The sequence below is a fragment of the Hydrogenophaga sp. PBL-H3 genome, from assembly GCF_010104355.1.
In the GTDB taxonomy this organism is placed as follows: Bacteria; Pseudomonadota; Gammaproteobacteria; order Burkholderiales; family Burkholderiaceae_C; genus Hydrogenophaga.
Genome location: NZ_CP044972.1, coordinates 1,397,300 through 1,510,683, shown reverse-complemented (window position 1 = coordinate 1,510,683; position 113,384 = coordinate 1,397,300). Strand labels below are relative to the sequence as shown.

98 protein-coding genes (2 of these 98 running past the window's edge) are annotated in these 113,384 nt (G+C 68.0%); 34 read left to right on the top strand and 64 right to left on the bottom strand.

What is annotated here, in order from left to right:
• On the bottom strand, positions 1-349 hold the 5' portion of the coding sequence (locus tag F9Z44_RS07205; RefSeq protein ID WP_159604789.1) for a 2OG-Fe dioxygenase family protein. It extends 392 nt beyond the left edge of the window; 349 of the gene's 741 nt are visible here — the first part of the coding sequence; its start codon is at positions 347-349; the stop codon falls past the left edge of the window.
• A gap of 134 nt (positions 350-483) precedes the next feature.
• Here F9Z44_RS07205 and F9Z44_RS07200 point away from each other — a divergent pair, with 134 nt between their 5' ends.
• Together F9Z44_RS07200 and F9Z44_RS07195 are read left to right on the top strand one after the other, a co-directional pair.
• Positions 484-891, top strand: coding sequence for a bacteriohemerythrin (locus F9Z44_RS07200; protein WP_159604787.1), 408 nt, complete (start codon positions 484-486; stop codon positions 889-891).
• 43 nt (positions 892-934) lie between these two features.
• On the top strand, positions 935-1,735 hold the full coding sequence (locus F9Z44_RS07195; RefSeq protein WP_236574287.1) for a DUF2189 domain-containing protein: 801 nt from the start codon (positions 935-937) through the stop codon (positions 1,733-1,735).
• 4 nt (positions 1,736-1,739) lie between these two features.
• Here the strand turns inward: F9Z44_RS07195 and F9Z44_RS07190 are convergent, their stop codons facing one another.
• From F9Z44_RS07190 to F9Z44_RS07160, 7 genes are all read right to left on the bottom strand, one after another.
• On the bottom strand, positions 1,740-2,105 hold the full coding sequence (locus F9Z44_RS07190) for a hypothetical protein (protein WP_159604785.1): 366 nt from the start codon (positions 2,103-2,105) through the stop codon (positions 1,740-1,742).
• Positions 2,106-2,209: 104 nt separating this feature from the next.
• A complete protein-coding gene (gene acuI / locus F9Z44_RS07185) occupies positions 2,210-3,211 on the bottom strand; it encodes an acrylyl-CoA reductase (NADPH) (RefSeq protein ID WP_159604783.1) in 1,002 nt (333 codons plus the stop codon).
• A 10-nt stretch (positions 3,212-3,221) separates the two neighbouring features.
• On the bottom strand, positions 3,222-3,485 hold the full coding sequence (locus F9Z44_RS07180; RefSeq protein WP_159604781.1) for a hypothetical protein: 264 nt from the start codon (positions 3,483-3,485) through the stop codon (positions 3,222-3,224).
• 36 nt (positions 3,486-3,521) lie between these two features.
• A complete protein-coding gene (locus tag F9Z44_RS07175) occupies positions 3,522-4,946 on the bottom strand; it encodes an efflux transporter outer membrane subunit (RefSeq protein ID WP_159604779.1) in 1,425 nt (474 codons plus the stop codon).
• 23 nt (positions 4,947-4,969) lie between these two features.
• A complete protein-coding gene (locus F9Z44_RS07170) occupies positions 4,970-8,197 on the bottom strand; it encodes an efflux RND transporter permease subunit (protein ID WP_159604777.1) in 3,228 nt (1,075 codons plus the stop codon).
• 23 nt (positions 8,198-8,220) lie between these two features.
• Complete coding sequence (locus tag F9Z44_RS07165; protein WP_159604775.1) at positions 8,221-9,417, bottom strand: efflux RND transporter periplasmic adaptor subunit; 1,197 nt, start codon at positions 9,415-9,417, stop codon at positions 8,221-8,223.
• Between the two features lie 90 nt (positions 9,418-9,507).
• Positions 9,508-10,341, bottom strand: coding sequence for an alpha/beta hydrolase (locus F9Z44_RS07160; protein ID WP_159604773.1), 834 nt, complete (start codon positions 10,339-10,341; stop codon positions 9,508-9,510).
• A gap of 111 nt (positions 10,342-10,452) precedes the next feature.
• Between F9Z44_RS07160 and F9Z44_RS07155 the strand changes: the two genes are divergently transcribed.
• The gene (locus F9Z44_RS07155; protein WP_159604771.1) at positions 10,453-11,370 is read left to right on the top strand and encodes a LysR family transcriptional regulator; all 918 of its coding nucleotides are present in this window, start codon (positions 10,453-10,455) and stop codon (positions 11,368-11,370) included.
• A 3-nt stretch (positions 11,371-11,373) separates the two neighbouring features.
• On the opposite strand, the gene F9Z44_RS07150 is transcribed toward F9Z44_RS07155, so the two are convergent.
• Positions 11,374-13,101 (bottom strand): long-chain fatty acid--CoA ligase, encoded by a 1,728-nt coding sequence (locus F9Z44_RS07150; protein ID WP_159604769.1) that lies wholly within the window; start codon positions 13,099-13,101, stop codon positions 11,374-11,376.
• Between the two features lie 311 nt (positions 13,102-13,412).
• On the opposite strand from F9Z44_RS07150, the gene F9Z44_RS07145 reads away from it, so the two are divergent.
• The 12 genes from F9Z44_RS07145 to F9Z44_RS07095 all read left to right on the top strand — a co-directional run bounded on the left by F9Z44_RS07145 (position 13,413) and on the right by F9Z44_RS07095 (position 25,562).
• On the top strand, positions 13,413-14,450 hold the full coding sequence (locus F9Z44_RS07145) for an amino acid ABC transporter substrate-binding protein (protein WP_159604767.1): 1,038 nt from the start codon (positions 13,413-13,415) through the stop codon (positions 14,448-14,450).
• Between the two features lie 109 nt (positions 14,451-14,559).
• A complete protein-coding gene (locus tag F9Z44_RS07140) occupies positions 14,560-15,735 on the top strand; it encodes an amino acid ABC transporter permease (protein ID WP_236574286.1) in 1,176 nt (391 codons plus the stop codon).
• Between the two features lie 2 nt (positions 15,736-15,737).
• Positions 15,738-16,841, top strand: a complete 1,104-nt coding sequence (locus F9Z44_RS22740) for an amino acid ABC transporter permease (protein WP_201450023.1) — start codon at positions 15,738-15,740, stop codon at positions 16,839-16,841.
• 12 nt (positions 16,842-16,853) lie between these two features.
• The gene (locus F9Z44_RS22735; RefSeq protein ID WP_201450022.1) at positions 16,854-17,597 is read left to right on the top strand and encodes an amino acid ABC transporter ATP-binding protein; all 744 of its coding nucleotides are present in this window, start codon (positions 16,854-16,856) and stop codon (positions 17,595-17,597) included.
• Between the two features lie 88 nt (positions 17,598-17,685).
• Positions 17,686-18,768 (top strand): glycerophosphodiester phosphodiesterase, encoded by a 1,083-nt coding sequence (locus F9Z44_RS07130; RefSeq protein WP_159604765.1) that lies wholly within the window; start codon positions 17,686-17,688, stop codon positions 18,766-18,768.
• An 89-nt stretch (positions 18,769-18,857) separates the two neighbouring features.
• Entirely contained in the window at positions 18,858-19,592 is a 735-nt protein-coding gene (locus F9Z44_RS07125) for a DUF1223 domain-containing protein (protein WP_159604763.1), read from the top strand.
• A 62-nt stretch (positions 19,593-19,654) separates the two neighbouring features.
• Positions 19,655-19,999, top strand: coding sequence for a hypothetical protein (locus F9Z44_RS07120; RefSeq protein WP_159604761.1), 345 nt, complete (start codon positions 19,655-19,657; stop codon positions 19,997-19,999).
• A gap of 82 nt (positions 20,000-20,081) precedes the next feature.
• On the top strand, positions 20,082-21,488 hold the full coding sequence (locus F9Z44_RS07115; RefSeq protein WP_159604759.1) for a TolC family protein: 1,407 nt from the start codon (positions 20,082-20,084) through the stop codon (positions 21,486-21,488).
• Positions 21,489-21,501: 13 nt separating this feature from the next.
• On the top strand, positions 21,502-22,899 hold the full coding sequence (locus tag F9Z44_RS07110) for a multicopper oxidase family protein (RefSeq protein WP_159608617.1): 1,398 nt from the start codon (positions 21,502-21,504) through the stop codon (positions 22,897-22,899).
• A gap of 20 nt (positions 22,900-22,919) precedes the next feature.
• A complete protein-coding gene (locus F9Z44_RS07105; protein ID WP_159604757.1) occupies positions 22,920-23,417 on the top strand; it encodes a cupredoxin domain-containing protein in 498 nt (165 codons plus the stop codon).
• A gap of 17 nt (positions 23,418-23,434) precedes the next feature.
• Positions 23,435-24,166 (top strand): copper-binding protein, encoded by a 732-nt coding sequence (locus F9Z44_RS23235; RefSeq protein ID WP_159604755.1) that lies wholly within the window; start codon positions 23,435-23,437, stop codon positions 24,164-24,166.
• Positions 24,167-24,236: 70 nt separating this feature from the next.
• Positions 24,237-25,562: a TAXI family TRAP transporter solute-binding subunit gene (locus F9Z44_RS07095; protein ID WP_159604753.1), complete on the top strand. Its 1,326-nt coding sequence runs from the start codon at positions 24,237-24,239 to the stop codon at positions 25,560-25,562.
• A gap of 368 nt (positions 25,563-25,930) precedes the next feature.
• Here F9Z44_RS07095 and F9Z44_RS07090 read toward each other — a convergent pair whose 3' ends face one another.
• The 3 genes from F9Z44_RS07090 to ettA all read right to left on the bottom strand — a co-directional run bounded on the left by F9Z44_RS07090 (position 25,931) and on the right by ettA (position 30,325).
• Complete coding sequence (locus F9Z44_RS07090; RefSeq protein ID WP_159604751.1) at positions 25,931-28,018, bottom strand: DUF1631 family protein; 2,088 nt, start codon at positions 28,016-28,018, stop codon at positions 25,931-25,933.
• A 106-nt stretch (positions 28,019-28,124) separates the two neighbouring features.
• Positions 28,125-28,664, bottom strand: a complete 540-nt coding sequence (locus F9Z44_RS07085) for a DUF1415 domain-containing protein (RefSeq protein WP_159604749.1) — start codon at positions 28,662-28,664, stop codon at positions 28,125-28,127.
• Entirely contained in the window at positions 28,664-30,325 is a 1,662-nt protein-coding gene (gene ettA / locus F9Z44_RS07080) for an energy-dependent translational throttle protein EttA (protein ID WP_159604747.1), read from the bottom strand. Before ettA ends, F9Z44_RS07085 begins: the two co-directional genes overlap by 1 nt.
• A 251-nt stretch (positions 30,326-30,576) precedes the next feature.
• On the opposite strand from ettA, the gene F9Z44_RS07075 reads away from it, so the two are divergent.
• On the top strand, positions 30,577-32,397 hold the full coding sequence (locus tag F9Z44_RS07075; protein ID WP_159608616.1) for a DEAD/DEAH box helicase: 1,821 nt from the start codon (positions 30,577-30,579) through the stop codon (positions 32,395-32,397).
• A gap of 111 nt (positions 32,398-32,508) precedes the next feature.
• On the top strand, positions 32,509-33,498 hold the full coding sequence (locus F9Z44_RS07070; protein WP_236574333.1) for an endonuclease/exonuclease/phosphatase family protein: 990 nt from the start codon (positions 32,509-32,511) through the stop codon (positions 33,496-33,498).
• Between the two features lie 3 nt (positions 33,499-33,501).
• Here the strand turns inward: F9Z44_RS07070 and F9Z44_RS07065 are convergent, their stop codons facing one another.
• Entirely contained in the window at positions 33,502-33,918 is a 417-nt protein-coding gene (locus F9Z44_RS07065; RefSeq protein ID WP_442907263.1) for a hypothetical protein, read from the bottom strand.
• A gap of 123 nt (positions 33,919-34,041) precedes the next feature.
• On the opposite strand from F9Z44_RS07065, the gene F9Z44_RS07060 reads away from it, so the two are divergent.
• The 3 genes from F9Z44_RS07060 to F9Z44_RS07050 all read left to right on the top strand — a co-directional run bounded on the left by F9Z44_RS07060 (position 34,042) and on the right by F9Z44_RS07050 (position 36,468).
• Entirely contained in the window at positions 34,042-34,305 is a 264-nt protein-coding gene (locus F9Z44_RS07060; protein WP_159604741.1) for a hypothetical protein, read from the top strand.
• Positions 34,306-34,396: 91 nt separating this feature from the next.
• On the top strand, positions 34,397-35,059 hold the full coding sequence (locus F9Z44_RS07055; protein WP_159604739.1) for a response regulator: 663 nt from the start codon (positions 34,397-34,399) through the stop codon (positions 35,057-35,059).
• Positions 35,056-36,468, top strand: coding sequence for a sensor histidine kinase (locus F9Z44_RS07050; protein WP_159604737.1), 1,413 nt, complete (start codon positions 35,056-35,058; stop codon positions 36,466-36,468). Before F9Z44_RS07055 ends, F9Z44_RS07050 begins: the two co-directional genes overlap by 4 nt.
• Here the strand turns inward: F9Z44_RS07050 and F9Z44_RS07045 are convergent.
• Positions 36,465-37,034, bottom strand: coding sequence for a DUF4148 domain-containing protein (locus F9Z44_RS07045; RefSeq protein WP_159604735.1), 570 nt, complete (start codon positions 37,032-37,034; stop codon positions 36,465-36,467). The two genes, F9Z44_RS07050 and F9Z44_RS07045, sit on opposite strands and share 4 nt — an antisense overlap.
• 215 nt (positions 37,035-37,249) lie before the next feature.
• Here F9Z44_RS07045 and F9Z44_RS07040 point away from each other — a divergent pair, with 215 nt between their 5' ends.
• Both F9Z44_RS07040 and F9Z44_RS07035 read left to right on the top strand, forming a co-directional pair.
• Positions 37,250-38,182 (top strand): LysR family transcriptional regulator, encoded by a 933-nt coding sequence (locus tag F9Z44_RS07040; protein WP_159604733.1) that lies wholly within the window; start codon positions 37,250-37,252, stop codon positions 38,180-38,182.
• A 34-nt stretch (positions 38,183-38,216) separates the two neighbouring features.
• A complete protein-coding gene (locus F9Z44_RS07035; protein WP_159604731.1) occupies positions 38,217-39,005 on the top strand; it encodes an SDR family NAD(P)-dependent oxidoreductase in 789 nt (262 codons plus the stop codon).
• A gap of 13 nt (positions 39,006-39,018) precedes the next feature.
• Here F9Z44_RS07035 and F9Z44_RS07030 read toward each other — a convergent pair whose 3' ends face one another.
• Positions 39,019-40,266 (bottom strand): MFS transporter, encoded by a 1,248-nt coding sequence (locus F9Z44_RS07030; protein ID WP_159604729.1) that lies wholly within the window; start codon positions 40,264-40,266, stop codon positions 39,019-39,021.
• A 143-nt stretch (positions 40,267-40,409) separates the two neighbouring features.
• Complete coding sequence (locus F9Z44_RS07025) at positions 40,410-40,868, bottom strand: MarR family winged helix-turn-helix transcriptional regulator (RefSeq protein WP_159604727.1); 459 nt, start codon at positions 40,866-40,868, stop codon at positions 40,410-40,412.
• 50 nt (positions 40,869-40,918) lie between these two features.
• Between F9Z44_RS07025 and F9Z44_RS07020 the strand changes: the two genes are divergently transcribed.
• Entirely contained in the window at positions 40,919-41,461 is a 543-nt protein-coding gene (locus tag F9Z44_RS07020; protein WP_159604725.1) for a PaaI family thioesterase, read from the top strand.
• A 56-nt stretch (positions 41,462-41,517) separates the two neighbouring features.
• Here F9Z44_RS07020 and F9Z44_RS07015 read toward each other — a convergent pair whose 3' ends face one another.
• Positions 41,518-42,030: an OmpA family protein gene (locus F9Z44_RS07015; protein ID WP_159604723.1), complete on the bottom strand. Its 513-nt coding sequence runs from the start codon at positions 42,028-42,030 to the stop codon at positions 41,518-41,520.
• Between the two features lie 102 nt (positions 42,031-42,132).
• On the opposite strand from F9Z44_RS07015, the gene F9Z44_RS07010 reads away from it, so the two are divergent.
• Positions 42,133-42,762 carry a gamma-glutamylcyclotransferase gene (locus F9Z44_RS07010; protein WP_159604721.1) on the top strand — a complete coding sequence of 210 codons (630 nt, stop codon included), beginning with the start codon at positions 42,133-42,135 and terminating at the stop codon, positions 42,760-42,762.
• A gap of 54 nt (positions 42,763-42,816) precedes the next feature.
• Entirely contained in the window at positions 42,817-43,452 is a 636-nt protein-coding gene (pdxH, locus tag F9Z44_RS07005; RefSeq protein WP_159604719.1) for a pyridoxamine 5'-phosphate oxidase, read from the top strand.
• Here the strand turns inward: pdxH and folK are convergent.
• Genes folK through F9Z44_RS06980 form a run of 5 tightly spaced genes read right to left on the bottom strand, consistent with a single transcriptional unit; the run spans position 43,449 to position 48,049 of the window.
• Positions 43,449-43,916: a 2-amino-4-hydroxy-6-hydroxymethyldihydropteridine diphosphokinase gene (gene folK, locus F9Z44_RS07000; protein ID WP_236574285.1), complete on the bottom strand. Its 468-nt coding sequence runs from the start codon at positions 43,914-43,916 to the stop codon at positions 43,449-43,451. The genes pdxH and folK overlap by 4 nt on opposite strands.
• Before the next feature lie 11 nt (positions 43,917-43,927).
• Complete coding sequence (gene pcnB / locus F9Z44_RS06995) at positions 43,928-45,592, bottom strand: polynucleotide adenylyltransferase PcnB (RefSeq protein ID WP_159604717.1); 1,665 nt, start codon at positions 45,590-45,592, stop codon at positions 43,928-43,930.
• Positions 45,589-46,257: an HAD family hydrolase gene (locus F9Z44_RS06990; protein ID WP_159604715.1), complete on the bottom strand. Its 669-nt coding sequence runs from the start codon at positions 46,255-46,257 to the stop codon at positions 45,589-45,591. The genes pcnB and F9Z44_RS06990 overlap by 4 nt, the downstream gene beginning before the upstream one ends.
• Positions 46,254-46,940 carry a DnaA regulatory inactivator Hda gene (gene hda, locus F9Z44_RS06985; RefSeq protein ID WP_159608614.1) on the bottom strand — a complete coding sequence of 229 codons (687 nt, stop codon included), beginning with the start codon at positions 46,938-46,940 and terminating at the stop codon, positions 46,254-46,256. Before hda ends, F9Z44_RS06990 begins: the two co-directional genes overlap by 4 nt.
• Before the next feature lie 11 nt (positions 46,941-46,951).
• The gene (locus tag F9Z44_RS06980) at positions 46,952-48,049 is read right to left on the bottom strand and encodes an AI-2E family transporter (RefSeq protein ID WP_159604713.1); all 1,098 of its coding nucleotides are present in this window, start codon (positions 48,047-48,049) and stop codon (positions 46,952-46,954) included.
• A gap of 162 nt (positions 48,050-48,211) precedes the next feature.
• Between F9Z44_RS06980 and purM the strand changes: the two genes are divergently transcribed.
• The gene (gene purM / locus F9Z44_RS06975) at positions 48,212-49,249 is read left to right on the top strand and encodes a phosphoribosylformylglycinamidine cyclo-ligase (RefSeq protein WP_159604711.1); all 1,038 of its coding nucleotides are present in this window, start codon (positions 48,212-48,214) and stop codon (positions 49,247-49,249) included.
• Between the two features lie 7 nt (positions 49,250-49,256).
• On the opposite strand, the gene F9Z44_RS06970 is transcribed toward purM, so the two are convergent.
• From F9Z44_RS06970 to murJ, 11 genes are all read right to left on the bottom strand, one after another.
• On the bottom strand, positions 49,257-50,027 hold the full coding sequence (locus tag F9Z44_RS06970) for an ABC transporter ATP-binding protein (RefSeq protein ID WP_159604709.1): 771 nt from the start codon (positions 50,025-50,027) through the stop codon (positions 49,257-49,259).
• Positions 50,027-50,830, bottom strand: a complete 804-nt coding sequence (locus F9Z44_RS06965) for an ABC transporter permease (protein WP_201450021.1) — start codon at positions 50,828-50,830, stop codon at positions 50,027-50,029. The genes F9Z44_RS06970 and F9Z44_RS06965 overlap by 1 nt, the downstream gene beginning before the upstream one ends.
• Positions 50,823-51,668 carry an ABC transporter permease gene (locus tag F9Z44_RS06960; protein ID WP_159604707.1) on the bottom strand — a complete coding sequence of 282 codons (846 nt, stop codon included), beginning with the start codon at positions 51,666-51,668 and terminating at the stop codon, positions 50,823-50,825. The genes F9Z44_RS06965 and F9Z44_RS06960 overlap by 8 nt, the downstream gene beginning before the upstream one ends.
• 33 nt (positions 51,669-51,701) lie before the next feature.
• Positions 51,702-52,754 (bottom strand): ABC transporter substrate-binding protein, encoded by a 1,053-nt coding sequence (locus F9Z44_RS06955; protein ID WP_159604705.1) that lies wholly within the window; start codon positions 52,752-52,754, stop codon positions 51,702-51,704.
• Positions 52,755-52,875: 121 nt separating this feature from the next.
• Positions 52,876-53,205, bottom strand: a complete 330-nt coding sequence (locus F9Z44_RS06950; protein WP_159604703.1) for a 4Fe-4S dicluster domain-containing protein — start codon at positions 53,203-53,205, stop codon at positions 52,876-52,878.
• The gene (locus F9Z44_RS06945; protein WP_159604701.1) at positions 53,202-54,842 is read right to left on the bottom strand and encodes an FAD-dependent oxidoreductase; all 1,641 of its coding nucleotides are present in this window, start codon (positions 54,840-54,842) and stop codon (positions 53,202-53,204) included. Before F9Z44_RS06945 ends, F9Z44_RS06950 begins: the two co-directional genes overlap by 4 nt.
• A gap of 111 nt (positions 54,843-54,953) precedes the next feature.
• On the bottom strand, positions 54,954-55,586 hold the full coding sequence (locus tag F9Z44_RS06940; RefSeq protein ID WP_162147749.1) for an NAD-dependent dehydratase: 633 nt from the start codon (positions 55,584-55,586) through the stop codon (positions 54,954-54,956).
• Complete coding sequence (locus tag F9Z44_RS06935) at positions 55,583-56,503, bottom strand: PA2778 family cysteine peptidase (protein WP_159604699.1); 921 nt, start codon at positions 56,501-56,503, stop codon at positions 55,583-55,585. The genes F9Z44_RS06940 and F9Z44_RS06935 overlap by 4 nt, the downstream gene beginning before the upstream one ends.
• 62 nt (positions 56,504-56,565) lie before the next feature.
• A complete protein-coding gene (locus tag F9Z44_RS06930) occupies positions 56,566-56,958 on the bottom strand; it encodes a PA2779 family protein (protein WP_236574284.1) in 393 nt (130 codons plus the stop codon).
• Between the two features lie 171 nt (positions 56,959-57,129).
• Complete coding sequence (locus F9Z44_RS06925; protein ID WP_159604697.1) at positions 57,130-57,987, bottom strand: SirB1 family protein; 858 nt, start codon at positions 57,985-57,987, stop codon at positions 57,130-57,132.
• A gap of 32 nt (positions 57,988-58,019) precedes the next feature.
• Entirely contained in the window at positions 58,020-59,579 is a 1,560-nt protein-coding gene (murJ, locus tag F9Z44_RS06920) for a murein biosynthesis integral membrane protein MurJ (RefSeq protein ID WP_159604695.1), read from the bottom strand.
• A gap of 117 nt (positions 59,580-59,696) precedes the next feature.
• Between murJ and rpsT the strand changes: the two genes are divergently transcribed.
• The gene (rpsT, locus tag F9Z44_RS06915; RefSeq protein WP_069047062.1) at positions 59,697-59,996 is read left to right on the top strand and encodes a 30S ribosomal protein S20; all 300 of its coding nucleotides are present in this window, start codon (positions 59,697-59,699) and stop codon (positions 59,994-59,996) included.
• A 286-nt stretch (positions 59,997-60,282) separates the two neighbouring features.
• On the opposite strand, the gene F9Z44_RS06910 is transcribed toward rpsT, so the two are convergent.
• On the bottom strand, positions 60,283-60,603 hold the full coding sequence (locus F9Z44_RS06910) for a DUF3579 domain-containing protein (protein ID WP_159604693.1): 321 nt from the start codon (positions 60,601-60,603) through the stop codon (positions 60,283-60,285).
• 280 nt (positions 60,604-60,883) lie between these two features.
• Between F9Z44_RS06910 and F9Z44_RS06905 the strand changes: the two genes are divergently transcribed.
• The 7 genes from F9Z44_RS06905 (at position 60,884) to kynA (ending at position 67,289) form a co-directional block, all read left to right on the top strand.
• A complete protein-coding gene (locus F9Z44_RS06905; RefSeq protein WP_159604691.1) occupies positions 60,884-62,095 on the top strand; it encodes an aspartate aminotransferase family protein in 1,212 nt (403 codons plus the stop codon).
• The gene (gene argF / locus F9Z44_RS06900; protein ID WP_159604689.1) at positions 62,092-63,039 is read left to right on the top strand and encodes an ornithine carbamoyltransferase; all 948 of its coding nucleotides are present in this window, start codon (positions 62,092-62,094) and stop codon (positions 63,037-63,039) included. Before F9Z44_RS06905 ends, argF begins: the two co-directional genes overlap by 4 nt.
• The gene (locus F9Z44_RS06895) at positions 63,039-63,968 is read left to right on the top strand and encodes a class I SAM-dependent methyltransferase (protein ID WP_159604687.1); all 930 of its coding nucleotides are present in this window, start codon (positions 63,039-63,041) and stop codon (positions 63,966-63,968) included. The genes argF and F9Z44_RS06895 overlap by 1 nt, the downstream gene beginning before the upstream one ends.
• A complete protein-coding gene (locus tag F9Z44_RS06890) occupies positions 63,965-64,279 on the top strand; it encodes a YkgJ family cysteine cluster protein (RefSeq protein ID WP_159604685.1) in 315 nt (104 codons plus the stop codon). Before F9Z44_RS06895 ends, F9Z44_RS06890 begins: the two co-directional genes overlap by 4 nt.
• Positions 64,280-64,371: 92 nt before the next feature.
• Positions 64,372-64,998, top strand: coding sequence for an arylformamidase (kynB, locus tag F9Z44_RS06885; protein WP_159604683.1), 627 nt, complete (start codon positions 64,372-64,374; stop codon positions 64,996-64,998).
• Between the two features lie 66 nt (positions 64,999-65,064).
• Positions 65,065-66,423 carry a kynureninase gene (gene kynU / locus F9Z44_RS06880; protein WP_159604681.1) on the top strand — a complete coding sequence of 453 codons (1,359 nt, stop codon included), beginning with the start codon at positions 65,065-65,067 and terminating at the stop codon, positions 66,421-66,423.
• Between the two features lie 2 nt (positions 66,424-66,425).
• A complete protein-coding gene (gene kynA / locus F9Z44_RS06875; protein ID WP_159604679.1) occupies positions 66,426-67,289 on the top strand; it encodes a tryptophan 2,3-dioxygenase in 864 nt (287 codons plus the stop codon).
• A 162-nt stretch (positions 67,290-67,451) separates the two neighbouring features.
• Here the strand turns inward: kynA and F9Z44_RS06870 are convergent, their stop codons facing one another.
• The 30 genes from F9Z44_RS06870 to F9Z44_RS06725 form a co-directional block, all read right to left on the bottom strand.
• Entirely contained in the window at positions 67,452-70,850 is a 3,399-nt protein-coding gene (locus F9Z44_RS06870) for a hybrid sensor histidine kinase/response regulator (RefSeq protein WP_159604677.1), read from the bottom strand.
• Between the two features lie 8 nt (positions 70,851-70,858).
• Entirely contained in the window at positions 70,859-71,830 is a 972-nt protein-coding gene (locus tag F9Z44_RS06865; RefSeq protein ID WP_238407292.1) for an ABC transporter substrate-binding protein, read from the bottom strand.
• Positions 71,831-72,123: 293 nt separating this feature from the next.
• Complete coding sequence (locus F9Z44_RS06860) at positions 72,124-73,086, bottom strand: hypothetical protein (RefSeq protein WP_159604674.1); 963 nt, start codon at positions 73,084-73,086, stop codon at positions 72,124-72,126.
• Positions 73,083-76,865 carry a hypothetical protein gene (locus tag F9Z44_RS06855; RefSeq protein ID WP_159604673.1) on the bottom strand — a complete coding sequence of 1,261 codons (3,783 nt, stop codon included), beginning with the start codon at positions 76,863-76,865 and terminating at the stop codon, positions 73,083-73,085. Before F9Z44_RS06855 ends, F9Z44_RS06860 begins: the two co-directional genes overlap by 4 nt.
• Complete coding sequence (locus F9Z44_RS06850; protein WP_159604672.1) at positions 76,856-78,793, bottom strand: ATP-binding protein; 1,938 nt, start codon at positions 78,791-78,793, stop codon at positions 76,856-76,858. Before F9Z44_RS06850 ends, F9Z44_RS06855 begins: the two co-directional genes overlap by 10 nt.
• Complete coding sequence (locus tag F9Z44_RS06845; RefSeq protein ID WP_159604671.1) at positions 78,790-80,196, bottom strand: hypothetical protein; 1,407 nt, start codon at positions 80,194-80,196, stop codon at positions 78,790-78,792. Before F9Z44_RS06845 ends, F9Z44_RS06850 begins: the two co-directional genes overlap by 4 nt.
• A gap of 17 nt (positions 80,197-80,213) precedes the next feature.
• On the bottom strand, positions 80,214-85,055 hold the full coding sequence (locus F9Z44_RS06840) for a hypothetical protein (protein WP_159604670.1): 4,842 nt from the start codon (positions 85,053-85,055) through the stop codon (positions 80,214-80,216).
• A gap of 33 nt (positions 85,056-85,088) precedes the next feature.
• Positions 85,089-87,314 (bottom strand): hypothetical protein, encoded by a 2,226-nt coding sequence (locus F9Z44_RS06835; protein WP_159604669.1) that lies wholly within the window; start codon positions 87,312-87,314, stop codon positions 85,089-85,091.
• Between the two features lie 38 nt (positions 87,315-87,352).
• Positions 87,353-88,315 carry a hypothetical protein gene (locus F9Z44_RS06830; RefSeq protein WP_159604668.1) on the bottom strand — a complete coding sequence of 321 codons (963 nt, stop codon included), beginning with the start codon at positions 88,313-88,315 and terminating at the stop codon, positions 87,353-87,355.
• Between the two features lie 3 nt (positions 88,316-88,318).
• A complete protein-coding gene (locus F9Z44_RS06825) occupies positions 88,319-91,006 on the bottom strand; it encodes a phage tail protein (RefSeq protein WP_159604667.1) in 2,688 nt (895 codons plus the stop codon).
• Positions 91,006-93,291, bottom strand: coding sequence for a putative baseplate assembly protein (locus F9Z44_RS06820; RefSeq protein ID WP_159604666.1), 2,286 nt, complete (start codon positions 93,289-93,291; stop codon positions 91,006-91,008). The genes F9Z44_RS06825 and F9Z44_RS06820 overlap by 1 nt, the downstream gene beginning before the upstream one ends.
• The gene (locus F9Z44_RS06815) at positions 93,292-93,681 is read right to left on the bottom strand and encodes a GPW/gp25 family protein (protein WP_159604664.1); all 390 of its coding nucleotides are present in this window, start codon (positions 93,679-93,681) and stop codon (positions 93,292-93,294) included.
• Positions 93,681-95,324, bottom strand: a complete 1,644-nt coding sequence (locus F9Z44_RS06810) for a hypothetical protein (protein WP_159604662.1) — start codon at positions 95,322-95,324, stop codon at positions 93,681-93,683. The genes F9Z44_RS06815 and F9Z44_RS06810 overlap by 1 nt, the downstream gene beginning before the upstream one ends.
• 4 nt (positions 95,325-95,328) lie before the next feature.
• Complete coding sequence (locus tag F9Z44_RS06805) at positions 95,329-96,015, bottom strand: phage baseplate assembly protein V (protein ID WP_159604660.1); 687 nt, start codon at positions 96,013-96,015, stop codon at positions 95,329-95,331.
• Entirely contained in the window at positions 96,012-97,103 is a 1,092-nt protein-coding gene (locus F9Z44_RS06800; RefSeq protein WP_159604658.1) for a phage late control D family protein, read from the bottom strand. The genes F9Z44_RS06805 and F9Z44_RS06800 overlap by 4 nt, the downstream gene beginning before the upstream one ends.
• Before the next feature lie 21 nt (positions 97,104-97,124).
• The gene (locus F9Z44_RS06795) at positions 97,125-97,295 is read right to left on the bottom strand and encodes a hypothetical protein (RefSeq protein WP_159604656.1); all 171 of its coding nucleotides are present in this window, start codon (positions 97,293-97,295) and stop codon (positions 97,125-97,127) included.
• A 17-nt stretch (positions 97,296-97,312) separates the two neighbouring features.
• Positions 97,313-98,266, bottom strand: a complete 954-nt coding sequence (locus F9Z44_RS06790; protein WP_159604654.1) for a CIS tube protein — start codon at positions 98,264-98,266, stop codon at positions 97,313-97,315.
• A 2-nt stretch (positions 98,267-98,268) separates the two neighbouring features.
• Positions 98,269-98,814 (bottom strand): phage tail protein, encoded by a 546-nt coding sequence (locus tag F9Z44_RS06785; RefSeq protein ID WP_159604652.1) that lies wholly within the window; start codon positions 98,812-98,814, stop codon positions 98,269-98,271.
• Entirely contained in the window at positions 98,814-100,439 is a 1,626-nt protein-coding gene (locus F9Z44_RS06780; protein WP_159604650.1) for a phage tail protein, read from the bottom strand. The genes F9Z44_RS06785 and F9Z44_RS06780 overlap by 1 nt, the downstream gene beginning before the upstream one ends.
• 19 nt (positions 100,440-100,458) lie before the next feature.
• Positions 100,459-100,902, bottom strand: coding sequence for a phage tail protein (locus F9Z44_RS06775; protein ID WP_159604648.1), 444 nt, complete (start codon positions 100,900-100,902; stop codon positions 100,459-100,461).
• Positions 100,903-100,924: 22 nt separating this feature from the next.
• Positions 100,925-102,688: a phage tail sheath subtilisin-like domain-containing protein gene (locus tag F9Z44_RS06770; protein ID WP_159604646.1), complete on the bottom strand. Its 1,764-nt coding sequence runs from the start codon at positions 102,686-102,688 to the stop codon at positions 100,925-100,927.
• Between the two features lie 45 nt (positions 102,689-102,733).
• Complete coding sequence (locus F9Z44_RS06765) at positions 102,734-103,552, bottom strand: hypothetical protein (RefSeq protein ID WP_159604644.1); 819 nt, start codon at positions 103,550-103,552, stop codon at positions 102,734-102,736.
• Positions 103,549-104,136 (bottom strand): DUF4255 domain-containing protein, encoded by a 588-nt coding sequence (locus F9Z44_RS06760; RefSeq protein WP_159604642.1) that lies wholly within the window; start codon positions 104,134-104,136, stop codon positions 103,549-103,551. Before F9Z44_RS06760 ends, F9Z44_RS06765 begins: the two co-directional genes overlap by 4 nt.
• Before the next feature lie 271 nt (positions 104,137-104,407).
• Complete coding sequence (locus tag F9Z44_RS06755) at positions 104,408-105,394, bottom strand: Bug family tripartite tricarboxylate transporter substrate binding protein (RefSeq protein WP_159604640.1); 987 nt, start codon at positions 105,392-105,394, stop codon at positions 104,408-104,410.
• The gene (locus tag F9Z44_RS06750; protein ID WP_159604638.1) at positions 105,391-106,647 is read right to left on the bottom strand and encodes an FAD-dependent monooxygenase; all 1,257 of its coding nucleotides are present in this window, start codon (positions 106,645-106,647) and stop codon (positions 105,391-105,393) included. Before F9Z44_RS06750 ends, F9Z44_RS06755 begins: the two co-directional genes overlap by 4 nt.
• 34 nt (positions 106,648-106,681) lie before the next feature.
• The gene (locus F9Z44_RS06745) at positions 106,682-107,749 is read right to left on the bottom strand and encodes a VWA domain-containing protein (protein ID WP_159604636.1); all 1,068 of its coding nucleotides are present in this window, start codon (positions 107,747-107,749) and stop codon (positions 106,682-106,684) included.
• Positions 107,746-108,831: a DUF58 domain-containing protein gene (locus F9Z44_RS06740; protein ID WP_159604634.1), complete on the bottom strand. Its 1,086-nt coding sequence runs from the start codon at positions 108,829-108,831 to the stop codon at positions 107,746-107,748. Before F9Z44_RS06740 ends, F9Z44_RS06745 begins: the two co-directional genes overlap by 4 nt.
• A 16-nt stretch (positions 108,832-108,847) precedes the next feature.
• Positions 108,848-109,849 carry an AAA family ATPase gene (locus F9Z44_RS06735; RefSeq protein WP_159604632.1) on the bottom strand — a complete coding sequence of 334 codons (1,002 nt, stop codon included), beginning with the start codon at positions 109,847-109,849 and terminating at the stop codon, positions 108,848-108,850.
• Positions 109,850-109,877: 28 nt separating this feature from the next.
• Positions 109,878-110,813, bottom strand: coding sequence for a S1C family serine protease (locus F9Z44_RS06730; RefSeq protein ID WP_159604630.1), 936 nt, complete (start codon positions 110,811-110,813; stop codon positions 109,878-109,880).
• A 52-nt stretch (positions 110,814-110,865) separates the two neighbouring features.
• Positions 110,866-113,384: the 3' portion of an aconitate hydratase gene (locus tag F9Z44_RS06725; RefSeq protein ID WP_159604628.1), read on the bottom strand. It continues 361 nt past the right edge of the window; only the last 2,519 of its 2,880 coding nucleotides appear in the window; its start codon lies beyond the right edge, outside the window — the gene reads right to left on this strand; it ends in the stop codon at positions 110,866-110,868.

The window sequence follows — 113,384 nt, the reverse complement described above, 5'->3', positions numbered from 1 at the left end:
CCGGCTGCCCGACCACCGCCGGCTCCATGGGCTCGAACCAGCGCTGCATGCCGCCATGCAAGGCGTTGTATTCCAGCGGCTGCCAATGCGCCCGGTGCGGCGACTGCTGCACCTGCCCACCGTCCACCACAAAGCAGCTGTGGCGCCGGCTGCGGTAGCGCCCGCCGTCCTTCAGGTAGGCGTCGGCCGGCAGGTGGTCCCAGCCAGCGTGAAGGGCCTGCAGTTCGTCCGCGCGGGCGGGCAACCAGTCGGCCACGCTGGCCGCGCTGAGCAGCGCGAATCCTGTCGTCCGGAGGGCGGTTTCGAACTGGTGAAGGGGGACGTAAGGGGGCTGGAATTCGCTGGTCATGAGCGGCAGTTTACCGGCCGCCACCGACGCGTCGGCCCGGCATGAAGCCGTTTCATGCGCTGGATCAAGGCCCCGCCAGCGAGCCGGGTGCAAGCTGCGCGCAGGCCAGTGCGGAACTGGCGATGGAGACCACGATGCAAGCATTGAACTGGACACCGGCGCTGTGGCTGGACTTCGAACCCATGGACGCGATGAACCGCGATTTCATGGCGCTGCTGGGCCGCGCCCAGGAAGCCTCCGACGACACCCTGGTGGCGGCCTGGCAGGCGCTGGTGGCCCACGCGGCCCGGCATTTCGGCACCGAAGACACCTGGATGCAGCAAGAGGCCTTTGCCACCGCCGAGCAGCACACCTTGGAGCACCGCGTGGTGCTCAACCTGCTGCGCGAGGGCCTGGTCCAGGCGCAAGGCGGTGACCAGGCACCCGTTCGGCAGATGGCCGCAGAGCTGGGCGCCTGGTTCAGCCGGCACACGCAGTCGCTGGACGCAGCCCTGGCCTTGCACATGCGCCGCGCCACCCCGTCTCGTGCGGCAACGGACTGAGCCCCGGGAGGTGGTCAAATCGGCAGCCACAGAGGAGAGCACCATGAGCGAGGACATGCCCACCGCCGAGAGTCCGCCCGAGCCGCCGCGCCCACCGTCGGTGTTCGACCTGCGCGTGGCCGACCTGCGCGCCGGTGATCCGCTGCAATGGCTGCGCCTGGGCTGGGCCGACTTCGTGCGCTGCCCGCGCATCGGCCTCTTCTACGGCCTGTGCTTTTTTCTCATGGGCCATGCGCTGCTGGCGGTCTTTCGCGCCGCGCCGGCCTATGTGCTGGCCTTGAGCGCAGGCTTCCTGCTGATGGGCCCGTTTCTTTGCCTGGGCCTGTATGACGCCAGCCGCGCGCTGCAGAGCGGCCAGCGTCCTTCACTGCGGGCATCGCTGCTGGCCTGGCGGCCGACGCAGGGCACCATGGCGATCTTCGCGGGTGTGCTCCTGATCCTGGAGATGCTGTGGGGCCGCGCCTCGCTGGTGGTGTTCGCCGTCACCTTCAACACCATGCCATCCACGGCCAACCTGCTGGCGCAACTGCTCAACCCGGAGAACCTGTCGTTCCTGGTCACCTACACGGTGGTGGGGGGCGCGTTTGCGGGCCTGATTTTCGTCACCAGCGTGATCTCGATACCGATGATCCTGGACCGACAGGTGGACGCCATCTCGGCCGGCCTGACCAGCATCCGTGCCTGCCTGCAGAACCCGGGCGTGATGCTGCAGTGGGGCGCGCTGATCACGCTGCTGGTGGGCCTGGCCATGCTGCCGCTGTTCCTGGGCCTGTTCGTGGTGGGGCCGGTGCTGGGCCACGCCACCTGGCACGCCTACCAGGGCACGGTGAACGATCCAGCCTGAGCGGTCAGCGGCGAGGCGGTGTGTCGCCGCGCAGGCCGCTGCCGCGCCGCCCCGGGCGTTTGCCCAGCAAGGCCGGTTCGATGGTGTCTTCAAACAGCGGCCACAGCGCCTGGACGCTGTCCAGCGCGGCCTCTTCCCCCATGGAGCGGCACAGGCGCTGGTGCAGCTCGACCCGCATGAACCAGAGGCTTTTGGGGTCCACCGCCACCAGCAGGCGGTGGCGCAGTCGCTCGTCTTCCCAACTGGTGTCGTTGGGCAGCAGGTCCAGCATGGCGCGGCGGATGCGGGACAACGATGCTGGATCGTGGTGGAACGGATCGCTCACAAGGCGCTGGGTGACGGTGTCCAGGATGGTGGTGAAGATGCGCATCGGTCAGCAATCGTTTTTGTTTGAGCCATGAACCCACACAACGCAACCGGGGAGGGTATTCCCCCGTCGCCGCCCTGCTTTGTAACACGCCGTCACGGCATGTATCAACGGTTCACGTTGACCACCAGCCGCCCGCGCACCCGTCCGGCCAGGATGTCGCCGCCAGCGGCGATGGCGTCACCCAGGCCGATCTCCTTCGTGATCGAGGCCAGTTGCTCCCGGTTCAAGGTCTTGGCGAGTGCGTCCCAGGCGGCCACGCGCCGGGCCATGGGTGCCATCACGCTGTCGATGCCATGGAGCGTGACGCCGCGCAGGATGAAGGGCGCCACGCTGGCCGGCAGGTCCATGCCCTGGGCCAGGCCGCAGGCCGCCACCGCGCCGCCGTAGCGCGTGCTGGCGCAGGCATTGGCCAGGGTGTGGCTGCCCACCGAATCGACCACGCCGATCCAGCGCTCTTTCTGCAGCGGCTTGCCCGGTGCGCTGAGCTCCTGGCGGTCGATCACGCTGGCCGCACCGAGCGACTTCAGGTATTGCGCTTCCTGCGGCCGGCCGGTGGACGCGACCACCGTGTGACCCAGACCAGCGAGCAGCGAAATCGCCACCCCGCCCACGCCGCCGCCGGCACCGGTCACCAGCACCTCGCCGCTGCCGGGCTGCACGCCCGCGTCGGCCCAGTGCCGCTGCAGCGCCATCACGCACAGCATGGCGGTGTAGCCCGCAGTGCCCACGGCCATGGCGTCGCGCTCGCTCAGGGTGTCGGGCAGAGCCACCAGCCAGTCGCCCTTGACGCGCGCCATCTGCGCCAGCCCGCCCCAGTGCGATTCACCCACGCCGAAGCCGTTGAGCAGCACGCGGTCGCCGGCTTTCCAGCGGGGGTGGTCGCTCTGCGTCACCGAGCCCGCGAAGTCGATGCCGGGCACCATGGGAAAGCTGCGCACCACCGGTGACTTGCCGGTGATGGCCAGGCCGTCCTTGTAGTTCACGGTGGAGTAGTCCACACGCACCGTCACTTCGCCCGTGGCGGGCAGTTGTGCCTCGTCGAGTTCGGTGAGATCGCAGCGGTAGCCGGACTCGGGTTTGGTGATCACGAGAGCGTTGAACGGCATGGTCTGTCTCCTATCGGATGGGGGTGTCGGGGATGGGGGTGTCGGGGCTGGTGTGTGGGGCGTTCTCGCGCCACAGGCGCGCGAGCAGCCACCAGCCGATCAGGGTGTTGGAGAGCGCGAGCAGACCGACGATCAGGCGCAGACCCATGGGCGGGTCTGTCAGGTGGATGAACCCGACCATGAAGGACGACAGGGCGTTGAACCCCAGCATGAGCCAGAACAGGCCCTGGCGAGGCTGCCACAGGCGGCGGAAGGCTTCGGTCAATGACGGCATGCCGCCATTGTGCCGGCGCCGGCCCACCTCCGGTGCTCAGGCGCCCCGGGCCGGCGCGCCGGACTCCCACCCGCCACCGATCGCGCGGATGAGCCGCACCGTGGCCTGCTGCCGGGCGGCCTCCACGCGCTGCGCCTGCCGCCGGTTGACCAGCTCGTTGCGGCGCGCGTCGAGCAACTCCAGCTGGCTGACCAGCCCGTTGCGGTAGCGCGTTTCAGAGATCGCGCTGGCGCGCTGCGCGGCACTGACCGCGCGGCCCTGGGCTTGCGACTGGTCCTGCAGCCAACGCAGGGCGGACAGCTGGTCTTCGACCTCGCGAAAGGCGTTCAGCACCTGGCCCCGGTAACTCGCGGCGGCGGCGTCCAGCTGCGCCTGTGCGCCCTGCACGCCGGCCTCACGCCGGCCGCCATCGAACAGCGGCACGGACATCAGCGCGCCGATGCCCCAGGCGCGGGCCGACCACTTGAAGAGATCGCCGATGTCGGGCGACGCATAACCCGCGGCTGCGGTGAGCGAGACACTGGGAAACCAGGCCGCCTGGGCCACACCCACGCGGGCCTGCGCGGCCAGCAGCGAAGCCTGCGCCGCGGCCACGTCGGGTCGGCGCGCGAGCACCGTGCCCGGCACGTCGGCCGGGATCACCGGCAGCGCGCGGTCGCCGTTCGTGGCGGCGAGCGCGAAGCCCGAGGCGGGCTCGCCCACCAGCACGGCCAGCGCGTGTTCCAGCTCGGCACGGCCGCGGTTGAGCGCGAACACCTCGGCCTCGGTGGCGGCGAGTTCGGTCTGGATGCGGATCACGTCGAGCTCGGCCACGTCGCCGGCCTCGAAGCGGCGCTGCGTGAGGCGCAGCGTGTCGCCGTAGGCGGTGGCGGTGTCCTGCACCAGCGTGCGTTCCGTGTCCACGGCGCGCAGCGCCAGGTAGGTCTGGGCCACCTCGGCCTGCACCAGCAGGCGCGTGCTCTGCAGCAGGGCTTCGCGCGATTGCGCGTCCAGCTCGGCCGCGTCGCGCACGCGCCCCAGGCGGCCGAACAGGTCCACCTCATACGAGAGGTTCACGCCGGCTTCGAGCAGCGTGGCCGGTGTGGCGCCGCTGGCGGTGTTGGCCCCGGCGCCACGGGAGGCGCCGGCCCCCACGCCGATCTGCAGTGCGCGGTCGGCCTGGGCGCCGCGCACCAGCGAGCGCGCCTGCGCCAGGCGGGCCGCCGCTTCCTGGATGTCGGTGTTGTTCGCACCGGCGCGCTCGGCCAGGTCGTCGAGCACCGGATCGTTGAATGCCTTCCACCAGGTGCCTCGGCTCTGGGCCTCGGCGGGCTGGGCGATGGTCCAGTGCTCGTTCTGGCGCTGCTGTTCCTTGAATTGCGGTGGCGTGTCTGCGGCCGTCGGCAGCGGCGGCAGCGCGGTGGCACAGCCCGCCAGGAAGAGCGCGGCAGCCAGCGGCAACAGGTGATGGAGCTTGTTCATGGTGTGCATCGTCTGTGTCTTCTTCAATGGGTCAGGGGAGCGGCGGGCACGGCGCGCGCGCTGCCGCCACCGCCGGAGGCGAAGCCCTCGAAGTGGGGGATTTCGCCATGCTGGCGCAGTGGGCGGTTGCCCGCCAGGCGGCGCAGCAGCACGTAGAACACCGGCGTGAGGAACAGGCCGAAGGCGGTGACGCCGATCATTCCGGCGAACACGGCCACACCCATGGCCGAGCGCATCTCGGCGCCCGCGCCAGTGGCCAGCACCAGCGGCAGCACGCCCATCACAAAAGCCAGCGAGGTCATGAGGATGGGGCGCAGCCGCAAGCGGCTGGCTTCGATCGCGGCCTGCACCGGCGACCTGCCCGCAAACTCCAGCTCGCGCGCGAACTCCACGATCAGGATCGCGTTCTTCGCCGAGAGCCCCACCAACACGATCAGCCCGATCTGCGTGAACACGTTGTTGTCGCCCCCGTCCAGCCACACGCCGGTCATGGCGGCAAGCAGGCCCATGGGCACGATCAGGATGATGGACAGCGGCAGCGTGAGGCTTTCGTACTGCGCGGCCAGCACCAGGAACACCAGCAGGATCGCGAGCGGGAACACCCACAGCGCGGAGTTGCCGGCCAGGATTTCCTGGTAGGTGAGCTCGGTCCATTCGAAGCCGATGCCTTGGGGCAGCGTCTCGGCGGCGATGCGCTCGATCGCGTCCTGCGCCTGGCCCGACGAGAAGCCGGGCGCGGGGCCGCCGTTGATGTCGGCCGAGAGGTAGCCGTTGTAGCGCATGGCGCGCTCCGGGCCGAAGCTGGAGTTCACCTTCATCAGCGCCGACAGCGGCACCATCTCGCCCGAGTTCGAACGCACCTTGAGCAGGCCCACGTCTTCGGCGCGCGCGCGGTAGGGCGCATCGGCCTGGGCGCGCACGCTGTAGGTGCGGCCGAACTGGTTGAAGTCGTTCACGTACAGGCTGCCGAGGTAGATCTGCATGGTGTCGAAGATGTCCGTGACCGGCACGCCGAGCTGGCGCGCCTTGGTGCGGTCGATGTCGGCGTAGAGCTGCGGCACGTTGACCTGCCAGCTCGTGAACATGCCGGCGAGCTCGGGCGTCTGGTAAGCCTTGGCCATGAAGGCTTTCACCGCCGCGTCCATCGCCTCATAGCCCAGCGAGGCCTTGTCTTCCAGCTGCAGCTTGAAGCCACCCGTGGTGCCCAGGCCCGCCACCGGTGGTGGCGGGAACATCACGATGAAGGCGTCCTGGATGCTGCCGTAGGCCTGGTTCAGCTGACCCGCCACAGCACCACCGCTCTGGTCGGCGCGCTGGCGCTCGGCAAAGGGCTTGAGCGTGGCGAACACGATGCCGGAGTTCGAGCTGTTGGTGAAGCCGTTGATCGACAACCCGGGGAAGGCGATCGCGTCTTCCACGTTCGGGTTCTGCTTGGTGATCTCGCCCATGCGCTGGATCACGTCTTCGGTGCGGTCGAGCGTGGCGCCGTCGGGCAGCTGCGCAAAGCCGATCAGGTACTGCTTGTCCTGCGCGGGCACGAAGCCGCTGGGCACCGCCTTGAACAGGCCGAAGGTCACGCCCACCAGCGCGAGGTAGATCACCATCATCAGCGCCTTGCGCGAGATGACGCGCCGCACGCCGCCGCTGTAGGCCTCGGAGCCACGGTTGAAGAGGCGGTTGAAGCCGCGAAACAGCGGGCCGAAGACGCGATCCATGCCGCGCGTGAGCGCGTCCTTGGGAGCGTTGTGACCGCGCAGCAGCAGGGCAGCGAGCGCGGGCGAGAGCGTGAGCGAGTTGATGGCCGAGATCACGGTGGAGATCGCGATGGTCACTGCGAACTGCTTGTAGAACTGGCCGGTGAGGCCGCTGATGAAAGCCAGCGGCACGAACACCGCGACCAGCACCAGCGCGATCGCGATGATGGGCCCCGACACTTCCTTCATCGCGCGGTAGGTGGCGTCGCGCGGCGAGAGCCCCGCCTCGATGTTGCGTTCCACGTTCTCCACCACCACGATGGCGTCGTCCACCACGATGCCGATCGCCAGCACCAGGCCGAACAGCGAGAGCGCGTTGATCGAGAAGCCCAGCAAATGCAGCACCGCGAAGGTGCCCACCACCGACACCGGCACCGCCAGCAGCGGAATGATGGAGGCGCGCCATGTCTGCAGGAACACGATCACCACCAGCACCACCAGCGCAATGGCTTCGAGCAGCGTGGTGATCACGGACTTGATCGAGGCACGCACGAACTGCGTGGGGTCGTAGGCGATGCGGAATTCCACGCCCTCGGGCATGTTCTTCTGCAGCTCGGCCATGGTGGCGCGCACCTGGGCCGAGATGTCGAGCGCGTTGGAGCCTGGTGCCTGGAACACGCCCATGCCCACAGCGGGCTTGTTGTTGAGCAGCGAGCGCAGCGAATAGTCGGCTGCGCCCATCTCCAGCCGGGCGATGTCGCGCAAGCGGGTCACGGCACCGTCGGCACCGGTCTTGACGATGATGTCGCCGAACTCCTCTTCGGTCTGCAAGCGGCCCTGGGCGTTGATGGACAACTGCATGTCCACGCCCGGCAAGCCCGGCGAAGCGCCGACCACACCGGCCGCGGCCTGCACGTTCTGCCCACGGATCGCCGTGACCACGTCGCTGGCCGAGAGGCCGCGCTGCGCGACCTTCTGCGGGTCAAGCCAGACGCGCATGGAGTAGTCACCACCACCGAAGATCTGCACCTGGCCCACACCGGGGATGCGTGCGAGCCGGTCCTTGACGTTGAGCACCGCGTAGTTGCGCAGGTAGTTGATGTCGTAGCGGTCGTTGGGCGAGACCAGGTGCACCACCATCGTGATGTCGGGCGAGCTTTTGACCGTGGTGATGCCCAGGCGGCGAACTTCCTCGGGCAGGCGCGGCTCGGCCTGCGAGACGCGGTTCTGCACCAGCTGCTGGGCCTTGTCGGGGTCGGTGCCGAGCTTGAAGGTGACGGTGAGCGTCATCACGCCGTCGGTCGTGGCCTGGCTGCCCATGTAGAGCATGCCTTCGACACCGTTGATGGACTCCTCCAGCGGCGTGGCCACGGTTTCGGCGATCACCTTGGGGTTGGCGCCCGGGTACTGGGCGCGCACCACCACCGAGGGCGGTGCCACCTCGGGGTACTCGGAGATCGGCAGGCCGCGCAGCGCGACCAGACCGGCGATCAGGATCAGCAGCGAGAGCACGCCCGCGAAGATCGGCCGATCAATGAAGAATTTCGAGAGGTTCATGGTGTTCTTTTCACTGGCAAGGCTCAGGACTTGGCCACGGCGACGGCGTTGTTCATGGGCACGGTCTGCGGTTGCACCACGTCACCGGGACGCACGCGCTGCAGGCCGTTGACGACGATGCGCTCGCCGGGTTTCAGGCCACTGAGCACGGTGCGCAGGCCATCGACCGGCGCGCCCAGCGTGACGGCCCGGTACTCGGTCTTGTCGCCCTCGCCCACCACCAGCACGTACTTCTTGTCCTGGTCGGTGCCCACCGCGCGCTCGCTCACCAGCAGGGTGCGCGCGGTCTGCGGCTGGCCCATGCGGATGCGCGCGAACTGCCCGGGCATCAGGCTGCCGTCCTTGTTGTCGAAGACGGCGCGCACGCGCACCGTGCCGCTGCGTGGGTCGACCTGGTTGTCGATCAGCTGCAACTGGCCGGCATACGGCGTGTCGCTCGTGGCCGAGGTGCCCATCTGCACGGGGATGCGTTCGACCGCCGGGCGTGCACCGCCCGCCAGGCCCTTGAGCGCGCCGGTCACGGTCTTTTCGTCGGCGTCGAAGCTGGCGTAGATCGGGCTGACCGACACCAGGGTGGTGAGCACGGGCGCACCCGGGCCGGCGGCGATCAGGTTGCCCACGGTCACCTCCAGTTTGCCGATGCGCCCGGCCACCGGGGCGCGCACCTGCGTGTAGCCCAGACTCAGGCGGCTGCTTTGCAACTGGGCCTGCGCGGCCTTGAGGTTGGCCTCGGCTTCGCGCAGCGCGCTCTCGCGGTCGTCCAGCTCGCGCCGCGCAATCGCCTTGTCTTCCCACAAGCGGCTGGCGCGCGTCAGCTCGTTGCCGGCGTGGGTCACGCGGGCCTGGGCCGCCACGGTTTGCGCTTCAGCGCGCGCCGCTTCCGCTTCGTATGGCGCGGGGTCGATGGAGATCAGCAGGTCGCCCTTGGCCACCAAGGCGCCTTCGCGGAAATGCGTTGCCTGCACCACACCGGCCACCCGCGAACGGATGTCCACCCGCTCCACGGCCTCCAGCCGGCCGGAGAACTCTTCCCAGGCGGCGATGTCGCTCTCGGTCACGGTGGCCACGGACACCGGCATGGGCGGCGGTGCGCTCGCCGGCGCACTGGCCCGGGCGACGCCGGCTTCCTGCAGGAGTGCGATCCCCGCGAGGGTGACGGCAGCCAGGACGGCGGCGGTGGGCCACCAGATGCGGCGCAGAGGAGTGGGCAAGTTGGACATGGTTTTTCCTTTTTGAGGGCGAGCGGGACCTCCCCCGGTGGATGACCGGGGTTGGCGTTTCAGGGTGGTGGGAAAAGGGGGCGGCGTCCGTCAGGACGGTGGCGGTGTCGCGGCCTGGAAGAAGGCACGGACGTGTTCGCGCACCTCGACGGCGCACGGACATTCCCCGGGGGGCTGCTCGCTCAGCGAGTCGGGCCAGCCGGTGGTGGAGGGCAACACGCCGCTGTGCACGGCGATGCCCGCGCCGCGCAGGCGCTCGGCGTAGGCCAGGGCTTCGTCGCGCATCGGGTCGTCGCCGCCGGTCAGGATCAACGCCGGTGGCAGACCGGCAAGGCGCTGCGCGTGGCAGGGCACGGCATAGGGATGTTCGGCGTCCATCGGGCCGCGCAGGTACTGCTGCCAGCCATCGATCCACTTGCAGCCGGTGGCTTCACCCATGGTCTGGCGCAGCGAGGCGGTGGCGTTGCACGGGTCCAGCATGGGGGCGACCAGGATCTGGCCGGCCAGCGGCGGGTGGGCGCGATCGCGCACCATCAGCGCCACCGCAGCGGCGATGTTGCCGCCCGCTTCTTCACCGGCGACGAACAGCGGCGCGGTGGAACCGGCCAGGCGGGTTCGCTGCTTGTACAGCCACTCCAGCGCCGCATAGCCGGCCTCCACCGCGTCGGGGAAACGGTGCGCGGGCGCCAGCGGGTAGGCCAGTGAGGCCACCACCGCGCCCGAGCTGGCCAGCAGTTCGGCCAGGCAGGCACCGCTGTCCAGGTCGCCCGAGACGAAGGCACCGCCGTGAAAGTGCAACACCAGCGGCACCGCGCCACCGCGCGGCTTCTTGCCCCACACGCGCAGCTCCAGCCCTGGCGTGCCCGGCACCGACAGGGGGTGTGTCTGCGCCACGGAGGCGGACGTTGACGTAGTTGAACCCATGGGCTGGACTATAGGCATGCCGTTGATGCGGATAAAGCCAGGTTCAAACAGTTCTGTGTTTCGATTGCATGAACAATCCGCCCACAAAACAGCGCATCGAGGAGTGAGGGCATGGATCAGATTCAATCAATACGCGTTTTCGCGCGCGTGGTGGAGGCCGGCACCTTCACCAAGGCGGCGGAGTCGCTGGACCTGCCCAAAGGCACGGTGACCAAACTGGTTCAGCACCTGGAGGCTCGCCTGAAGGTCAAGCTGCTCAACCGCACCACGCGGCGCGTGACCGTCACGCCCGATGGTGCGGCCTACTACGAGCGCACGGTGCGTGTGCTCAACGACCTCGACGACATCGAGGCCAGCATGACCAACGCGCAGGCCAAGCCCAGCGGGCGCCTGCGCGTGGACGTGGGCACCTCGGTGGCGCAGCAGATCATCATCCCCGCACTGGCCGACTTTTACCGCCGTTTCCCCGACATCCAGCTCGACCTGGGCGTGACCGACCGCTCGGTCGACCTGCTGGCGGACAACGTGGACTGCGTGATCCGTGGCGGTGAGTTGCTCGACCAGTCGCTGGTGGCGCGGCGCGTGGCCAACGTGCCGCTGATCACGGTGGCCTCGCCCGCATACCTGCGGGCGCACGGCACACCCACGCACCCTGAGCAGCTGGAGCTGGAGCACACCACGGTGAACTATTTCTCCACCCGCAACGGGCGGCCCTTCGCCAACGAGTTCGAGAGAGATGGCCAGACGCTGGAGATTTCGGGCCGATACCGGCTCTCGGTGAACGAGAGCAACGCCATGACCGCGGCGGTGCTCGCGGGCCTGGGCGTGGCGCAGATCGGCGCGTTCACCGCGGTGCCGCTGATCGAGCGCGGCGAGCTGGTGCAGGTGCTGGACGAATGGACCTGCCACAACATCCCGCTCTACGTCGTGTATCCGCCGAACCGCCACCTCAGCGCGAAGGTGCGGGCGTTCGTGGAATGGGTCGCGGACCTGTTCTCGACGCACCCACAGATGTCGACCAGGGCCTGAGCTTCAGGCGACGCCTGGCGTCTTCGTGGCTTCCTGCTCCTGCAACAAGCGCCACATCACCTTGCCACTTCCACTCTTGGGCAAGGCGCTGAGAAACTCCACCGTGCGCGGGCACTTGTAGACCGCCATGTGCTCTCGGCACCAGTCCAGGATGTCCTGCTCGCTCGTGGTGGCGCGGTGCGATTCGCGCAGCACCACCAGAGCCTTCACGCTTTCGCCGCGGTAGGCGTCGGAAGTCGCGATCACGCAGGCTTCGGCGATGGCCGGGTGCTTGAACATGAGCACCTCCACCTCGGCCGGCCAGACCTTGAAGCCGCTGGCGTTGATCATGCGTTTGAGGCGATCGGTGATGAAGTAGTAGCCGTCTTCGTCGATGCGACCGAGATCGCCCGAGCGGAAGAAACGCTTGCCCTCGACGGTGATGAAGGCGGCCTCCGTGGCCTCGGGGCGCTTCCAGTAGCCGTCGAACACCTCGGGCCCGCAGATGATGATTTCGCCGGCTTCGCCCTGCGGCATGTCTTCCAGCGTGATCGGGTCGATCACGCGCGCCTCGGTGCTCATGAAGGGAATGCCCAGGCATTGCTGCTTGGGGTGATCGGGCGGGTTGTTGTGCGAGGGCGCGGCGGTCTCGGTGAGGCCGTAGCCCTCGGAGTAGCGCAGGCCGTACTGCTCCAGCAGGCGCTGCGCCACCGCCTGCGGCATGGCCGCGCCGCCGCCACCCACCAGCACCAGGCTGGAGAGGTCGTACTGGTCAAAGCGCGGGCTCGCCAGCAGGTCGATCACCATGGTGGGGATGTTGGTCCAGTGCGTGACGCGCCAGCGCGAGATGAGCTGACCAGCGAGGTCGCGGTCCCAGCGTGGCATCACCACCATGGTCGCGCCGTTGAACACGGATGCGTGCATGCCCGCCACCATGCCGGTGATGTGGAACATGGGCACCACCAGCAGGCCGACGTTCTCGGACGTGCTGTTGGTCCACAGGCCCACGGCCACCGCGTTGTGCATGAGCGTGCGGTGCGGGTGCATGCAGCCCTTGGGCAGACCGGTGGTGCCGCTGGTGTAGGGCAGCACGGCGAGGTCGTCCGGGCCACGGTTGTGGGCCGGCGCCGTGCCGCTGCAGGCCAGGGCCTCGGCCCAGTCGCTCACCGTGCCACCGGGCAGCGCGGGCAGGGCGTGGCGTGTACCCAGCCAGTCGGCCCAGGCGGTCGGTATCTCGGCTTTCGGGCCATAGGTGTCGCTGTAGTGGGAGACGACCAGGTGGCGCAGACGCTCGCCCTCGGGCACCTCGGCATTGGCCTTGAGCAACTCGCCGGCGAGATCGGCCGCGGCGATGGCCACGCGCGCGTCGGGGTCGGTGATGTAGTGCTGCAGCTCATCGGCCCGGTTCATCGGATTGACCGGCACCACCACCGCGTTGGCCCGCAGGATGGCGAAGTGCGCCACGACCCACTGCGGGCAGTTCTGCATCAGCAGAATCACGCGCTCGCCGTCTTGCAGGCCCTGCTCGCGCAGATGCGCCGCGAGCCGCTCGGCCTGTTCCAGCAGCTGCCGGTAGGTGAGCACCTGATCGAAGAACACCAGCGCGGGCTTGTCGGGGTAGCGCAGCGCGCTGACCGCCAGGTTGTGCCACAGCGAGGTGGCCGGCGGGGTGATCTGGTGGGGCAGGCGCGTGGGCCAGAAGCGGTGATGCGGCGCGGAAGATCCCGCCTCCACCGTGGTGCTGTTGCTCATGCGCTGGTCTCCGTTGTTCTGTGTTCGGGGCAAAGGATACGGGTCGCCTTCGCCGAAAGAAAACGCCCCATGTCGCGGGAGAGACCGCGACCGCCAATCCCCCCAATGGCATGGAACCTGCATGACGAACTTCGCGGGCGTGCGCGTGCTTCCATCTCGATGTGGTCATGTGCGATTTGCATGGCTTTCACACGTAAACCCCGATCCCGGGCCCAAAAGGCCAGGAATACATTCGATTGCGTTCGCGGTGTGCACCCAACAGGTGCGCGTCCTGCGGCAGCAGACATCCTTTCAACCCCTGGAGAGACCTGATGAAGATGACGACCCTGAAACTCGCAGCCCTGGGCCTGAGCGCCGCAGCCACCTTGGCCAGCATGCCGGCTCACGCAGGCAAGGACCTTGATGCCATCAAGAAACGCGGCGAGCTGATTTGTGGGGTCAACACCGCACTGCCCGGCTTCTCGGCGGCCGACAGCCAGGGCAAGTGGAGCGGCATGGACGTGGACGTGTGCCGCTCGGTGGCCGCGGCGGTTCTCAACAACCCGGACAAGGTGCGCTTCGTCCCCCTGACCGCCCAGCAGCGCTTCACCGCCCTGCAGTCCGGCGAGATCGACATGCTGGCCCGCAACACCACCTGGACCCTGACCCGCGACGCCTCCCTGGGCCTGAGCTTCACCGGCGTGAATTTCTACGACGGCCAGGGTTTCATGGTGCCCAAGAAGCTCAACGTGAAAAGCGCCAAGCAGCTCAAGGGCGCCACGGTGTGCGTGCAGTCCGGCACCACGACCGAACTCAACCTGACCGACTACTCGCGCGCCAACAAGCTCAACATCAAGCCCGTGGTGTTTGAAAAACTTGAAGCCGCGCTGGCCGCCTACTCGTCAGGCCGCTGCCAGGCCTACACCACCGATGCCTCGGGTCTGGCCTCCAGCCGCGCCAAAGACATGGCCAAGCCCGACGACCACCTGATCCTGCCCGAACTGATCTCCAAGGAGCCCCTGGGCCCGGCCGTGCGCCGGGGCGACGACGAGTGGGCCGCCATCGTGCGGTGGGTTGGCTTTGCCCTGCTGGAAGCCGAAGAGTACGAAGTGACCCAGGCCAACGCCGACCAGATGAAGACCAGCAGCACCAACCCCGGGGTGATGCGTCTGCTGGGCGCGGGCACCGAAGACACCGGCAAGCTGCTGGGCCTGGACAAGGAATGGGCGTTTCGCGCCGTCAAGGCCACCGGCAACTACGGCGAGATCTTCGAGCGCCACGTGGGCCCCAAGACCGCCATCGGCCTGCCCCGCGGCAGCAACAACCTCTGGAGCAAGGGCGGCCTGATGTACGCACCGCCAGTGCGCTGAACCCGCACGCCGCTGCGCAGCACGGCAACCCGACAGTCAAGAGCACCGGGGCGAAAGCTCCGGTGCTTCTTTTCAAGCTCTTTCTGGTTCACCCACCTCCGAGGCTGTCTTGAAATCCCCTTCTCCCCCTCCCCGCAGGCGCCAGTGGTCGCTCAACAGCCGGGCCACCCGTGGCCTGCTGTTCCAGTTGATCGCGCTGGTCGTGATCGCACTCGGCATCTGGTTTCTGGCGCACAACACGCAACGCAACATGCAGGTGCGTGGCATCCAGAGCGGCTTCGACTTTCTGGGCTCTGCCGCCGGCTTCGACATCGGCGAAACCCTCATCACCTACGACCCGAGCGAGAGCTACGGCAAGGCCATCTGGGTCGGTGTGCTCAACACCCTGAAGGTGGCCGCACTCGGCATCCTGTTCACCACCCTGCTGGGGGTTCTGCTGGGCGTGGGCCGCTTCTCGCGCAACGGCCTGGTGCGCGGCATCTGCTACGGCTACGTCGAGCTGTTCCGCAACGTGCCCATCCTGCTGCAGCTGCTGATGTGGTACCTCATCTTCATCGATGTCCTGCCGGCCTCCAACGAGGCCTGGAATCTGTCAGGCCTGTTTTTCCTGAGCAAGGGCGGGTTCGCCTTCCCCTACCCCGCGGCCGGCCTGGGTGCCGCCACGGCAGGGGCGGCCGTGGGGCTGGTGGCCGTGTGGCTGTGGCTGCGCCGGGTTCAACAGCGGTTTGAAGCCACCGGGCACGATGGTGACCGCCTGTGGACCCCCATCGCGCTGGTGATCGCGTGTGCCTTCGCCGGCTGGGCTGCCTCCGGCATGCCGACAGCTTGGAACGTGCCCGAGCAGCTGGTGTTCATGGTTGACGGCGGCGTGTCGGCCACCCCCGAGTTCATGACCATTCTGGTGGGATTGGTCATGTACACCTCGGCCTTCGTGGCCGAGGTGGTGCGAAGCGGCATCCAGTCGGTCAGCCGGGGCCAGGACGAAGCGGCCGCCGCGCTGGGCCTGAACCCGCGCCAGAAGATGAAGCTGGTGGTGCTGCCCCAAGCCATGCGGGTGATCGTGCCGCCCCTGACCAACCAGTACCTCAACCTGACCAAGAACTCGTCGCTGGCGGTGGCCATCGGCTACCCCGACGTGGTGTCGATCGCCAACACCACCATCAACCAGAGCGGCCGCGCGGTGGAGTGCATCGCCATCATCATGCTGGTCTACCTCACCACCTCGCTCAGCACCTCGCTGCTGATGAACTGGTACAACCAGCGCGTGGCGATCAAGGAGCGATGAGCATGTCCGACACGTTCGCGCCCATCGCCCCCCGCCCTTCCCCGGTGAAGAGCTCGGGCCTCGTGCCCTGGATCCGGCACAACCTGTTCGCCGACTGGCGCAGCACCCTCGTCACGCTGTTCGTGCTCGGCCTGCTGGCCTGGGTGCTGCCCGGCTTCATCCGCTGGATGCTGATCGACGCCGTGATGCGCCCCGACGCCGACGCCTGCCAGGCCGCCCGCGGCGTGGGCGCCTGCTGGGGCGTGGTGGCCGAGAAGTACCGCGTCATGCTGTTTGGCCGTTACCCGTTCGACGAACAATGGCGCCCGCTGCTGGCCACCTCGCTCATGATGGGCGGCCTCGTCCTGAGTTGTGTGCGTTTCTTCTGGAAGGCCTGGCTGGCGCTCATGTGGGTGGGCATCCTGGCGCTGTTCTTCATCCTCATGGGCGGCGGCGTGTTCGGCCTGTCCGGTGTGCGCACCGACCTCTGGGGCGGCCTGCCACTGACCGTGATGCTGGCCACGCTGTCCATCTTCCTGGCCTTCCCGCTGGCGGTGGTGGTGGCGCTGGGGCGGCGTGGGCGGCTGCCCGCCATCCGCACCGCCTGCATCGTCTACATCGAACTCATCCGTGGCGTGCCGCTGATCTCGGTGCTGTTCATGGCTTCCTTCATGTTTCCGCTGTTCATGCCGCAGGGCGTGACGCTGGACGTGCTGGTGCGCGTGATCGCGGGCATCACGTTGTTTGCTGCGGCCTACATGGCCGAGATCATCCGCGGTGGTCTGCAGGCCATTCCCAAGGGCCAGCTGGAAGCGGCCGACACGCTGGGCCTGAGCTACTGGCAGACCCAACGCAAGATCGTGCTGCCGCAGGCCCTGGCCATGGTGGTGCCCAGCATCATGAACACCTTCATCTCGCTGTTCAAGGACACCTCGCTGGTGACCATCGTCTCGCTCTACGAGCTCACCGGTGCACTGGCGCTGGCACTCAACGCCGACGTGAACTGGCGCCCGTTCAAGCTGGAGGCCTACCTCTTCATCACCCTCATCTACTTCACGGTCTGCTTCGCGATGTCGCGCTACAGCCTGTGGGTGGAGAAGCAACTGAGCGCCAGCAAGGCCCGCTGAAGGAACAAGAACATGTCAGATCCCATCATCCGTTTCGACAAGGTCAACAAGTGGTACGGCAACGACTTCCACGTGCTGCGCGACATCGATCTCGATGTGGCCAAGGGCGAGCGCATCGTGGTCTGCGGCCCTTCGGGCTCGGGCAAGTCCACGCTGATCCGCTGCATCAACCGCCTGGAGGAACACCAGCAAGGCCATCTGTTCGTTGACGGCATCGAGCTCACCGACGACATCAAGGCGATCGACCAGGTGCGCAAGAACGTGGGCATGGTGTTCCAGCAGTTCAACCTGTTCCCGCACCTGACCGTGCTGGAAAACCTCACGCTATCCCCGATGTGGGTCGGCAAGATGCCCAAGAAGGAGGCCGAGGAGAAGGCCATGGTGCAGCTGCAGCGGGTGCGCATTGCCGAACAGGCCGGCAAGTACCCCTTGCAGCTCTCGGGTGGCCAGCAGCAGCGCGTGGCGATTGCGCGCGCGCTGTGCCTCACGCCCAAGATCATGCTGTTCGACGAGCCCACTTCGGCGCTCGACCCGGAGATGATCAAGGAGGTGCTCGACGTGATGGTGGAGCTGGCCAACCTGGGCATCACCATGATCTGCGTGACCCACGAAATGGGCTTCGCCAAGGCCGTGGCCGACCGCGTGATTTTCATGGACCAGGGCCAGATCGTGGAGCAGAACACGCCCACCGAATTCTTCAACCACCCGCAGAACGAACGCAGCCGGGACTTCCTCTCCAAGATCCTCGGGCATTGATTCGTAACGCTTCTTTTCACGGCAGGTTGTTTGACTTGTGAGGGTCATGTGGCGCTGACACAATGCGCGGGTTCTCGAGGAGGCCCACATGACCACGCAACCCCCGTTCACCGTTCAACGGCTCTCGTGGCTGCGCTGGAGTTGCACCACCGCGCTGGGCCTGTCGGTGTGGTGCGCGGGCGCTGCGCTGGCCTTTGACGCGCAGGGCCACCGGGGCGCGCGGGGCCTGGCACCCGAGAACACGCTCGCCGGCATCGAACAGGCCCTGGCCATCGGCGTGACCACCCTCGAATTCGACGTGGTGCTCAGCGCCGAGGGGGTGCCGGTGGTCTCGCACGACACCGCGCCCAACCCCGACATCACCCGCGATGCCAGCGGCAAGTGGCTGCAGTCGCGCGGCAAACCCTTCAACCAGCTCAGCCTGGAGCAGATCGCCGGCCTGGATGTGGGGCGCATCAACCCGGCCAGCCGCTACGCGCGCGATTTCCAGAACCAGGCGCCACAAGACGGTGAGCGCATCCCCACACTGGCCGCCCTCTTCGAGCGGGTCAAGCGGCTGGGAGCCGGTCATGTTCGCTTCAACATCGAGCTCAAGCTGCATCCGCGCCGCCCCGACGAGTCGCCCGAACCCGAAGCCTTCGTGCGCGCGGTGGCGTCCGTCATCAACAGCCAGGGCATGGCCTCGCGCACGACCCTGCAAAGCTTTGACTGGCGCGTGCTCAAGGCCAGCCAGTCGATCGCGCCGGGCCTGCCGCTGTCGTTCCTGTCGGCCCAGCTCGCCCGCTTCAACACGCTGGCCGAAGGTGAATGGACCTCGGGCCTGAAGCTCGCCGATTTCGAGGATGCTCCGACCATGGTGGCGGCCGCTGGCGGCAGGCTCTGGTCGCCCCACTTCAACGACCTGAGCCAGGCCACGCTGGCGCGGGCCCGTTCGCTAAACCTGCGCGTGATTCCCTGGACGGTGAACGAGCCCAACGACATGGCGCGCCTGATCGACTGGGGGGTGGACGGACTGATCACCGACTACCCCGACCGCTTGCGCGCCGTGATGCAGCAGCGCGGCATGGTGCCGCCGCCGGCGGTGGCCAGCCCGCCGGCCACCGCCGGACTGGCACCACCCGCACCCAGGGCGGAGCCGGTGCGCTTCGGCGTGGCCCCCGACCTGCGCTGACCCGAGCGGCCACCCACCTCCCATCGGTTCGGGTGTAAGCCAGCAGGTCGGTGGCCGACCAACCGCCATCACCACCTTCGGAGATGGCCATGCCCACCACCCCACGCGCTCTGCCCACCCTCGCCGCCCTCGCAGGCGTTTTCCTCACGGTGGGGGCGGCCGCCCAAAGCTGCGAAATCCGCTCGGGACCCCGACCACCGGCCGTGGTGGAGCTCTACACGTCCGAAGGCTGCAGCTCGTGCCCACCGGCCGACCGCTGGCTCTCCACCCTCAAGGCCAGGGACAACGTGCTTGCCCTCTCCTTCCACGTGAACTACTGGAACCACCTGGGCTGGCGCGATCCGTTCGCCACACCGGAAACCACCGCCCGGCAATACCGGATGAAGGAGGCCCTGGGTGGCAAACACGTCTACACGCCCCAGGTGGTGCTCAACGGGCGCGACCACCGCGACTGGAACGGCCAGAGCGCCAGCAGCCTGGGTGGCTTGCCCGCCGCGGCCGCGCCGGCCTTGCGGCTGAGCCGCCAGGGCAACGTGGTCACGGCGCAGATCGCGGCCACCCAGGGCACCGAGCTGGCGGGCTACTGGGCGGTGCTGCAGGACGGCCTGGTGAGCAAGGTCACGCGAGGCGAGAACGCTGGCGAAGATCTCCGCCACGACCATGTGGTGAGCAGGTACCAACCGGTGCCCTCCTGGAGCGCCGCGCATGGCAACAGCGCCCGGCTCGTGCTGCCCGCTGGCTCGACGCAGCGTGTGGCCTTCGTGGTGAGCGACCCCACGCTCACCCAGCCGGTGCAGGCGCTGGTGCTGCAATGCCCCATCTGAAACAACCGGTTTCAACCCGGACGGATGGAACCAATACCGATCGATCCGTATCATCCATACCCATGCGCCACTGGTTCCTCGTCCTCATGATCGCCTTGCTGCCCCTGCGCGGCTGGGTGGGCGACGCCATGGCGGTGGAGATGTTGACCCTGCCCGCCCACGCGACCATGGTCATGGAAGAGCACGGCACCGGTCACGACCATTGCGCTTGTGACGAGCACGCCACATCGGCTCAGAACGACGGCGACCACCCACACAGCGCCTGTGATGTCTGCAATGGCCCAGCCCTGGCAATGGCCATGCCCGGCGTGCAGACCCCACCCACGGTGCACAGCCGGCTCGCACCGCCCGCCGATCGATTCGCCAGCACCGAGGCCCAACGGGGCATCAAACCACCCATTTCCTGAGTTCACATGCCACAGGTGCGTCCGCAGCAGCCCGACCAAGGCTGCGGCAGCGGGCGTCGGTTCGTGATTTCAGGAGATTTTCATGGTGGTTTTGCGGCGGTTGTCACCGCCTTTCACACACACGCGCAGTTGCATCGCGGCCTTGAGCCTGATCTGCCTGTCGGCGCTCGGATGGCCGGCGCTGGCGCAGCCTGACAACGCGCTTCAAGCCGCCGATCCGGCGACCCCCGCATCGGCTGTGGCACCGTTGGCCCTGCCCGCCACTGGCGCCACCGCGCCGCAAGAGCGCCCGGCCGACATCGCCCGGGCACGCGAGATCTGGCAACGCGCCAACGAGCGCGTTGCCGAGTTCCCGCGAGGCCACGCCGACCTGCTGCGCTGGGAAGCCCGCAACCCCGGTGACGCCGCGCCCGCGGCTGAAGGCAACAGCGCCCGCCCCGAGCCGCTGGATGTGGCGCAGGCGCTGCGCCTGTCCTTGCGCCTGCGGCCCGACCTGTTCACCCACGCCGACATGAACGCGCTCGACCAGGCCGCCGTGCAGGTGGCCTACGCCGGCCACGTGCGCGACGTGCAGCGCGCCTGGGTCGACGCGGTGAGCGCGCGCCAGAGCTGGCGCCACGCCAGCGAGCTGTGGGACGCCACGCGCACCGGCAGCGAACTTGGCCGGCGCATGGTGGTGGCCGGCAACTGGAGCCAGGCCAAGCTGATGCGCGAACAGCTGACCGAAGCCAGCGCCTGGCAGGTCAGCGTGAATGCGCAGGGCACGGCCCTGGCCGCCCAGGAACGGCTCGCCCAACTGCTCGGCCTGTGGGATGCACAAGCCGTGGCCCGGCTGGGCGAGCGCCTGCCGGCGAGCCTGCCGGCCCCGCCGCCGCGCGCGGCCCCAGGCGCTGGTCTGAGCGAAACCACACTGGAGGCAGCCGTGCTGCGAGCTGATCCACTGCTCAATCTGCAACGCACCGAGGCACAGCGCGAACTCAACGCCGTGAGCGCAAGCCGCCGGCAGACCTGGGCCGCGGCGGTGGACGCCGCCCTGGTGGCCATGCCCGACCCGGGCACAGCGTCGACCCCACCGCACATCGGCAACCTCTCGCTGCTGCGCGACCACCCCCTGGAGCGCGCGACCCGCGCCGAGGCCAGCTTGCTGCGCGCCGCGAGCGAGCGCCGCTCCATGGCACGCCAGGCCTGGGCGGAGCTGCAGGCCCGCCACGCCAGCGCGCTGCATGCGCAAAACGTGGTGGCCCAGCTGCAAGCCGCCCTGGAGCAGGAAACCGTGCTGCGCTACAACGGCATGTTGCAGAGCAGCTGGGACCTGCTCGCCAGCGCGCGCGAGCGCATGCAGTCGCTTGACGCCGCCTTGCAGGCCCGGCGCGACTACTGGCGCGCCCATGCCGACTGGCAAGCCCTGCTGAACGGTGCCGGCTACGCCGGCCCCGACACCGCCTCCAACGCCGGCGCAGGCACCACCACCACCCCGGCAGGACACTGACATGAACAAGACGATGAACCGAAGAAACTGGCTGGCTGGCGCTGCCGTGGGCGCCGTGGCGGCCACCAGCGTGAGCCGCGTGGCCCTGGCCGCCATCCCCGAGCCCGTGCAGCAAACCTCTGCCAACACCGCCCCGCCCTGGACGCCCCCGGGGGTGACGGGCGCAGGCCGGCCCTACAACCCGGTGGTCACGCTCAACGGCTGGACCGCGCCCTGGCGCATGAACGCAGGTGTGAAGGAATTCCACCTCGTGGCCGAGCCTGTGGTGCGCGAGATGGCGCCGGGCTTCATGGTCAACATGTGGGGCTACAACGGGCAGAGCCCGGGCCCGACCATCGAGGTGGTCGAGGGCGACCAGGTGCGCATCTATGTGACCAACCGCCTGCCCGAACACACCACCATCCACTGGCACGGCCAGCGCCTGCCCAACGGCATGGACGGAGTGGGTGGCCTGAACCAGCCGCAGATCAAGCCCGGGCAGACCTTCGTCTACGAGTTCACCGCACGGCGCCCCGGCACTTTCATGTACCACCCGCACGCCGATGAAATGACGCAGATGGCCATGGGCATGATGGGCCTGTGGATCACGCACCCGAAGGCCAAGCACCCGCTGATCGAGGACGTGCAGCGCGACTACTGCTTCCTGCTCAACGCTTTCGACGTGGAGCCCGGCAGCATGACGCCGCAGGTCAACACCATGCTCGACCAGAACATCTGGAGCTGGAACAGCCGCGTGTTCCCCGGCATCACGCCGCTGGTGGCGCGCCTGGGCGAGCGGGTGCGCGTGCGCGTGGGCAACCTCACCATGACCAACCACCCGATCCACATCCACGGCATCGAGTTTGAAGTGACCGGTACCGACGGCGGCCCCACACCCAAGGGCTCTCGCTGGCCCGAGGTCACCACCGACGTGGCCGTGGGACAGATGCGCCAGCTGGAGTTCGTGGCCGACGAGCCGGGAGACTGGGCCATGCACTGCCACAAGAGCCACCACACCATGGGCGCCATGGGCCACGGCGTGCCCACCATGATCGGCGTGGACCACCGAGGTCTGGTGAAGCCGCTGCAGCGCGCCGTGCCCGACTACATGGTCATGGGCGAACGCGGCATGGCCGACATGGGCGAGATGCAGATGGAGCTACCCACCAATACCTTCCCCATGATGACCGGCACCGGGCCGTATGGCGCCATCGAGATGGGCGGCATGTTCACCACGCTCAAGGTGCGCGCTGACCAGAAGACGGGCGACTACAGCGACCCGGGCGTCTACAAGCTGCCACCAGGCACTCAGGCGCGGCTGGTGGACACCGGCACCGCCCCACAGGCCACGCGCCCCGCCCCATCCACGAACCCCACCCCACCGGCCACCAGCACCGTGCGCAAGCCCGCGGGCGGCCACGACCACCACTGAAACTTTCACGGAGAACACGCATGACCTTCCAGACCCGACGCAGCCTGCTGACCCTTCCCCTGGCGCTGGCCCTGCCGCGCGCCTTTGCCCACGGTGACCAGCACCCCAAGGCCACCGGCCCGGTGGTCAAGGAGCAGAAGCCCTGGGGCATCGCCGCCGAGCCGGCCAAGGCCCGGCGCACGGTGGACATCCGCATGAGCGACGACATGAAGATGACGCCCAACCACCTCAATGTGCGCGAGGGCGACACGCTGCGCATCCGCGCCGTCAATGTGGGCCAGGTGCTGCACGAGATCGTGATCGGCACCCAAGATGAGCTCAAGGCCCACGCCGAGATGATGCTGAAGTTTCCCAACATGCAACACGAGGAGCCCTATATGGCGCACGTGCCGGCCGGCAAGCAAGGCGAGATCGTCTGGACCTTCAATCGACCGGGCGACTTCGAGTTCGCCTGCCTGATCGCCGGCCATTTTTCCGCTGGCATGCGCGGCACCATCCGCGTTGCGCCCAAAGCTTGATTCACCAGGAGACCACCATGCAACGACGTTCCCTCATCAGCGCTGCCGCAGCCATCACCGCCGCCGCAGTGCTGCCCGCCTGGGCACAAACGCCACCCGCCCTGCCGGTGCTGCAGGTCTGGAAAGACCCCAGCTGCGGCTGCTGCCACGACTGGGTGAGCCACTTGCAGGCCGATGGCTTCCAGGTGCAGGTTTTCGACACCGGCAACGCCGCCGTGCGCAAGCGCCTGGGCCTGCCCGAGAAGTTCGCCTCTTGCCACACCGGTCTGATCGGTGGCTACGCAATCGAAGGCCATGTGAACGCGCGCGAGATCCGCCGCCTGCTGACCGAGAAACCCAAGGCCATCGGCCTGGCCGTGCCCGGCATGCCGGTGGGCAGCCCGGGCATGGATGGCGCCGTCTATGGCGAGCGCCGCGACGCCTACGACGTGGTGCTGGTGCAGCCCGACGGCACAGGCCGCGTGTACCAGCATTACGCGGGCAACACGGCAGGCTTCAAGCGCACAGCCACAGGCACCGAGGCGCTGCCCACGACCGAAGGCGAGGTGCGCAAGGTGGACAGCGCCGCCGGCAAGATCACGCTCAAGCACGGCGAGATCAAGAACCTGGACATGCCACCCATGACCATGGTTTTTCAGGCGAACGACCCGGCCCTGCTGGGCAAGGTCAAGGCGGGCGACAAGGTGCGTTTCACTGCCATGCAGGTCAACGGCGCCTACACCGTGATGAGCATCGAACCCTTGCCTTGAGCGAGATGGTCAGGCCCGCGGCAACAGGTTTTCAACAAAGCTTTGCAAGGTGCCGTGCTAAGGTCACGGCATGCCCAAAACCCTTCGCTACACCCTCATCTCGCTGCGCGAGATGGTGGTGTCATTCGGCCCGTTTGCCCTGCTCACCATCGCGCTGCTGGGCGCGGCCTACTGGTGGCTCAACCCCACGCCGCCCAAGCGGGTGGTGCTGGCCACCGGCCCGGATCAAAGCGCCTACGCCGAATTCGGCAAACGCTACGCTGAAGCGCTGGCACGTTACGGCATCACGGTCGAGTTGCTGTCATCCGAAGGCTCGTCGGCCAACCTTGAACTGCTGCGCCAGGGCAAAGCCGATCTTGGCTTCGTTCAGGGCGGCACGGCCGACATCGGCTACGACGAGGAAGACAACATCAGCTCGCTGGGCAGCCTGTTCGTGGAGCCGCTGTGGCTTTTCTACCGCGAAGACTCGGCCAGGCGCCTGCGCAACTCATCCACCGTGAACAACCTCGCCGAGCTCAGCGGCTGGCGGGTGAACGTGGGCACCGCAGGCAGCGGCGTGCCACGGTTGTTCTCCACCCTGCTCGATGTGAACCGCGTGGACCCGAAACAGCTGCGCCTGAGCCAACTGGAGCAGACCCCGGCCACCGTGGCTTTCCTGGGGGGAAAAATCGATGCTGTGGTGTTCGCTTCGGCGCCGGAGTCGGTGATGGTGCAGATGCTGCTGCAGACGCCGGGCGTGAAGCTGCTGGACTTCGCACAAAGCGAAGCCTACTCAAGACGCTTTGGCTACCTCACGCCGGTGGTGATGCCCCAAGGCGTGGTGGACCTGGCGCGCAACATACCGAGCCGGGACGTGCGGCTGGTCGCATCGACCACCAGCCTGCTCAGTGGTGCCGGCACACACCCGGCCATCCTGCAGCTGTTTGCCCAGACGGCCACCGGGATGCACGGTGGTTCCGGCTGGTTCAGCAAGGCGCGCGAATACCCCAGCCTGGAACACAGCGAGGTACCGATCTCGCCAGAGGCCTCGCGCGCCATCAAGAACGGCGCGCCCTTCCTGCAGCGCTACCTGCCGTTCTGGCTCGCCAACCTGATCGAACGCATGTGGCTGGCCATGGGCCTGATCCTGGCGCTGGCGCTGCCGCTCTCGCGCATCGTGCCCCCGCTCTACACCTTCCGCATTCGCAAGCGGGTGTTCCGCTGGTACGCCGAACTGCGCGACGTGGAACAACGCTTCGAGGCCGCACCCGACAAGGCACCCGAACTGGTCGAGCAACTCGACGCGATGGAGTCGAAGGTGGAGAAAGTGGTGGTGCCGCTGTCGTACACCGATGAGCTTTACGCGCTGCGCAACAACATCCACCTCGTGCGCAAGAAGCTGCTGAGAAAAACCTAGAGGCAAAGCGGCGGAGCGTGGGGGCGCGGTGGGGGCAACAGATCCGGCGCCGGGCCGCCCCAAGCCGGATCAGCCCACTCGGGGGGCAGCGGACCTCGCGAAGCGGCGGAGCGTGGGGGCAATGTTTTGCCGCCGGGCCGCCCCAAGGCAAAACAGCCCCCTCGGGGGGCAGCGACCCGCGCAGCGGCGGAGCGTGGGAGCAACGTTTTTGCCGCCGGGCCGCCCCAAGGCAAAACAGCCCCTCGGGGGGCAGCGACCCGCGAAGCGGCGGAGCGTGGGGGCAACGTTTTGCCGCCGGGCCGCCCCAAGGCAAAACAGCCCCCTCGGGGGGCAGCGGACCTCGCGAAGCGGGGGAGCGTGGGGGCGCGTTAAATGCCGTCAGTCTTCGCGCTGTTCAGCCAGGCCTGACGAGCGACTTCATCGAGCGCCTGGTTGACCACGCCGTGGTCCGCCACCACCCGCAGCTTGTCCTGCTCGATGAGCCGGTCCAGGCCGCGGCGGGTCATGGACAGCGAGCGGCCGTTGGCGCCGGAGAACAGAAACAGCGTGCCGTGCGGGCTGGCCCAGGTGATCTGGCAGCGCACGGCCTGACCGTCCTGCCACAGGTCCACCCAGGTGCCCGCGCTGAGCTGTGAAGGCGGTTGGGCCACCATCTCCGCCTTGAGCTCCACCCACTCCCTTTGCATGGGCTGGGTGTCCACAAAGGACGGCTGGGTGTCGGACAAGGAGTCGTCCATGAAGCAGGTGTCGCGCGCCTCGGCGGGCTGCATCCAGGGCTCGGTGTCGTCCTCAAACTGCTGGCTGGGCTGAACATCCTGCAGCGGCTCGGCGCGCTGGGTTTTGTATGCGGCCTCGTGCAAACCCATCAAGGTCTGAAAGAAGGCTTCGGTTTGTTCGCGTGGATAGTCGATCGAGTCCAGCCCTTCGCGCAAGGTTCGCAGCAGACTCGGAATCACCTTCACCAGGCGTGGGCGGTTCAGGCTCGCCACCGCCAGCTGTGTGGACCACAGCAGGTCGGGCAGGATGTCTGAGTACCGCATCGACGGCACCTCCGACGTGCCCAGCCCGGTGGCGTTGGAAACCTCCAGCCGGGCCTGCGCCACCACCTGGGCCCAGGGGCCGGTGAGGAATCGCCGGACCACCCCGGGGGACCGGTCAAAGTCGTTGCGGGATCGAAACTCCGCAGCCACGCGCTCGGCCAGCAGGTTGCGCTGCTCGACCCGCACCAGGGTCTTCACGGCCAGGCCGCGCGCCTGCACCTGTTCGGGCGCCATGGCCTCGGTCTGCGAGCGGTTGAAGTGCTGCAGCAGTCCGGGAAAACGATCGGCCAGATCTGACCCGGGCTTCTGCAGCGTGTCGATGATGCCGCGCACCTGGCGCGAGAACGCGGCGTAGCCACGGTCTTGCTCGTTGGTGTAGGCCAGGCTGTGTTCTGTGATGGCGTCGAGCAAGCGGCGCGCGGGGTTCTGCCGGTCGGCGAAGAAACGCGGGTCGGTCCGCGCCACCTGAAGCAGCGCAGGCTTCATGCCTTGCAGCATCTCGCGCACTGGCGGCAGCAGGCGCTCGTCGGCTGAGATTTGCTTGAGCATGAGCGACACCACTTCGCTGGCAAGCGTTCGCACCATGGCGTTGCCAGCGCCCGTGGTGCCGGCTTCGCGCCGGGGCTCATCGTCCGGCTGCCCCAGGTTGCCCACCAGCAGCTGGTGCAGGTGGTCCAGCGTGAGCAGGGCGTCGTTGCCCGGGGCTGCTTCGTCCTGCGTCGGGCTGCTGCGCTCGCCCAGTGGGGCAAAGCCGGAATTCGGACGGCCCTCGGGCATCTGCACCACCGCATAACCCGCTGGCTCCACCCCCATGCGATCGAGCTGGTTGCTCAGTCGCGTGTAGAGGCCCTGCAGTTCATTGCCCAGGGAGATGGCGCCCGTCTGCAGCCAGCGCGAGCGGATGGCCGGCCCCACGTTCAAGCCCTTGAGCGTTTTCATCAGGGCGCTGACGATCACGTCGGCGCGCAGAGGGTTGGCCTCCACGGTGACCACCTGCATGCCCAGGGTCGTGCACAGGCGCGCAGTGAGTTCCACAATTTCGTGATCGACCGTCATGTTGACGATCTGCTGCACCCGCGCAAGCTCGACGGTTTCCTGGACCTGGTCGTCCCCCATGAGTTCGAGTTCGTCAAAACTCACCGCCTTGCCCGACTGGGCCTGGAAGTCGTTGCCCGGCATCGCATTGCCCACCGCATCGGCCAGCGCCGCAAGGAAGTGGGTGGCAATCAGGTCGCGGCGGGATTCCAGGGCAGTGCGCGCCTCCACGAAGGCCTGCTTGTCATTGAGGTGACGCGCCGACAGTTCCTTGTCCTTGAGTCCGGCATTCAGCCGGTCCAGCCAGCGCGGGACCCACTCGCGCGTCTGGACGAGGGCCTCCTTGAGGCAGGCGTCAAAGGCCTGGAGATCGGCATCCATGCGGGCGGTTTCCTTCAGACAGGGGTCCAAGACGAGGCACTGGGACCATTGTGACCACCCACCCAGCCACGCACAACCAGAAAAAGAAACCGAATGTCCCGGCTGTTCAGTCTTTAGACATGAGGGCCCGCCAGCCGTCGGCACCCAGATCGCGCAAGGTCTGCAGGTTGCGCTCGACGATCGCGTCGGCGTCACCACCCTCGGTGTCCACAGCGCGCTCCACGCTTGCCTCGCGCAGCAGGTGCAGGGTGGGAAACGGCGCGCGGTTGGTGCAGTTGGTCACGTCGTCGGGCTCGGTGCCCTCGAACTGGAACAAGGGGTGAAACGGCGCGACCTGGATCACACCTTCAAGCTCGTGCTCGGCCACCACATCGTCGACCACATTGAGGAAATCGTTGAACACCTCGAAGTCGGGAAACAGCGTGGCGTGCACCAGCAGTGTGGTGTCGATCTCCTCGGCCGGCGTGTTCACCAGCAGGTCGAGCTCGCGGTCGAGATCGTCCAGAAATGCATCGAGGTGGCGCGCCTGGCTCACCACAATGCGCACCTGGTTCTTCACATACACCGCCCGTGCGAACGGGCACAGGTTCAGGCCGATGACGGCCTTTTCCAGCCAGTGGCGCGTGGCGGCTTCGACGTCCTGCATCACTTCAGCGCCTTGAACCTCATGCGCTTGGGCTTCGCACCCTCTTCACCCAAACGCTTCTTCTTGTCGGCCTCGTACTCCTGGTAGTTGCCGTTGAAGAACACCCACTGGCTGTCGCCTTCGGCGGCCAGGATGTGGGTGGCGATGCGGTCGAGGAACCAGCGATCGTGGCTGATCACCAGCGCGCAGCCGGCGAACTCGAGCAGCGCGTCTTCGAGGGCGCGCAGGGTTTCCACATCCAGGTCGTTCGAGGGTTCGTCGAGCAGCAGCACGTTGCCGCCTTCGGCCAGGGTCTTGGCCAGGTGCAGACGCCCGCGCTCACCGCCCGAGAGGCTGCCCACGCGTTTTTGCTGGTCACCACCAGAGAAGTTGAAGCGGCCGCAGTACGCGCGGCTGGGCATCTGGAATTTGCCCACGGTGATCATGTCCAGGCCGCCGGAGATGTCTTCCCACACGGTTTTCTCGCCGGCCAGGCCATCGCGGCTCTGGTCCACCACAGCCATGCGCACGGTCTGGCCAATCTTCACTTCACCGCTGTCGGGCTGTTCCTTGCCGGAGATCAGCTTGAACAGCGTGGACTTGCCCGCGCCGTTGGGGCCGATGATGCCGACGATGGCACCCGCCGGGATCTGGAAACTCAGGTTGTCGATCAGCAGGCGATCACCAAAGCTCTTGCTGACATTCTTGAACTCGAACACCTCGTTGCCCAGGCGCTCGGCCACGGGAATGAAGATCTCGTTGGTTTCGTTGCGCTTCTGGTAATCGACGTCACTCAGTTCTTCGAAGCGCGCCAGACGCGCCTTGCTCTTGGCCTGGCGGCCCTTGGGGTTCTGGCGCACCCACTCCAGTTCCTTCTTCATGGCCTTGGTGCGCGCGTCTTCGGTGCGCTGCTCCTGCTCCAGGCGGGCTTCCTTCTGCTCCAGCCAGGTCGAGTAATTGCCTTTGTAGGGAATGCCGTGACCACGGTCGAGTTCCAGAATCCACTCAGCCGCGTTGTCCAGGAAATAGCGATCGTGGGTGATGGCCACCACGGTGCCCGAGAAACGCTTGAGGAACTGCTCCAGCCAGTCCACCGACTCCGCGTCCAGGTGGTTGGTGGGTTCGTCGAGCAACAGCATGTCGGGCTTGGACAGCAGCATGCAGCACAGCGCCACGCGGCGCTTCTCACCGCCGGAGAGCACGCCGATCCGGGCGTCCCATGGGGGCAGGCGCAGCGCATCGGCCGCAATTTCAAGCTGGTGCTCACCGTCGGTGCCCGAGGTGGAAATGATGGCCTCCAGCTGCGCCTGCTCGGCAGCCAATGCATCAAAGTCGGCGTCTTCCTCGGCGTAGGCCGCGTACACCTCTTCCAGGCGCTTCTGGGCTGCGCGCACGCCGCTCATGCTGTTTTCAACCGCTTCGCGCACGCTCTGCTCGGGGTCGAGCTGTGGTTCTTGCGGCAGATAGCCAATACGGATGCCCGGCATGGGAATGGCTTCGCCTTCGATCTCCTTGTCGATGCCGGCCATGATTTTCAGCAGCGTGGACTTGCCCGAACCGTTGGTGCCGAGCACGCCGATCTTGGCGCCGGGGAAGAAAGAGAGCGAAATGTCCTTGAGGATCTGACGCTTCGGGGGCACGATCTTGCCGACCCGGTTCATGGAAAAGACGTATTGAGCCATTGCTGTGTGCCTGAGAAATCTGCGCCGAGGCTCGGCGCGAAACCGTCAATTATCCCAGCATGCGACAATACGGCTCGTTGGGCACTTCAGTTGGCTCAACACCAGCCCTTCGCTGGGGTGCTCGCCAACCACTGGCGGCACCAAACCCCTGAATCCATCTGCCCCAGACTGGCCGGGTGCCGCTTCCAACACCGAAGCAGCTCACGGAGTGGCCGATGCCCCCAGCGCCCTGGACGGGCGCCTCCAAAAAAATGACCTTTGACGATCTGAATCTGGCCCCGGCCATCGTGCAAGCCGTGCGTGAGCATGGCTACGAAACTCCCACCCCCATCCAGGCCGAGGCGATTCCCGCCGTGCTGGCCGGGCGCGACCTGCTCGGTGGCGCCCAGACGGGCACCGGCAAGACCGCTGCCTTCACCCTGCCCCTGCTGCAACGACTGGCCGACGGCGAGCGCGCCAAGAACCGCTTCGGCGGCGTGGCCATCCGTGCGCTGGTGCTCACGCCCACCCGCGAACTCGCCGCGCAAGTCGAAGAGTCGGTGCGCACCTACGGCAAACACCTGACCCTGACCTCCACCGTCGTCTTCGGCGGCGTGGGCATGAACCCGCAGATCAACGCCATGAAGCGCGGCGTGGACGTGCTGGTGGCCACCCCCGGCCGCCTGCTCGATCTGCAGCAACAAGGTTTCCTCGACCTCTCCGGCGTGCAGATGCTGGTGCTCGACGAAGCCGACCGCATGCTCGACATGGGCTTCATCCACGACGTGAAGAAGATCCTGGCGCTGGTGCCGAAAGAAAAGCAGAGCCTGCTGTTCTCCGCAACCTTCAGCGACGAAATCCGCGACCTCGCGAGCAACCTGCTCAAGGACCCGCTGCACATTCAGGTGACCCCGCGCAACACCACCGTGCAGCGCATCACCCAGGTGATCCACCCGGTGGGCCGTGGCAAGAAGAAAGCCCTGCTGGTGCACATCATCAACCAGCACAACTGGAGCCAGGTGCTGGTGTTCACCCGCACCAAGTTCGGCGCCAACAACGTGGCCGAGTTCCTCACGAAGAACGGCATCCAGGCGATGGCCCTGCACGGCAACAAGAGCCAGGGTGCCCGCACCCAGGCGCTGGCCGGCTTCAAGAGCGGCGACATCCGCGCCCTGGTGGCCACCGACATCGCGGCACGCGGCATCGACATCGACGAGCTGCCGCACGTGGTGAACTACGAGATTCCGAACGTCAGCGAAGACTATGTGCACCGCATCGGCCGCACCGGCCGCGCGGGCAACAGCGGTGAAGCCGTCAACCTCGTGAGCCTGGACGAAGAAGGTTTCATGATGGAAATCGAGCGCTTCACCAAGCAGCGCATTCCGGTGCAGATGTTCCCCGAGTTCATGCCCGAGCCGGGTGAGAAGGCCGAGCCCATCGCCATGGGCCGCCAGACCATCTGGGGCGGAGCCGGCAAGCCGCCAAGCCGCGACGTGATGGCCGCAGCCGCCAAGGCTGCGCGCACGGAAATGATGCAGCGCGTGCGCGAGAAGAAAGCCGGTGAGCCGCAGCAGGCCCGCGGCAACGGTGGCGGCGGTGGCCAGCGCCAGCGCCCGGCCGGTGACGGCGCCCAGATCGACGGACCGCGCGGCGAAGGCCGCCGTGGTGGTGGTCAGCGCGCCAATGGCAACGGCGGTGGTAATGGCCAGCCGCGCGGCAACAACGGCCCACGCAACGCCGGCGGCCAGGGCCAGCGCCCACCGCGCCAGCAGGCCGATCGGGGTGACCGCATGGACCGCGCACCGCGCGAAGACCGTGGCCCGCGTGAAGACCGCGAACCCGGTGCCGAGCGCCAGCCCGGCCCCAATGCCCACCTGGGCAGCCTGCGCATCAAGGAGCCGCGCCCACGCACGGCCAACCCGGGCGGTCAGCCCGATCCGCTGCGCACCAGCATTGACGCCATGCGCACGGGCAACCGTGGTGGCAAGGGCGGCGGCGGTGGCCGAGGCGGCCCGCGCAATGCGGGTGGTGGTGGTGGCGGTGGTGGCGGCAATGCCGACCCCTTGCGCACCAACTACGGCCGGATTCGCTGAACGCAGCAGCTGAACTACAGTGCGGTCATGCCAAACGACCGCACGCTCCCCTCTCCCGACGCCCCGTCTGCCTTCATCGGCAACGGGGCGTCGCCACGTTGGGCCACGCTCATGGTGGCCACCTGCAACGTGCTCAACCTGGCACAACCCGGGCGCCACTTCTACGAGGGGCAGGACCCCTACAGCCAGACCGAGTTCGATCGCAAGGTCGAGTGGCTGGGCAACCGCTTCAAGGCGCTCAATGCCGACGTGATTGCGGTGCAGGAGGTGTGGGACGAACTCGCCCTGCGCGCGGCCGTGGCACGCAGCGGACTGCAATACAGCTCGGTGGTGGTGCCCGGCGCCGAGAACGGCCCGGGACAGGTCGGCGCGCAAGGCACGCCGCGCGTGGGCATCGTCACCCGGCTGAAACTGGAGTCGGTCGAGTCCCTCGTCAACTTCCCCGCCGCCGCCGTGGTGCAGGTGCCCGGCATCGGCACCCACACCCGCTTCGAGCGCCCGCCGCTGGTGGCCACGCTGCGCCTCAAACACGGCCAGCCGGTGTGCGTGATCACGGCGCACCTCAAGAGCAAACGGCCCAAGTACCTGGAAGACGCCAGCGGCAAGACCATCGAAGACACCGACGACCCGGCTGTGCAGGCGCTGGGTTCGATGCGCTCGCTGATCATGCGCGCCAGCGAAGCGCTCGCGCTGCGCCTCAAGGTGGTGGAACTGCTGCACCGCACGCGCCTGCCGCTGGTGCTCATGGGCGACCTCAACGACAGCCCACACAGCGTGACCACCCAGCTCATTGCCGCCACCTCGCAGGTGGCCTACGACAAGGGCGCGCGCGACAACGCGTTGTTCAGCGCGTGGGATGTGCAGGGTGAGGCGGCGCTGCGCCGTGACGTGGCCTATTCACACATCCACCAGGGCTACCCGGAGGTGCTCGACCAGGTGCTGGTGAGCGAGGAGTTCGTGGCCAGCAGCCGCGGCGCCATCGGCGATGTGCGACGGGTGGAGGTGTTCAACGACCACCTGTTCGAAGGCCGCGACCGCAGCCGCAGTGACCATGGTTTCGTGCGCGCGCTGCTCAGACTGCGCCTGCCCGAAACGGCATGAGCGTCAGACCTTGACGAACGCGGTCACCAGCGGTTCGTCACCCACCTGCCGGCTCCAGTGGCCATGCACGCTTGCATCGAATGAGGCCCCCGCGGGCAAGGTGTCGGCCGAATAGAAGTGGTCGCCTGCGCCGAAGGTGCGCGAGCTGCCGTCCTGCAGACCAATCTGCATCTGCCCCCGGAGCACGAACAGCCACTGCGGTGCATCCGTGCAATGGAACTGGCTGCGAAAGCCCACCGGGCTCTGGCGCAGCTGCAGTCCGCTGGCGGGCAGGACCGGTGACAAGCGGGCTGCGGGCGAGCCCTCGCTGAGGTCGACCAGCTCCTCTCGAAACCGCGCGCGGCCATCGGTGTCGGTGAACAGCACCACCCGTTGAAATGTGCTCAAGAACTTCTCCTGGATTGGTGGTCGGATGGACATCAGGGAAACCACCCTCCACGATGCCGCCCGTCTTAAATCTTCCCTAAGTCTGGGTGCCCAGAATGCAGTGTGTCGGGTGCATTTCGCCACCGACTTCCACAGCATCAAGAGGATACCAACACCATGTCCAAGACCCTGATCGCCTTGTTCTCCGCAGCCCTGTTGTCCATGGGTGCAGCCCACGCACAGACCGCCGCCCCGGCCGCCAAGCCAGCAGCTGCGGCCACTGCCGCCACGCCCGCCACTCCGGCAACGCCTGCCGCTGCCGCCAAGCCAGCCACGCCAGCCACCCCCGCCACCGCAGCCGTGCCAGCGAAGAAGGAAGACGTCAAGAAGTGCGACCCCAAGACCGACAAGACCTGCAAGGAAGAAGCCAAGAAGTCCTGATCGGACTGGCGGTCGCCAGACCGTTGTGAAAAAAGCGGGGGCCACCCCGCTTTTTTTTTCGCGCACACTGGACCGATATGAAAGTGCAGCCATGAAGGTTCTCCTTGCCGAAGACGACAACATGCTGGGCAGTGGCCTGGAGCGTGGCCTGCGCATGGCCGGCTTCACCGTGGACTGGGTGCGCGATGGCCTGCAGGCGCAATCGGCGCTGCGCGCACAGGAATACGAAGTTCTGCTGCTCGACATCGGCCTGCCGGGACAGGACGGGCTGCAACTGCTGAACTGGCTGCGTGCCGACGGCATGCCGATCCCTGTGCTGGTGGTCTCTGCGCGCGACGCGGTGAGCGACCGTGTCGCTGGACTGAACCTGGGCGCCGACGACTACCTCACCAAACCCTTTGATCTCGACGAGCTGATCGCGCGCGTGCACGCGCTGGCACGCCGCCGCCACGGCCGCGCCCAGCCCGAGATGCAGCTCGGCCGGCTCGTGGTGCGGCCACTGCGCCGCGAGGCCTTGCTCGGTGAACAGCTGCTCGCACTCTCTCCACGCGAATACGACCTGCTGCTGGCTCTCATGGAACGCCCGGGTACGGTGCTGTCGCGCGAGCAACTGGAGAACCGCCTCTACAGCTGGCAGGACGAGGTGGCCAGCAACGCCGTGGAGGTGCACCTGCACCACCTGCGGCGCAAGCTGGGCAGTGCGTGGATCAAGAACGTCAGGGGCGTGGGCTACAAGCTGGTGGCCGCACCATGAATTCGATCCGCCAGCGACTGCTGTTCTGGCAGATCACCGCCCTGGTCGTCACCAGCACTCTGGGCAGCGTGCTGACCTACCAGCTGGCCTGGAACGCCTTCAACCGCATCCGCGACTACGGACTTGAGCAGATCGCCTACTCGGTGGTGCGCCACGGTGTGCGGCCGCAGTCGTGGCCGCCATTGCGACCCGAGACGCCGCCCCTGGCCAACGCACCTCCCGCAGCGGAAGCCGCCACCCCGGACATCGCAGCCGAAGAACTGGCCGAAGACCTGGGACAGTTTGTGAGCCAGATCTGGACGCCTGCGGGCGAGGTCCTCTACAGCTCGCTCGAGTCCATCGGGCCGCCGCTGCAGGTACCCGGCTTTCACGTGGTGCAGTGGGATGACGAGGCATGGCGCATTTACACCCTGGCCGACAAGCGCCAGATCGTGCAGGTGGCCATGACTTCCAGCGACCGCGCCAGCAGCTTTGCCGAACTGGTGCCCTGGCTGCTCGTGCCCATGGGCCTGCTCGTGTTGCTCCTGAGTCTGCTGATCCACACTGCTGTCACGAAAGCGCTGGCGCCACTCGAATCGCTGGGCCGCGACATCCGCCGACGCGACGTGAAAGACCTGCACCCGCTGGAGACCACCGCCATGCCCGAAGAGCTGGTGCCGCTGGGCGATGCGCTCAACCAGTTGCTGGGTCGGGTGGACGGGCTGCTGGCCAGCCAGCGCCGCGTGCTGGCCGACGCCGCGCATGAGCTCAACACCCCACTGGCGGTGGTGAAGCTCCAGGCCCAGCTGGCGCGTCGCTCGCAGGAGAGTCAACGCGAAGCGGCACTGGATGAACTGGACCGAGGCATCGAGCGCAGCACCCACCTGGTGGCGCAGTTGCTGCAGATGGCGCGGCTGGAGCCCGACGTGCGGGAGCGCCAACCGGTGCCCGTGCGGCTGGACCGTCTGGCCGCCGAGGTGGTGGCCGCCTTTTCGGCCCAGGCCGAGGCACGCGAGATCGACCTCGGCCTGGACACCAGCGATGCGGCCACGGTGCTGGCCGACCCGCTGGACATGCGGGTGCTGCTGGACAACCTGGTGGACAACGCCCTGCGCCACACGCCGCCGGGCAGTCGAGTCGACATCCGCGTCGAGCACGATGCCGGACGGGTGAACCTGAGCATCAACGACAACGGCCCTGGCATTGCCGAGGCCGATCGTCAGCGGGTTCTGGAGCGATTCGTGCGGTTGAATCCGCAAGACGCCACGGGCAGCGGCCTGGGCCTGGCCATCGTGGCGAACATCGTGCAACAAAACGGGGGGCTGCTGACGCTCGCCAGCAGCCCCCCGGGAGGCCTGAGTGTGCGCGTCAGTCTGAGCGCACACCCGGCCGGGCCTTCGACGCCGGATCGCTCCGGCGAGACGGCTTAGCCGCCGTTGTTGCGGCGTGATTCGACCTGCTGGGCACGAACGTCGTCACGGCTCTTGGCCTGCACGGTGGCTTGAACCGGGTAACGGTTGGGGTACAGGTCCTTGAAGCGGGCACCGGTTTCACCGTCGGCGACCAGCTCGCCATTGGCTTGGGCTTCGGCCAGCTCGGCACGCACCTGAGCACGGGTCTTGCCCTGGGCAACCACTTCAACGGCAGGAGCCGTCGTGCGGGTGGCGGCGTATTGCGCGGGGAACACTTCGTTGAAGCGGGCACCGGTTTCGCCGTCGGCGATCAGCTCGCCATTGGCCTGGGCCAGGGCCAGTTCGGCCTTCACGTCGGCACGGGTCTTGGCAACCACGGTGGCCTGGGGATACAGGTGCGGGCTCACCTGGTTGAAACGCAGGCCGGTTTCGCCGTCGGCGATCAAGGTGCCGTTGCGCTGGGCTTCGACGAGTTCGGCGCGAACCTGCTCGCGGGTCTTGGCAGCGGCAGGGTCGGCGGCCAGGGCGTGACCTGCAACGAGGGTGGAGAGAGCGATGGCAACAACAGAGAGACGGGTATTCATGACAATTTCCTTTGAGAGGGGTTGAACATGCCGGTCGGTCCGTTGTGCGGTCTGGCCGGCTTCGATGCCTCTGCGGAGGGTTTGCATGCATCGATGGGTTGAACTGTAAAGTTTCTGATCATGAAGAAAAACAGCAATCAAATGACTGCTGTGTTTCACATTCAGCAATAATCTGGTCTTCTGCATCCGGGGAAACCCTTTAAAGGAGCCGCTTCATGGACCGCTTGGCCTCGATGCGTGTATTTCAAAAAGTGATCGACGAGGGCGGTTTTGCCGCCGCCGGACGCGCGATGGACATGTCGCCGGCGGTGGTCACGCGGCTGGTCGCCGACCTTGAAGACCACCTGGGCACACGCCTGCTGCACCGCACCACCCGGCGCGTCTCACTCACCGACGCGGGTGAGATCTACCTGGACCGCGTGCGCGTGATCCTGCAAGACCTGGACGAAGCCCACGCGCTGGTGAGTTCGCAGACCAGTGAACTCGCGGGCGTGCTGCGCCTGCTGGCGCCGCCGGTGCTGGCCACGCACGTGCTTGCGCCACTGGTCAGCGGCTTTCGGCAGGCCTACCCGAAGATCCTGCTCGACATCGACGTGGAGTCGCACCGCGAGCCCCCGATCGAGGACTACGACATCACGCTCATGGGCGCCAGGGCCTCGTTCGACGCCAACGTGATTGCACGCAAGGTGCTTTCCAGCGTCACCGTGCTGCTGGCTTCACCCGAGTACCTGCGGCGCAAGGGCACGCCTGCGCGGCCCGAAGACCTGGCGCAACATGACTGCCTGCGCCTCAAGCCCGCCGCCGGACGCAGCCGCGCCTGGCGCCTGCTGCACGAGACCGACGAGACACGCTTCATCGACATCGAGGTGCAACCGGTGCTCTGGGCCAACCACACCGACACGCTGATGCACGCCGCACTGGACGGCGCCGGGATCACCGCCACCACCATCGAGCTGGCGGCACCGCTGATCCAGAACGGCGATCTGGTGCGCGTGCTCAACCCCTGGATCACCGACCGTCTCACGCTGTACGCAGCCCTGCCCAGCCGCAAGTTCATGCCGCGGCGCACCGAGGTGTTTCTCGACTACCTCATCGAGCAAACCCGGGCACGCGTGGGCCGCGCGCTGGCGACTTGCAGCAGCTGCTGACGCCCCACACAGGCTCCAGCTTTACCATGGCCGCATGAACACACCCACCACTCCATCGCCCGTCCACTTCGGCCACCAGGGCCGCGTCGTCATCGTCACCGGTGGCGCACAAGGTATCGGCGAAGCCTGCGTGCGACGCTTCGCGCGCGAAGGCGCCTTGCTGGTGATTGCCGACGTGGCCAACGCCCCCGGCAGCGCACTGGCGCGCGAACTCGGCGCGACCTACATGCATTGCGACGTGGGGGACAAGCTCGACGTGGACGCCGTCGTGGCCAAGACCGTGGCCGCGTTCGGACGCATCGACGTGCTGGTCAACAACGCCGGCATCTTCAAGGCGGCCGACTTCCTGGACGTGACCGAGGACGACTTCGACGAGGTGCTGCGCGTGAACCTCAAGGGTTCATTCCTCATGGGCCAGGCGGTGGCGCGTGTGATGGCGACACAGGGCGGCGGCGGCATCGTCAACATGAGTTCGGTCAACGGCGTGCTCGCCATCCCCAGCATCGCCAGCTACAACGTGAGCAAAGGGGGCATCAACCAGCTCACGCGCGTGATGGCGCTGGCCCTGGCCGATCACGGCATCCGCGTGAATGCAGTGGCGCCCGGCACCATCGCCACCGAACTCGCGGCGAAAGCGGTGCTCACCAGCGAGGACGCCAAACGCAAGATCCTGAGCCGCACGCCAATGAAACGCCTGGGCGAACCGGCCGAGATTGCCGACGTGGTGGCCTGGCTGGCCAGCGACGCAGCCAGCTACGTCACCGGCGAAATCGTCACGGTCGACGGGGGTCGCATGGCGCTGAACTACACCGTTCCGGTGTAGCCACCACGCCGCCTCAGGCCGGTCGCAGTTGGCGCACCACCACCGACTCGCGGATCGGCAGGTGGATCAGCGCCGCGCCCACCGCCAGCACGATGTCGATGGTCCAGACCCAGTCGTAGTTGCCCGTGGCCTCGAACACCTGACCGCCCAGCCAGGCACCGAGGAAACCACCGATCTGGTGCGACAGCATCACGAGGCCGAACAGCATGGCCATGTTGCCGGTGCCGAAGAACTTGGCGACCAGCCCCACCGTGGGCGGCACGGTGGACAGGAAGGTCAGGCCCATCACCGCGGCAAACGTGAGCATCACGGCTTCGGTCTTGGGTGCCAGCAAAAAGATGAGCACGGCCACCGCGCGCGTGGCGTACACCAGCGAGAGCAGTGACTTCATGCGCCAGCGCCCCACGGCCCAGCCCATGGCCAGGCTGCCGATGATGTTGAACAAGCCGATGATGCCCAGCGCCCAGGCGCCCACAGGCGCGGGCAGGCCACAGGCAGCCACCACGCCAGGCAGGTGCGTGGCCAGAAAAGCCACGTGGAAACCGCAGACGAAGAAACCGGCCGAGAGCATCAGGTAGCTCGGGTTGGCCAGCGCCTTGCGGATCGCCTCGCCCGTCGGCAGCGCCAGTGGCGCGGGCGCAGCCCCCGCAACGGGCGCCGGGCCTGGGCCACGCAGCACCCAGGCCGCCGGGAGCGCCAGCAGCACGATGAGCGCCAGCGCCTGCATCGCGCCGGCCCAGCCCAGGCCCAGCGTGAGCGCGGCGGCCAGCGGCGCCATCAGGAACTGACCGAAGGAGCCGCCCGCGTTCACTATGCCGGTGGCCATGCCGCGGCGCTCGGCCGGCATGAGCCGGGTGGTGGCGGCCATCAGCACCGACGGCCCGGCCATGCCGGCGCCACCGGCCGAAAGCACACCAATGGCCAGGATCAGGCCCCAGGTGCTCGTCATGAGCGGGGTGATGAAGGTGCCCAACGCCACCAGCAACACGCCGGCCAGCAGCACGCGCCCGGCACCTATGCGGTCGGCCACGGCACCGGCAAAGGGCTGCGTGAGTCCCCACCAGAGCTGGCCAAAGGCAAACGCCAGGCTGATGCTGCCCACGCCCAGGCCGGTGGCGGTGTTCAGCGGCGAGAGGAAAAAACCCATGGTCTGGCGCGTGCCCATGGTCAATGCAAAAGTGCCGGCAGCGGCCAGCAGCACGAGCCACCAGACAGAAGAGGAGGTAGATACCTTGGCTGGATTCATCGTTTCGTTCTCCATTCAATGCTCCAGCGCGAAGAAGCGGTGTCGCCATACCAGGGGCACCAAGGGTCCGGCTCCGCCGGCCCAAGGTGCCGTCCCCCCTCCCAGCGCCGAAGGCGCGCCAGAGAGGGGGGAAGCCGCGCAGCGGCGCAGGGGGGTGGTCATTCAGCATCCTCCTCATGGAACGCGGCCAGCCCTTGATCGAGCAGGCCATGCAGCGCGGCCACGGTGGCCGCGCCCAGTTTGTCATTGAGCGCGAGTTGCGCAGCCTTCCAGCGGCGCTGCGCCTGGCGGCGCTGCTCGCGCCCGGCCTCGGTGATGTGCACCAGGCGGCTGCGCGCATCGGCGCCTTCACCCATCTCCAGCCAGCCGGCGGCCACCAGTGGCTGCAGGTTGCGCGTGAGCGTGGAAGCCCCCATGTCCATGCGCCGGGCCAACTCGCCGGGCGCCACGGGGCCAAGCCTGTCCACGTGCGTGAGCAGCGAGTACTGCGTGATCTTCAGCCCCGAGCCAGCGAGGTGCTGGTCGTAGTGCTGGGTCACGCGGCGGGTGAGCTGGCGCAGCTTGAAGTTGGTGCAGCCCACCGGGGTGGACGTTGACGCATGGGTGTCAGTGCTCATGATTTAATTGTATCTACAATGATTGCATCTACAAATAAAATGGAGTTTCCATGACCACCGAAGAAACCCAGGCGCTCTGGATGCAGCAGTACGACACCGTCGTCGAGCGCATGAATGCCGGTGCAGGCGTGGGTCTGGCCAACCCGGCCGACATCGCGAGCCTCACCGGCCTGCAACACATGCAGGCCATGCTCGACGGCCAGCTGCCCTACCCGCACATCGCCCACACGCTGGACTTCTCGCTGGTGGAAGTGAGCGAGGGCCGCGCGGTGTTCCAGGGCCAGCCCCAGCTCAAGCACTACAACCCGCTGGGCTCGGTGCATGGCGGCTGGTACGCCACGCTGCTGGATTCGGCGCTGGGCTGCGCGGTGCACACCACGCTGCCGATCGGCCGCGCCTACACCACGGCCGAGCTGGGGGTGAACATCGTGCGCGCCGCGTCCCACAAAAGTGGTCCGCTGCGCGCCATCGGCACGGTGCTGCACGCGGGGCGCCAGCTCGCCACCGCCGAGGCCCGCATCGTGGGCGCTGACGGCAAGCTCTACGCCCACGCCACCACCACCTGCCTGGTGTTTGAAGCGCCGGCGCGCTGAGACCAGGCGAAAAAAAGCCCGGCGAACCGGGCTGCTTGATGAAGTGAAGCGCGGGATCAGCCGGCGATCATCACTTCCACACGGCGGGCTTCGGCGTCGTTGCCGGTGCCGGTGGTCTGCTCGGGCTTCTTCAGCTCCAGGCTGGACTCGGCCACACCCGCACCCACCAGCGCATCGCGCACGGCCAGCGCGCGTTTCTTGGCCAGCTCGGCATTGAACGCCGGGTCGCCGGTGGCGTCGTGGAACCCCGAAAGCACCAACCGCTTGCCCGCCTTGGCTGCGGTGATCGCATCTCCCAGGGCCACCATGGCACCCGCCGCCAGATCGGCCTTGCCCGAGGCAAAGTAAAACTTCACCACGCCGTTTTCCACCACCACGCTGGCGTCATCGCTCGACGCCGCAGCCACCGCAGGTGCAGCGGCCACGGGAGCCGCCGCCACCGCCTTTGCAGCGCCGCCACGGGATTTGTGGATGCCCAGGCCCACGGCAAAGCCGGTCACCAGCACAATCACCGCCACCAGCAGCACCGCGACCACGCGGTACTCAACTTCGTTATCTTGGGAAGACATGGGAAACACTCCGTGAAAATGGTTGACTGTTCATCGACCTCCCGGGCGCGGCGCGCCAACCTGTCACAGCGGCTCGGCCCTTTGGGCGCTGCAGGATTGTAAATGGCACCCTCTCCCAAACCACCCCGCACAGTGCGCCCCACCACCTGGGACCCGGCCCAGCGCAACGGCGCGCAAATGATGGCCGACACGCTGGCGCAGTGGCGCTCCCAGGGGCCTCGCCCCGACCTCTGGGTGTTCGCCTATGCATCGCTGGTGTGGCGGCCTGAGTTCGCCGCCGCCGAGCAGCGGCTGGCGCGCGTTCACGGGCACCACCGCTGCCTGGAAATGTGGAGCCGCGTCAACCGCGGCACCTTCGAGTGCCCCGGTCTCGTGTTTGCGCTGATGCCCGGTGGCAGCTGCACGGGTCTGGCGCTGCGCGTGCCGCACAACGACGTGGAAGCCCTGATGCCGCTGCTGTGGGCGCGCGAAATGCCCAACCCGGTTTACGACCCCAAATGGCTGGTCTGCCAGACCGAGCGGGGCCCGGTGCACGCGCTGGCCTTCACGCTCTCACGGCGCAGCCCCAGCCACACCGGCACGCTGAGCGAGGAGCGCTACCGCGACATCTTCAGCCGCTCCCGCGGGCGCTACGGCACCACGCTGGACTACGCACGCCAGACCTTCCACGGCCTGCTGCACCACGGCATCCACGACCGCGCGCTGGGCAAGCTGCTGCAGCTCGTCGAATGACGCACATTGACCTGCCGCAAGCCCGGGCCAGGGGTACGCTCCTATACTGAAACTATGAACATCGCCGACCTGCGCAAGAGCTACGAGAAGGCTGAACTCAGTGAGTCGGCTTCCAACGCCGACCCACTTCAACAGTTCGCCAGATGGCTGCAGCAAGCCATCACCAGCAAGGTGCCAGAACCCAACGCCATGACGGTGGCCACGGTCGGCTCCGACCTGCGGCCCAGCACCCGCGTGGTGCTGATCAAGGGCTTCGATGAGCGGGGCATCGTCTGGTACACCAACTACGCCAGCCGCAAGGGCCAGGAGCTCGCCGGCAACCCGTTTGCCGCGCTGCAGTTCCACTGGGTCGAGCTGGAGCGAGTGGTGCGCATCGAAGGCGTGGTGGAGAAGGTCAGCGACGCCGAGAGCGACGAGTACTTCCACAGCCGCCCGCTCGACAGCCGCATCGGCGCCTGGGCCAGCCCACAAAGCCAGGTGATCGAAGGCCGCACGGTGCTGGTGACCAACGCAGCGAAGTACGGCGCGCAGTTCCTGCTGCAGCCGCCGCGCCCCCCGCACTGGGGCGGCTACCGCCTCAAGCCCGAGCGCTGGGAGTTCTGGCAAGGCCGCAAGAGCCGCCTGCATGATCGGCTGCGTTACACCGCGCAGGCCGATGGCGGATGGCTGCGCGAGCGCCTGGCGCCTTAAAGGGTTTCGATCGCTTGGTCGGCCACGGCGGCCAGCTGCCCGGTGCTGACCAGCGCTGGCGCAATCTCGGCCAGCGGTACCAGCACAAACGCGCGCTGCCCCATGCGCGAGTGCGGCACCGTCAAACGGGGTGACTCGATGCGCGCGCCCCCAAACAGCAGCAGGTCCATGTCCAGCGTGCGCGGCGCATTGCGGTAGGGGCGTTCGCGGCCAGCCCGTTGCTCGATAGCTTGCAGGGCGTCGAGCAAGGCCATTGCATTGAGGGTGGTCGAGACCTCGGCCACGGCGTTGACGTAGTCGGGCCCAGTGGATTGCACGGGTGCTGTGCGGTACAGGCTGGATGCCCGCAACACGCGAATGCCGGGCGTCTCGTCCAACGCTTTCAAGGCACCGCGCAGGGCCTGCTCGGCATCGCCGAGATTGGCACCCAGCGCGACAAAGGCCGTGACGTCAGCGCGTGCCACGGTCGGCGAAATTACACCGGCCCCGGTTCGCCACCGCTGGCGGCACCGCCCGGCTTGCGGCGGCGACGGCGGCGTTTTTTGGCTGGAGCCGAACCGTCGTTGGGAACTGCAGACTCAGCGCCGTCGTCCGACTCGCCAGCGTCTTCGTCATCACGTTCGTCAGCGCCGCCATCGGCCGCGCGAAAACGCGGATCGGGTGCGAGCGCCTCGGTCGACGGACCAGCGTTGGCCGGATGGTCGTCATCACTGCGCTTCACGCGGCGCGCCTTGCCAGCCCCGGGCTTGGCGAGGTTTTCGCGCCGCTGCGCGTCCACCATGTCCTCGCGCATGTCGTCGCTGGCCATGCTGAAGGTTTCCCACCAGTGCGCCAGCTCTTCTTCCACCTCGCCGACCTGCGCGCGCAGGCGCAGGAAATCGAAGCCGGCGCGAAAGCGCGCCTGGTCCACCAGGCTGAAAGGCGAGGTGCCCACGCGCTTGTCGAAGCGGGGCTGCATCATCCAGATTTCGCGCATGTCCGCACCCAGCTTGCCGCGGCCCGACACGTCGCCGATGCGCGCTTCAAACGCTTCGTCCACCGCGTCCTGCAACGCCGCAAACGGTGGTGGCGGGCGCTGGCCCTGGCGCGCGTTCAGGCGCTGGCTCCAGCCCTTGCGCACGTCGGCCCACAACACACAGGCCAACAAAAAGCTCGGTGCCACCGGTTTGCCTTCGCCCACGCGGCGGTCGGTGTCCTGCAAGGCAAGCTTCACGAAATCGTCGTCGGCGCGCTGCACCACCACGTCGAGCAGCGGGTAGATGCCGGTGTCCAGGCCCACGGCCTTGAGCTGCGCCACGCTGGCCAGCGCGTGGCCGGTCTGCAGCAGCTTGAGCATCTCGTCGAACAGGCGGCTTTGTGGCACGTCGAGCAACAACTTGCGCGAGGACGCCAGCGGCTCCAGCGTTTTGGCGTCAAACGTGAAGCCCAGGCCGCTGAGCTTGGCCGCAAAACGCACGGCGCGGATGATGCGCACCGGGTCTTCGCGGTAACGCGTGGCGGCGTCGCCGATCATGCGCAGCGTCTTCTTCTTCGCGTCGCGGATGCCGTGGTGGAAGTCGACCACGGTCTGCGACTCGGGGTCGTAGTACATGGCGTTGATGCTGAAGTCGCGGCGTGCGGCGTCCTGCTCGATGGGGCCCCACACGTTGTCGCGCAGCACGCGCCCGCTGGCGTCCACCGCGTGCTTCATGCCGGCGAGTTCGCCCTTGCTGGTGCGCTCGTTGCCCGCCACCTGCTCGGCGTCGGCGCTGTCCAGGTAGGCGCGGAAGGTCGAGACCTCGATCATTTCGTGTTCGCGGCCCCGGCCGTAGATCACGTGCACGATGCGAAAGCGCCGCCCGATGATGAAAGCGCGGCGGAACAGGCCCTTGACCTGCTCGGGCGTGGCGCTGGTGGCCACGTCGAAGTCTTTCGGTCGCAGGCCCAGCAACAGGTCGCGCACCGCGCCACCCACGATGAAGGCGTCAAAACCGGCCTGCTTGAGGGTGTGCACCACGTCGAGTGCGCGCTGGTCCACCAGCTTGGGGTCGATGCCGTGCACGGACACCGGCACGTCTTCGCGCTTGCCGAACGGATTGGCGCGGCGTGCGGGAGCCGCCGGCGATTTGCCGAGCAGCCTGTCAATGAATTTCTTGATCATTCGAATAGGTTCAATATGCGCCAGCCCCGTTCCAGGGCAATGGCTTGGAGCCGGGCGTCCGGGTTGGTGGCCACGGGCTCGTGCACTCTTTCCAGCAGCGGCATGTCGTTCATGGAGTCGCTGTAGAAGGTGCTGTGCTGCACGCCGGCCCATGACAGGCCACGCGCGGCCAGCCATTGTTCCACACGGGCGACCTTGCCCTCGCGAAACGACGGCGTACCCCGGATCTCTCCGGTGGGCTCGCCGCGCTCATCGGTGGCCAGATCGATGGCGATCAGCTCGTCCACCCCAAAGGCCTTGGCGATCGGGCGCGTCACGAATTCGTTGGTGGCGGTGACGATCACGACCGTGTCGCCCGCGGCCTGGTGGGCGCGCACGAGTGACAGCGCAGCGTCTTTCAGCGCGGGCTGCACCACCTCTGCCATGAAGCGTTCGTGCGCCTGGCGCGCCGTCTTCAGCCCGTGTTCGCGCACCGCTTCGATGGCAAAACGCACATAGCGGTGGATGTCCAGCGTGCCGGCCTTGTAGTCGGCATAGAAGCCGTCGTTGGCCTTGGAGAAGCTGTCGCCATCGCGCCAGCCCAGAGCCACGGTGAACTCGCCCCATGCGTAATCCGAATCGAACGGGATCAGGGTGTTGTCGAGGTCAAAAAGGGCCAGTCTCATTCGTCTTCCAGCATGGATTTGATCAGGGGGATGGTGATGGCGCGCTGGGTGCGCAGGGCGTAGGCGTCAAGCTGGTCCAGCAGCATCATGAGGCTGGAGAGATCGCGCGAGAAGCGCCGCAGCATGAAGTCCATCACCTCGTCGCTGAGGAAAACACCCCGGTCATCGGCAGCACGACGCAGCACGCCACGGCGTTCGGTTTCACCCAGCGCGTGCAGCTGGAACACATGGCCCCAGCCCAGGCGGGTGCGCAGGTCTTCGCGCAGGCGCAGGTCGGCCGGCGGACAATTGGCCGCGGCCAGCACCCAGCGCGCCGGGCCGTGCGCGGGGTTCTGCGCATTCACGAACCAGTTGAACGCCGCCGCCTGCTGCGTGGCGGTGTAGAGATGGCAGTCGTCGAGCAACACCGCGTCCCAGTGCTCGTCGAATTCGGGTGGGTCCAGTGTGTCCACATCGATCCAGCCCACGCGGCTGCCGTGCTCGCGCAGGCTCTCGCGCACCGCGCGCAACAGGTGCGTCTTGCCGCTGCCGCTCTCGCCCCACACAAACGTGGGCACGGGCGAGCGCAGCGGGTTGTGGGTCCAGAGCTTGAGGTGTTCCAGCGCGGCTTCGTTGCCGGCGGGCACGAAGTTCGCCAGGGTGGGCACGGGCGCAAGACCAATGTCCAGCGCCATCTGCTTCATGGGGCCGGTGCTCATTCGTCGGCTCCGGTGGTGTGCACGCGGGGCGCTTCGCCCAGGTACATCTGGCTGGCCAGATAGCCGCGCTTGGCGCGCCGCATGGCCACCAGCAGCACCGCGCTCGCCGGCAAGGCGATCAGTACACCCACGAAGCCAAACAGGTGCCCAAACGCCAGCAAGGCGAAGATGACCGCAATCGGGTGCAGGCCGATGCGCTCACCCAGCAGGCGCGGCGTGAGGTACAGGCTCTCGATCAATTGACCCACCAGATAGACGCCCCCCACCAGGGCCACCCCGAGCACGGTCTGAAACTGCAGCAGCGCGGCAAACAGCGCCATCACCAGGCCCAGGCCAAAACCCAGGTAGGGCACGAACACCGCCAGCCCGGTGAACACGCCGATCGGCAGCGCGAGATCCAGCCCGACCAGCGCCAGGGCCACGGTGTAGAGCACCGCGAGCACGGCCATGACCAGCAATTGGCCGCGCAGGTACTGGCCCAGCACCTCGTCGGTTTCGTTCAGAAAGCCTTGCACGCTCTCGCGCCAGCGGGGTGGGATCAGGCCCTTGGCGCGCGTGACCAGGTTCGTCCAGTCCAGCAGCAGGTAGTAGGCCACGATGGGCATGAGGAACAGGTTGCCGATCACGGCGGCCAGCGCACTGCCGCCGATGCGCAGTGACGACAGCAGACCGTTGATCAGCTCGCTCTCGTTGCCGGTGATCAGGGTGCGCAGCCATTCGCGCACCTGCGTCACGTCCACCTGCAGGTTGACACCGAAGCGGGTGGCCAGCGGCAGCAGCGCGTCGTTCAGGCGGTCCAGCAGCACTGGCACCTGCTCGCGCAGCAGCGGCACCTGCTTGGTGATCACCGGCACGATGAGCAACATGACGGCGATCAGCACCAGCATGAGCAGCGCGATGGCCAGACCCGCGCCGAGCCAGCGCGGCACGCGCCGGGCGTGCAGCCGCTCCACCAGCGGGTGCAGCGCGTACGCCAGCACGGCGGCCAGCAGGAAAGGCATGAGCACCGGTGCCAGCAGGGAGAGCAGCAGAGCACTCACCACAGCGATCAGGGCCCAGATCAAGGCGCGGATCTGGTTGGGGGTCAGTGGCATGGAGCGCGAGGGTCGATGAGGCCGCGAGGGCGACCCCTTAAAATCTGGGGCAAATTCTATCGGGCCACTCTCAGGGTACCCGAAAGCCCCCCACCCGCCCAGCGTCCCGCTCCAACGACCGCGCCGCCCACCCCTCCCCACTACCACCGGGCCAGCATTCTCATGACCTCTTCCACTACCCCCCTTTCGTACAAAGACGCCGGCGTTGACATCATTGCTGGCGACGCGCTGGTCGAGCGCATCAAGCCGTTGGCCAAAAAGACCATGCGCGAAGGCGTGCTGGCCGGCATCGGCGGCTTTGGCGCGCTGTTCGAGGTGCCCAAACGCTACAAGGAACCCGTGCTGGTGAGCGGCACCGACGGCGTGGGCACCAAGCTCAAGCTGGCTTTTGAATGGAACATGCACGACACCGTGGGCATCGACCTCGTGGGCATGAGCGTGAACGACGTGTTGGTGCAAGGCGCCGAGCCGCTGTTTTTCCTGGACTACTTCGCCTGCGGCAAGCTCGACGTGGACACCGCCGCGGCCGTGGTCGGCGGCATTGCGAAGGGCTGCGAGCTCAGCGGCTGCGCGCTGATCGGCGGTGAAACCGCCGAAATGCCCGGCATGTACCCGGCGGGTGAATACGACCTGGCCGGCTTCTGCGTGGGCGCGGTTGAAAAATCCAAGATCCTCACCGGCCAGAGCGTCAAGCCCGGCGACGTGGTGCTGGGCCTGGCCTCGCACGGCGTGCACTCCAACGGCTTCTCGCTGGTGCGCAAGTGCATCGAGCGCGCAGGCGCCGATCTGCCCGCCACGCTGGACGGCCTGCCTTTCCGCGACGCCATCATGAAGCCGACCCGGCTCTACGTGAAGAACGTGCTGGCCGCGCTGGCTGCTCATCCCATCAAGGCGCTGGCCCACATCACCGGCGGTGGTCTGCTGGAAAACATCCCGCGCGTGTTGCCCGAGGGCACGGCGGCGCACCTGGTCAAGGGCAGCTGGCCGCAGACCGAGCTGTTCGCCTGGCTGCAGAAGACCGCCGGCATCGACGACATCGAGATGAACCGTACGTTCAACAACGGCATCGGCATGGTCGTGGTGATCGCCGCCGACCAGGCCGCTGCCTGCGCCGCCACGTTGCGTGACCTGGGCGAAACGGTGTTCGAGATCGGTCGCATCGCCGCCCGAGGCGAAGGCGAGGCGGTGGTCGTCTCCTGAGCAGCGCTCAGCGCCGCAGCTGCCGCAGCACCTGCTGCTTGATCTCGTTGAAGCCCGCGCCCGTGCGGTTGCGTGGTCGCGGCAGGTCCACCTCCACCACGCTTTGCACGCGCCCTGGCCGGGGCTCCATGACCACCACCCGGTCACCCAGGAACACCGCCTCCTCCACATCGTGCGTGACCACGATGGCCGTGACCTGGCGCTCGCTCCAGATGCGCAGCAGCTCTTCCTGCAGGTAGGTGCGCGTCAGCGAATCGAGTGCGCCAAACGGTTCATCCATCAGCAGGATTTCAGGCCGCGACACCAATGCGCGGGCAATCGCGGCACGCTGGGCCATGCCACCAGACAGCTGGTGGGGATAAGCCTGCGCGAAGCCGGTCAAACCCACCAGATCGAGCTGCTCCCGGATGCGCTCGACCCGCTCGTGGCGACCCAGGTCGAGGCTGTCGAGCCCCAGGCCGATGTTGTCGGTCACGGTCAACCAGGGAAACAGGCGGTGGTCCTGGAACACCATGCTGCGCTCCACACCCGGCCCGGCAATGGGTCGGCCCTCGATCAGGATGTCGCCATCAAAGCGGTCGTCCAGTCCCGCGATCAGGCGCAGCAAGGTGGATTTTCCGCAGCCTGAAGCGCCCACGATGCTGAGGAATTCGCCACGCCCGAGCTCCAGCCCGATGCGTTGCAACACCAGCATGTCCGCTCCGTCAATGGGGTACGTCTTGCCCACGTTGCGCAGGCTCAGCGACGCCGGAGCGGCATTCAGTGTGGCGGTGCTCATCAGCGGGGTCTCCAGGGAATCAGGCGGTGAATCAGGGTGTGTGCGAGGCGGCTGAACAGGTAGCCCACCAGAGCCAGCACCAGCACGCCGACGAGCACGAGATCCATGCGGAACACGTCGCGCGCCGTGGCCAGGTAGGAGCCGATGCCGCGCCCGGTGCCGATGGCGTATTCGGCGCCCACGGTACCGATCCAGGCGGTCAGCAGGCCGATCTCGATCCCGATCAGGATCGACGGCAAGGCGGCTGGCAGCACCAGGCGGCGCAGGCGTTGCCATGGCCGCAGCCGCGCGATGGCGGCCACTTCGCGGTACGTGGGCGGGATGGCGCGCACGCCCTGTTCGGTGTTGAGGTAGACCGGAAAGAACGACGAGAGGGCGATGAAGACGGCCTTGGCGACATCGCCATTGCCGAACCAGGCCGTGAGCAGGGGAATCCACGCAAACAGCGCCACCTGGCGCAGCGCGTGAATCGTGGGTGCCACGGCGAGCTGCGAGGGCCGGTGCAGACCCACCGCCAAGCCCAGGACAACGCCCAGACCGGCGCCCACGGCAAATCCCAGCGCCACGCGCACCAGGCTGGTGGCGGTGGCGCCCCACAGCTGGCGGCCCTGTGCGTCGAAAAACGGGGCCCCCAGCACCTGGTGCAGCGGCACCATCAGCGGGTGTTCAAAAAGCCCCGTGTCAATCAGCAGCACCCAGGCCAGGCACAGCGCCAACGGCAACCAGGCGCCGGGAGCGATGCGCGGATACAGGACGGCCGGGGCAGTGATCGGAGCGGAGATCAAGGCGGTCCTGTCAACCATGGTCGGGCAGCCAGCGGCTGAGGGATTGCTCCAGGCGGCGCAAGGCCACGTCCAGCGCGTAGCCGACCACGCCCACCACCACGATGCCGACGACAACGATATCGAGCTGGAACAGGGTGCGGCCCCACACCATCATGTAGCCGATGCCTTCGGTGGCCGCCAGCATTTCCACCACGATCAGGGCGATAAAAGCGTGGCTCAAGCCCAGGCGAAAGCCGCTGAAGACGATGGGCAGGCTCGCGGGCAAGGTGAGCCGGGTTAGGTAGGTCCAGCGCCGCAACCGCAGCACGCGCGCGGCCTCGATGTAGGCCATCGGGATGTTGCGAATACCCCGCGACGTGCTCATCACCACCGGCACCAGAACGGCTTTGGAGATGACGATGATCTTGAGCGTCTCTTCGATGCCGAAGATCAGGATGAGGATGGGTATCCAGCCCAGCGTGGGCACCGCGAACAGGGCTCGCAGCGTCGGCTCCAGGTACGTGCACGCGCGCTGCGAAACACCCAGCCAGACGCCCAGCGCCAGACCCAGCACGCCACCGATGGCCAAACCCGAGGCGATGCGCTGAAGGCTGATCAGCAAACCGGCGCCCAGCTCGCCACTGTGCGCGAGCTCCAGGAAGGTGCCGAGCACCAGGGCGGGCGCCGGCAGGATCTGCGGCGACACCCACTGCCGCGCAACAGTCAGTTGCCACAGCAGCAGGATCGCGGCCGGCAAGGCCAGCGCCAGCAGCACACGGCGCAGTGGCGGCCAGATGGTGCGCGCCAGTGGCGGCAGCGCTGGCTGCCCTGTCGCGGCCGACACGCCCGCGATGGCGGTGTGGTCAACAAAAGCCATGGGTGTTCTTGTGTGGGCTGGACGACAACGGGCTCAGTGGCGGGCAACGATTGCGTTGCGGCGGGGCCAGAAGTTTTCCAGCCCCTGTGCTTTCAACGCCGTCTCGACATAGGCGGGTGCCGCCCACTTCGCGACGTCGATGTCGTTGCGAATCAGCTTGTTGTCTTTGGTGAACTCGATCGCGTCGTCGTACTGGCTGAGCAGGAAGGCGTCCACGCGCGGGTTGAACACGTCCTTGAGCGCCACACCATCGAAATCGTCCTTGAACGCCTGCACCGGCACACCCGACAGAGCCCAGATGCGGTAGGCCTCCTCGCGGTTGGCCTCCTGGCTGAGCCAGTGGGCCGACTTCACCAGCGCGTTGGCCACGCGCTGCGTCGCTTCGGGGTAACGCTTCTCGAAACCCTCGGTGACGGTGATGGCACCAAAACCCGATGCCTTGGCGCCCAGCTCCTTCGACGAATAGAACACCTTGCCCACCCCTTTGTCGCGCAATGTGAGCAAGCTGCTCGATCCCACCGCCGCATCCACACTGCCCGCGGTGAGGGCGGCGAGCTGGTCGGCGGTCTTGAGATCGACCAGCTGGATGTCGCGCAGCGTGAGGCCACTGTCCTGCAAGGCCTTGAGCAAGGCCCAGTGCAGCACGGTGCCTTTGGCCACGGCCACCTTGCGGCCCTTGAGATCCTTGAAGGACTTCACGTCCAGGTCCTTGCGCGACAGCGCGAACACCGTGGTGTAGCCATATGAGGCCACGATGCGGGTGGGCAGGCCACCGGCCTTGCCGATGATGTTGGGCAAGGAGCCGTACTGCGCGAAATCGAGGCGGTCGTTGGCAATGGCTTCGTTGATCGCGGGGCCGGTACCGGTGAGGTACTCGAAGCTGAGCTTGACGGGCGCGCCCTTGAACTCTTCAGCGATGAAGCCTTTGCCCTGCGCAACGGCCAGCAAGGCCAGGCCATAAGGTTGGCCAAAGCCCTGGCCGAAACCGCCGAAGCGGATGGCTTCGGGCAGGTTTTGCGCGTGTGCGCTGAAGGCGGTGGTGGCGGCGAGCAACAAGGCTGCCAGTGGTCTGAAAAATGAAGTCATATCGTGTCCAAAAAATACAGGGGTTGGAAGCGGCGCCATCCAGAAACACCGAGGAACCGGCTTTGCCGGGCCTCAGGTGTTGCCCCCTTGAGGGGGTCGCGCGAAGCGCGGCGGGGGTGGGTCAATGAGCACGGCGCAGCAGTTCGAAGCTGGCATCCAGCGCGGCGGTGGGGCGGAGGTCCTTGCCCCAGCCGATGGCGCGGCGGTAACTGCCGATCCATTGCTGCACCTCGGCGCCCTGCTCGACCACGGCCATGGCGTGGTCCGCCACCGGCGCGACGTACAGGGCATCGGTCGGGCAATACAGCTCGCACATGAAGCAGGTCTGGCAGTCGTCCTGGCGCGCGATGCGCGGAATGCCGCCGGGCACGGCGTCGAACACCTGGGTGGGGCAGGCGTTGACGCAGATGTTGCAGCCGGTGCAGCGTTCGGGGCTGACGATTTCGATCATGCTGCGATCCTCTCAAGGTCGACATTGGCAACGTGGTTGCGCACCGCCTGCCGGCGCACCCAGACCTCGTCCAGGCCGCCACTGACCAGGCGGTGTTGCTGTCTCAGGTCCAGCCCGGTGTGGTCCTGGCGACGGGCCATGCCACGCGTCTCGGTGCGCTGCAGGGCGCTGCGGTACATCCAGCGCGAGGTGGCGAGCATGGCCACGGCTTCGCGCGCGCGCACCGCATGTTGTTGTGCGGGTGCAGCGGCGTGGCGCACCCGCGCCCAGTGACCATCGAGCCGCTGCAGGGAGTCTTCGAGCAGGTCGGCGCGCCGGGTCCAGTTGCGCTCGTAGGGAAACACCTCGGCCTGCACCGCGCGCACCAGTTCGTCCGGGTCCCAGGCCTGGGCGCCCCCCTCCTGAATGCCCGCCGTGCCCGCGCGCCGCAAGGGCCGCCGCGCCAGGCTGCGCGCACCGCGGCTGAAATCGGCCGCGCCCGCGCCGGCCCAGAAGCCGGACGACAAGGCCCAGGCCGCGTTGTGGCTGCCGCCGCCGGTGAAGGCGCCGCAGATCAGTTCGCGCGTGGCGGCATCGCCCGCTGCGTAGAGACCAGGCACCGAGGTGGCGCAGTCGTCGCTGACGACGTGCAGGCCACCGGTGCCACGCACCGTACCCTCCAGCCGCAAGGCCACCGGGAAATGGTCGGTGAAGGGATTGATGCCCTGGCGGTCGAAAGACACGAAGAAATTGGGCTGGGCGTTGCGCATCCAGGCGCGGATCTCGGCGTCGGCCCTGTCCAGGCAGGCAAACACCGGTTGTGTCTGCAACGTCTTGGCGATCACGCTGCGGCCGCGCGAGGAACCCGCACCCTCGATCACCACGCCGTCGCGGTCGTAGAAGGTTGCCCAGTTGTAGAACAGCGATTTGGTGACCGAAGAAAACGAAGGACCCAGGCCATAGGCGTTGGAGAACTCCATGCCGGAGAGTTCAGCCCCCACCTCGGCGGCCATCAAATAGCCGTCACCGGTGAGCACGTTGCAGCCCAGGGCCCGGCTCAGGAACGCACAGCCGCCGGTGGTGATCACCACCGCGCCAGCGCGAGCCACCCAGGTCTCTCCCGTGGTGCGCGTGACCCCGGTGGCGCCAGCCACGTCGCCGTTCTCGTCGGTCAGCAGCTCCAGCGCCGGGCTGTGGTCCAGAATGCGCGCGCCCGCCTCCTTCACCTTCTTGCGCATCAGGCGCATGTACTCGGGTCCTTGCAGCGAGGTGCGCTGCAACTGGCCGTGTTCGTCGATCGGAAAGGGGTAGCCCCACTCGGTCAGCGTCTCGGTGTTGGTCCAGGTCTGTTCGAGCACGCGGTCCATCCACACGTGTTCGGCCAGTTCGCCACCCATGGCGAAGCGGCTGGCTTTGGCCTTGTCGCGCGAGGCCTGGTCACGCGGCACATGCCAGAGCCCCGTGCCCGACGGGGCGGTGGCGCCGGAGGTGCCGCAGAAGCCTTTCTCCACCAGCGTGACACTCGCCCCGCGTGCCGCAGCCGCCACGGCGGCCCAGGCCCCGGCGGGCCCCCCGCCAATGACCAGGACATCGGTATCGATCTGCTGCTGGCCGGCACTGCCGCTCAACAACGAATTGGAAAGGCCACCTTGCGCCATCGTCTGCACTCCTGTTTGTTCAGAGGAGGCAGTCTGCGACCGGGTCACGCCATCGGCAACGACCGATAACGCGTTTGCATATGCGAAAAATCGCAGCCGTGTTTCAGTGGCTCAGAGCAAGGCCTCCGACGGCAACACGTGCACCCCCGGTGCGCCCACCACCACGGCCTGCAGCAGGCGGTGCGCGATGCGCTCGGCGGGCACCACGCGCAAGCGGCGCGGCAGCAGCGGCTGAACCCACTGGGACACCCGCACCGCCAGTTGTTCGGCCGGTCGGCCCTGCTCTCGTTGCCCACCGATCAACCCCGGGCGCACGAACGTCAGCGAGGGGAATCCCACCGCCTGCAGGTCGCGCTCGGTCTCGCCCTTGGTCCGCGAATAGAACACCCGCGAGCGGGCATCGGCACCCAGTGCGGAGTTGAAGGCGAAGGCGCGTGCGCCATGGCGCCGTGCCAGGTAGGCCACCTCCAGCGGGTGGTCGTGGTCGACCTTGTAGAACGCGGCCTGCGAGCCCGCCACGCCCATCGTCGTGCCCAGGGTGCAAATGACCGAGTCCACCGCCCACCAGTCCGCGTGTTCGGGCAGGCGCTCGAAATCCACCAAGGGGTTGAGCAGCTTGGGGTGTGGCACCAGCGACTTGCGCGTGGGCGCCACCACCCGCTCCACGGTCGGGTCGGCCAGGGCCTGCCGCAGCACGTGGCTGCCGACCAGCCCGGTGGCGCCCACCAGCATCAGTTGTTTCATGGGCGTGTCCGTGGGGTCGAGGGGGAGGCCAGCTGGCGTTCGATGGTCTGCAACAGGCTCTGGTAGTTCGCCAGCCGCACACCACCCAGGGCCACCGCCTGCTGCGCGGCCTGCCTCGCGGCGGGCAGTTGCCCCAGCTCCAGGCGCACCTGTGCCAGGTTGTTCCAGGCGTCGGCGAAATCGGGGTGGGCACGCGTGGTCGCGTCAAAGGCTTGCGCGGCTTCCACACGTTGGCCGAGCGCATAAGCCGTGTTGCCCAGCCCCAGCAGGCTGATGCGGTGCTGCGGCCACTTCTGCAACCCGGTGGCGTAGGCGGTCCGGGCCGCCTGGGGACTGGATCGCTCCAGGGCCGAGATCGCCACCGCCCAATCGTCGGGCTGCGCGGTCACCGGCAACTGGTCGGGCCGACTGACCCGCATGGCCCAGTGGGACGAACGCGCCCAGGTGTTTTCGAACGTGCTCATCGGCAGCGTGAGGCGCGCCGTGGTCCCGGAATGCAGCAAGACCTGCTGCGTCGCGCGGTCGTAGCCAACCACCACCGCGTAGTGCCACATGGGCTTGATCGGCAGAGAGAGGTTTTGCAACACCAGCACCGGGTGCCCGCTGGCTACCTCGGTCAACACGGTCTGCAGATCGGGCGCCAGCGGGTAGGCCACGAGTCCCTGGCGACGCGTGGCCGCCAGCATCTCGGTTTGCAGTGCACCCTGGCGCCCGGGCAGGTAGACCTGCGGCGTGAGCTGCTCGGGCGTGACGCTGGAGCCCGCGGCTTGCGCCACCATGGCCAGCGTGGCGGGTCCGCACAACAGGTCTTCCTGTGGATGAAACGGCACCTGGTCGAGCAGCACACGCTGCGGCAGTTGTGCCGGCCAGGTGCGTTGCAGCTCGGCCGACTGCGGCGGCGTGGCGCATCCGGTCAAGAGCAGCCCACAAAGAACAACCCCCGCCAGGGCGGGGGTCGAACAGCGAAGTCGCCAGGACTTCATCGAATGCTGCGGGTGAACGGGAAGACCGCGGTCAGGCCCAGGATGTCGGTGACCAGCAGGATCAGGAACACAGTGAACAGGATGCCGACCACACCGGCACCTGCAGGCGCCTGGTCAACACGGTCCGCCAACTGGGCCACTTCCACGTCCGACATGGCTTTCACGCGCTCGATTGCGTCGTTGGCGTCCACGCCCTGCGCTTGCAGTGCGGTCTGCACGTCGGCGCGGGTGAAGAAGGCACTGACGTGTTCCCGGTCGGCATTGCCGGCGGGGGTCACCATGGCCTGCTCGGTCGACACCATGGCGGCCTGGGCCGTCAGGGGCAAGCCGGCGAAGGCCATGCAGGGGATCAGCGCAGTTGCAATGAGGCGTTTGATTGTTTTCATCATGATGGTGATTTCAAAGGTGGAAAAACACAGCAGCAAAAGGTTCACTGCCTGCCCTTGATCCTTACAGCGAGCGCGAAGTGCGTCAATCGCCTTTACACGGCGACACACAAGCACAACAGCCTGCAACGCCTTGTGTGCGCCAGGGAACAGACGGATGAAAAGGCGGCGCCTTCAGTTCAGCGCACGGCGCAGTTCCTGCACGCGCTGCGAGATGGCTTCGCGGTCCATGGTGTCGTCGGAATGCTCGACGTAGATTTCAAGATCGTTCACCGCCAGCCGCAGATCGCCCATCTCGGCCCAGGCGAGACCCCGGTCGCGGTACTCGGACCAGGCATCCGGCATCAGGATGAGCAAACGGTCCTGCACCGCGATCAGTCGCAACCAGTCTTCTTGGGTGCGGTGGATTTCCTTCAGGTTGCGCAGCAACCGGGCCACGATGTCGCGTGGCGTGGCGGCCTGCAGGTACAGACCCACCGGCACATCGAAATCGTCCACCAGACCGTTGCGGCGCTTGTAGGGTTCCAGCCGCTCGGACAGGTCTTCGCGGCTGAGCGACTGGCCGGTGAATGGATCGATCACCACTTGGCCATTGGGCAGGTTGACCTTGACCATGAAGTGCCCGGGGAAGTTGACACCGCGCGCTTTCAGACCCAGGCCCGTGGCCAGTTCCAGCCACAGCACGGCCAGCGTGATCGGAATGCCGCGGCGCGTGCGCAGCACGGCATTGAGGTAGCTGTTGTCGGGGTCGTAATAGTTGTTGACGTTGCCGCCAAACCCCATGTCGCGAAAGAAAAACTGGTTGAGCGTGCGCAGGCGCTGCAGCGGACCCGCATCGGCATTGCAACGACGGCGCACTCGCGAGAGCATCTGGTCCACGTCACCCAGCACCTGCTGCACGTCAAGGTCGGGGTACTCGTCCTGCGCGATGGAGGTGGCTGCCTCGAACAGCGGAAACGCTTCCTCTTCTCCCACCAGGGCGGCGAAGTAACCCAGGGGTGTGGGCGAAGGAAATTCGTACGCGGTGCTCATGACGGGCTTGCTTTCTGAATCAGCAGGTTACGTCATTTTCGAACGAACTGGCGCAAGTTCAAACCCGCCAGCAGCAGGGTAAGAAAATAGACCAAAACGCCACCCAGCACGCACAGCGTCAGCAAGCCCACGCGCTCCAGTGCCCGCCCCTCGAAACCCAGCCAGTTCACGCGCGCGGCCACCCACATCAGGAACACCGCCAGCAAGGCGCTCGCCGCCACCACTTGCGAGCCAAACCGGGCCCAGCCAGGCGAAGGACGGTAGGCGCCCCGGCGCATCAGGCCGATCAGCAGGAACAAGGCATTGACCATGGCACCGATGCCGATCGCCAGCGCCAGCCCGGCATGCGCCAGATGCGGCACCAGCAGGTAGTTGAGCACCTGCGTGAGGATCAGCACGACGATGGCGATCTTCACTGGCGTGCGGATGTCCTGGCGGGCATAAAACCCAGGCGCCAGCACCTTGATGGCGATCAGGCCGATGAGGCCGGCGCCGTAGCCCATGAGCGCGGTGGCGGTGCGTTGCACGTCGGCCGCGGTGAAGGCGCCGTAGTGGTAGAGCACCGCCACCAGCGGTTGTGCGAAGGTGAGCAGCGCCACCGCGCAGGGCACGGCCAGCAGCACCACCAGGCGCAAACCCCAGTCGAGCAGGCCGCTGTACCGCGCGGTGTCGTCGGCCGCCTTGGCTGCGGCAAGTTGCGGCAACAACACCACGCCCAGCGCCACCCCCAGCATGGCTGTGGGGAACTCCATCAGGCGGTCGGCGTAGGTAAGCCAGCTCACGCTGCCGGTGGCCAGGTGCGACGCGATCTGCGTGTTGATCAGCAGCGAGATCTGCGCCACGCTCACACCCAGCAACGCCGGCAGCATGAGCGTGGTCACGCGGCGCGTGCCCGGGTGGGCCCAGGCCGCCTTCAGGCCCGACCAGCGCAGGCTCACACGCGGCAGCATCCCCAGCTTGCGCAGTGCGGGCAACTGCACGCCGAGCTGCAACGCACCGCCCAGCAACACGCCCCCCGCCATGGCAAATATGGGCTCGATGCCCAGCGTGGCGAACCAGGGAGCGCCCCAATACGCGGCGGCGATCATGGCCACATTGAGCAGCACCGGCGTGGCCGCCGGCACCGCGAAGCGCTTCCAGGTGTTCAGAATGCCGGCCGCCAACGCCACGAACGACATGAAGGCGATGTAGGGAAACATCCACCGGGTCATGAACACGGCGGCATTGAAGCCTTCATCACTCAGGCCGCTGGCCATGGCCCACACCAGCAGCGGTGCGCCCAGCACCCCCAGCACACATGTGAGCGTGAGCGCCCACGCCAGCACGGTGGCGATCTGGTTGACCATCTGCCGGGTGGCGTCGTCGCCCTCTTTCTCGCGCACACCGGCCAGCACCGGCACGAAGGCCTGGCTGAAAGCGCCTTCGGCAAACAGGCGGCGCAGCAGGTTGGGGATGCGGAAAGCGACGTTGAACGCGTCGGTCAGCGCGCTGGCGCCAAAGGTGGCTGCCATGAGCAGCTCGCGCACCAGTCCCGTGATGCGGGAAGCCAGGGTGAGCAGAGAGACGAGGGAGGCAGACTTGAACAGGGTCACGGCGCGAGTGTAACGATGCGCCCACGCCCCTCGGGGGTGGCCATTGCCGGGTTGGCAGCCCGTGCTAAAATCGCGGGCTTTGCTGGCATCATCCCCAAACATTGAAGGAATCACACCATGGCAACCAAGCCGAAGAAAAAGAACCCCCGTCTGGCGTCTGGCCGCAAGCGCGTACGCCAGGACGTCAAGATCAATGCAGCGAACACCTCGCTGCGTTCCAAGTACCGCACCGCTGTGAAGAACGTCGAAAAAGCCGTTCTGGCCGGTGACAAGGACAAGGCGACCGAACTGTTCGCCAAGATGCAAAAAGTGGTGGACATCGTTGCCGACAAGGGCATCTTCCACAAAAACAAGGCCGCTCGCGACAAGAGCCGCCTGTCGACCAAAGTCAAGGGCCTCGCAGCAGCCGCTGCCTGAACCCCACCGGTCTGCCCCCGCCAGACCACCAGCCCGGACCTGAACAGGTCTGCCGTTTGAAACGGGTGCGCTGCCAGCAAAAGCAAAAAAGCCGTCGCAAGACGGCTTTTTTGCTTTTGGGGTTCTTTTGGGTTGTTTCTGGCCTGCGCCTTGACGAGTGCAACGAGGTCATCGGCCGCCGCGGGGCGCGGCGCAGCGAAATCAAGGGGGAGGGGCCACAGGCCCCGGAGGACATTCGCGGAGCCGTGCCCCGCGGTCGCCGATGACCGGACCAGCCGGAGAAAATTCAGGAAGAACGAGGCAAATCCGGCAACAAACAGGCCTCAGCCACCTGCAAATCGTTGTCGCGCGCAAAGTTCATGCAGAAGTCCCACGCCATGGGTTCGGCTTCGCGCAGGTCGATGTGCACCACCACGCACTTGATGCCGTTGATGGTGTTGGGCACGCACCAGGGGGAGTAGCTCAGGTGGCTGCCGGGCTGGGCACCGCCGGGACGAAACGGGCTCATGACACCGGCCAGGCGCTCGGCCCAGTCGCTCGGCCGGAAGGTGCGGCCGCTCTGGGTGACACCCTGGATGAAGACTTGTTTGGCTGTCGGTGAAACCATCGGGGGAAGCCTTCGGATGGAGGGCCGTTCATAGGAGAAAACTGCCACCGCAACGAGGATCGCTCGCCAGCGGAACAGCCAGGTATTCTATCTTATATAAGACCTGAAATCAGGGATTACCCGGGGCCCTGGGCCACGGTTCGCCGCGCATTTCAGCGATGCCCAACAAGCAATGATGATGCCCACCTGCTGCGCCTAAAATCGCGCTTCGACGGCTCAACCTTCGTTGAGCCGCTTTCTTTTTGGTCCCTCCAGCGCCTTTCTTTTCCGGAGCCACTGCATGAACGCCGCCCTCAATCCCGTCGCCTCGCCCCATGTGATGAACACCTACGGCCGCCTGCCGATCGCGATGTCGCACGGCAAAGGCGTGCGCGTGTGGGACGTGAACGGCAAGGAATACATCGACGCACTGGCGGGCATCGCGGTCAACACGCTGGGCCACGGCCACCCCAAACTGGTGCCTGCACTGCAGGACCAGGTAGCCAAGATGATCCACTGCTGCAACTACTACCACATCCCCGACCAGGAACGCCTGGCGCAAATGCTGGTCGAGCGCTCGGGCCTGACCAATGTGTTCTTCTGCAGCACCGGCCTGGAGGCCAACGAAGCCGCCCTGAAACTGGCGCGCAAGTACGGCCACGACAAGGGCATCGAGCGCCCCGAGATCGTGGTCTACGAGAAGGCTTTCCATGGCCGCAGCATCGCCACCCTCTCGGCCACCGGCAACCCCAAGGTGCAGGCCGGCTTCGGCCCGCTCGTGGAGGGTTTCATCCGCGTGCCGGCCAACGACATCGAGGCGCTCAAGAAGGCCACCGTGGGCAACCCCAACGTGGTGGCGGTGTTCTTCGAGACCATCCAGGGCGAAGGCGGCGTGAACCCGATGCGCGCGCAGTACCTGAAGGACGTTCGCGCCCTGTGCGATGCGCAGGACTGGCTGCTCATGATCGACGAGGTGCAGTGCGGCATGGGCCGCACCGGCAAGTGGTTCGCTCACCAGTGGGCGGGCATCCTGCCCGACGTGATGCCGCTGGCCAAAGGCCTGGGCTCGGGCGTGCCCATCGGCGCGGTGGTGGCCGGCCCGAAAGCCGCCAACATCTTTCAGCCGGGCAACCACGGCACCACCTTTGGCGGCAACCCGCTGGCCATGCGCGCCGGTGTGGAGACCATCCGCATCATTGAAGAAGACGGCCTGCTGGCCAACGCCGAGCGCGTGGGCACGCACCTGCGTGCCGCGCTGGAGAAAAGCCTGGGTGGTCACCCGGGCCTGAAAGAGATCCGCGGCCAGGGCCTGATGATCGGCGTGGAACTCACCCACCCCTGCGGCGCCCTCACCCAGCGCGCCGCCGACGCCGGCCTCCTGATCAGCGTCACGGCCGACAGCGTGATTCGCCTGGTGCCGCCGCTGATCATGACCACCGCAGAGGCCGACGAGGTGCTCGCCATCCTCCTGCCGCTGATCCACGCCTTTTTTGCCGAGCAGAGCCCGACATGACGATCCGCCACTACCTGCAGTTCAAGGACCTGAGCGCGGACGAATGCGCCCACGTGCTGGAGCGCACCGCCCACATCAAGAAGAAGTTCAAGGCGTTCGAGAAGTACCAGCCCTTTGCCGACCCCGACCGCACGCTGGCCATGATCTTCGAGAAGGCCAGCACGCGCACCCGCGTGAGCTTCGAGGCCGGCATGTACCAGATGGGCGGCTCGGTGGTGCACCTCACCACCGGCGACAGCCAGCTCGGTCGTGCCGAACCCATTGAAGACAGCGCCAAGGTGATCAGCCGCATGGTCGACCTGGTGATGATCCGCACCTTCGAACAAAGCAAGATCGAAGCGTTTGCCGCGCACTCGCGCGTGCCGGTGATCAACGGCCTGACCAACGAATTCCACCCCTGCCAGATCCTGGCCGACCTGTTCACGCTGGTCGAATACCGGCCGGCGGCCAGTGGCCAGCCGCTGGACGCGATCAAAGGCAAGGTGGTGGCCTGGGTGGGTGACGGCAACAACATGGCCAACACCTGGTTGCAGGCGGCCGAGCTGCTGGGCTTCACGGTGCACGTGAGCACGCCCGGCGGCTACGAGGTCGACCCGGTGCTCGCCGGCATCAGCAACCGCGATTGCTACAAAGTCTTCAAGGACCCGCGCGAAGCCTGCGCTGGCGCCGACCTGGTCACCACCGACGTGTGGACCAGCATGGGCTTCGAAGCCGAGAACGAGGTGCGCCGCGAGGCCTTCAAACGCTGGTGTGTGGACGAAGACATGATGCGCACCGCCAAACCTGACGCGCTCTTCATGCACTGCCTGCCCGCACACCGCGGCGAAGAAGTGAGCGCCGAGGTGATCGACGGACCGCAGTCGGTGGTGTGGGACGAGGCCGAGAACCGCATGCACGCGCAGAAGGCGCTGATGGAGTTCCTGCTGCTCGGCCGCCTGGCCTGATGCAGGCCCTGCTCGACGCGATCGCGCGCATCGAACCCGGCACCGACGCGCGCCGGGTTTTCCACGGCCGCGGTGGCCTGCACCCGGGCTGCGAGCAGTGGACGCTGGATGCGTTTCCCCCGGTCTGGCTGCTCACCAGCTTCCAGCCGGTCCCTGACGACACACTCGCCGCCATCGGGGAAGCCTTGGCGACACGGTGGCACCAGATCGCGCCAGGTGAGCCACTCAACTGGGTGTTCCAGTGCCGCGGTGACGGCCAGGCCGACACGGTTCTCATGGCCGGCAGCGTGCCCGAGCCGCACGTGGTCAGCGAACGCGGAGCGCGGTACTTGGTACACGTGCTCAAGGGGCAGAACCACGGCCTGTTCCTCGACATGGCCGAAGGCCGCCAGTGGGTGCGCGAACACGCGGCGGGCCACAAGGTGCTCAACCTCTTTGCCTACACCTGCGCGTTTTCGGTGGTGGCCTTGCAAGGCGGTGCGAAGCAGGTGGTCAACTTGGACATGAGTGCTGGTGCCATGGCCATCGGCCAGCAGAACCACCCGTTGAATGCCCTGAAAGAAGGCGCGAGTTTTCTCGTGCACGACATCTTCAAGACCTGGGGCAAGATCACGCGCGGCGGCCCCTACGGTCTGGTGATCGTCGACCCGCCGAGCCACCAGAAGGGCAGCTTCGTGGCCACCCAGGACTACATCAAACTCATCCGCCGCCTGCCCGACCTGCTGCGGCCCGAAGGACGCGTGCTGCTGTGCCTGAACGCACCGCAGCTCAGCGCGGCCTTCCTGATGGACCAGATGCAGGAGTCCGCGCCCGAGCTGGTGTTCGAGCAGCGTCTGGCCAACCCTGCAGCCTTTGCCGACGTGTCGGACGAACGCTCGCTCAAGGTGCTGGTGTACCGGGCACCGGCGGTGGTCAAAGCACCAGCATGAGTGCCTGCACCAGTTGCGGCGCCTGCTGCGCCTGCTTCCGCGTCGACTTCTCGGTGCACGAGATGCAGGACATGGGCGGCAGCGTGCCAATGGGCCTGGCGGTGGACGTCACCGACAGCACCATGCGCATGCGTGGCACCGACCACGCCCCGCCCCGCTGCGCCGCGCTCACCGGCCAGGTCGGCCAGCAGATTGGCTGCGGCATCTACGAGTGGCGCCCCTCGCCCTGCCGCGAGTTCGAGGAAGGCAGCGAGGCCTGCACCCGCGCACGCCAGCGCCACGGCCTGCCCCCCGTCGACGGCGCAGACTGAGCCACCAGTTAGTTCAGGCCTCAACAATTTCTGAGCCCTGTTGGGATTAACCGACACCACAGGTTTTTTCGCGGTGCTACCTTCACCGCACCATGAAAAAACTCTGGGACATCTCCCCGCCCGTGCACGCAGCCGCCCCGGTTTTCCCGGGCGACACGGCCTACACCCAGACCTGGGCCGCCACCATCGGCCCGGGCTGCCCGGTCAACGTGAGCGCCATCACGCTCTCGCCCCACGTGGGCGCACACGCCGACGCACCGCTGCATTACGACGCCAGCGGCGCGGCCATCGGCGAGGTCTCGCTCGACGCGTTTCTCGGCCCCTGCCGTGTGATCCACGCCGTTGGCTGCGGCCCGCTGGTGAAGCCCGAACACATCGCTCATGCGCTGGCCGACCTTCCGCCACGCGTGCTGCTGCGCGTGTACGAACGCCAGCCGCAAGACGCGTTCGACAACGACCTCCCCGCCTTCGCCCCAGAGACCGTGGAGCAACTCGCCGACCTCGGCGTGCTCTTGATCGGCATCGACAGCGCGAGCATCGACCCGGCCAGCAGCAAGACCCTGGACAGCCACCAGACCATCCGCCGGCGCGGCCTGCGCGTGTTGGAGAACCTGCTGCTCGACGACGTGCCCGAAGGCGACTACGAGCTGATTGCCCTGCCCCTGAAACTCACCGCCGCCGATGCGAGCCCCGTGCGCGCCGTGCTCCGGGAGCTATGAATCCATTGGCCATCCTCCGCTCATCCTGAGCTTGTCGAAGGATCGAAGCCCTTCTTGAGAACCACCATGACAACAACCCTCCAAGACTGCCGCGCGCTCGACGCGCAAGACCCGCTGCGCACCCTGCGCGACCTGTTCCACATCCCCGAGGGCACCATCTACCTCGACGGCAACTCGCTCGGCGTGATGCCGCGCAGCGCACCCGCGCGCGTGGCCGACGTGGTGACCCGCGAATGGGGCACCGACCTGATCCAGAGCTGGAACAAGAACGGCTGGTTCGCCATGCCGCAGAAGGTGGGCGACAAGATCGCGCGCCTCATCGGCGCCGCCCCCGGTACCGTGGTGGCCACCGACAGCACCTCGATCAACCTCTTCAAGGTGCTCTCGGCCGCCATCAACCTGTGCACAGCCGACCACCCCCATCGCAAACGCATCGTGAGCGAGCGCAGCAACTTCCCGACCGACCTCTACATCGCCGAAGCGCTCTGCAAAGAGCGCGGCTTCGAGTTGATGCTGGTCGAGCCCGACGAGATTGCATCCGCCCTCAAAACCGACGTGGCGATCCTCATGCTCACCCACGTGAACTACCGCACTGGCGCCATGCACGACATGCCTGCCGTGACCGCCGCCGCACACGCGGCTGGCGCGCTGATGCTGTGGGACCTCGCGCACAGCGCCGGCGCGGTGCCGGTAGACCTCACCGCAGCCGGTGCCGACTACGCCGTGGGCTGTGGCTACAAGTACCTCAACGGCGGACCCGGCGCCCCCGCCTTCGTGTGGGTCAACCCGCGCCACACCGACCGTTTCTGGCAACCGCTGGCCGGCTGGTGGGGACACGCCACGCCGTTCGATTTCACGCCCGACTACCAGCCCGCGCCCGGCATCACGCGCTACCAGTGCGGCACCCAACCCATGATCAGCCTGGCCGCGCTCGACTGCGGTGTGGACACGGTGCTGGCCGCTGAAGCCTTCGGCGGCATGACCGCGCTGCGCACCAAGTCGCTCGCACTCACCGACCTCTTCATCTCGCTGGTGGACGAGCGCTGCCAGGGCCACGGCATCGGACTGGCCACACCGCTTTCTCATGCACAGCGCGGCTCACAGGTGTGCCTCACACTGGACTGGTCGCCGCCGGGCCGCCCCAAGGCGACGGACGCCCCCTCGGGGGGCAGCGACCCGCGCAGCGGTGGAGCGTGGGGGCCTTCTACTGCCTACGCCATCGTGCAGGCGCTGATTGCGCGCGGCGTGGTGGGCGACTACCGCGCGGGAGATTCCGGCAAGCACAAGGACATCCTGCGCTTCGGCTTCACACCGCTCTACATCGGCTTCGAAGACGTGTGGAACTCGATCGAACACCTGAAGCAGGTGCTGGAGAGTGGCGAATGGAAGCGCGCCGAGTTCAACACCAGACATGCGGTGACCTGAGCATGTGCCCGCACACCCATTCCGAACCGCAGAAGCCCGAAGACATCGTGCGCGAGGAAGGCGCACAGCTCGACTTCAGCCGCGACATGAGCTACGGCGACTACCTGCAGCTCGACAGCATCCTGAGTGCGCAGAAGCCGCTCTCGCCCGCGCACGACGAGATGCTCTTCATCATCCAGCACCAGACCAGCGAACTCTGGATGAAGCTCATGCTGCACGAGCTGCACGCGGCCATTCGCCACGTGGCGGCCGACGAGCTGCAGCCCGCCTTCAAGATGCTCGCGCGCGTGAGCAAGATCATGGAACAGCTGGTGCACGCCTGGGACGTGCTCGCCACCATGACACCGCCCGAATACAGCGCGCTGCGCCCCTACCTCGCGCAGTCCAGCGGCTTCCAGAGCCACCAGTACCGCTGCATCGAGTTCGCCATGGGCAACAAGAACGCCGCCATGCTCAAACCGCACGCGCACAACCCCGAGCGACTGGCCACCGTACAGGCCGCGTTCGAAGCGCCCTCGCTGTACGACGAGGCCCTGCGCCTGCTCGCCCGCCGCGGCCTCAACGTGCCCGCCAGCCACACGCAGCGCGACTGGACCCAGCCCTACGAAGCCAGCGACGCGGTCGAACAAGCCTGGCTGCAGGTCTACCGCAATCCCAAGGAAAACTGGGACCTGTACCAGCTCGGCGAAGAACTCACCGACCTCGAAGACACCTTCCGCCTCTGGCGCTTCCGCCACGTGACCACCGTGGAGCGCGTGATCGGTTTCAAGCGCGGCACCGGTGGCACGGGCGGCGTGAGCTACCTGCGCAAAATGCTGGACGTGGTGCTGTTTCCGGAGATCTGGCGCCTGCGCACGGATCTTTGACTGAGGGGCGCTGACAGTCAGCCGCTGGCTCCGCAAGCTCGCGGACCGTTTTGATCCCGTCCATTTGCAGGGGCAAGCCATGCGCCCTGCCTGCCCGCTGCGGATCGGCGCTACTGACCAGCAAGGAGCGAGCGGGTGCTGGAGCAAAGACCTCCCGCACCGTCAGGTGTGTTCAACCGGGAAAGGCTGCTCGAGAGGTTGGGCACCACCCGATTGATGCTGCTGCAGTCCGTCGAGTAGAAGGATGTGGGCTGCATCGAAGTCCAGATCATCCAGGTTGTGAAGAATGTCCTCGGCGGCAGCCTGCCCCATCAGGCACGTCAGTTCCCGCTTGCGTTCCACAGCGAAATCAAGGGCATCCAGATCGCGTCTGGCCAACATCTCGGCCAGGAGGCCGAGCTGGTCCCTCTCGGCCGGTGTCAAGGTGAATGTCGCTGGCTGCGCATGTTCTTTCGGCACCTCCAGGTCTGATCGGAGGGCCAATTGAACCAGCAGTTCGTCCAGCACATCCGCCACCCGACGCACCGCCTGTGCCGGCGTGATGGAAGCTTGTTGGGTGGCGCTTTCGGCCTGTTCGGCCACCGCAGCCAGTTCCGTGGCACCCAGCATGCCCGCGCTGCCGCGCAGCTTGTGCAGGCTGGCGCACAGGTCGCTGCCGATCTCGGCATCCTTGTGATGCGTCAGGTCAGTCCAGGTTGCGCTCCAGGTCGAGTAGTTCTTTTGCAGCAGGGTGAGCAGCTTCTTGAAAAGCGCCAGGCTGTTGCTGGAACAGGCCTTGGCCAGTGCACTGTTGATGCCCGGTATCTCTGGCCAGGGCTGGGAATCCGCGCGACCCGCCGCGAGGTCTCTTTCGTCGAACTGGACCACCGCGACCGAAGGAACCTTGCCTCGCCGAAGGCCGATCCTGTGGCGCAACACCTTCACCACCTCCAGAGGCTCCAGCGGCTTGGTCAGGAAGTCGTCCATGCCGGCAGCAATGGCACGATGGCGCTCACTGTCCAGTGCACCCGCCGTCAGTGCGATCACAGGCAGGCTTTCAAACGCAGCGTGGGATTTGATGAGTCGGGTCGCAGCCAGACCATCCAGCACCGGCATCTGCACGTCCATGAGCACGGCATCCACCGAATCGGGGTTGGACATCAGCCAGTTGGCCGCCTCCTGGCCGTTGCAGCAGGTGTGGCAATCAGCACCCTGCAGCTGGAGCAGTGCCACGGCAATCTCCAGGTTGAGCTCGCTGTCATCGACCACCAGCACGCGCGCTCCCTGCAGCCAGCGAACGCCCCCGTCCATCGCTCGGGTCTTGCGGATCAATCGATCCTGAAAATCGTCGCCCTTCGCCATGGCTTCAATGACCGCATTGAAGATGGAGGAAACGTCCAACGGCTTTCCCACGGTGCTGTGCGGGGGCAGCGCCAGCAGCTCCATGGAGGCCAACTCCCGCGCATCGCCCAGCACGATGGCCGGCAAATCATGGCCCTGGGCCTGGCGGGCATTCACGACGTCGCGCAGCTTGTCAGCGCCTTGCACACCCAAGGCCGCATCCATCAGCAAGACGTCCGGGTCGCCCGTCTCCGCCGCCAGGGGCTGGAAACAGACCCAACCCAATGCAGCGAGGCGACGTCGCATGTCCTGGCACATACCTTCATCGGCACACATCAGGGCAACTTCGATCGGACGGCTCGCTCGCGCGGCGAGGGTCACCGCATGAGCGTCGGCTTCAACCAGCGGCAGCGTGATCGAGAACTCGCTGCCCACGCCGAGTGTGCTGCTGACCTCGGCATCGCCCCCCATCATTCGCGCCAGGTTGCGAACGATCGAGAGTCCCAGTCCTGTGCCGCCAAACTGCCGGGTGGTGCTCTCGTCGGCTTGCACAAAGGGCGTGAACAGGCGCCCGATCGCATCGGCTGAAATGCCCACGCCGCTGTCCCGCACCACCACAACCATCCTGGGCTGCGAGCCGTCGTTTCGCACATGGGTCGACAGGCCCACCGCACCCGCCGATGTGAACTTGATCGCATTGCCCAGCAGGTTGCTGAGCACCTGCCGCAGTCGAAAGCGGTCTCCGACGATCCATTGAGGCAAATCCAGTGCGGTGTCCTGCCTGAGCACAATGCCCTTGCCCTGCGCCATCGGACCATGGATTTCCAACAGCTCGTCGATCAGTTCGCGCGGCTGGAACGGCTGCATGTTCAGTGACATCTCTCCAGCCTCGATCTTGGCCAGATCCAGCACGTCGTTGATGATGTCCATCAGCGCATGCCCCGCCCGATCGGCCTTCCCGAGCAGCCCATTCTGCAGCGGCTCCAGGCTCGTCTCCTGAAGCATTCTGTGCATGCCCAGCAACGCGTTCAAGGGCGTTCGGATCTCGTGGCTCATGTTGGCCAGAAACTGGCTCTTGGCCAGGTTCGCCTGCTCGGCCTGGGTGGTGCGCAGTTGCAGCTCCGCGTGCGTGGCCTGAAGCTGCCGCTGTGCGTTCTTCAATTCAGAGACATCAAACACCAGCACGTAGAAGCCATGGACAGATCCACCTCTGATGTCTGGCAGGTAGCGTGCCAGGGAATGTCGAGGGGGACCTCCCGCTGGATCCGGAAGTTCACGCTCGAAGGTCTGCTCCTTGCCAGCCAGTGCGCCCTCCAGAAAGACACGGTTTTTCTCCATCAGCACTGGCCCCAGCAAGGCGTGCATGGACTTCCCCGGCATGGAGCTTGGATCGAGGCCAAACCAGTCTCGGTACGCGTGGTTGGCGAACCGGCAGATCAGGCCTTGATCCCAATAGCCGATCATTGAAGGCATGGCATCCATGATGCGCAGCAGATCGGACTGCGCGGTCTCCAGGGCTCTGGTGCGCTCCTGCAGGCCTTGCGCCATGGCGTCGAAGCGCCTGGCCAGGTCGCCCAGCTCGTCCCGCGAACCGTAACCGGAACGCGCACCCAGATCACCCGCTTCGATCGCGGCCGACGCTGCCTGCACCGAATACAACGGATGCAACACCCTGCGCAGCACGATGACCGTGACACCCAGGATGAGCAGGAAGAACACTGCGGCAAATACCGTCGAATACCAACGCTCCCGCTCCTCAAGGCGATGACGGGTTGCGGCCACATTCGCCGCCATGGCCCGCGCCGACTCGCCCAGTTGGCGAGACTGGGAGACCAGTTGTTCGGACAACATGGCAACCTGTGCGCGATTGACCGGGCGGTCCGAAGCGATGGCGGCCGACTTCAGGACGGCCAGCAAGTTGGGCAGCTCGGACAGGTCTTCACTGAGCTGGGCCACATCGTCATGGGGAATGATCGATTGACCCTGCATGGCGTCCAGCGAACGGGTGAGCTCCTTGTGAACCGCGTACCACTGCTGGCTCGCCCGTTCGTTCGCGTTCAAGGCGATGTCCTGGCCGAAGATCACCAGATTGATGGTGTCGTCGGTGATTCGATCGGTGGTCTGTTCGATGACGTCCAGTTGGCTCAACACCGCCTTGCTGTTGAGCACCGAGCCCATTCGAACGACGGCGAGAAACATCGCCGCCGAAATGACACAGAGCAATGCCGTACGGATGCGCATGGTGAAGCCTATTTGAACAATCGCGCTGCCTGAGCATCCAGCTGCCGCAGTGGCCCGACGCGGATTCGCTGGAGCAACCGGGGAGCCGGCGCATCGCCTGGCACCAACCCGTTGACCCGTGCCCAGCGCTCCTGAGATTCCAGGTTGGAAACCAGCGTTTGTCCAAGGCTCAATCGGAAGTCGAGGTCTTCCCAGCCCTTGGCGAGCTGGTCCGCAGACACCATCATCACGCCGGCCACGATGGCTCGGCCCTGGGCCGGTTCGTCTTTGATGAATCGTTCCGCCCTGCGCAAAGCGCGCAGAAACTTCAGTGCATCGTCGTCGCTCACCCCAGCTGCGGAAGTCTGGCTCAACAGATTGAACGTTGCGGTGTAGATCGGCAACTGCTTGGCAACGATGCCCCTGCCCTGCAAACGCGCCAGAGCGTCCGGAACCTGTGAACTGAACAAGCCCGCGGCGTCCACTTGGCCGCGTTCCAGAGCCTGTGCCGGATCTTTGGCATCCAGCGGCACGTGAATCACCTCGTTCTGGTCAATGCCATGGAACAACAGGAAGGCGTCCGCGAAGTAGTGGGCTCCGGTCCCCGCCAGCACACCAATGCGCTTGCCGCGCAGATCGGAGGGGCCTGTGATGCCCGGGCCCTGCCGAATCACCATCTGGTTCTCGCGTTTGGACGTCGAGATGGTTGCCAGGATGTCGAACTCCTTGCGATTCATGAAAGCGAGCAGTGCCGGCACATCCGCGGCAGTGGCAAAGTCAACCTCGCCAGCCACCAGCTTTTCCACACACATGCGCCCAAGTTTGAAATGCTGGATATCCAGGGACAAGCCCTCCTGCATGAAATAGCCCTTGGCCTCGGCCACCAACGCAAGAGTCGCATAGGCCACATCGGACACCGCGAGCCTGAGCGGACGAGCAGGCTGGCCGGCCTGCGCAACGGGACAGCCAAGACTCAACGACAGCAGCGATGCGGTGCACATCCGCGTGACGGTGCGCCGGTTGTGCAGAGTGGGCGCGCTGAATCTTTTTTGGTCCAAAGGAAGACCCCTGTTGTCCGCTTGGGCTGGCTTGTATGGTTCCTGCAGAGGTTACGGAGCTTTGGCTCGCGTGATCCTCGGAAATGGCCACCAATCACCGGTCATCTGGGATGCAACGCGCCTTCAAGAATCTGGCTTGCCTGCCGATTTCACCCTTCGGTGTCACCGGCAGCGCCCCCATGGAACGCCTCCACACTGCGAGTCCGGCATGCGAATCGCTTGCTGGCGCAACCGTGTCAGCCGACGTCGCGCCGCGCTGCATGGCTCTGGCGCACGCGCTGGAACGCAGCCTCACCCAAACGCTCACGCAATCCGGCCAGTGCGGGTCGCACCAGCTGAGCGGCCGGCTCCTGGCCCAGCAGGTCGCCCAGCGTGACCCAGGCTGACGCCAGGCGCGCATAGGCGTTCTCTGCGTGACCTTGCTGCTCCAGCAGACTGGCCGCCTGCACCGACGCTGCAAGGTAGGCGGTGGCGTCGCGCGCATCCAGCGCTCCCTGACGTGCCCTGGCAAGGCGCTCCAGCGCCAGCGCTGGCTGATGGCCTTGCAGGGCCACCTGCGCGCCCACCAGACAGCGCCGCGCGGCGGCCGTTCCATCGTGCGGGGGCTGCTGGTCGACGTCTTGCCAGAGGGCCTCGGCACCCGGCGGGTCCACCGCCGACAGGCACGACGCAGCAGCCAGGCGGGCCGCTTCCGCGTCTGCGGCAAGCCCGAGCGATTGCATCAGCACGGCGGCAGCGCAGAAATCATCGGCCGCGGCCCGCTCTTCGTGCGCGGCCAGCGCGGCGGCAGCGCGGCGTTGCAGCACCAACGCTCGAAGCTTTGCGTCGATGTGCTGGCCGTGCTGCTCCAGCAATGCCGAAAACCGCGCCTGTGCACGAGCTGCATCGCCGCTGGCCAGTGCCTGCTCGGCCAGCTCCATGTCGATACCGCGCCGCAAGGCATCGGGCAAGGCCAGCGCCTCGGCGTGGCGGGCGGCTTGCGCGGCTTGATCCATCAAGCCAGCCAGGCGCAGCGTGGACGCGGCCAGCAGCCAGCAGGTGCCCGCCCTGTTGTGGTTGCCCATGTAGTGCCACCCGGTCGCCGCGCGTTGCAGCAGGTCGGCCGCACCAGCCAGGTCGGCCTGGGCCAGGCGGGCACGGGCCTGCCCTTCAAGCCATTCGGGGCTCGCATCGGCCCGTGGATCGCCCTGTCCGGTCATGGAGGCATCGCCGTGGCGGACAGCCCCATGGCCTCGTAGGTGCCGAGGGCTTGGGACACCGCATCTTCGCGCGCCTGGCGGTGTTGTTGTGCCCACCCCTGCAACTCGGCCAGCAGCGCGTCGTGCGCACCCTGCGCCTCCGTCTGCGAGTCTTCGGCGGCGCGCCGCTCGCGGGTCGCCAGACCGTGCGTGGCCTCGGTCTCGGCCAGGCTCGCGGTGTTGGCGGCCTCCAGTTCGGTGAGTGCGCTGGTGCCTTCGGCAATCTCCGCGTCGGTGCCCTCGCCAACGCTGGCCACGGCCTCGATGCGTTCACCATCACCCTCGATGGTTTCGCGCCCGGTGCCCACCGCCGCCTGCGCCGCGTCGGCGTCGCTCACGCGGTTGAGTGTTTCGATGAGGCGCGTCGAATCGTTGCGCGCGGTTTCGGCGCGCGTGCCCAGGTCGCCGGGCAAATACGAGAACAGGTGGGCCATACCGCGAAAGGCATCGAGACTGACGACCAGGCTGCCCAGCGCCGAGGCTTCGCGCGAGCTCTCGCCCAGCGAGTCCCAGGCCTCGCCGGCCTGCGTCAACATGTTGTCGTTGGTGCCGGAGGTGGCATCCACCTCGCCAGCGTGTTCCTCGCGCCCGGCGGTGAGGTCTTCGCCCACCACCATGGCTTCAGCCAGCCCGGCCTCGTGCTCGCGCTCGGTTTCGGCGTGCGCGGCCATGCTGGCCTCGGTGCCGCTCAAGGCTTCGGCGGTGTGGCTGGCGGTGTCCACCTGATCCAGCAAGGCATCGAGCTGCTCCGGCGTGCCCGGTGGTGCGGGGTAGGCGGGGTTGATCGGCAACTCCATCGACTCGCCCGGCGCGAGGCCGGCGATGCTCACCGCGTACGCAGGACCGCGCTCACCAAGCTCCGACGAGGATTCGGCCGCCGCTGCGGTGCGGGCCTCGTCGCGCCCGACGCGCGCACCCACCGGGGTGGTGCGGCCGGCCAGTCCGGCGGCGGTCTCGTCGATGCGCCGCGCTGCGGCGGTGCGGTCGGCCGAGAGAGCCGCATCGGCATCGACCCGTGCGGCGGTGGACGCATCGGGTGTGTCGCCCCCCGCGCGGATGCCGGTGCGGGCCTCGAAGTCGGCGTACGACGCATAGCGCTGCGTGCTGGGTCTGCCTCCGGGCAGGGTGGTGGTCACCTGCAGCGGCAGCGGGCTGGTGGGGTCGTACGCAAAGCGCGTGGCGCCAAAGCCCGCGTGGGTGCCATCGGGGCCGTAGGTGGGAAAGTGCAGCTCCGATTCCACCCGCCGGCCGGCGGGTCCCTCGCCGTGCTCGTAGGCCAGCACGCCGAAGTCGCCTTCGGCCTGAGAGGGTTGCGACACCAGGCCACGGCCCGCGGCGTCGGCCTCCACCGGGTGCGAGTGGTACACCAGCGTGAGCGGGCCACTGGCCGAGGGCGGGCGCACCGAGCCGCTGTCGCCCTGCATCACGTGATAGGTGCCGTCCGGCCCGCGCCACACACCCGATTCGCGGCTGGGGTCGGTGCGGATCTGTTCGTGGTACTGCGCCATGGCGGCGGCGCGGTCGGGCGTGCGCACGGTCTCGGTGTGGGGTGCGTAGCGGGGTGGTGCGCCGGTGGGGGACGCGGTGTCGGGTGCAGCACTGCGGCGGGGCGAGGACGCGGCGGGGCCGGTGCCCGGTGCGGGCGGGACGACGCGGCCAGTGACGGGATCCACCGCGGGCCCACGCCCCGGTGCTGCCAGCCCGCCGCCTCGCAACGCGTCGATGTCGCCCTGCCGGTAGGGCGTGTTGGCCGTGACCCAGGCCACGTAGTCGGCGGCGTCCAAGTGACCCCTGGGCGTGAGCGTGCCACCCGTTGCCGCCCTCGACCGCGCTACCGCTGCATCGATGATGCGTTCCTGCGAGGTGTGGCGCGTGCGGGTGCGGGCGCGCGTGGCGCCCGTGACAGGATCGACGTCGGTCACCGTGGCGTCGAGCCCCATGCCACGGCGGCTGTGCAGGTCCATCATGGGCTGCGTGTCCCAGTCGGCCTCCCGGATGCCGGATTCCACGGCGTTGCGCGCGGCGGCGGTGTGCCCGGCCTGCACCTCGGCACCGGTCATGCCTGTGGCGGCGCGGTGCCCAGCGGCCTGGTCGTTGGCGTAGGCGCGGGCGGTCTCGGTGGTCCAGGGGGTGGCGCGCCGCGCCAGGGCCGGTCGGGTGTCGGTCAGCCGGGCGGCCAGGGCGGGGCTGGCGTTGAGGTCGGCGACCACACCGTTGAGGTCGCTGAAATCGTCCGGGGCGATGGCAGGACGTGTGGGCGATGCCGCCGCCGGCCTGTCGGTGGCGGCGGGCCGTGCGGCGGTGGTGGGCGTCGCGGGTGCCGTCGCGGCATCGGGCCGCCGGGCCACCACGCCGGCACCGGGTGCTTCGGGCACCTCCAGGTGCACGCGCGGCCCGGGTCCCGCGGTGGCACTCATGGCGGGGCGTCCGCCGGTGCGCCGCGCCGCCACCGCGCTGCCTGCGCGGACCAGGCCGGCACCGCCGCGCGTGCCGATGTGTCCACCCGCGCGCCCGCCCAGCGCGCCACCGGCCGCACCGGTGAGCTGCGCTGCCGCCGACGACAGCGAGGCACCCGCTGCTTCCACGGCCGCAGGGTCGCCCTGCGACTCGAAGGCGTGCAGCGCGCGCAAGGCCGTCACGGCCGGGCGCACTGCCACATTGATGATCACGCCCACCGCCGTGGTGGCGATGCTGATGCCGGTGCCGATGGCCGAGAGCGTGAGCGCCAGCGGCGCCAGCGCGCCGCCCGAGACCACCGCCCCGACCCACATGCCCACCGCGATCGCACCGCAGATGCCGCCCACAATGTCCATGAAGGTGCAGGCCATGTCCAGCGCTTCGGCAATGCCTTCGAGGTCGTTGGCCAGACCTTCGTAGCCTTCGCCCGTGCCCACGCGGCCGATGGTGTCGAACGACGCGCCCCAGTCGCGGGTGAACAGGCCGGCGATGGCCATAACGCCGCCGATGGCAGGGCCCAGGCCGGGTACCGGCACGGCGGTGGCGCCGCGCGACACCGCCAGCGTGGCCAGGCGGCGGCCAGCGATGTGGCCGAGCGCACCACCGGCCGCCCCCATCACGGCACCCATGCCCACGCCGCCCCAGAACCCGGCGGCTGCCCCCTCGCCCGCCTGGTCGAGCAGGAAGCGCGCGCGCTCGTCGCTGCCCGCCGTGCCGAGCGCACCGAAGGAGCCCGCCCAGCGCTCGTGCTCGGCCAGCTCCACGTCGATCAGCGCGGTGTCGTCCAGCGCCGCCATGGCGGTCGGGTCGCCGCTCGGCAGATCGTTCAGGGCGGGCGCGAGTTCGGTGCCATCGACAGAGGTTTCGCCCAGGCCTGTCCCGGCATCGGTTTCGCGCTCGAGGGTTTCGCTGGTGTGGGTGGCAGCGTCTTCGTGCTCGTGCGATGCCTCGTGCGCCACTTCCTCGCGCCGGTCGGGGCCGGGCTCGGGCACCTCGGCATCCACTGTGGCGGACGCGCCGTGCGCCGACCCGGTCCCGCTGTCCGCAGCCGGGCCCACTTCACCGCCGTGGTCTTGCGCCGCTTCGCGCGGTGGCGACAAGCCGCGCTCCCCGGGACCCAGCTCCAGGTAGCGCGGCATGCCGGCGGGCGGCTCGATGTCGGTCTCCAGGGCCGCGCGGCCCGCAGCTCCATCGGCCAGCGGCTCCAGCGCGCGCCGGCGCGCTGCGGCCCGCGTGGCCAGGGCGTCGCGGCGGGTGGATGAAGCCAGTGCCGTCAGGCCCACGACGACGCTCCGGTCTGCAGGCCGGCAGGCATCTGCCGGCCCAGCTTGCGGTACTCGGCGGCCACCGCGTCCAGCACGTCACCGAAGTGCAAGGCCCGAGCCTGAGCGAGTGCGCTCGCAGCGGCGCGCAGCGTGGCGTTGCGCACCTGGCCACCCGCGAGGTCGCAGGCGGCGGCCAGCTGGTTGAGCTGCGCGTCGCTCAGGCCCTGGCACTCGCCCAGGTGGGCGAGCCAGAGCCGGCGGCGCTCCTCGGGAGCCGGTGCGGGAAACTCCAGGATGGCGTCGAGACGGCGCGTGAACGCCGCGTCGAAGCGCGCACGGCTGTTGCTGGTGAGCAGCGCGATGCCTTCAAACGTCTCCATGCGCTGCAGCAGGTAGTTGGTCTGCGTATTGGCATAGCGGTCGTGCGCGTCCTTCACTTCGGTGCGCTTGCCAAACAGCGAGTCGGCCTCGTCAAACAGCAGCACCACCTCGCTGTGCTCGGCGCGCGCGAACAGGCGTGCGAGGTTTTTTTCCGTCTCGCCGATGTACTTGCTCGTGACGGAGGCGACATCGACACGGTAGAGGGGCAAGCCCAGCCGGGTGGCCAGCCAGGCCGCAGCCAGCGTCTTGCCGGTGCCCGATGGTCCCACCAGCAAGGCCCGCACACCCGGCCGGTAGCGCGCACGCGCCGCATGGCCCAGGTCCTGCGCCAGGCCTTCGCGCAAGCGGCAGCGCGCCAGCAGCGATTCGAGCTCCCGCCGCAGCGGGGCGGCCAGCACCAGTGCGTCGTCGTCGATGGTGTCGTTCACCAGCTCGGCCAGGCTGCCCAGCGCGCCCGGTGTGCCCGCGCGCAACGCCTGGCGGGCGTGGTCCGTGGTGGGCGGCGCACTTCCACCGCTCAGGCGCGCCAGGTGGCGCGCTTGCGTGGCCAGGTGCTCGATGCTGAAGCTGCCACCCCGGTGCTGTGCAGCCAGCGAGACCGCCAGGGTGTCGTCGCCCAGGTGTTGCCGCCACAGTGCCTGCCGCTCGGGCAAGCCGGGCAAAGGCAGGCGCCACTCGGGCGGTGCATCGCCGCGCCAGGTCACGTTGCCGTCCACCCCGGTGGCCACCAGCATCGGCCCGCCGTGGCCGGGCAACTCAGGCACGTCGAACACCTCGCCGGGTGCCAGATCGGGCACGAAGACGGGCATGGCCTGGACAAAATCGGCCCATGCGCCCAGGCCCTCGGGCACCGCGCCTTCCAGCACCGCCATCGAACGGCCCAGCGCCAACGCCATGGCCGCGCACACCGCACGCGACTCAGCGGGGTGCTGGCTGCGCACCACCAGCACGCCGTGCGGCTGCAAGGCCCGGGCCTGCCGCTCCGCGTCCGCGCGCACCGCACCGGTCAGCCAGTCCACGCCGCGCGCGGCATCCAGCACACCGGGCCAGCGCAGGCCACGGCCTTGCAGCGCCATCACCAGCGGCAACGGCATGTGCAGCGTGGCCTCGGGCAAGGTGGTGTGCGGCACGGAGTCGATGCGCAGCAACTGCACGGCCCGCGCCGCGCCTTCGATCAGGCGGGCCTGCGCCTGCGGGATGTGCAGGCAACCGGCGATGCGGGCCACCAGACCCACGCGGGGACGGGACCCGGGCAGCGGGGCCTGCAGCCACGCGACCACGCGGCCGACCATGGCGTCGACTTCGGATGCGCTCACCAGCGAGAGTGCGATCAACTCGACCAGCCCCAGCTGGTGGCGGGCAACAAGATCCAGCAAGGGCTGCGCAGCGGGCGGCGGCGTGTGCAACCAGCCGGCCAGCACATCGGTGGGCTCGCCCAAGCTGCGGCGCTGGCGCAGCCACAGGGCTTCGGGCTCGGGCGATGCATCGTCCGGCGCAAGCAGCCCGAGCAGAAGCTCGTGCAGCGCGGGCGCCAGCATCACCGACGTCGGCACGGCGGCGTTCATGTGCGCCGGTCCTCGCGGTCGTAGTGAAAACCCACCACACGCTGAAGGCCATCGATCCAGCCGGGGTTGATGTCAAGCGCGGCGCGGCGCACGCGGATGTCGGCATCGCGCCGGTGGAAATGCACATCGATGTGGGTGGCACTCCATTGCAGCCAGCCAGGGCGCAGCACCAGGCTGGCCAGGCTGATGCGCAGCACGCGACGCGCATGGCGGCGGCAGGCCTGCAGCCACTGCGCGGCGCGCTCATCGGACGTTTCGCAGGCCTGCGGCAAGGCGGGCAGGCTCGCCAGCATCGCCCAGGCCGGGTCGGTGTCCGGCACACGCAGCCGCAGCAGCGCCAGGCGCAGCACGCGCGGCCCCAGCCACGCGTCTGAAGGGTCGGTGTCTTGCGCGGCGAAGCCCAGGCGTTCGAGCACAGGCCACAGAAACAGCAGGCCGCTGGCGTCGGTCGCGAGTGCTTCGACCGGGTATCTGGAAACAAGGGCCCCGGAGGGCTCGGCGTCCTCACGAACCGACGCCCCCAGCACGGCGCGCGGCTGCGCGTCCTCGGCCCTGGATGGCGTCTCGGTGCCCTCGGTCGGGATGTCCGATCCGGTCCGCCTCTCGCCCGAGGCCGTTGGCCCCTGCATCCGCGTCGCGCGGCGCGCAGCAGCGGCGCGCTCGCTGCGGTGTGGCGGGTGTTCGTGGCGTGCCGTGCCGCCCTCGGCCCGGGCGTTGTCCACACCGCCGTGCCCGCCCGCCGGTGGCAGCACGCCGAGCCATGGCGTGGCATCGGCCCTGGGAGAACTCGCGCCTGGCGCGGCCTGCGCACGCAGTGCCGTACCCGCCGGCTGCGGCTCGCGGGGCACCACACGCGCGAGGTGCGCCCGCCATGCGTGTGGCAGGTGTTCGCGCCACCAGTCCTGCGTGGCCGGAACCTCCACGCTGTCCACCAGCGCCGGCCAGGCCGCCGCGGCCTCGCGCCACCCCGACACGGCGTGGAGCAACTGCGCCACGAACACACCAGGCACCGCCTGCACCGCCACCCCCGGCAAAGCCAGCGGCCAGTACCAGGCGCTCAGCGCAGAACCCTGCGCGCGACGCCGCAGCGCGGCCTGTGCGGCCTGCAGGCGGCTGGCAAAAAACACCGTGTCGCTTCGCGCCGCGCGCTCCTCAACACCGTTGACCCACTCACCCCCCACCGCCGCCACGCGCTGCTCGATCAGCAAGCTCAGGCTCTGCGACGACAGGCCTGCGGGCAGGCGGCCCAGGTGAAGCCGGCGCACCAGCAGCACACGCTCGTCCGCATCGGGCAGGCTGGCGCAGCGCAGTGCGTCCTCCAGCCGGTGCACCGCGTGCACTGCGGCCTGGGCGCTGGGTGCGCGCAGGTGCAGGCGTTGTACGGTGCGGTCGGCTGCGCCCATGGTTGGAGGGCTTGGGTTCAGACCTTGAACAGGCTGGTCTTGCGCACGGGCGCGCTGCTCAGCACCTTGGCCTGGTCGAAGTGCACGCGCACGTCGGTGTCCAGATCGATCTGCACGCTGCTGGTGTGCACCAGCCGGGCCGACACCTCGCCCTGCCCCACGTCTTCCACCGTGGCGCGCGCCATCAGGGCGTTGCCCTTGTAGATCATGGCCTGCATGCCCACGCGCAGGCGGCTGTTGTCCAGCGCGGTCAGCGGAATGCGGCTGCCCACGCGCACCGCCGTCACCGGGCGTGGCATGCGTCCGGCCACGATGCGGCCCACCGGTGCGTGGCTGGCCAGCAGCAGCGCCATGCGCACCACGTCGTTGACGAGCGCCACCGCGGACTCGTTCGCTGGCGGCACTTGGTCGAACAGAAAATCGGTGTAGGCCTGCATCTGGCGGCGGTCCACATAGGGGATGCTGCTCCAGCGCGGCAGGCTGCCCAGGTTGCGCAGGTTGGGTGCTTCGTCGAACTGCGACATCACCTCGGCCCACTCCAGCCGCACCGCCGGCAGCACGCCGGAAAACTCCGCGTGCAGGCAGGCGCACACGCCCGCGATGCGCTCGAAGAGTTCGCTGGCGCGGCGCGACACCTCGCCCTTGCCGTGATCGCCATCGATGATGTCGCCCAGCGAGATCACCGCCTGCGCTTCGCGCTGCACGGTCTGCCACGATTGGCTGGACAGGCGCTGGATGTCCAGCCGCTGCACCGCCTCGGCGCGCACCGCGATGGCCTGCGTCTGGCGCACCAGCATCTGGCCGATGTGCACCCCCAGCTGGCCCGCTGCGGCTGTGAACGTGGGCATCACGCGCTGCGTGATCACGGTGCTGCGCAACTGTGCGCTCTGGATCGTGCGCAGCAACAGCTCGGGCCGGTCGATCTTCTGCAGGATCGCGGGAGCGACCACGAAGTGGGCGGCCGGTGCCTCGCGCAGCACCTTGAGCATTTCATCCAGCTCGTCGGGTACATCGTCGTGGTCGCGCAGGCAGGCGGGCACCGGCGCTTCCAGCAGGCCGGGGTCGAGCACGCGCCAGGGGGCGGCCAGCAGGGTGCTGGTCTCGCGCGGACGTACGAAGGCCAGGTACTGCACCTCCTGCGCCAGCACGCGGCTGCGCCGCGCGTTGACCGCCTGCACGCGGGCCTTTTCTTCTTCGAGCAGCGCACGCGCCACGCCCACGTCGTGCCGCGCTTCGGCCAGGCGGTCGTCGGCCTGGCGCACACGCAGGCCAGCCGCTTCGATGTGGCCTTGCAGCGCGCCCAAGGCCTGCTCGCAGCGCGTGAGTGCGCTGCGGTAGGCCGCCAGCCGCCCTTCAAGGCTGCGCAGGATGGCGATGGTGTTTTCCGACAGCGCCACCGTCTGCGTGAACAGCATCGCTTCATCGGGTTCCACCGGCTTGGGCGCGCCGTCGCTGCCCGGGATCGTGGTCGGTGGGGGCGCGAGCAGCTTGGTCTTGAGCGCGTCGTTGCCCAGGAAGTCGGCCAGCGCGCGCTCGCCGCTGACGCCCTCCAGGAACGGGTCCTGCGTCAGCCCGCGCACCTTGAAGTCCTTGAGCAGCGCGGGCGTGGTGCCACCGTCCTCGGCGGTGAAGGTCTGCAGCAGTTGCAACACCTCCAGCACGGTGCGCTGGCGGTTGGCCAGCGCGAAGTCGCGCGCTTCGGTCGACGGTGGCTGCTTGAGCCGGTCGGCCACGGCCACGGTTCGCACCCGTGAGAGGCCCACCACCGGGTTCGCGTAGACGATGTTGATCGGCGCACTCGGCGCCTTCAGCAGCGTGATCTGGCTCTTCTGCTGCACCATCTGCACGCTGGTCACGGTGGAGACGACGTTCATCGAGGCGAACGCCGTGGCCGTGACGGCGCGCGAGACCGGCACCGGCTCGGGTGACCTCGGTGCCGTGACCGACGGCTGCTTGATGCGCCCGATGAACTCCTTGATCTGCGTCTGCACGTTGACCGCGCTGTCGGACTTGGCGATCGCCGCCAGCACCGGCGACGTGGCCAGCCGGCTGGCATCGGACGTGGTCATCATCATCTGGCGGATGCGGTGCATGTCCACCTGCATGTGGGTGAAGCCGAAGTCGGTGATGTCGTCGGCCCGGTCGATGCGCGCGCGCAGAAAGGCCATGAAACCCTCCAGCCCGCGCAGCGGCAGCTGGGCCTGCTCGCGCTCCGACAGGGCGTTGACCACCGGGTCGGCGATCAGGCTGGCGATGGCGCTGGCCTGGCCCACGCGAGCTGCCGGCGTGGGCTCGACCATCTCCAGCGGCTGCAGCCAGGTCCAGGTGCCCACCAGGCTGGCACCAGCGGGGGCGCTGCCCGAGAACCAAGTGGTCTCAGCGCGCGCGCCCGGCGGGTTGGTCGTGGCCTGCGCGATCTTGCCGCAGCCACCGAAGGCCGCGCAGCCGTCGAACAGGGTGAAGGCAATGCCGTTGATGGCGCGGGTGCCGATGTCGAGTTCGCTGGAGGGCACCTCCAAACGCACCCACTCGCCAAGCTTGGGCAAGGCGCCCCTGGGCCTTCGGCTCGGGGACTTGTCCACCCCCCAGGCAATCAGGTCTTCGCCCCAGTAGGCGCGCCGCCCGTCGGTGTTCCAGTTGGGCCCCACTTTCCACTGGATCATGAGTTCGCGCGGCGGTCGTGTCGCGTCGAGGTAGACCCAGACGAACAGGTTCTCGGTGGCCGCGATGGCGCCCAGCGTGGCCGTGGCGCCCTCCAGGTAGTGCTGGTGGATGCCGGGCTGTGCTGCTTCCGCATGGCCACCACCGGGTGGCACCAGCACGGGCTGCGTGGGTTGCAGGCCATCGCCAGCCTCGAACGGTGCCCACAGATCGTTGTGCGAGAGCAGCAGCCAGGGCTCGTTGCCGTCCTGCCGCGCCCCGGTGGGCAGCACATGGCCGAACCAGGGTCGCGCGCCCGCACCTGTCGGGCCCCATGCCGCGCGCCCGTCAAACAGGTCGAACGACATGCCGTTGACGGCCACACCGGCCAGGCCCACCAGGCTGCTCGGCACTTCCAGGCGCACCCAGCGGCCAGCCGGCGGCAGGTCGCCCACATGGAAGTGCCCGGCCACCTTGAACGGGTGCGCGCCCGTGGCCGGGCGGCCCCAGGTCAGCAGCGGCTCGCCCCAGTAGGCGCGGTGCGACCAGCCGGTGTCGTCGCGCCACTGCAGCATCAGACAACGCGGCGGGTGGTCCGGGTCCAGGCACACCCAGGCGTACAACGCCTCGACGGCGGTCGGCGTGAAGGCCTGCAGCGCGCCGTCGAACAGGTGGGCGTGCGCGCCGGCCTGCAGCGTGCTCACATGCCCACCCCCCAGCGGCGGTGGCCCCCAGGGCTCCAGGCTTTCTTCGTCGAGCGCCTGCGGGTCGTCGCCCAGTTCGGGCACCACCTGCGGCCGCCCGGTGAGCGCGCGAACCAGGTGGGGCTGCTCGTGCCGCAGGCCTTGGCGAGCGCCGAGTTCCCGCGCGCGGCGCTCGGTGAATTCACTCAGCGCTTCCTGGAACGCCGGGTCCACCACCTCGGGGTGCAACAGGCGCGGCTCCCACGATGCCTGTGTCACAGGCACCAGCAGGCGCAGCCGCTCAGGGGCCGACATGTCGAAGCTGGCCAGCGGCGCAGCTTCGCGCATCGCCAGGTCGAGCTGTTCGATCGGCACCGGCACCGCGTCGAGCTCAAACCCGGGTGGAAAAAACGGGCTGCTGAGCTGGGGCTGCGTGAGCACGGTGGAGAGGTCCAGCGCACTCTTGGGCATGAGGCCGCACGGCGGCAGACGCAGATAGGGATCGGCCAGCACGTTGGGCGCGGGCAGCGGCTCGGGCGTCTCGGCCATCTGCTGTGCGAACTGTTCGATGCGGGCCTGCCACAGCGCGGGAAGGCGGCTGTTGGCGCCCAGCGCCCCACCCACCCCGACGCCCGTCAGGCGCTGCAGGCGCGCTTCCTTGGCGCGCCCACCCTGGCGCACCACAGAGGCACGGTCCACCCACTGCACCAGGCCCGTCTCGCTCAGCCCCACCAGGGCCAGCGGCACGCCCCAGTCTTCCCAGGGAAGTGCCTCGCCATGGCGCAGCGCGGCCTCGGCATCGAACACGGTGTGGGCCAGCGCATTGCGCAGGCGCAGGGTGGTCAGCGGCAGCGCGCGCCACTCCACGGGCCAGGCGTACCAGAGCAGGCGCGCGCCGTCGGTCATGCGCCAGTCCTCGAACGCGGCCACGTTGCTCTCGCTGCCTTCGCCCTCGCCGCACGGGCAGCGGTCACACGGGTCGTTCGGGTCGAACTCGGCGGTGTCCACCGTCACGGCTTGCAGCACCAGCACACCCACCCTGGGCAAGCGGTTGCCGGCGCTCGACCGAAGATCGGCCAGGGTGATGCCCTCGGGCACGCCGCGCGGGTTGACCAGGCCCAGTCCATCGGTCTCGGTGGCCTCACCCACATCGCTTTCCTGCACCTGCAGCCACGCCGGCGGCGCGACCACCGGCAGGGCATTCAACAGGCACTCGGCTCGGCGCACCAGCACCACGTCTTCTCCGTCCACCGCCAGGCCCTGGCCGGGTTCGATGAGCAGGCGCGCACCGCCCGATCCGGGCAGCGCAAACACCTCCAGGCCACGCACCACGCCCGCGGTGAGGGCACGGGCGCGGTGGTGCAAGTGCCCGGCCTGCCAGCGCTGGCGGCCTTGCAGCGTGGCCTCGGTGAGGGTGCGCCCGGCGAACAGGTTGGGTCGGCGGCGCCAGTCGGTCGCGGCGCTGCCGGCATCCTCCGGTGACAGCGCCACCACGCGCTCGCCCTGCAGCGGTTGGTCAATGCGTTCGATGGTCACGTCGGATCTCCCGGGTGGGTGTTGTGGTGCAACTCAGGACTTCTTGCGGGCCGGGGTTCGCGGGGCCTTTTTCACTGGCGCTGTCGTCGCCCCGGTTTTCGCTGCGGCCTTTGCTGGTGCCGCTCGCGTGATGCGGGTGCTCACGGGTCGCCACTCTTCGACCGACTTCACCAGCTGGCGCAGCGTGTCGGCGTCCAGTGGCCGGCGGCGCTCCAGGGCCAGGTATTTGTTGAGCACTTCGCTGTTGATCGGGTCGAGCAGGCTGTTGGCCACCTCGCCCACCACCGCCGGGTCCTTGATGGAGCCGTTGCGCTGCACGAACTCCAGCATCAGGCCGAGCGCGGCGGCGCTCAGCACGGGCGAGGCCTCAAAGCGCGTGCTGGCCAGCAACTGCACTTCCGCCGCCATGGCCTTGGCCGACGAGTTCTTGAACACCTCGGCCCACACATCCACCAGACCCAGGCTGTCCATGCGTTTGGTGACGCGCTCCTCCTGCGCGCCCTCGTCCACCGGTGGGGTGTTCCAGGCCGAGCCGCTGGCAATGGCCAGCAGCTCGGCGGCCGGTATCGGGGCCTGGCTCTCGCGCTGGATCAGTGCCCACAGCGCCTCGTTCTTCTCGGGCTCGCCCAGCACGGCGGCCACGCCGAGCACCTGCGTCTTGTCGAGCGAGGGTTTGCCACCCAGGCGCTCGGCGGTGTCGATGGCATCGTTGAGCAAGCCAAGCGCGGCGGCGGTGAGCACCGGAGACTCCAGGTAGCGCTTGCCTGCGAGCAGGCCGATGACGGTGCTGGCCGCCGCGGGCGTGGCGAACTTGAGCACGTTCTCGTAGCGCGGCGTGAGGCCCAGCTTCGTGATGCGGGTGTTGAGGTCGAGTTCAATCACGCGCTCGTCGTTGCCGGTGATTTCGCGGTAGCTGCCGGCGAGGTCGTCGCGGTAGGCCAGGTGGCGGCGGCGCACGAACCACAGGTTGTTCAGGCGCGCCAGACGCTGCCATTCGGCATCGGCCGGACCCAGCGCCGCGCTCTGCAGCACCGCACGGGGCAGGCGCAGCTTCTGCAAGATTTCAAACGGCCTGCGCTGCGCGATGAGGTTGGGCGCGGCGGGTTTGACCACGCGCTGGGCCAGCGTGGCGCCCTGCCCCACGCGCGCGGCCACTGCGCGCCACTCCACGCGCGGCACCGGCGCCAGGATCATCACGGCGGTGGAGTCCAGTGCCTCGGCCGCGGCGGTGAGGTCGATCGGCTGCAGTGCCAGCGCTTCTTCGATCAGCGCGGGCAACTCGTCCTCCGGGATGATGGTGAAGTCCACATCGACCTCGGCCGGAAAGTAGTTCTGCGTGAAATCCACCGCGTTGATCACGCCGGCCGGCAAGGGGCCGGCCGGCGGCAGCGCGGGAAAATGCGTGATGGCGGGAAAGCCGCGCCCACCGCTGCGCGTCTGCACATCGGCCAGGTGCGCCTGGTGCTGCATGAGATGCGCCAGCCGCAGGCCACGCGGCGCAAAGCCCAGGCCCGGCAGGTCGCCCCGGTCGGCGCCGAGCTCGCGCCGCACCATCGCTTCGTCGATCCACACCACGGTGTTGTTCTGCAGCGCGATCATGGCCAGCGGCAACACGTTGGCCGAGACACCTGCCGAGGTGCCCTGGGTGAAGATGGCGCGCGCCGCACGACCGCGCCGCGCATCCAGCGCATCGGCGGCGCCGTCGTCCTGCCACGGCACCAGCACCACGGCGGTGGCCTCGATCACGTCACCGTCTTCCACCGTGCGCTGGCCAGTGAGGGAGGTCGGGTAGGCGCCGATCGGGTTGGCGGTGAACTCCACCGGGCGCAGCGCCAGCACGAAGAGACCGGTGCGGCTGCGCAGCGGCGGCTGCGGCAGGCGCGAGAGGCCAAAGCGTGCCGAGAGCTGTTCGGCCACCGGCAGGTTGGCCAGCTGCACATCGATGCTGCGCGGCAGCAGCACCAGCTCGCCCGAGGGGGTGATGCCGTGGCCGCTGGAGACCACCAGCGTCTGGGGCTGGCCGCCTTCCTGCACGAAGAGCCCGGTGGTCACGCCGCTGCCGGCGGCCTGGCCCAGATCGGCCTCGCGCGTGAGGAAGTACTGCTGGTCGCGGATGAGGTCACGCGCGGCGAGAAAGCGGCCGTCGAAGTAGCGTGGCCGGTCGCGCCGGTGGTCTTCGATCAACACGCCGGCGTCGCGCAGGGTCTGCACCTGGTCGGAGGCGATCGGTTCGCGGGCGGTGCCTGTGCTGGGGTTCATGGCGTGCTCCGGTGAAGGGGTGGGAAAACATGAATGGCTCAGAGTCCTGTCCAGCGCGCGAGCACGCCGAGACCTGGCAGGAATCGACGACTGTGGTTGTCGATAAGCACGGCGCTGCCCTGGCGCACGCTGGGGTCTGTGGCTTCCACCGGGATCAGCAAGCGCGCGATGAACACCGCGCTGGCGTCCACCGTGGGTGGGTGCTCGGGGCCGCGCGGCAACTCGTCGGCCGTGCGGTGGTAGCCGTGCAGCACGGCGTCCTGCAGCGCGGCGCGGCGCACGGCGGGATCGGCGCTCGGGTCGTCCATGGCGGCTTCGCGCGCCAGGGCCTCCGCGGCGGTCTCTTCTTCCACCGGCAAGGTGAAGGCACCGGGGCGCAGCGGCAGGCCGAGGCCGGCGTCGGTGAGGTTGTGGCGCGGCACCAGGTGCAGTTCGTAGGCATCGCGCAGGCGCGACACGCTCACCGCGTTCAACGCATCGAAGGGACCGCTGGCAAAGGCTGGCGTGAGGCCGCGCGGGCAGGCCACGAAGCGCAGGAACACGTCGGCCACCACGGCGCGCGTGGGCAGCGTCACACCGGCCTGCGCGCGCGCCGACATGAAACGGCCCGGCGTGGTGTAGTCGGCTTGCAGCAGGTTGCTGCGCGCGGCCTCGGCGTCCCACCAGCGCTGAACCCTCAAGCAGGCCGGACGCGGCAACTCGATGAGCCGGCCCAGCCGGTCCACCGCCAGCCCGGCGTTGACCTGGATTTCTTCGGGCCTGGCGCCCGGCCCGGCGTCCACCGCCGGCCGGTGCTCCACCCGCAGCCCGGCCAGCGTGCCGCTGCCCGCCACAGCGCCCAGCGCGCGCGCCAGCTGGCTGCGGTGGTAGGTCTGTTCGTCCAGAAAATCCTGCGCGTCCAGCAGCATGCCGGTGGCGTACACGGGGCGCTCGCCCAGCGGCTGGCGCGTGAGCGGGTCGGCGGTGCTGAAGGTGGTGGCCGTGTTGGCGGTGGACGTCATGGATCACTCCTTGCGGGGTCGTGGTTTTCTGTTGCGGGGAGCCGAAAGTGGTTCGGCAGGAACCACCGGCGGCGGCGCGGCCTCGCCGCGCAGGCGCGGATCCAGCGTGGTCGGGCCGAGCACGAAGTCGCCCCCGCCCAGCACCGAGCGCTGCACCCGCACCGGACGAGGTGCAACAGCGCGGGCCAGGTAGGTGTCCACACCCACGAGACTGGCCACACCCACCATGAAGGGCCAGCTCGCGGTGGTCACGCGCACCTCCACGTGGGCGGGCGCCTCCAGGGCCACGATGCGACGGATCAGGCCCAGGTCCACGTCGTCCACCTCGCGGTGCACCAGCACGGTGGCGCGGTGCGCCAGGCGTCCATAAAAATCGGCAATGCCCTGGTCTTCGACGTCGGTGGTGGCCTCTTCGCGGTAGAGCGCCATGAGTTCGGCGCGCGCCTGGTCTCCCAGCACCAGCGTGTCGCCCACCACCGAGTTGCCGCTGACCTGCAGGCCCGGCAGCAGCGGGTCGTCCTCATCGGCCAGGTCCACGCCCAGCAGCGTGGCGAGCAGGCGGCGCAGGCGGAAGTCTTCGATCACCACCACCTCGCCGCCGCTCACGCCACCTCCGGTGGCCACGTCGAGTGCCAGCGCCAGGCCGCGGCGCGTGCCGTGCCAGCGCGCCAGCTCGGGCGCGGCCTGCAGCCAGGTGCGGCGGCGCGCATCGGGCAGGGCCGCATCAAAGCTCAGGCCGACCCAGCTCGCGAGCCAGTCCAGGTGTTCGGCCGGCGTGCTGGCGGGATCGGTGAGCAGGTGCGCGTGGGCCACGCGGTCTTCGAGCTGCGTGAGAACGCCTTCCACATTGGCCAGGCTGCGCGCCAGAAAATCGGCCGGCGAGGCCTGCGGGCGGTACACCCCGATGGCGTGGCCATCGAGCAGCAGGCGCCAGCAGCGCGCGCTGCCGCCATCGCGCAAAAGCCAGCTGCGCCCGGGGTGTTCCACCACCACCTGAGCGCCGTCGCTCACCTGCACGCCGCCGATGGCCAGGCGCAGCAGCAGCGCCACCTCGGGTTCGCCACCGAGATCGAGACCCGCGGCATGGCCTTCGTCGATGCTGTCCAGCCGCTCGCCGGGCAACTGCGCCGCATCACCAAACAACGTCTCGCGGTAGATGCGCGGCAGGTACTGCTCAGCGTAGTTGAAGCGACTGGCCCAGGCGCGCAGGGCCACCACCTCGGGGCTGGCGCGGCCATCGCCGTGCAGGCTCAGGCGCACCCACAGGTAGCGGCCGCTGAGCGAGCGCACCGCCGTGCGTGCGTTCTGCACCAGCACGGAAAAAAGGCCTCGCAGCCCACGCTGCGGCGCCCACGGTGCCAGGCCCGGGTGCGCCGGCAGTTCGGAGGGCGCGCGCTCCCACACCGCGTGCGGCACATGGGGACCGGCTGCGGCGGGATCGATGGCGCGCACATCGCGGCCAAAGGCGTGGGGGTGCCAGGCGTCCAGCCGTTCGGCTGCCGGGGGTTGGGGGTCGTTGGTGGCGGCCAGCCACACCACCACGCCGCAGACCGGGGGAATGCTGGCTTCCATGAACACGCGGTGCCAGGTGGTGGCAGGCGTGCCGCTGTCGATGAGCTGCGCGCGCAGGCGGCCGTCCTCGGTGGTGAAGCTGGCCGCCGTGCCGCTGCGTGCGAGGTTGGGCAAGGCCAGCGCATACAGCGGCTCGGCTGCGTCTTCGCGCACGGGGTAGTGCGCCACACCCTCGGGCCGGTGCACGAACGGCGCCTCGCGCTGGTCGTTTGCCAGCGGAAAAACCTCACCCAGCGCGGGCAGCTCGCCCGTGGGGCTGTTGTCGATGGCAAACGCGGGTGCATCGACGCGCCCCGGCATGCGCACGGCCATGCGTGTGCCATCGAGCCAGGTGAGCGCGTGCGCATGCACCGCACCGCGCAACGGGCGCATGGGGCCGGGTGTGCGGGTCGCTTCATCCCAGCGCCGCACCCAAGCCTGCCCTGCGCTGTTCCAACCCATCAGCAGCAAACCACCCGTGGCATGGCAGGCCAGCGCGAACGGCTCGGCCACACCGCTCCAACCGTCGTGCACCACGCTCATCGCGGGCGCGCGGCAGTTCTCGGGATCGGGGCGGAACACACCGGGCGCGTAGGCGTCGGTGGCGGGTGTCTGGCTGGGCAGCGGGTGGCCTTTCAAACGCGCCAGCCGCCCGCTGCCGCGCTCCAGCACCCACACGCCCCCCTGGGGGTGGGCGGCCAGGCGCCAAGGCGCCAGGCCTTGCTCGGCCACCTCCACATCGTCCCAGCGACGCCGCAGGTCGTGCATGAGCACACGCCCCGGCAAAGCGACGTAAAGCACGCCGTCACTGCCCACACACAGATCGGTGGGAACGGCGTCCAGCGGCAGAGCAATGGCGGCATCGTTCAGGTGGGCACTGCGCACCACGATGGCCTGGCTGGGCGCGTGCCAGCTGCAGACCACGCCCTGCGCATCGAGCGCGCGCGGCACCTCGTTCAGCGCGAGCAGTGCCGCGCTGCGGCTGGCCGCTGCATCCACCGGGGCTTCCAGGTCCCGCTCGGACGCCAGGCTCAGCGCGCCGCAGTCGGCATGCCAGCGCACATGGCCAAGACCCTGCCCCAGCGTGGGCCAGTGGGCCGGCGCCTGCAGCGACCAGAAGCGGGAGCCGTTGGCGTCCATCAACACAGCTCCGGCACTACCGGCACGGCCACGGCATTGGCCTGCGCAAACGGGTTGGGCAGCGCGCGCAGATTCGTCGGCGCTTCTGCACCCTCCACCACCACGATGGACAACAACTCGGGCAACTGCCAGGGCTGCAGGTTCAGCGTCTGCTGGGCACCGGCCTGGTTGCGCGGCAGCAGGGTCCAGTCTTCCTGGCCGGTCGCGCCATGGCGTGCAAACAGCTGCAGGCCGGTGACCTCGGCCACACCGGCCACGCGCGATACCTCCACCTCCAGTTCGCGTTCGCGCACCGAGCGCCCCAGCGCCCAGCCCTCGCCTTCCAGCCCGCCGGGGGCCAGCGGCCAGAGCAGGCGGCGCAGGGCTTCGCGCACCTCATGAAGCAGCTTGTCGCGCGCAAAGCCTTCGCGCAGGCGCAGCGCCACCGATAGACCCAGCGGCACGTATTCGCAACCGATCACGTACAGCTCGGTGGCCAGCGGCACCCGCGCCGAGAGGTGGGCGTGCACGCGCTCGATGAAGGGTCGGTCCGGACGCGGGTTGGGCGCCGGCGCGAGTGCGGCGGACGGCAGCACCACCACGCTCACCACACCGGGCACATGAAAACGCCGATCGCGCGGCTTGAAGCGCGGCATCACCTCGACCCGGCCCACATCGGCGGCGGGTGTTTCCAGTGCGAGGCGTTTGAAATCGTCGGCGGTCACCGCGCGTTGCTGGTGACGCAGCGTGGCCGGTATGCGCCGCTCGGCCTGGGGCAAGGTCTCGGCGTCTTCGCCGCCGTCCATGGCCAGCGGCTGGTGCACCTTCATGGCGGGTGCGCGCTGGCCATTGATGAGCGTGGCGGCGATCTCGCTCAGGCTGGCGGGTGCCAGGTTGCCCGCGCGCCCACCGCCAAAGCGCCCACGCGCCAGCCGCACGCGCATGAGCCGCTCGGGGATGCGGCCGCGCACGCCATCGCCAAACCGCACCGTGCCGGCTTCGGCGTCGAGCTCGAACGCACCGGCCTCGCGCGCTGTGAGGGCATGGGCACTGATCGCGGCCAGGTCGTCCACGCGCTGCCACGGGTGGTAGCCGCGCCCGCCGGGTTCTTCCACTTCGATCACCAGCGTCTCGGGGTCCACCGAACCGGCGGGCAGGGCAAAGCTCTGGTCGGCCGCACCCGTGCTGGTGCCCAGCACCTGGCCCTGCAGCGTCACGCGCTGGTCGACCTCGGCCGCGTTGATGCCCAGCCAGGTGAGCGGCAGGCGCTGCACCTGGCTGCCGGGGCGCGGGCGCACACGCAGCCAGGCCACCAGCCGCGCGGCGCGCGCCGCGTCGTCCAGACGGGGCGGTGCATCGCCCACACCGGCCAGCGGGTTCACGCCCACCTGGTTGGAAGGCACCCAGATGTCGTCCTGGCCGGGCAGCGGCAGGCGCAAGGTGCCCGGCCGGGTGAAGCCGCGCGAGGTGTCGCTGCCGGGCAGCGGCTCCAGCGTGAGGTAGTCCAGCGTCTGCGTGCCGGGCCTGCGCGTGACCATCTCCCAGATCACCGGCACCTCGGCCAGCGGGCCCACTTCTTCGAACAGCGCTGGCAGGGGCAGCGCGGGCACGATGCCCAGCGAGAGCAGCGAAGGCACGCCGGTGTCACCGCCACCGAGCGCCGCGCGCACACTGTCATTCACGCTCGCTTGCTCCAGCGGACCCGGCGCTGCCGGTGCAAGCAAGGCGATCCACACGGCGCGGTCGGTCGAGCGCTCGAACACATCGAAGCCACCAGGCTCGGCACGGCCCTGGGCAAACACGGCCAGCGTCTCGTAGCCCTGCACCGCGCCGCTGATGCGGTGCACGCGCGAGAGGCCGCTGATCACGTCGGCCATGTGGGCCGCCTCGGTGTCGGTGAGCTTGCGCTTGATGTAGGTCTCTCCGGTCACCGGCAGCACCGTGGTCTCACCCAGGGTCTCGAAGGGCTGCGCGCCTTTGAGCCGGGCACCGGGCAGCAGCGAACTCGCGCGCAGGTCGGCCAGCGGCTGCGCATACGACAGGCCCACGATGCCGCGCGCCGGCTGGGCTGCGCGCAGGCCCTGGCCGAGCAGCTTCAAAAACACCAGGCGCTGGCGCTCGGGGATGAGGTTGGCGCGGTAGAGCAGCGCGTCGCCCAGCCAGGCGAAGAGTTCGATCAGCGTGCGCCCGGGGTCGCCCTGGCGCGGGTTGGTCCATTCGGGTGTGTGCGCGGGAATGCGCGCGATCAGGTCTTCGACGAGGTCGTCAAAGCGGCGGTCATCGAGGCTGGGCGGGACGATAGGCATCTAGTTCTCCAGCTGCACGTTGACGTTCACGCGGCCCGGCGCACCCGTGCGCGCCAGCCGGTACTGGATCTCCACCCGCAGGTGGCTCGGGGCATCGGGCACGTCCCACACCTCCACCGCGTCGAGCAGGATGCGCGGTTCCCAGCGCGCCAGCGAAGCCTGCACCAGATCGCGGATGCGTCGGCGCGTGGCCAGGGTGTTGGGCTCGTGCAGCAGGCGGTCCAGCCCGCCGCCGAACTCGGGGCGCATGAGTTGCTCGCCAGGGCGTGTGCTCAGCAAGATGCGGATGCCGTCGCGCACGCTTTTCTCAAGCGCAGGCCAGCCGAGCTGGCCGTGTTCGTCGGGCAGGCCGAGCAACGGAAATCCAATGGGAGCGGCGCTGGTGTTCATCACTCGCCCCTCTTCGGAAACGGGATGCAGATCTTGATGAACGCCATCCACTTGAAGATCAGGTCGAACAGGCTCAGGAAGATGCTCAGCACGATGAAGGCGCACAGCGTGATGATGGGGATGCTGAAGCTGCAGATCCAGCCGATGGTGATGCCGCCATCGGGTGGTTTCTTGCCCTCCATCAGGTCCTTGGGGTTGCCGCTCAGCAGGTTCTGCAGCGCGGGCGGCACAGTGAAGGACACATTGGGTTTGAGCGAGCGCAGCAGGCCGGGCTCGGTGATGTCGGGCAGGTTGATGCGCACCGGCGGTGCGCCCGAGCCTTCGAACCACGGCGCGATCACAAAAGGTTCGGTGGCCTCGCTCCAGACGATGCGCGCGGGGCAACCACACTCGGGCTTGAGGCGCACGAAGGCCCGCACCACGTACTGTGCGTTGGCGTCGTCAAAGCGGCCCGGCGCCGGGTTGAGCTGCACGAAACGCTCGGCCACCGCGCGCGAAAGCGCCAGCCGCAAGGCTTGCGCCTGGTGGCTGGGCAAGGCGGGCCAGCGCGCGGGCATCTCGGGCCGGCTGGCCTGCTCATCGCGCTGCACCAGCACCTGCACCGCCTGGCGCAGGAAGGCCTCGGCACTGACCGTGCGCGCCACCGTTTCGCCCACGCGCAACTTCAAGGGCAAGGCGATGGCCGCGAGCTGCTGGCGCAGCGCCTGCGCCACGGGCGAGGTGCCTGCAAAGGCGTTGAACTCACCATCGAGCTGGCGCAGCAGCCGCAACAGTCGCTGCAGGCCCGTGCGCGCGCCGCCGCCCAGGCGCAGCTGGTTCCAGTGGTCGATCGACACGCCCGTGGGCCGCACGGTGGTGGCGAGCTCGGCGGCTTCGGTCCAGGCCGGGTGCAGCGTCTCGCCATCGAGCGGCAAGTCCATGGCCTCGCCACGCAGGGCCTGCACCAGGTGGTTGCGGAAATCGGCGCTCTCGGGCCCGAAGGTGTTGGCTTCGTCGAACACCGGCGCGGTCTCGGCCAGCTCGCTGCTCACCGTGGGCACCAGGCCGTAATACACCGTCTTGCCCGCGGCCTTGCAGACACCGGGGGGCGCCACGAACATCGGCACCACGTGTTCATCGAGCAGCGTGTCCTCGCGCTGCAAGGCCAGCTGCACCAGCTCGTGGTCGATGTCGGCCACACCGGTGTGGCCGCTGTGCAGCCGCAGCTGGCTTGCAGGGTCGCGCGCGGCCCCACCGATGCGCGCCACCGGCAGCCAGCCGCGCAGGCGCCCGCGCGATCGCATCCATCCCTCTTCTGTGGCGCTGCCAGCGCGACGCACCCGGCGCACCACCAGCCCGGCCGATTCCACCCGCGCCGGGTCCACGCGCGGCGTGCCCGGCGTGTCGCACCAGGCTTCCAGCACGGCCAGGTGGTGCTGGCGCTGGATGGGCTGTAACAGCTTGAGCACCTGGCGCTGCGTGCGCGCGGCAGCACGCGTGGCCAGCAGCCTGGCGCGGCCCTCGGCGGTGGTGATCTCGTCGAGCACGGCGTCGATGAAATCGCCATCGGAACGCTGCAACAGCAGCGGCGCGCCGCCCGTGGCCACACCGCGCGGCGCGCCCAGGGCCACATCGTGAGGAGCTTGCATCAGGGTGCGGGCCATGGCGTCACCAGATGTTCCCGGCGCCCGGGGTGTAGCTGGCCGAAACGACGGCATTGGCCTGCAGCGTGTCGCACTTCACCAGACCGGAGAAGGTGGACACGACCGCGTCCACCTTGACCGTGCCCGCGCTCACCTCCACCTGCGAGGCCGTCACCTTCACCTTGGCCGCGGCTTCCACCGCGATGCCTGCTGTGTCCATCACCACGCGGTTGCCGTTGGCGTCTTCCAGCGTGATCGACCCCGGCCCGTCCTGCAGCGTCACGGTCTGCCCGCCAGGGGTCTCCAGCGTCAGGGTCTCCTGTCCGTCTTCGTCCAGGATGGTGATGGCCACACCGTTCTTCGACTTCAGCCGCTTGGTCTTGTGCTGGCCGTTGACCACATCGGCGGGCGAAGGCGAGCTGCCGTTCCACAGCCCACCCATGATCAGCGGGTGGCGCGCGTCGCCGTTCATGAAGATCACCAGCACCTCGTCGTCCACGTCGGGCAGGAAGAAGAAGCCCCGGTCGCGTCCGGCGAACGGCGCCACCACGCGCGCCCACAGCGGCGCGTCCTGGCCGGTCACGCCGTCGTGCGCCAGCAGGCGCACCTGCACCCGGTTGCGGCCCGCGGGGTCGTCGAGCGAAACCACCTGTGCCAGCGCACCGGCCTGCAGCCAGCCCGTCGGTCGGTCCAGCAGCGCATCGTGTTTCATGCGCCCTCCCCGAGAAAGGCGCACTCACCGCTGAACTCGGTGCGGTAGCCCGCCGTCTGGTCGTAGAGGTGTGTAGCTGCACACACGAAGTAGCGGTTGTCGAACTGGGGCGAGAGCCCGGTGACGGACACGGTGGTGCCCACGCGGATGGCCGGGTTGCCTTCGCTCAGGCCTTCGATGCGAACAAAGCGACGCGCGCGCTGGTCCAGCGCCGCAGTGGCCACGGCCTGGGCCTGTGCATCGCTGCTCACCACCAGATGGCCCAAGTGTTCATGGCGCGCACCCAAGGCTTCATCGAGCCACGACAACCCGCTGCGACCGCTGCCCGGCCCACTGTGCGTGATCTGCGTGGCCTCATGGCTCACCGCGCTGCCGTCCACCGGATTCCAGCCGGCCGCGCTGGTGGCGGTGACCTGTTGCGACAGGTCGGCGATCACGCGGGCGCGCATGAGCTGGCCAAAGAGCGCGAGCTCCACCTCGCCTCGCGCCACGTCGCCGCGCGGTGCCACCTGCAGCTCGTCGCCCACGATTTGCAGATCGGCATCAAACCGCGCGAGCAGGCGGCGCAGGAAGGCGAGATCGCTCTCGTTGATCTGCGCCCAGGTGTCCACCGGGCTGGTGAGGCCGGTCACGGTGGGGCGCAGGTTGAGCGCGCCAGCCACTTCACGCACCACGTCGGCGGGGGCCATGTCGGTGTAGGTCTTGCTGCGCCGGGCCATGCGTGCGGCCTGCAGCGCGTCTTCGGCCAGCACCGTGATCTCGGGCGCACCACCCATGCTGAACACCAGTTCGATGGCGCTGACCTTGCCGCGAAACACCTCCACCGGCGCCTGCACGTCGCCCGCATACACGGCCAGATCGGCGCCCAGTTTCAGATCGGACTGTGCGCCAAAGGCCTGCTCGGTGCCGCCCGCCGTGGTGCCCACCCAGTTCGAGAGGCGCAGTTCCAGGCGGCTCATGCCGCCTTCGCTCTCGTCCATGCGCATGGCAATCAACAGGTTGGACAGCCGCACATCGGCCTGACCGGCCAGCCGCAGCGTGGGGCGCGCGCTGTAGAGGGCTTGTCGGCTGAGGGCGGTTTCGGTCATGGCGAGGTTCGCAAGGGGAGCTCAATCGGTCCGCAGTCGCCAAGCGCGCTCGGCGCGCAGGTCCAGCGCTTGCTGCAGCGCTTCCAGCGCGCGCGGGTCGTCGGGCGATGGAGCTTCGTTCGCCTGGGCCGTGGGCGGGGTGGGCCGCTCGGCCGGCACCTCGGCGGTGACTTCTTCGAAGGTGATGGGCATGTGTGTCTCCGGGTCGATCAGTCGAAGGCGATGCGGGCTTGGAGGTCGGCGGCGGCGCCCACGTCGGTGCCCAGGCTGCCGGCGCCCGAACCGCGCGCCATGCCGCCGGGCGCAAAGCCGGTGGCGCCGGTGCGCGCATGCGCCGAGGGCAGCAGGGCCTGCGCGTTGGGCAGCGATGCGCTGGCGCCGACGCCGGTGCGCAGGCCGGCAAAGGCCGTGCCGGCGGTCGCCCCGATGCCGATGCCAGCACCGATACCCACCCCGGCGCCAGCCCCCACCGAGAGCGAGCCCGACGCAAACGCGGCCGGCGCGCCCAGCGACACCCTGGCGTCCACCAGCAAAGAAGCACTGCCGCCAAAGCGCAGGCTGGCCGAGGCGTTGGCGTTGGCCACCGCGCGGGCCGCGCGTGGATCGCCACCGGCCGAGGCCACCCCCGATGGCCCTGCCCCGCCAGGCACCTCCATGCTGGAGGCGCCTGCACGATCGGCCGAAGAGGCCGGCGCGCTGGCGCTTTCGAAATTGGGCGCGTCGCTGGAAAGCGTGAGGTTGACGCCGGCGCGCAGCGGCACACCGTCGTGCGAGAACAGGTCCAGCGTTTCCTTGTATTGCTCCACCGTGCCCACGAAGCGGTAGGCACCCCAGCTGAACTCCACGCGCGGCGGGGTCTTCTCGTTCTCGCCACCGAAGGGCTTGAGCATCTGCGCCATCTTGTCGGTGGTGCTGCGCACGTCTTCGCCGCCCTGAACCTCGCCACCGAGGTTCTGCGCGGTGGTGTCGAACACCAGGTCCATGGTGAGCTTGGCCACGGTGGCGCTCACGTATTGGCGGCTGCCCGCGCCCTGTCCAGCGGGGCCCAGCGTGTTGGACACCGTGTACTGCAGCGAGGCCGGGTTGAAGTGCACCTTCACCACGGTTTCGGGCGCTGGACTCAGCGTCTTGAACTCTGCCACGGCGATAGTGCGCTCGGTCATGGTCAGGCCTTGGGAAAACCGAGGGAAAGCCCTTCGTGGGCCAGGTGCAGCTCTTCCACCGCCACCTCGGTGGCGCGGGCATTGAGGTCGGCGGCCTTGAACTTCACCGGCATGCAGCGAGCGAGCGACCAGGTCATGACCTTGCTGCCCGCGCCATCGAGCATGTCGATGTCCACGTCCATGCGCGCGGCATAGTCACCGCCCGAAACCATGGCGAACCACTTCCAGAGGTGGCGGTTGTCGGTCATGCCGCGCTTGAGGATCACGGTGGCGTGGGTCACCGGGCCCGCGCGCTGGAAGGCGCCAGCATTCACGCCACCGCTGCGGATCACCTTGGGTTCCATGGTGGCTTCCAGGCCAGTGCATTCGGCAAAGGCGCCCTGGCACATGTCGACCTCGTTGCCTTGCCCGGTGCCCGCGCCCGACTGGCGAAAGCGCACCTGGAACCGGAAGGGAATGAGCGGGGATGACGACGGCCTGGCCCCCGCACCCAGACCGACCGACACCTGGGCCGAGGCGCTGGCAGAAAATTCAGCACCGATGGCCATCACGCTGCCTCCCGCACGCTGGCCTGGCCCACGCCGGCAGCAGCCAGCGCCAGCACCACGGTGATGCGCTCGATGCTGTGCGCCGGCAGCACGGTGATCTCGGTCACGAGCCGCCCGTTGTCCAGATCGTTCTGCGTCATGGTGCTGCGATCGCAGCGCACGCTGAACGCCTCAAGGGGTGTGGCGCCGGCGAGTGCGCCCACGCGCCAGAAGCCCTTGAGCAACTCTTCAAAGCTGCGCTCCAGCCGCGCCCAGGTCTCGGGTCCGTTGCCATCGAACAGCACGCTCTGCCCGCGCAGGCGCGCCGCGCGCAGCAGCGTGGCCATGAGTCGGCTCACACCGCCGCTGCGCCAGGCCGCATCGGCGGTGGTGGTCACATCCGACTGCAGCGCCCAGCCTCCGGCCTGCTGGGTGAACAGGCACACACGCTCGGCCAGCCGCGCGCTGGGCGACTGCGGGCCAGCGCCCCAGCCGGGCAGCGGCTGCGCACTTTGCAGATCGCGCAGCGCCGGCATGGAGTGCTCACCGGCCACGCTGGCGTGGGTGCCGCGCGCCAGCGCGCTGCGGGCGATCAGGCCGGCGAGCGCGCCGTCGGGCGGCTCCAGGCCTTCGGGCAAGTCTTGTGCAGCGCGCGTGGCCAGCCAGGGGTAGCCCAGTTGCACGAAGGCGCTGGCGATCGACAGCCCACTCGCGTCCACGCTGCCTTCGGCCTCCAGCACACCGCTGCGGCGCAGAAACGCCAGCATGTCGTTGTGCGCGTGCACGCCGCCGTCGCTCACTGGCCGGCGTGCGTCTTCACGCGGCAGGGGCAGCGCGCCGACGAACAGCATCTCACGCTGGTGCTGCGCCAGAAAAGCGCGCACGCTGGCCACGGCCACGCGCCACGGCCCGTAGCCCGGACCGTCCAGGCGCGGCGCGTGCAGGGCGCGCAGGCCAGCGTCTTTGGGCAGCGGGGGCTCGTCGGGGCTGCACTCCACGAAGCCTTCGGGTGGCGACACCAGCGGCACCGCCACCGACGGAGCCAGCGGTTCGGTGGAGCAGGCGTCGGGCAGATCGGGCAAGCACAGCAGGCTGGCTTCCGTGAGCCCCGCCACGTGGCCGATGCCGCGCCAGGTGCGCGGGTCCATGGGCTCGAACACCTCGCCCACCTGATCGCGGTCGCTGAAGCCAGGAATGAGCCGGCTCAGGCGCGCGCGCCGCTTGGCCGCGCGGTTGGACGCCGACTCCAGAAACGCCCAGGGGTCGCCCACACGCACCAACACCGCGCGCTGGCCACCGCGCGCGAAGAAGCTGCGCACGGCCGCGCCGAGGTAGGTGGCGCACAGCGAGGGCTCACCGCTCACCGCGTCGGGCGCGCGGCCCAGCGGGCGTTCGTCCCAGGCAAAGAGGCGGTCAAAGAGCGCCCAGTTGTCGATCACCACCGGCACGTTGTCCAGCGATTCCAGTGCGTCAGCCCCCTTGCGCCAAGGCCCGTGCACCCACCCGGCGTCGATCAGCTGGCGGCGCACCGACATGGGCAGTGGCTGCTCGCGCCGGCGCGCCACAAAGCCCACGAAACACGCCACGTCGGCGCGCTCGGGCGCGGTGCGCAGAGCGGGTGCGGCGGTTTCGAAAACGAGGCTCATGGGAATCGCTCCTGGTGCGTCAGACCGTGATTTCCATCGCCTCCGCCGACAGCGCAATCTCTTCCATCGCCACATCGCCCCCGCCCTTGCCCGCCAGCGTGGGTCCGGTGTATTTCATCGGGATCACGCCGCGCAGCACCCAGGTCTGCACGGGCGTGTGCGCCTCATCGAGCAGGGTGATGGTCACGTTGCGTTGCGCGGCTGGGCCCTGCGTGCGGGTCTGGCTGATCCAGTCGAACAGGGTCTTGCTGTTGAGGATGCCACGCTTGAGGGTCACGTCGGACACCTTGTGGATGCCGGCGACCTTGCGCACGTGGTTCTCGCGGTCGTTGCCGTTGCGGTACTCGGCCACGGTGACTTCGGTGCCGATGCCGCTGACATCGGAGAAGCCGCCGAAGACCTCGCCGCCGTCGAAGTTGACGAGGTAGTTGAATGCGCCGTAAGGGGTGGTGCGGTTGGCCATGGTTCAGCTCCTGATGTGGGGGTCACTCGCGGGCGCCGGCCGTTTTCTGGCCGATGCGGAAGATCACGAACTCGGCGGGCTTGATGATGGCCACGCCGATCAGGCAGATGAGGCGACCGTTGTCCAGGTCGTTCTGCGTCATGGTGCTGCGGTCGCAGCGCACGAAAAAGGCCTCGTCGGGCGTGGTGCCGAGCAGCGCGCCGCTGCGCCACTCGTTGTAGAGAAAGTCGGCCACGGTCTGGCGGATGTTGGCCCACAGGCGCTCGCCGTTGGGCTCGAACACCGCCCACTGTGTGCTGCGATCAATCGAGGCTTCAAGGTAGTTGAAGTAGCGCCGGTCGCTCACGTATTTCCACTCCGGGTCGCTGGAGGTCAACCGCGCTCCCCACACGCGGTTGCCGCGCCCGCTGAAGAAGCGCAGGCAGTTCACGCCGGCCGGGTTGAGCAGTTCCTGCTGCGCGAAGTTCACGTCGATCTCGAAGCGCAGCGCACCGCGCACCACTTCGTTGGCCGGCGCCTTGTGCACGCCGCGCTGCACGTCGTTGCGCGAGTAGATGCCGCTCACAAAACCCGATGGCGGCAGCGCGATCTCCTTGGCAATGTCTTCGCGGCCCGGGCGGGCCAGCGGGTTGGACACCACCACCCACGGGAAGTACATGGCCGCGTACTTCGAATCGAACAAACCCCGGTAGGTGCGCGCGGTGGTGGGCAGCAGCTCGGGCGGCGTGTCGAGCACCGCAATGCGGTAGGCGCGGCGACCTTCGGCGTGCGCAACGAGGGCACTGGCGATGGCCTGCGGGTTGTCTTCGTCCTCCACACCGTAGGCCGAGCTGCCGGGCGCGGCGACGATGGACACGTCTTCGAGCGAGGCGATCTCGGACAGGGCCAGCGCGTAATCGGTCGAGGTGGGTTCACCGCCGTCGGCGCCACCGGCGAGGCTCCAGACCCGCTCGGGCTGGCCGGCGGCGTTGTTGACCGCACCATTGAACAGGCCTGCGTGCAGCTCCGACGGCGAGACACCCGCCCCCACGCTGATGGCGTAGAAGTTTTGCAGGTGATCGCTGCGCCGCGAGGGCGTGGCCGACATCACGTGGCCGATCCAGCGCGGGTGGGTGTTGGACAGGCCCATGTCCTCAAAGCCCAGGCTGTTGCCGTCGCCATCGATGGTGAGCACCGAGACGGTGAGCAGCCGCGGCGCGCCGGCCAGCACGTTGGCCTGCGTGACCGCCTCGCCCGCGAGGTTGGCCGCCGGGCGCCAGCTGTTGCCCACACGCACCAGCAGAGCCGGGCTGCCGCCCACCGTGGCGCGCACCAGGCTGCCGGGCGGCGCGTTGTTGAGCGTGGTCTCCGACGCGGGTGTGGCCGCCTCGCGCACCACGATCCGGCCATTGCCCGCCGCGCCGGGAAAGCGCGCGGCAAATCCCACGCCCTCGTCGGTCCCGGCCACCACCTGCACTGCCGCGGCAGCCGGGCTGGCCCCCACCACGCGCGACACGTAAAGCCGCGAGCCCCCTTCGTTGAAGAACGCCCGCACCGCGTGCGCCAGGTAGTTGGTGCCCGGCACCCCGGTGCCCAGGGAGAGATCGGCAAAGCCACCGTAGATGCGCTCGAAGTCGCCATAGCTGGTGAGCAGCTCGGGCGACTCGGGCGTTTCGTCATCCACGCGGTAGGGCCCCTTGCGGGTGGGTCCGACAAACGCGGTGGTGCTGGTGCCCACCCCTTCGATGCTCTTGGCGCGGAAGCTGGTTTCCTCGACGTAAACGCCCGGCGCGAGGTATTCAGGCATGGTGGTTCTCCTTGTGAAGTGCGGGTAGGAACATCGCGTTGGTCCTCAAGGCAGATCCACCCCGAGGGAAACATGCAGCGGTCGACCGGCCGCCAGGTTGACAAGCACGCTGGCCTGCGGAAGGCCCGCGCGCGCTGCTTCAATGGCCGCCGGGTCCACCAGCGGCAAGGCGGCGGGCGCACGCCCCAGCTGGAGCACGGCCTGCGGCGTGCGCACCACGCTCGCCGGATCCACCACGGCCTGCAGTTCGGCCTGGATCTGCGTGACGACCACGTCGCCCGGTTCGGTGGACCAGGTGGTCACGGGAATGCCGGCCACCGGCACCAGCGCCTCACCGCGCCAGTCCGACAGGCCCAGCGCGCGCACGGCGCCAGCGGCCACCACGCGCAACAGCACCCCGCCCAGCGCGTCCCCGCTGCCGAGCTCGAACACGCTCACGCTCACGCATGCCCAGTTGGCGCCGACGCGGCCCGTGGCCGAGGGATACATGGGCACGTTCAGCGGGCGAAACACCGAACCGGGTTGATCGGCGTTGGCCGGGTTGGCATCGCGCGGCAGGTCCACCCGCACCAGCCGCGGCAGGTAGTGGCCCAGCGGGTCGGACACGGTGAGCATGAGCGCCAGAGACCCTACCGGCACATCATCTGGCGGGCTGGCAAACGCGCGCGCGTGGTGGGCCAGCGGCAGCCACTCGTGGATCACCAGCAGGCCGCTGCGGTTGCGCTGGATGCGTGCGCCAGCGGGTGCTTCCACGCGAAGGCTTTGCTCCAGCGGTGCGCCGGTGGTGGCGTCCACGCAGCGCAGGGCACCGAGCACGCGGCGCTCCACGCGTTCGACTTCACGGGCATGGAGCAGCTGGGTCATGAAGCCAGCCCCGCGCTGTAACTGGTGCGGCTGGACACCACCGCCCGGGCCTCGGGCAGCTCGTCGGGGTCCAGGCGCACGGTGCGCGCGATGTACGACGCCGAGAGCCGGTAGGAAGGCTCCAGCGCGTCCCAGATGCGCATGATGTCTTCGGTGGAGAGCTCGGCCGGCACGATCTGGATCACCTCGTCGGCGTCCCACCCCGGTTCGGGTGACAGCGACGAGGCATCGAGCAGCGGATGCAGGTGCAACTGCCGCATGGCCCAGGCCATGGTGATGTGTTCGTCCAGCGCGGTGCCGCCCCAGGCGGAGAGCAGGATGTGCAGATCGAGGTGCAGGGGCGCCGGCAGCGCGTTGGGCGCGCGCGAGGGACGTTGCTGCCGGCTGTGTTCGTTCACCGTGGCGCGGTAGAGAAACAGGCTGATGCGGTTGCCCTCGGCCGGCGCGCTCGCCATTTCCTGCGACGACAACACCTCGAAGTCGCAGGTCGGCATCGTGGTGCCGCTGGTCGACGCCGGATAGGTGTTGTTCAGAAAGGTCGCAATGGAGCTGCAGACCGAATGAATCGCCAGCACATTGGCCATGGATTCACCCTTGAGGCGCGTGAACGAACGCGCGCAGGAAATCCCGTGAACGATGCATGCCGCCCCCTCCCAGAAGTCGTCAAACCGTTATGGCCGTGAACCTTTTCAGATCACACAAATGTATTTTTTCTACAACTAAGGTGTGATTTATTTGACGTTTTTATACCGCTTGTTCGCTCAAGGGGCATGAACAACTACGTTTCAACAGACGGAATTACAAATGCACACAGCCGGCTTGCGCCGGCTGTGTCGGGTGAGCGTCGGGGAAGAATCAGGGTCGGATGTTGTTGCGCTGAATCACGTCGGCCATCACGGCCGTGTCGCTTTCGATGCGTCGGCGCAGGCCCTCGGATGAGGTGCCCACCACCTGCCAGCCCTGGGCAAAGATCTTCTGGCGGATGTCTTCGCGCCGCACGATGTCGGTGAGCAGCGCGGCCAGGCGGGCCACGTGGGCCTTGGGCAGGCTGTTGGGCGCGGCCACCGCGTTCCAGATCTCCAGCTGCAGGTTTTTCACGCCGGCCTCAGTCAGGCTGGGCAGCTCGGGCACGACGCTGCTGCGTCCGGTCGAGGTGACGCCGATGGCGCTGAGCTTGCCCGCGCGCACCTGCGCCATGGCCAGGCCCGGAGGCAACAGCGACATCTGGATCTGGTTGCCCAGCAAGGCCGTGATCACCTGCGGATTGCCGGGGTACGGCACATGCACCGGTGCGATGCCGGCGCGGCTCTTGAGCAGCTCCATGCCCAGGTGGGCCACCGTGCCCACGCCGGGCGTGCCGTAGTTCCAGCTGGTGCCCGACTGCCTGGCCGCGGCGAAGAACGCGGCACCCACCGGGCTGCCGGCGGGTGCGCTGAGCACGAGCGGCGCCACCGCGATCAACGAGACCGGCGTGAGATCTTTCAGCGGGTCGTAGGTGGTGTCCGGGTTGAGGATCTTGGCGATCGTCATGTTGCCGTTGATCATCAAGCCGATGGTGTGGTCGTCGGTGGCGCGAGCCACCTGGGCCGCTGCGATGTTGCCACCCGCGCCGGGCTTGTTTTCAATGATCACCGGCTGACCCAGCGCCTGCGACAGCGGCTCGGCCAGCAGGCGCGCCATGAGGTCGGGCGATGACCCGCCGGGAAAGCCCACCACGATCTTCAACGGCCGGCTGGGCCAGGTGGCCTGCGCCTGCGCATTTGGCAGCACGGTCGAAGCCACCAGGGCTGCGGCGGTGGCCAGGGCGTGGCGGCGGGTGGGGGTTGTGAACGTCGGGGTCATGTCTTCCTCTGGGATCGGGGTGAAGGGATCGGGTCTTGCTCGGGTTCGGGCGGCCCGTCATAAAGCCACGGATTGTCCAGCAAACGTTCACCCAGCCAGCGCATGGCGGTGTCGCGCCCCCAGCGCACCACGCCCGTGGCGTGGAAGATGCGGCCGTTGCGCTGAGAGTGCTGCTGCACGCGCGCGTTGCGTTGCCAGCGCGTTTCGGCGTACCGGGCCAGCACCTGCGGCCAGTCGTCTCTTGCCTGCCCGGGTCGCACCAGGCGCCCCAGCGTCCAAGCGTCTTCGATCGCCATCGCCGCGCCCTGCGCAAGATACGGGCGCAGCGGGTGCGCCGCGTCGCCCACCAGCGCCACCCGACCCTGCGCGTGCTCGTGGGCACCGGTCATGGCAAGGCGGTCGTTCAGGGCCCAGAGCGACCACGCGGGCACGGCGTCGACCATGGACAGCAGCTCGGTGCAGACCGGGCCCAGTGCGCGCTTGAGATCAGCAGCCCGGGCTTCGTGAGACCAGCTCTGCGGGTCCGAACCCGGCTCACCCCCGTGGCCCTGACCCAGCACACCGTGCACCACCGCCACCACATTGATCCACTCGCCACCGCGCACCGGGTAATGCACCACGTGCATCCACGGCCCGAGCCAGGCCGTGACCAGGTTGGCCCGCAATGCCACGGGCAGATCGCCTGCACGCACCATGCCCCGGTAGGCCAGGTGGCCACTGGCGCGCACGACTTGTGCGCCCAGCAGTTGCGAACGCACACGGCTCCACAGGCCATCGCAACCCAGCAGCGCCTCACCCACCTGTGTGCTGCCATCGTCCAGCGTGGCACTCACCCCACCCGGTGTTTCGGCGCACGACGCCAGCCGCGTGTTCAAACGCAGTTCGGTGAGCCCTTGTTCCTGCACGGCCGCCAGCAGCAGCGCATGCAGGTCGGCCCGGTGCAGGGTGGCGTAAGGCTGGCCGTAACGCGCCAGCGCCATGGCGCCCAGGCGCAGCTGGCCGAGATCGGTGCCGTGGTGGGCATCGCGCACATGCAGCGCTTCGGGAAACGCGGCGCAGGCCTGCAGCGCATCGTCCAGCTCCCAATCGGCCAGCACCCGCGTGGCGTTGGGCCCGAGCTGCAGCCCCGCACCCACCTCGCCAAAAGCCGCCGCCTGCTCCAGCAGCACGCTCGGCACGCCCGAGCGGGCCAAGGCAAGGGCGCAGGCCAGGCCGCCGATGCCACCACCGGCGACGATCACTTGTTGGTTCATGCGGGGATTGTGCCGGTGGCGACCGGCCGCAGGCTCACAAAATCCGGTTGAACCACAACACCGACAGGCCCGCCGAGAACAGCGCCAGGATCGACGCCACCAAGGCGAGCAGGCCGGAGATTTCGGTTTCCTTCTTCTCCACCGTCAGGCGTGTGCTCAGCGTCTCGTACACCTTCTTCAGGTTGTCGGCGGTGCCGGCGTAGAAGTACTCGGCCTGGGTGGTGCGGGCCACTTCCTTCAGGCTGTCTTCATCCAGCCGCACGCGCATGGACCAGCCTTCGAAGCCGATGATCTCGCCGTCCACCGTGCCCACGCCCACGGTGTACACGCGCACGCCACGGTCGGCCGCCATCTTGGCGGCTTCCGCGGTGTCCACGCCGGTGGTGCGCTGGCCGTCGGTGAGCAGGATGATGGCGGCCGAGCTGTATGAACCCGGCGCCACCGGCTGGAATTCCTTCTTCTCGGCAGCGGGCTTGTCGATGGAGCGGCCTTGCGGTGCAAACGGATCGGTGTTGCGGTTGTAAGTCATGTTGCCCACGTCGATGCCCTGGCCCGGGAACAGCTCGGAGAGCGAGACCACGATGGCACTGCCGATGGCCGTGGCGCGCTGCATCTGGAACTTGTCGATCGCGGTCACCAGGTCTTCGCGGCTGAGGGTCACGGGCTGCACCACCTGTGCCGACCCGGCGAATGCCACGATGCCGACTTTCACATGGCGCGGCAGTTCCGCGAGAAAGGCCTTGGCGGCGTTCTGCGAGGCTACCAGGCGGTTGGGTTTCACATCTTCGGCCCGCATGCTGCCCGAGACGTCCATCGCAAGGATGATGGTCTGCTGGTTCGACGGCAGCACGATGCTGGCCATGGGCCGTGCCGAGGCCAGCAGCATGGTGGCGATGGCCAGCAGCAACAGCACCGGCGGCACATGACGCCGCCAGCCCGGGCCTTTGCCCATGGCCTCGCGCACGATGGCCAGGCTGGCAAAACGCACGGCCGCCTGTTTGCGCCGGCGCAGCAGCCACACATAGAGCAGCACCAGCAGCGGCAAGGCCAGCAGCAGCCAGAGCAACTGCGGCCACAGAAAGGTGACGGGAATGTTGTTCATGGGCGTGTTCCTTCACGTGAGGCACCGAAGCTGCCACGGTCGCGGCTGGCCATCTGGGAGGGCATGCTGCGGCCAGCCTGCGCGTGTTTGCCTGCGCGCAGGCGGCGTTTTCGCAAGTCCACGAAACGCACCACGGCTTCGGCCAGATCGTCGTCGGTGGAAAGCTCCAGCGTGTCGACCCCGGCGCGCGCCAGGCTCTCGCGCAGCTGCGCTTCGCGCTGCGCGGCAATGCGTGCAAAGCGCTGCCGGAAGCCCGCGTCGTGCGTGTCCACCATCAGCTGCTCACCGGTCTCTGCGTCGCGGATGGGGATCAGCCCGAGGTCGGGCAACGCCAGCTCCAGTGGATCGAGCAGGCGCACGGCCACCACGTCGTGACGGCGGGCGAGTTCGCCCAGCGGCGTTTCCCAGCCGGGTTCGCTGATGAAGTCGGACACCACGAACACGGTCGCGCGTTGGCGAACGGTGTGCACCGCCGCCTTGAGCAGGTCGGAGAGTTGCGTCACGCCGTCCTTCACAGACGCCTTCTTCGCAGGCGGCTGCAGCACCATTTGCATGAGCCGAAGCACCTGCGTGCGGCCGCCGCGCGCGGGCAGCACCGCGTCCACCACCGGCTGGCCGCGGGAGCCGTAAAGCACCGCGCCCACGCGGTTGCCGTGGCGTCCGATCAGGCGCGCGAGCACGGCGGTGAAGTCGAGCAGCACCTGGCTCTTGCGCTGGTTGCCTGAGCCGAAGTCCACCGAGGGGCTGAGGTCGAGCAGGAACCAGGCGGCCATCTCGCGGTCTTCGGTGAACACGCGCACATGCGGCTGCTGCAGCCGCGCGGTGACGTTCCAGTCGATGTGGCGCACGTCGTCGTGCAGCTGGTACTCGCGCAGGTCGGCCAGATCGAGGCCGGAGCCGCGCATCAGCGTCTTGTAGTCGCCCTGCAGCAAGCCGTCGAGCTTGCGCAGCACGGTCCATTCGAGCCGGCGCAGCAGCGCGTCGGCGCGCAGCGTGACCGGCGTGGCCAGCGCGGTACCCACAGCGTTGGCTGGCGCATCCGCCGAACTGCGACCGGATCCGAACAGGCGCTTGAAGAACATGGTGCGTTGCTCTGGTTCAGGCGGCGCGCTTTTCATGCTCCAGCGGACGGGCCGGTGGCGCGATCTGCTTCATGATTTTTGCGATCAGCGATTCGGAGGTGAAGCCTTCGGACAGGCCCTCGTAAGACAGCACCACGCGGTGGCGCAACACGTCGGGCACGAGATCGCTCATGTCTTCGGGCAGCGCATAACTGCGCCCCCGCAACATCGCCAGCGCGCGCGCACCTTCCACCAGACCGATGGTGGCGCGCGGGCTGGCGCCAAACGTGATGAAGCGCGCGAGGTCCTTCAGGCCGTGCTTCTCGGGCGTGCGCGTGGCCGACACCAGCCTGACCGCGTACTGCACCAGCGAGGGGTCCACATACACCTGGTGGCACTGTGCCTGCAACACGGCGAGCTGATCCGTGGTGGCCACCGCATTGACCTGCACCGCCGGGCCGGTGACGCGCTCGACGATCACGAACTCTTCCTCGTCGCTGGGGTAATCCACCATCACCTTCATCATGAAGCGGTCGACCTGCGCCTCGGGAAGCGGGTAAGTGCCTTCGGTCTCGATCGGGTTCTGCGTGGCCATCACCAGAAACGGGCTGGGCACCTTGTGGGTTTCGCCAGCAATCGTCACCTGGCGCTCCTGCATCACCTCCAGCAGCGCGCTCTGCACCTTGGCCGGCGCGCGGTTGATCTCGTCGGCCAGCAGCAGGTTGGCAAACACCGGGCCCAGCGAGGTGCTGAAGTCGCCGGTCTTCTGGTTGTAGATGCGCGTGCCCACCAGGTCGGCGGGCACCAGGTCGGGCGTGAACTGGATGCGCTTGAACTGGCCTTGCACCACGTTGGCCAGGGTCTTCACGGTGAGCGTCTTGGCCAGGCCCGGCACACCTTCCACCAGCAGGTGGCCCTGCGCCAGCATGGCCACCATCACCCGCTCCAGGAACCGGTCCTGACCGACCACCACACGTTTCACTTCGTACAGGATCTGCTCCATGAGCTGGGCGGTGTCGGGGGCGGCGTTCTGGTCCATGGAAGCTCCTGTGACGGTGATGAAAAGTTCAGAAGGGTGGCAAGCCGGCAGCGGACGCGGCGCTTTCAATGGGCACTGCAAAACCGATGCCAACAAAGGTGCGGTGGCTGGTGGGATTGAGGATGCCGGTGACGATGCCGATGACCTCACCGTCCATGGTGACCAGCGGTCCACCCGAATTGCCCGGATTGGCCGCCGCGTCGAACTGGATCAGGTTGCCGATTTCCTGCACGCCCTCGGGCGACTTGAAGGCGCGGTCGAAGCCTGAGATGACGCCCGCGGACACCGACGGGCCGATGCCGAAGGGAAAACCTACCGCCACCACCTCTTCGCCCGGCACGAGGTCGTTGGTCGAACGCATGGTGGCCGAGATGAGATCGTCGGGAATGATCTGTGCCTGCAACACGGCCAGATCGTTCTGCGGTTGCGCACCTGTCACGGTGGCGGGCGACTCGGACCCGTCGGCGTACACCACCTTGACGCTCAGGGCGGTCTGCACCACGTGCAGGTTGGTCAGGATGATGCCCTTGTCGGTGATCACCACGCCGGTGCCCACGCCCTGCTCCACCTCCTTGCCCTCGCTGTTCTTGCCGTAGGACATGACACGCACCACGGCGGGCCGGATCTTTTCGGCGGCCCGGGCCGCGCGCGAGGGCAGGTTTTGCGTGGTGAGCGTGCGCAGCACGGCGGCGTCGATCTGCTTCTGCGTCAAGGCCTTGGGGCCACCCACCGCGGACTGCCAGGCGCTGGCGGCCAGCAGCGCAGCCAGCAAGGCCATGGCCGACCACATGACGCGCGGGCTGGACGCAGCGCGCGCGCAAGCCTGACGAAAGCGGCGCACCCGGCCAGCGGGCGCGGGTGGAGACTCTGCCTCAGGCCCGGCTGCCTGCGGCCCGCTGACGTGCACATCCGCCTGTGAGTGCCCTGCTCGGTGGGACGGGCTGTACAAGGCAGGCTTTCGCATGGCGGCTCCTGGTGCAACAGAAAACACATCATGCCGCTTTGCGGCATCCGGCTCAAGCGCTCAACAATTGCCTGAGCACGTAGGGGAGGATTCCGCCCTCGCGGTAGTAATTCACCTCCACCGGTGTGTCGATGCGCAGGGTCACAACGACGGTCTTGCTCGACCCGTCGGCGCGCTTGATCACCAGCCGTGCATCACTTTGGGGCGCGAGATCGGGGTGCGGCAGCACGTCAATGGTTTCATCGCCGCGCAGCCCCAGGCCCTCCCACGAATCGCCGGCCTTGAACTGCAGCGGCAACACGCCCATGCCCACCAGGTTGGAGCGGTGGATGCGCTCGAAGCTGCGCGCCACCACGGCCTTGATGCCCAGCAACTGCGTGCCCTTGGCCGCCCAGTCGCGGCTGGAGCCGGTGCCGTATTCCTCGCCGGCAAAAATCACCGTGGGAATCTTCGCGCCCTGGTAGCGCATGGCGGCGTCGAAGATGCTCATCTTCTGGCCCTGGCCCACGCCCTCCTGCTGGTAGATGGTCCAGCCACCCTCCTCGCGCGAGCCATCGGCACCGGGTGCGAGCATGAGGTTCTTGATGCGCACGTTGGCAAAGGTGCCGCGCATCATCACCTCGTGGTGGCCGCGGCGCGCGCCATAGCTGTTGAAATCGGCCTTGAGCACGCCGCGCGCCAGCAGCCATTGACCGGCCGGCGAGTTCTCGGCGATGTTGCCGGCGGGCGAAATGTGGTCGGTGGTGATGGAGTCGCCAAACAAGGCCATGACGCGCGCGCCCCGCACCATAGGCGCTTCGGTAGCGGCGGGCAGGCCCATCTCGAAATTTGCAAAGAACGGTGGCTCGGCGATGTAGGAGCTGGTGGGCCAGGTGTAGGCATTGCCGCTCACGCCCTGGATGCGCTCCCACAACTTGCCGGGCTCGGCCTTCACGCGGGCGTAGTTCTCGCGGTAGGCGCGTCCGTTCATGGCGAACTTCATCAGGTCGTAGATTTCGTCGCTGGTGGGCCAGATGTCCCCCAGGTACACGGGCTTGCCACCTTTGCCTTTGCCCAGCGGCTCGGTCATGAGGTCGGTCATCACGTTACCGGCAATCGCATACGCCACCACCAGCGGCGGGCTGGCCAGGAAGTTGGCCTTCAGGTTGGGGTGGATGCGCGCCTCGAAATTGCGGTTGCCCGAGAGCACGGCTGCGCAGATCAGGTCGTTGCTGGTGATGACCTCGTTGAGCTCGGGCGTGAGGTCGCCCGCGTTGCCGATGCAGGTGGTGCAGCCGTAACCCGCGAGCGAGAAACCGAGCTTCTCCAGGTAGGGCAGCAGGCCTGTCTGCGTGAGGTACTCGGTGACGATGCGGGAGCCGGGGGCCAGCGAGGTCTTGATGTGTGGCTTGACCTTCAGGCCCGCCTCCACCGCCTTTTTGGCCAGCAGGCCGGCGGCCAGCAGCACGCCGGGGTTGGAGGTGTTGGTGCAGCTGGTGATGGCAGCGATCAGCACGTCGCCGTTGCCGATGCTGAGCTTGCTGCCCTTGTTCGGGGTCGGGGCCTCGGCCTCGGCGGTGACCACGGCGGGTTTGTTGGACTCCATCTCGGCGACAAAACGGGGTGCACCTGGCGGCGTGGGTCGCAGCTTGGCCGGGGCCACCGTGTCGATCTCGTCCGCGCTCAGCGGCTGGTGGCGCGTGTGCAGCAAGGCCGCAGGGCGGTTGAAGCCGTTCTGCGCGTTGGGCTTGCTGAACAACTCGGCAAACTGGCTCGCCACCTGGCCCAGCTCGATGCGGTCTTGCGGGCGCTTGGGACCGGCCAGGCTGGGCGTGACCTGGCCCAGGTCCAGCGTGACCACCTGCGAGTAATCGATCGAACCGCTGGCCGGCACGCCAAAGAGGCCCTGTGCGCGAAAGTAGGCCTCAAAGGCCTCGATCTCGGCCTTGCTGCGACCGGTGCCGCGAAAGTAATCCAGCGTCTTGCCGTCCACCGGAAAGAAGCCCATGGTGGCGCCGTACTCGGGCGCCATGTTGGCGATGGTGGCGCGGTCGGGCAACGCGAGCGAGGCGGTTCCTTCGCCGAAGAATTCGACGAACTTGCCCACCACCTTGTGCTGTCTGAGGATCTCGGTGACGGTGAGCACCAGGTCGGTGGCGGTCACGCCTTCGCGCAGGCGCCCGGTGAGCTCGAAGCCCACCACGTCGGGCATGAGGAAATACACCGGCTGGCCCAGCATGGCGGCCTCGGCCTCGATGCCACCCACACCCCAGCCCACCACACCGATGCCGTTGATCATGGTGGTGTGGCTGTCGGTGCCCACCAGCGTGTCGGGGTAGTACAGGCCACCCTTCATGTGCACGCCGCGCGCCAGGTACTCCAGGTTCACCTGGTGCACGATGCCGAAGCCCGGCGGCACCACGCCAAAGGTGTCGAAGGCCTGCATGCCCCACTTCATGAACTGGTAGCGCTCGTTGTTGCGCTGGAACTCCAGCTTCATGTTGAGGTCCAGCGCGCTCTTCGTCCCATAGTGGTCCACCATCACCGAGTGGTCCACCACAAGGTCCACCGGCACCAGCGGCTCGATCTTCT

Bases quoted from the DNA above. Each gene is read 5' to 3' on its own strand.
- F9Z44_RS07200 (WP_159604787.1), top strand. From the start codon at position 484: ATGCAAGCATTGAACTGGACACCGGCGCTGTGGCTGGACTTCGAACCC.
- F9Z44_RS07195 (WP_236574287.1), top strand. From the start codon at position 935: ATGAGCGAGGACATGCCCACCGCCGAGAGTCCGCCCGAGCCGCCGCGC.
- F9Z44_RS07190 (WP_159604785.1), bottom strand. From the start codon at position 2,105: ATGCGCATCTTCACCACCATCCTGGACACCGTCACCCAGCGCCTTGTG.
- acuI (WP_159604783.1), bottom strand. From the start codon at position 3,211: ATGCCGTTCAACGCTCTCGTGATCACCAAACCCGAGTCCGGCTACCGC.
- F9Z44_RS07180 (WP_159604781.1), bottom strand. From the start codon at position 3,485: ATGCCGTCATTGACCGAAGCCTTCCGCCGCCTGTGGCAGCCTCGCCAG.
- F9Z44_RS07175 (WP_159604779.1), bottom strand. From the start codon at position 4,946: ATGAACAAGCTCCATCACCTGTTGCCGCTGGCTGCCGCGCTCTTCCTG.
- F9Z44_RS07170 (WP_159604777.1), bottom strand. From the start codon at position 8,197: ATGAACCTCTCGAAATTCTTCATTGATCGGCCGATCTTCGCGGGCGTG.
- F9Z44_RS07165 (WP_159604775.1), bottom strand. From the start codon at position 9,417: ATGTCCAACTTGCCCACTCCTCTGCGCCGCATCTGGTGGCCCACCGCC.
- F9Z44_RS07160 (WP_159604773.1), bottom strand. From the start codon at position 10,341: ATGGGTTCAACTACGTCAACGTCCGCCTCCGTGGCGCAGACACACCCC.
- F9Z44_RS07155 (WP_159604771.1), top strand. From the start codon at position 10,453: ATGGATCAGATTCAATCAATACGCGTTTTCGCGCGCGTGGTGGAGGCC.
- F9Z44_RS07150 (WP_159604769.1), bottom strand. From the start codon at position 13,101: ATGAGCAACAGCACCACGGTGGAGGCGGGATCTTCCGCGCCGCATCAC.
- F9Z44_RS07145 (WP_159604767.1), top strand. From the start codon at position 13,413: ATGAAGATGACGACCCTGAAACTCGCAGCCCTGGGCCTGAGCGCCGCA.
- F9Z44_RS22740 (WP_201450023.1), top strand. From the start codon at position 15,738: ATGTCCGACACGTTCGCGCCCATCGCCCCCCGCCCTTCCCCGGTGAAG.
- F9Z44_RS22735 (WP_201450022.1), top strand. From the start codon at position 16,854: ATGTCAGATCCCATCATCCGTTTCGACAAGGTCAACAAGTGGTACGGC.
- F9Z44_RS07130 (WP_159604765.1), top strand. From the start codon at position 17,686: ATGACCACGCAACCCCCGTTCACCGTTCAACGGCTCTCGTGGCTGCGC.
- F9Z44_RS07125 (WP_159604763.1), top strand. From the start codon at position 18,858: ATGCCCACCACCCCACGCGCTCTGCCCACCCTCGCCGCCCTCGCAGGC.
- F9Z44_RS07120 (WP_159604761.1), top strand. From the start codon at position 19,655: ATGCGCCACTGGTTCCTCGTCCTCATGATCGCCTTGCTGCCCCTGCGC.
- F9Z44_RS07115 (WP_159604759.1), top strand. From the start codon at position 20,082: ATGGTGGTTTTGCGGCGGTTGTCACCGCCTTTCACACACACGCGCAGT.
- F9Z44_RS07110 (WP_159608617.1), top strand. From the start codon at position 21,502: ATGAACCGAAGAAACTGGCTGGCTGGCGCTGCCGTGGGCGCCGTGGCG.
- F9Z44_RS07105 (WP_159604757.1), top strand. From the start codon at position 22,920: ATGACCTTCCAGACCCGACGCAGCCTGCTGACCCTTCCCCTGGCGCTG.
- F9Z44_RS23235 (WP_159604755.1), top strand. From the start codon at position 23,435: ATGCAACGACGTTCCCTCATCAGCGCTGCCGCAGCCATCACCGCCGCC.
- F9Z44_RS07095 (WP_159604753.1), top strand. From the start codon at position 24,237: ATGCCCAAAACCCTTCGCTACACCCTCATCTCGCTGCGCGAGATGGTG.
- F9Z44_RS07090 (WP_159604751.1), bottom strand. From the start codon at position 28,018: ATGGATGCCGATCTCCAGGCCTTTGACGCCTGCCTCAAGGAGGCCCTC.
- F9Z44_RS07085 (WP_159604749.1), bottom strand. From the start codon at position 28,664: ATGCAGGACGTCGAAGCCGCCACGCGCCACTGGCTGGAAAAGGCCGTC.
- ettA (WP_159604747.1), bottom strand. From the start codon at position 30,325: ATGGCTCAATACGTCTTTTCCATGAACCGGGTCGGCAAGATCGTGCCC.
- F9Z44_RS07075 (WP_159608616.1), top strand. From the start codon at position 30,577: ATGACCTTTGACGATCTGAATCTGGCCCCGGCCATCGTGCAAGCCGTG.
- F9Z44_RS07070 (WP_236574333.1), top strand. From the start codon at position 32,509: ATGGTGGCCACCTGCAACGTGCTCAACCTGGCACAACCCGGGCGCCAC.
- F9Z44_RS07065 (WP_442907263.1), bottom strand. From the start codon at position 33,918: ATGTCCATCCGACCACCAATCCAGGAGAAGTTCTTGAGCACATTTCAA.
- F9Z44_RS07060 (WP_159604741.1), top strand. From the start codon at position 34,042: ATGTCCAAGACCCTGATCGCCTTGTTCTCCGCAGCCCTGTTGTCCATG.
- F9Z44_RS07055 (WP_159604739.1), top strand. From the start codon at position 34,397: ATGAAGGTTCTCCTTGCCGAAGACGACAACATGCTGGGCAGTGGCCTG.
- F9Z44_RS07050 (WP_159604737.1), top strand. From the start codon at position 35,056: ATGAATTCGATCCGCCAGCGACTGCTGTTCTGGCAGATCACCGCCCTG.
- F9Z44_RS07045 (WP_159604735.1), bottom strand. From the start codon at position 37,034: ATGAATACCCGTCTCTCTGTTGTTGCCATCGCTCTCTCCACCCTCGTT.
- F9Z44_RS07040 (WP_159604733.1), top strand. From the start codon at position 37,250: ATGGACCGCTTGGCCTCGATGCGTGTATTTCAAAAAGTGATCGACGAG.
- F9Z44_RS07035 (WP_159604731.1), top strand. From the start codon at position 38,217: ATGAACACACCCACCACTCCATCGCCCGTCCACTTCGGCCACCAGGGC.
- F9Z44_RS07030 (WP_159604729.1), bottom strand. From the start codon at position 40,266: ATGGAGAACGAAACGATGAATCCAGCCAAGGTATCTACCTCCTCTTCT.
- F9Z44_RS07025 (WP_159604727.1), bottom strand. From the start codon at position 40,868: ATGAGCACTGACACCCATGCGTCAACGTCCACCCCGGTGGGCTGCACC.
- F9Z44_RS07020 (WP_159604725.1), top strand. From the start codon at position 40,919: ATGACCACCGAAGAAACCCAGGCGCTCTGGATGCAGCAGTACGACACC.
- F9Z44_RS07015 (WP_159604723.1), bottom strand. From the start codon at position 42,030: ATGTCTTCCCAAGATAACGAAGTTGAGTACCGCGTGGTCGCGGTGCTG.
- F9Z44_RS07010 (WP_159604721.1), top strand. From the start codon at position 42,133: ATGGCACCCTCTCCCAAACCACCCCGCACAGTGCGCCCCACCACCTGG.
- pdxH (WP_159604719.1), top strand. From the start codon at position 42,817: ATGAACATCGCCGACCTGCGCAAGAGCTACGAGAAGGCTGAACTCAGT.
- pcnB (WP_159604717.1), bottom strand. From the start codon at position 45,592: ATGATCAAGAAATTCATTGACAGGCTGCTCGGCAAATCGCCGGCGGCT.
- F9Z44_RS06990 (WP_159604715.1), bottom strand. From the start codon at position 46,257: ATGAGACTGGCCCTTTTTGACCTCGACAACACCCTGATCCCGTTCGAT.
- hda (WP_159608614.1), bottom strand. From the start codon at position 46,940: ATGAAGCAGATGGCGCTGGACATTGGTCTTGCGCCCGTGCCCACCCTG.
- F9Z44_RS06980 (WP_159604713.1), bottom strand. From the start codon at position 48,049: ATGCCACTGACCCCCAACCAGATCCGCGCCTTGATCTGGGCCCTGATC.
- purM (WP_159604711.1), top strand. From the start codon at position 48,212: ATGACCTCTTCCACTACCCCCCTTTCGTACAAAGACGCCGGCGTTGAC.
- F9Z44_RS06970 (WP_159604709.1), bottom strand. From the start codon at position 50,027: ATGAGCACCGCCACACTGAATGCCGCTCCGGCGTCGCTGAGCCTGCGC.
- F9Z44_RS06965 (WP_201450021.1), bottom strand. From the start codon at position 50,830: ATGGTTGACAGGACCGCCTTGATCTCCGCTCCGATCACTGCCCCGGCC.
- F9Z44_RS06960 (WP_159604707.1), bottom strand. From the start codon at position 51,668: ATGGCTTTTGTTGACCACACCGCCATCGCGGGCGTGTCGGCCGCGACA.
- F9Z44_RS06955 (WP_159604705.1), bottom strand. From the start codon at position 52,754: ATGACTTCATTTTTCAGACCACTGGCAGCCTTGTTGCTCGCCGCCACC.
- F9Z44_RS06950 (WP_159604703.1), bottom strand. From the start codon at position 53,205: ATGATCGAAATCGTCAGCCCCGAACGCTGCACCGGCTGCAACATCTGC.
- F9Z44_RS06945 (WP_159604701.1), bottom strand. From the start codon at position 54,842: ATGGCGCAAGGTGGCCTTTCCAATTCGTTGTTGAGCGGCAGTGCCGGC.
- F9Z44_RS06940 (WP_162147749.1), bottom strand. From the start codon at position 55,586: ATGAAACAACTGATGCTGGTGGGCGCCACCGGGCTGGTCGGCAGCCAC.
- F9Z44_RS06930 (WP_236574284.1), bottom strand. From the start codon at position 56,958: ATGATGAAAACAATCAAACGCCTCATTGCAACTGCGCTGATCCCCTGC.
- F9Z44_RS06925 (WP_159604697.1), bottom strand. From the start codon at position 57,987: ATGAGCACCGCGTACGAATTTCCTTCGCCCACACCCCTGGGTTACTTC.
- rpsT (WP_069047062.1), top strand. From the start codon at position 59,697: ATGGCAACCAAGCCGAAGAAAAAGAACCCCCGTCTGGCGTCTGGCCGC.
- F9Z44_RS06910 (WP_159604693.1), bottom strand. From the start codon at position 60,603: ATGGTTTCACCGACAGCCAAACAAGTCTTCATCCAGGGTGTCACCCAG.
- F9Z44_RS06905 (WP_159604691.1), top strand. From the start codon at position 60,884: ATGAACGCCGCCCTCAATCCCGTCGCCTCGCCCCATGTGATGAACACC.
- argF (WP_159604689.1), top strand. From the start codon at position 62,092: ATGACGATCCGCCACTACCTGCAGTTCAAGGACCTGAGCGCGGACGAA.
- F9Z44_RS06895 (WP_159604687.1), top strand. From the start codon at position 63,039: ATGCAGGCCCTGCTCGACGCGATCGCGCGCATCGAACCCGGCACCGAC.
- F9Z44_RS06890 (WP_159604685.1), top strand. From the start codon at position 63,965: ATGAGTGCCTGCACCAGTTGCGGCGCCTGCTGCGCCTGCTTCCGCGTC.
- kynB (WP_159604683.1), top strand. From the start codon at position 64,372: ATGAAAAAACTCTGGGACATCTCCCCGCCCGTGCACGCAGCCGCCCCG.
- kynU (WP_159604681.1), top strand. From the start codon at position 65,065: ATGACAACAACCCTCCAAGACTGCCGCGCGCTCGACGCGCAAGACCCG.
- kynA (WP_159604679.1), top strand. From the start codon at position 66,426: ATGTGCCCGCACACCCATTCCGAACCGCAGAAGCCCGAAGACATCGTG.
- F9Z44_RS06870 (WP_159604677.1), bottom strand. From the start codon at position 70,850: ATGCGCATCCGTACGGCATTGCTCTGTGTCATTTCGGCGGCGATGTTT.
- F9Z44_RS06865 (WP_238407292.1), bottom strand. From the start codon at position 71,830: ATGTGCACCGCATCGCTGCTGTCGTTGAGTCTTGGCTGTCCCGTTGCG.
- F9Z44_RS06860 (WP_159604674.1), bottom strand. From the start codon at position 73,086: ATGACCGGACAGGGCGATCCACGGGCCGATGCGAGCCCCGAATGGCTT.
- F9Z44_RS06850 (WP_159604672.1), bottom strand. From the start codon at position 78,793: ATGAACGCCGCCGTGCCGACGTCGGTGATGCTGGCGCCCGCGCTGCAC.
- F9Z44_RS06845 (WP_159604671.1), bottom strand. From the start codon at position 80,196: ATGGGCGCAGCCGACCGCACCGTACAACGCCTGCACCTGCGCGCACCC.
- F9Z44_RS06835 (WP_159604669.1), bottom strand. From the start codon at position 87,314: ATGAACCCCAGCACAGGCACCGCCCGCGAACCGATCGCCTCCGACCAG.
- F9Z44_RS06830 (WP_159604668.1), bottom strand. From the start codon at position 88,315: ATGACGTCCACCGCCAACACGGCCACCACCTTCAGCACCGCCGACCCG.
- F9Z44_RS06825 (WP_159604667.1), bottom strand. From the start codon at position 91,006: ATGGACGCCAACGGCTCCCGCTTCTGGTCGCTGCAGGCGCCGGCCCAC.
- F9Z44_RS06820 (WP_159604666.1), bottom strand. From the start codon at position 93,291: ATGCCTATCGTCCCGCCCAGCCTCGATGACCGCCGCTTTGACGACCTC.
- F9Z44_RS06815 (WP_159604664.1), bottom strand. From the start codon at position 93,681: ATGAACACCAGCGCCGCTCCCATTGGATTTCCGTTGCTCGGCCTGCCC.
- F9Z44_RS06810 (WP_159604662.1), bottom strand. From the start codon at position 95,324: ATGGCCCGCACCCTGATGCAAGCTCCTCACGATGTGGCCCTGGGCGCG.
- F9Z44_RS06805 (WP_159604660.1), bottom strand. From the start codon at position 96,015: ATGAAACACGATGCGCTGCTGGACCGACCGACGGGCTGGCTGCAGGCC.
- F9Z44_RS06800 (WP_159604658.1), bottom strand. From the start codon at position 97,103: ATGACCGAAACCGCCCTCAGCCGACAAGCCCTCTACAGCGCGCGCCCC.
- F9Z44_RS06795 (WP_159604656.1), bottom strand. From the start codon at position 97,295: ATGCCCATCACCTTCGAAGAAGTCACCGCCGAGGTGCCGGCCGAGCGG.
- F9Z44_RS06790 (WP_159604654.1), bottom strand. From the start codon at position 98,266: ATGACCGAGCGCACTATCGCCGTGGCAGAGTTCAAGACGCTGAGTCCA.
- F9Z44_RS06785 (WP_159604652.1), bottom strand. From the start codon at position 98,814: ATGGCCATCGGTGCTGAATTTTCTGCCAGCGCCTCGGCCCAGGTGTCG.
- F9Z44_RS06780 (WP_159604650.1), bottom strand. From the start codon at position 100,439: ATGAGCCTCGTTTTCGAAACCGCCGCACCCGCTCTGCGCACCGCGCCC.
- F9Z44_RS06775 (WP_159604648.1), bottom strand. From the start codon at position 100,902: ATGGCCAACCGCACCACCCCTTACGGCGCATTCAACTACCTCGTCAAC.
- F9Z44_RS06770 (WP_159604646.1), bottom strand. From the start codon at position 102,688: ATGCCTGAATACCTCGCGCCGGGCGTTTACGTCGAGGAAACCAGCTTC.
- F9Z44_RS06765 (WP_159604644.1), bottom strand. From the start codon at position 103,552: ATGACCCAGCTGCTCCATGCCCGTGAAGTCGAACGCGTGGAGCGCCGC.
- F9Z44_RS06760 (WP_159604642.1), bottom strand. From the start codon at position 104,136: ATGGCCAATGTGCTGGCGATTCATTCGGTCTGCAGCTCCATTGCGACC.
- F9Z44_RS06755 (WP_159604640.1), bottom strand. From the start codon at position 105,394: ATGACCCCGACGTTCACAACCCCCACCCGCCGCCACGCCCTGGCCACC.
- F9Z44_RS06750 (WP_159604638.1), bottom strand. From the start codon at position 106,647: ATGAACCAACAAGTGATCGTCGCCGGTGGTGGCATCGGCGGCCTGGCC.
- F9Z44_RS06745 (WP_159604636.1), bottom strand. From the start codon at position 107,749: ATGAACAACATTCCCGTCACCTTTCTGTGGCCGCAGTTGCTCTGGCTG.
- F9Z44_RS06740 (WP_159604634.1), bottom strand. From the start codon at position 108,831: ATGTTCTTCAAGCGCCTGTTCGGATCCGGTCGCAGTTCGGCGGATGCG.
- F9Z44_RS06735 (WP_159604632.1), bottom strand. From the start codon at position 109,849: ATGGACCAGAACGCCGCCCCCGACACCGCCCAGCTCATGGAGCAGATC.
- F9Z44_RS06730 (WP_159604630.1), bottom strand. From the start codon at position 110,813: ATGCGAAAGCCTGCCTTGTACAGCCCGTCCCACCGAGCAGGGCACTCA.